The sequence below is a fragment of the Methylobacterium sp. 391_Methyba4 genome, assembly GCF_029691625.1.
In the GTDB taxonomy this organism is placed as follows: Bacteria; Pseudomonadota; Alphaproteobacteria; order Rhizobiales; family Beijerinckiaceae; genus Methylobacterium; species Methylobacterium fujisawaense.
The window spans coordinates 1,009,447-1,120,071 of the sequence record NZ_CP121475.1 but is presented as its reverse complement, the minus strand read 5'-3'; the positions used below and the strand labels follow the sequence as shown (position 1 = coordinate 1,120,071).

The following is a 110,625-nucleotide window of genomic DNA, read 5'->3' as shown; positions in this document are numbered from 1 at the left end:
TCATCCAGCACGAGGTGCCGGAGGTCCTGGCCGACGCGACCGTCTTCTCCCTCGACATGGGCACGCTGCTCGCCGGCACCCGCTACCGGGGCGACTTCGAGGAGCGCCTCAAGCAGGTGATGAAGGAGATCGAGGCGCACCCGAACGCCATCATGTTCATCGACGAGATCCACACGGTGATCGGCGCCGGTGCGACCTCGGGCGGGGCCATGGACGCGTCGAACCTGCTCAAGCCGGCGCTGGCCTCGGGCACGCTGCGCTGCATCGGCTCGACCACTTACAAGGAGTACCGCCAGTACTTCGAGAAGGACCGAGCCCTGGTGCGCCGGTTCCAGAAGATCGACGTCAACGAGCCGTCGATCCCTGACACGATCGAGATCGTGAAGGGCCTGCGCCCGTATTTCGAGGAGTTCCACAAGCTCAAGTACACGACCGAAGCCGTGAAGGCCGCGGTGGAGCTGTCGGCGCGCTACATCAACGACCGCAAGCTGCCCGACAAGGCGATCGACGTGATCGACGAGACGGGCGCCTCGCAGATGCTCGTGCCGGAGGCCCGCCGCAAGCGCACCATCGGCATCAAGGAGATCGAGGCGACCATCGCCACGATGGCCCGCATCCCGCCGAAGACCGTCTCGAAGGACGACGCGGTGGTGCTCCAGCACCTGACCGAGAACCTGAAGCGCGTGGTCTACGGCCAGCCGAACGCCATCGAGGCCCTGACCTCGGCGATCAAGCTGGCCCGGGCCGGGCTGCGCGACCCGGACAAGCCGATCGGCTCGTACCTGTTCGCGGGACCGACCGGCGTCGGCAAGACCGAGGCCGCCAAGCAGCTCGCCGCGTCGCTGGGCGTCGAGATGCTGCGCTTCGACATGTCGGAATACATGGAGCGCCACACGGTGAGCCGCCTAATCGGCGCGCCCCCCGGCTACGTGGGCTTCGACCAGGGCGGCCTGCTCACCGACGGGATCGACCAGCACCCGCATTGCGTGCTGCTGCTCGACGAGATCGAGAAGGCTCACCCGGACCTGTTCAACATCCTGTTGCAGGTCATGGACCACGGGAAGCTCACCGACCACAACGGCAAGCAGGTCGATTTCCGCAACGTCATCATCATCATGACGTCGAATGCGGGCGCCTCGGATCTGGCGAAGGCGGCCTACGGCTTCACCCAGTCGAAGCGTTCCGGCGACGACGTGGAGGCGATCAACCGGCTGTTCGCGCCGGAATTCCGCAACCGCCTCGACGCGATCATCTCGTTCGGCCACCTGCCGAAGGAGGTGGTGGCCAAGGTGGTCGACAAGTTCGTCCTCCAGCTCGAGGCGCAGCTCGCCGACCGCAACGTCACGATCGAGCTCTCGGACGAGGCCCGCGACTGGCTGGTGGAGCATGGCTACGACGACGCGATGGGCGCCCGCCCGATGGCCCGGCTGATCCAGTCGACCATCAAGACGCCCCTCGCCGACGAGGTTCTGTTCGGCAGGCTGAAGGATGGCGGTGCGGTCCGCGTGGTCGTGCGCAAGCCGGAGGATGCCGAGGCCAAGTCGGGCGCCAAGGACAGCCTGGGCTTCGATTTCCCGGCCGGCCCCGTCACGCCCAAGCCCGAGAAGGACGTGACCAACGCCGCCAAGCGCCACAAGCGGGCCAAGCCCCGCGCCGCGGCGCGCAAGAAGACGCCGAAGGACAACAAGGGCGGCGGCGGCAGCTCGGGCGGCGGCGTCCGGACCGTGCCGAAGGTGCCACTCGTGCGCGCCTAATGGTGTGCATGCCGGCTGGCGGCCTTCCGGACTAGGGGCCGCCGGTCTATGACCGCCGCGACGCGAAAGCGCCGCGGCGAGGAGGCGCCCGATGACAGACAACCTGCACGAGGGACCCCTGTCCCCCGTCGCGCAGCCGGCGCCCCCCAAGAAGCTGACCCGGCGCGAGGAGCGGCGGCGGCGTCGTCAGCGGCGTCGGCGCGGCGAGGAGGTGCTCGCCTGGGTGCTCGTGCCGCTGATCTGCGTCGGCATCTACCTGGGCATCAGCGCCGGTTTCGACTTCTTCGGCACATCGCCCGGCCAGGTCTGGGACCAGCTGATGCAGGTCAAGGCCATGATGGAGAAGCGCTCGGGCAGCCCGGGGGCGCGCGGCTAGCGCACCGCTTTCGGTCCGCGCGCCGTGGACTGGAGCCTGGATGACTCCGAGCGGGTGCGCCATGAGACCGACCCGACGCACAGTCCTCACCTCTGCTCTCGTAGCGGCCCCGGCACTGCGCGCCTGGGCCCGCACCGGCCCGGTGGTCATCGTCGGTGCCGGGGCGGCGGGGCTGGCGGCGGCATCGGCGCTGCGGAGCGCCGGACGTAGCTTCATCCTGGTGGAGGCACGGGACCGGATCGGCGGGCGCGCCTTCACCGACAGGGCGCTCGGTGCGGCGTATCCGTTCGATGCCGGCGCCGAGTATATCCATTGGGCCGAGCGCAATCCCTGGGCGCCCATCGCCCGGGCCGCCAAGGCCCGCTTCGCCGGCGAGGAAGGCTGGGCGCGCAAGCTCGTGATCGACGGTCGCCCCGCCACCGAAGCCGAGATGGCGAACCGGCGTGCCGGCTTCTCGGGCCTCGACGCGCTCCTCGTTCCGAAGGCGGCCGACATCTCGTTGGCGGAAGCGGCCGGAATCGGCGGCCCGATGGCCGTGCAGGCCGCGGCCGGCCTCAGCCGGCTCTCGCTCGGCGAGGATCCCGAGCGCGTCTCGGCCATGGATTACGACCGGCTCTGGTCCGGCACAGACCTCTGGGTCGACGGCTACGGCGCCCTGGTGGCGCACCATTTCGCCGACCTGCCGGTGCGGCTCGGCTGCCCGGTTCACGCGATCGACTGGTCCGGACAGGACGTCCGCATCGAGACGGGGTGTGGCACCCTCACGGCAGCCGCGGTGATCGTGACGGTGCCGGTGGGCGTGCTGAAGGCCGGTCGCGTGGCCTTCACCCCGGCCCTGCCGGCCAGCACACAGGCGGCTCTCGATGGATTGCGCATGGGCGCCTACACCAAGATCGGCCTGCGCCTCGACCCGGCGAAGCTCGATCCGGCGACCGTGGGTGATGCGGTGTCGCTGGCAAAGGGCGGACCGACGATCTACTTCGAGATGAAGCCGTTCGGTCGGTCCTTGACGGTGGCCAATCTCGGGGGCGATCTCGCCCGCGACCTGTGCCGCGCCGGCGAGGCGGCGGCCGTGGCGCTGGCCACAGAGCGCCTGGTCGCGATCCTCGGCGCGGACGCCCGGGACGCGGTCGTGGCGGGGCGGCTCGCCGGCTGGTGGACGGATCCGTACGCCCTCGGATCGTACGCGATCGTCGCCCCCGGCCACGCGGAGGCCCGGGACCGCCTGCGTGACCCGGTGGGGGGACGCGTGTTCTTCGCCGGAGAGGCGCTGGCCGGCGGCGGGGCCATGACGGTGGGCGGGGCCACGCTGGACGGCGCGCGCGCCGCCCGCGACGTTCTGAAGGCGCTGTCGACCTGAGAGGGCGCGCGCCCCGTCTCTGCCCCGGAGGCCGGACGGGACCGCCCGGCCTCAGCCCGTCGCAGCGCGGCTCGAAAGCGGCACGACCGGTACCGCGTGGGAGGACCGTCGCCGGATCGCCGCCACAGCGAGGGGTTCGGCGCGCCCCCGCAGGGCATGGGCACCGAGATCGTCCGCAATCAGGTCGTCGGGCAGTTCTCCGATCCGGTCGAGGAGATCGGCGGAAACCAGCACGTGCACACCGAGGGTCTTCGACAGGGCCTCGAGCCGCGCGGTCGTGTTCACGACGTCGCCGAAATACGCGATCTTGTGCCGCTCCAGTCCGATCTCGGCGGTGACCACCGGGCCGCAATGCAGGGCGGCGCGGAATTGCGGGACTTGGCCGAAGCGGCTGCGCCAGCTTGCGGCCTCCGCGGCCAGACGCGCTTCGAAGTCGAAGACGCAGCGCAGGCAGGCCGCATCGCGCAACCCCCGGTCCAGCGGCCAAGTCACCAGCGCCAGATCGCCGATGTAATCGTCGATGGAGCCGCGGGCGCGCGACACCGGCAGCGCCAGGGCGTTGAACACTTGGCCGAGATAGGCCTGGGCCTCCCGGTCGCCGTAGCGGTCGGCGAAGTGCGTCGAGCCCGTCACGTCGAGGAACAGGAAGATGCGCTCCTCGCTGATCGGCCGGTGATAGCGCCCGATCAGCAGGTTGGCGAACACGCCGGGACCGATCAGGTCGCGGACGCGGAACACGAACACCACGAGGGCCGAGATGCCGAGCGCGTAGAGGAGGCCTGTATCGGTCATCAGCATCGCGTTCCGCGCGCTGTACATGAAGCGGAACAGCTTGTTCAGAACGGTGCTGGCGACCGCATTCCCGATCACGATCAGCCCGATATAGAGGGCCACCGTGGCGATCAGGAACAGCGGCGTCGCGAGGGCGCGGATGCGGTCGCGCAGGCGCGGGGCCAGCAGCCTGCGCTCGTAGAGCAGGATCGGCGTGCCGATGATCGCGCCGCGGATCGCCGCGCCGGTCAGGGGACCGACGTCGAAAAGCGTCCCGTAGAGCAGCCCCGCGAGCGCCCCCAATCCAGGCGCCACCAGGAGGAACCAGGGCGGCCCGATACGCATGGGGCGGCCCCGGCCTTGTCCTCAGTCCAGCCGGAGGGCGTGGACCGAGAAGAGCTGGTCCGGATCCGTCCAGACCTTCAGCCATGTCCAGCCGGCCCGCTCGGTGAGGGCGCGGAACGTGGCCACTGTGTACTTGTAGCTGCTTTCCGTGTGGATCGTCTCGCCTGCCGCAAAGGCGAAGGTGTCGCTGCCGACCCGCACGGCCTGCGCGTCACGGGCCACGAGGTGCATCTCGATCCGCGAGGCGTTGGGGTTGAACACCGCCCGGTGGCTGAACGCGTCCGGCTCGAAGCGGCCCGCGAGTTCCCGGTTGATCCGCGTCAGGAGGTTGAGGTTGAAGGCCGCCGTGACGCCCTGGGCGTCGTCGTAGGCATTCTCCAGAACCGCGGCATCCTTCACGAGGTCGACGCCGACGATCATGTGGGCGCCCGGGCCGAGGATCCGTCCGAAGCGGTGCAGCAACCCCTCGGCCTCGTGCGGATCAAAATTGCCGATGGTCGAGCCGGGGAAGAAGCCAGCCCGCGGGAGGCCGTCGAGACTGTCCGGCAGGTTGAAGTCCTGGGTGAAGTCAGCGACCACCGGTTCGACCCGCAGATGCGGAAAGTCGCCCCGGAGCCCCTCGGCTTGCGCCCGCAGGAACTCGCCCGAGACGTCCACGGGCACATAGGCCGCGAGCGTGTCGAGATGGCCGAGCAGGCGACGGAGCTTGACGGTCGAGCCGCTGCCGAACTCGACTAGCGCCGCATGCGCGGGCAGCAGTGTCGCCATCTCCGGGCCGCTGGCCTCCAGGATGCCGATCTCCGTACGGGTCGGATAATATTCCGGAAGCTGGGTGATCTCTTCGAACAGAGCGGATCCGGCCGCGTCGTAGAAATACTTCGGCGAGAGCGCCTTCTGGGGTTTCGACAGGCCCGTCCGGACGTCGTCGAGGAACGACAGGGGCGCCGCGTCCAGCGTGACCGGCGTCGCGTCGGGGAAGGTGGGCTTGATGGTCAAGGGCAGCTCCGGAGGGCGTCAGGCGGCATCGGCCAGGCGCAGGCCCGTGAACTGCCAGCGCTGGTGCGGATAGAAGAAATTGCGGTACGGCAGCCGGGCATGACCCTCGGGTGTCGCCACCGACGAGCCGCGCAGCACGAACTGGTTGGCCATGAACTTGCCGTTGTACTCACCGAGGGCCCCCGGGAGCGGCCGGTAGCCCGGGTAGGGCATGTAGGCGCTGCGGGTCCATTGCCAGACGAGGCCGAAGGCATCCGGCAGACCGCCGTCCCGGGCCGCGACCTCCCACTCGAACTCGGTCGGCAGGAACCGGCCGGCCCAGCGGGCATAGGCGTCGGCCTCGTAGTAGCTGATGTGGGTGACGGGCGCGTCGAGATCCACAGGCCGCTGGCCGCCGAGGGTCATGGTCGTCCACCCCTCCCCGTCCCGGCGCCAGTAGCCGGGCGCCTCCCAGCCCTCCGCCGGACCGGCATACCAGCCGTCCGAGAGCCACAGCTCGGGCTTGGCATAGCCGCCGTCCTCCATGAAGCCGAGCCACTGGCGGTTGGTCACCAGCGCCCGGTCGATGCGGCCGGCCGGGATCAGCGTCTCGTGGCGGGGGGATTCGTTGTCGAATGAGAACCCCTCTCCCGTGTGGCCGATCCAGGCGATCTCCCGGCGGAGCTCGACCTGACCGCGCTGCGCGGCTGCGTCCGGGAAGCGCCAGTCCGGATCGTAGGCGGGATTGAGCGGATTCTGCGCGAAGGCGTGGAGGATGTCGGTGAGGAGCAACTCCTGGTGCTGCTGCTCGTGATAGAGGCCAATCTCCAGGATCGGCAGCACCATCTCCAGCGCGCGATCGGAGGCTTGGCTCAGCAGGGTCTCGACGGCGCGGTCGATATGGGCCCGGTAGGCAGCGACCTCGGCCATGGTCGGGCGGGTGATCATGCCCCGCTGGATGCGCGGCTGCCGCGGGCCGGCCGCCACGTAGTACGAGTTGAAGAGGTAGTGTAGCCGCGCGTCGTAGATGGCGTAGCCCGGCAGATGCTCCCGCAGCAGGAACTGCTCGAAGAACCACGTGACATGCGCCCGGTGCCACTTGGTCGGGCTCGCATCCGCCATGGACTGGACCTGCTGGTCCTCCGGCGAGAGCGGTGCGGCGCGGCGCTCGGTCTCGTTCCGGACCTGCCGGAAGGCCGCGATCCACGCGGCGCGATCGATCGGTCGTGCGGTGACGGGCGGCGGCGGAAAGGCCGGTGCCCGGGGGTCGTGCGTCTCGTCCGGACGCAGTGCGGCCGTCGCTGCCATGACGATGATCCCCTTAATCCTGCCGCACCGAGAACCATTTCCTCGATTCCGGGCCGGCCGGCAGAAGATATGTCCCGGTTGTGGTCCGACAACCTCTCCGACGAGCATCGGCTCGGCGCAGCCGGTCTGGGGGCACTTCGCCGCGGACGCGCGGCGGTTAACGGAACGGGTTGGGGATCGCGGATCTTTCTCTCGCCGCAGTGAGGTCGCCTTAACCCTCACGGCCGAGATTTTGGGACGCTCTTCGAGGAGTCCGGGTTCTCATGCGGATCGATCTGATGGCCGGGGCCAGCCTGTCCGCCGCGGCGCTGCGCAGTGCCGCCGAGCCGACCATCCTGGTCTTCGATTCCGGGCTTGGCGGCCTCACCGTCCTCGACGCCGTGCGGCGCGCCCGCCCGGATGCCCGTTACGTCTATGTCGGCGACGATGCCGCCTTCCCCTATGGCCGGCTCGGGGAGGCGCCCCTCGTCGCCCGCGTCCTCACCGTGATGGAGCGGCTCGTCGCGACCCACAGGCCTGATCTCGTCGTGATCGCCTGCAACACCGCCTCGACGCTGGTGCTTCCGGCGCTCCGGCAGCGCTTCACGACGCCCTTCGTGGGCGTGGTGCCGCCGATCAAGCCCGCGGCCGAGGTGACGCGCTCCCGGATGATAACCCTGCTGGCGACGCCCGGCACGGTGGCGCGCTCCTACACGAGCGACCTGATCGCGACCTATGCCGGCGCCTGCGCGGTCACGCGGATCGGCTCGCAGAATCTCGCCGGCTACGCGGAAGCCGAGCTCGCCGGCGCGCCGGTGGACGATGCCGCCCTCGCCGCGGAGATCGCCCCCTGCTTCGTCACCGAGGCGGACGGCCGGCGCACCGACGTGATCTGCCTCGCCTGCACCCACTATCCCCTGCTGCTTCCGCGCCTGCAGGCCGTGGCGCCCTGGCCGGTGACTTGGATCGACCCGGCCCCCGCCATCGCCCGGCGCGTCGTGCAGCTGATCGGCCCGCTCCCGCGCGAGGCGGACCGGCACGGCTCCGCGCTCGGCGCCTTCACGGCCGGAAGCTGCCTGACCGACGCCCTGCGCACAGCCCTCGCGGCCCGCGGAATCGGTGAGGTCGGCGTGGAGTCGATCCCGTTGCCGATGCAGTAGACGGGCGCGGCGATCCCGGGCGCCACAACGGGCGCCTGAGCCCTGGGATGCGCATCCGCCCGCCCGCTCGCGTGAGCGCCGCCGGGCCCGGCCCTCAGTGCCGTGTCCGGCCCACGCGCCCCTCAGGAGGCGCTGAGGCCGGCGGCACGCGGCATGGTCGTCGACGGGGCTGCGGACGCATCGGCTTCGGTCGGAACGATCAGGTGGACGAACAGCATGCCGGCGGCGACGATCAGCGCGAGGGCGATGATCCGCCAGAGTTCGAGGATCGGCTCCTGAGCGGGCGCATCCTGGTGCGGCCTGTTGGTTTCGCTCGGCATCGCTTCCGCTTCTCCGCCTCTGACCATCCGGATCGGACACCCGGAGGATGAACGCCCCGTAAACTCCGCCCTCGATCGCCGCGTCCGATCCGTTGCCGAAGGCCGGGGCCGGCTGCGTCAGCCGGGTCCGGTCCGGGGCGCGGGTCAGAATCGTCTTCGCCGTGAAGACGATGATGGTGCGTTCGACCGGAAAGCGGATGATCGCCGTGTCGCACCGGAATGGGGCGACAGGTGGACGGCCGCGGCGCATGCGCGGTGCGTCACCGCACAGACGGAGGAGCCGGTCCGTCGGCCGCAGCGCGCCGACGGCGCCGGCACGTTCAGAGACGATTTGGGCCAATGGCGGGCTTCGATCAGATGTCGAAAGCTGAATACAGCTCGATACTGGGCGTTGATCGCATTCGAGAGTATGGTTTAGCTTGATTCGTGATCGCCCGCGGATCCGAGCGGCCTGCGGCGGGGCTCCGCTCCGGGAGTGCCTGATGTTCGAGAGCATGTTTTGGGGCGCGGCGCTCGTCGCGCTGATCGGGTCGGCCGCGATCGTGGCGATCGGGTCGAGCTTCCAGCCGGGCCTTAGCCGGAGGAACGAGGTGGATCCGCGCGTGCCGGATCCGCGCCGGACCTTCGGACGCAAGCGCCGATGGCGGCGTCCGCCGCGGGTGGCACGGCGCATCGGGCCGCTCCCGATGCGGTGAGGGCCGCTGCACCAAAGACGTACATCTCCCGGCGACCATGCGCATGATAATCTCTGATGGACTGCGGGATCGCAGTGTTCACGCCGCGCGGGAGGGTTAGGGACTGATGAGCGTGCGTCAGATTTGTGATCAGGTTCGGATCGCCGAGCAGGCCTTCACTGCCGCGCTCGGCAACATGAAGGACGCGGGCCTGCGCGAAGCGCTGAGCCGCGAGCTTCAGGAAATGGAGAGCGCCGAGATCGAGGCCGGACAGGACGCAGCCTTGGCGCGGTCGGCCTCCTGGAAGCGGGTGAAGATGCTGCATGGCCTCGGTTACCCGGTGGATTTCGGCTGGCTTCACGCCTCCACGGGACAAGCCTGCTGAGCCGGGCGGCCGGAGGGCGATCAGCAACGATCGATTGTATCCCGGCCGCCGGATCGGCCGGCGCTTTCGCCCGTTGTGCCTGCCGGGCGTTTTCGCGCCCGGCGGATACCGCCGACCTCTCGACCCGGACACGACATGCTGGCTTGGTTTCGTGCCCTGATGCCGCGAGAGGACCGGTTCTTCGACCTGTTCGAGCGTCATGCCGCGACGCTCACGGAGGGCGCCGCCGCGCTTCGGTCGCTCCTCGACGGCACGCAAGCCGTATCGGCGGCCTACGTGGCGATCGCGGCCCATGAGGATGCCGCGGACGCGATCACCCGGGAGGCGCTTCTGGCGGTCCGCCGGACCTTCATCACGCCCTTCGACCGCAGCGATATTCAGGCCCTGGTCGGGTCCCTCGACGACGCCATCGACCAGATGCTCAAGACCGCCAAGGCGGTCCAGCTCTTCGAGGTGACCACCTTCGAGCCGGCGATGCGCGAGATGGGGGCGGTCATTCAGGAGGCCGCGCAGGTCACCGCCGAGGCCCTGCCGAAGCTGCGGGCGCTCGGCGAGAATGCCACCGCGCTGAACGGCCTGACCGAGCGCGTGATCGAGCTGGAGGGGCGGGCCGACGACCTGCACAACGACGGGTTGAAGGCCCTGTTCAAGGCGTCGGGACAGGACCCCATGGCCTTCATCGTCGGGTCGGAACTCTACGGCCACCTGGAGAAGGTCATGGATCGGTTCGAGGACGTGGCGAACCAGATCAGCAGCATCGTCGTCGAACACGTTTAAGCTGCAGGCCGCCGCGTGACATTCCTCATCGTCCTCATTGCCCTCGCGCTGGTCTTCGATTTCCTGAACGGGTTGCACGATGCCGCGAATTCCATCGCCACCATCGTGTCGACGCGGGTGCTGGCGCCCCGCTACGCCGTGTTCTGGGCGGCGTTCTTCAACTTCGTGGCCTTCCTGGTCTTCGGGCTCCATGTCGCCGGAACCGTGGGTTCGGGCATCATCGACGTCGCGGCGGTGGACGACCGGGTGATTCTCGGCGCGCTCGGCGGGGCGATCAGCTGGAACCTGATCACGTGGTATGCCGGCATCCCGTCCTCGAGCTCGCACGCCCTGATCGGCGGCCTGCTCGGCGCCGGCATCGCCAAGGCGGGGTTGGGCGTGATCGTCTGGCCCGGCGTGATCGCCACCAGCGCCGCCATCGTCCTGTCGCCGGCCCTCGGCTTCGCCCTCGGCTTGGTGCTGATGCTGGCGGTCTCATGGATCTTCATCCGCTCGACCCCGCACGCGGTGGACGGGCTGTTCCGGGGCCTGCAATTCGTCTCCGCCTCGCTCTACTCCCTCGGCCACGGCGGCAACGACGCCCAGAAGACCATGGGCATCATCGCCGCCCTGCTCTACGCCCACGGCGAGAGCGGGGCCTTTCATGTGCCGCTCTGGGTCGTGCTGTCCTGTCAGGGCGCCATGGCGCTCGGCACCCTTCTGGGCGGCTGGCGCATCGTCCACACGATGGGCTCGAAGATCACGCGCCTGACGCCCCTGCAGGGCTTCTGCGCCGAGACCGGAGGCGCCGCGACCCTGTTCGCCGCAACGGCCTTCGGCATCCCGGTCTCGACCACCCACACGATCACCGGCGCCATCGTCGGCGTCGGGGCTGCGCGCCGGGTCTCGGCGGTCCGCTGGAACGTGGCGCAGGGCATCGTGATCGCCTGGGTGATCACGATGCCGGCCGCGGCCCTGGTCGCGGCCCTGACCTACGCGGCATCGGGCCTCGTGCTGCCGTAGGACGGCCTGCGAACCGGTCGCGGCCCCGCGACGGGCGGGGCCGGATCCGGCGCGGGGTCACCAGCGGTGATGCCAGCCGCCGTGATGCCAGCCGCGGTGCCAACCGCCGTGCCAGCCACCATGCCAGCCGACACGGCGGAAGCCGCCCCAGCGGGAGCCGCCGTGCCATGCGAACCGGCGGTGCCAGCCGTAGCGGTAGCCGTAATGCCACCGGTAGCCGACGCGCCGATAGGCCGGGACGTAGACCACCGGACCGTAGCCGAGATTCGGCCGGCACCAGCCGTAGATGTTGCGGTGAAAACCGGGCCCGCAGCCGTCGCGCGCCTCGGCGCTCGAACCGGCCATCAGGACTCCCGCGGCGAGCGCCACGGGCATGACGAGGGTACGGATCATGACTCACTCCATGGGCGTCCGGCCCCGAGGCCGGACGAGGGACAGGGTGCGATCAGGCGATGCGGCGGCTCAGTTCGGCCAGCAGCGGCGGCCGTAGGGACCGATGTGGAAACCGGCCGGGCAGGAGCGGCCGCGGACATAGCCGCCCCATTGCCCGCCGGTCCGGCAGCCGCCGTAGGGGCCGCGATGCCCGTAGGGGCCGCAGCCGCCGTAGACCTGGATGATCCGGGCGCCGTCGAAGCCGGTGGCGACCGCGTCCTGGACCAGGGGCAGCGCCGAGGCGGGCACCGCGAGGCTGGCGAGGAAGGCGGCCGGGGCGAGGCTCTTCAACATCGATGATCTCCTTCTGCTCGATCGGGCTGGCGCGGCCTCTCGGCCGACGGCCCGCGCCGGGGCGGGGTATTGGCCGCGGCGTATGGGCGAAGGTTCGTCCCTGCACGCTTCCCGGATGTGACCGGGATGCGCAGTCCTGTAACGTTGTGTAACCGCCGGTTGCGCGGCCGTTGCCGCGTGCCGCTCAGGACAGGCCCGGCAGGGTCACGACGAGGCGTGCGCCGCCGTTGGCGCCGGCTTCCGCCACCACCGTGCCGCCATGGGCCTCCGCGATCTGGCGGCTGATGGCGAGACCGAGGCCTGTCCCGCCGGTCTGCCGGCTCCGCGACCGCTCGACCCGGTAATAGGGGCTGAACACCGCCGTCCGCTCCGCCTCGGGGATGCCGGGCCCGTCATCCTCGACAACGATCCGGCAGACCGTCCCGGCCCGGCTCACCGCCACCGACACCGACGAGCGCCCGAACTTGACGGCGTTCCCGATCAGGTTGGCCACGACGCGGCGCAGGGCGACCGCGTCGCCGGCCACCGTGGCGTCCCGCACCTCCTCGCCGGTCAGGCTGATGGGCGCGCCCTGGGCCGCGTGCTCGGCGACCTCGACGGCGACGAGATCGGCGAGATCCACCGGCGCGCGGGTCGCCTCGACGGCGGTGCCCCGGGCAAATCCCAGGGACGCCTCGATCAGCGCGGTCATGGCGTCGAGATCGGCCACCAGCTTCTCCCGGAGCGCCGGCTCGGCCACCGCCTCGGCGCGCAGGCGCAGCCGCGTCAGGTAGGTCTTGAGGTCGTGCGAGATGGCTCCGATCAGCAAGGAGCGCTCGGCCATGAGGCCGGCGATCCGCTCCTGCATGCCCTGCACCGCCTGGGCGAGACGCCGGATCTCGGGGGCGCCCGTGGGCGCGCTCATCCGTTCCGGGGCGCGGCCGTCGAAGCGGGAGACCGCGTCCGTCAGGCGCCGCAGCGGCGCGAGCTCGTGCCGCGTGCCGACCAGGACGAGACCGGCCGCCGCCGCGCCCAGCACCGCGACCCAGAGGCTCAGGGGCTGGCCGAACAGCCACGGCATGAGCGAGCGGCGGCGTTCGGTGGCATGGATCACCGCGAAGCGGCCATCGGGCAACCGATAGGTCGCCATCGCGAGGCGCCCGATCGGTCCGGCACGGTCCGCCTTGTCGATATCGGCCGGATCGACGCCGCGGCGCAGCAGGGCGGTGTCGGTATAGGCCTGGACGCGGTCGGCGGATTCGGCCGTCATCCGGCGCAGACGGGCTTCGAGGCGGGGCTCGCGGATCAGGTCGGCCCGGTCGGGTTGCGCATCGACGATCTCCGTTTGCAGCGCTTCGCCGCTCACGGCCTTCAGGATGGCCGGCCTCTGGGCCGGATCGGCGTCGCGCAGCAACGTCATGATGCCGGCGGCCTGATCGACGCGCGGAAACCGCGTGGCGTAGGGCCACCGCTCCTGCCGGCGCTGCCAGTGATCGAGGGCCACCGTGGCGAGGACGAGCAGGGAGAGCGCGCCCAGCAGGAGCAGCATGATGCGTCCGAGGAGGCCGACGCGGCCCATCACGGCGTTCCGGAGCGGACCGGGGCGGCCAGGATGTAGCCGGCGTTGCGCACGGTCTTGAGCAGGGCCGCGGCCTGGCTGCCGGCGGCGTCGAGCTTGTGCCGCAGGCGGCTGACCTGAACGTCGATGGTCCGGTCGAAGGCATCGGCGGTTCGGCCGCGGGTCCAGTCGAGAAGCTGGTCGCGCGAGAGCACCCGCTGCGGCCGGGTGACGAAGCAGTGCAGCAGGTCGTACTCGGCGCTGGTCAGCGGGACCTCGGAGGCCGGGTCTCCGATCATCACCGTGCGGGCCGCGAGATCGACGACGAGGTCGGCGACGCTCAGCCGCTCGGGCGCTGCCTCGGGGGCCGGGGCGCCGGCGCCGTTGGCCCGGCGCAGGACGGCGCGGATCCGGGCGAGCAGGACCCGTGGGTTGAACGGTTTCGAGACGTAGTCGTCGGCGCCCATCTCCAGGCCGAGGACCCGGTCGATATCCTCGTCCTTCGCGGTCAGCATGACGATGGGCGGGCCATCCGCCTCGCGCAGGCGGCGGCAGATGGACAGGCCGTCCTCGCCCGGCAGCATCCAGTCGAGGACGATGAGGTCCGGCGCGGGGCCAGATGCGAGCAGCCGGTCGAGTGCGGTGCCGCCGTCGAGGGCGACGGCGCGGAACCCCTCGCCCTCCAGGTAGCCGGCGAGGAGGGCGCGGATGTCGGGATCGTCCTCGACGATGGCGATGGTGGTGCCCTCGTGCATGGGCCGAGCATAGGCGCGGCCGGCGGGACGGCAACGCGAAACTGCACGGTGTCACAAAACGTTACATGGGCCGTCGGGAGCGGCCGGGCCGTTCCGGGCGTTGCCCGCCGGGCGCTGGACGCGACCGGTGCGGCCGCCGCGCGTGTGGGCGCGTCGCGAGGATGCGACGGACCCGGCGGATCGCCGAACTGCGGTCCCTCGTCTCGACGGGATCGGAAGCGGCGCCAGATCTCCCCGACACGCTCGGAGATCCGTCATGAAGACCTACACCATCGCCGCCATTCCTGCGGACGGCATCGGCGTGGAGGTCATCGCCGCCGGCATCGCGGTGCTCGACGCCCTCGCCGAGAAGGCCGGAACGTTCCGGTTCCGCTTCGACCACTTCGATTGGGGCTCGGACTATTACAAGGCGCACGGCGTGATGATGCCGGCCGACGGCCGCGCGCAGATCCGGAACCACGACGCGATCTTCTTCGGCGCGGTGGGCGCGCCGGACGTGCCCGATCACATCAGCCTGTGGGGGCTGCGCCTCGCGATCTGCCAGCCCTTCGACCAGTACGCCAATGTCCGCCCGACCCGGATCCTTCCGGGCATCACCAGCCCGCTGCGTCACGTCTCGGGGCCGGAGCTCGACTGGGTGATCGTCCGGGAGAACTCGGAGGGCGAGTATGCGGGCGTCGGCGGCCGGGTCCACCAGGGCAACCCCAACGAGGTCGCCACCGATGTCTCGATGATGACCCGCTCGGGCGTCGACCGGATCATCCGCTACGCCTTCGAACTCGCCCGCTCCCGCCCGCGCAAGCGGCTCACGGTGGTCACCAAGTCCAACGCCCAGCGCCACGCCATGGTGATGTGGGACGAGATCGCCGCCGAGGTCGCCCGGGACTTTCCCGACGTCACCTGGGACAAGATGCTGGTCGACGCCATGACGATGCGCATGGTGATGAAGCCTGAGACCCTCGACACGATCGTGGCGACGAACCTGCACGCCGACATCCTGTCGGACCTCGCGGCGGCGCTCGCCGGGTCCCTCGGCATCGCGCCGACCGCCAACATCAACCCGGAGCGCACTTTCCCGTCCATGTTCGAGCCGATCCACGGCTCGGCCTTCGACATTGCCGGCCAGGGAATTGCCAATCCGGTCGCGACCTTCTGGACGGCGTGTCAGATGCTGGAGCACCTCGGCGAGAAGCCGGCGGCCGAGCGGCTGATGCGTGCGGTGGAGCGCGTCACCGCGGATCCGAGCCTGCACACCCCCGATCTGGGTGGACGGGCGACGACGCGACAGGTCACCGACGCGGTCATCGCGGCGATCCGGGGCGACAACGCCTGAGGGGCGCCGGGCCGGATCGCCGCGTTCCGCGTCGCGCCTGCGGGGACGATCCGGCGGCATAGCGTCGATCCGCGATGCGATGCGGTGCGATGGTCCGGGCGGGCGGCGGCGCGCCCGCTACGGGACCGGGGTCGCGAGATCCGGGCTCGGGGTGCCGCAGGCCCGGCAGAAGCGCTCGAAGGTGCTCTTGCGATGCGTGCAGGACAGGCACTGTGCGAAGATGCCGAGCCCGCAATGGGGGCAATAATTCGTGCTCGCATCGTCGAGGGCGAGCGGCCGCTCGCAGCCGGGGCAGACCTTCTTGGCGAGACGGGCCAGGGCTTGGTCGGTGGCGATCTCGGTCCGCCGCTCGGCGTCCGGTCGCGCCTCCACGACGGCCTGTCGCGCGCGGTAGGCGTGCAGGGCATTGATCGCGGCGCGGCCCGCGACCAGGGTCACGATCACGCCGACGCCGTACTGAACGTAGCCGCCGTAGCTCGGCAGGTACGGCACGAGTTCGACGAAGAAGGCGAAGGCCGCCGCCAGGGCGAAGCCCCAGACGAACGGCCAGTTGCGGGTATGCCGCCGTTTGAGCAGGAGCCATCCGGCCAGGGCCAGCAGCGGCAGCGTCAGGGCGAGCCGGTAGGCGAAGACGCGCAACTCCTGGCCGCGCTCGGCCGCGTCGAGCTGCTTCTGCGCCGCCGCGCGCAGCTCGTCGTCCATCCGCAGCCGCGTCGCCTCCCGCTCGGACTGGTCGAGTCCCGCCTGCGCCCGTGCCGCGAGGCGCTCCTCGATGGTGCGCTCGGCGGCCTTGAGGGCGTCGAGTTGCTGCGTGCGCGCGATCAGGCCGGGATCCTGGTCGACCCGCTGCGTGGCGTCCCGGGTCTTCAGCCAGTTGGCGAAGGTCTCGCGCGCCCCCTCCGAAGCGGACTGGGCCGCCTCGAGGGCGAGCCGATCCTGCTCGACCTGCCGCCGGTTGTCGTCCTGCTCCCGACGGATCTGCTTCAGGGCCTCGGCCGAGGCTCTGGCCTGATCGGTGTCGAGGAACTGCTCGAGGGTATAGCGGTGCTCGACCTGCGGCAGATCGCCGACGACCAGCGATCCCAGCCCGATAAGAAACCACGCGAAGACCACCGCGACGAGCCAGAGCGCCAGCGTGAACCAGCGTTCGGAGAGTCTTGAACCGGACCGCACGCGAATCGCCCTCGCCGAAAACCCAAGCGGGGCTTTATAGCGTGCGGCGGCCGGCGGGATATGCGGGCGGGACGCTCGGGATCGGCAGACCTCAGAAACAACAAAGCCCGCCCATGCGTCGGCGGGCTGCTGTCAGGCATTTGGTGCCCAGGAAAGAAGTGAAATAACTGAGTAAAAACAAGGTTCATGTGGCTTGTTGCGGGAGAAGCCTAGCCTTTGAGGCGCAAACTTTTTCGTCGAACTGTCTCGTGCCGACTTTGGCGGATTGGCCGGGATGCTTCATCGGTAATCGGTTCGGTGAAGGGCGGCTTTCGACCCAACCGGCCGCGCAGGCTCCTGCGACGCCGACCTGAAAGCGGACCGCGGCTTGTCCTAGAATGAAGCATTCGCCGATTGCGGCCCAATCGCTCCCGGACATGAATTTGGAAAAACTGACTTTACCGTGTTGCCTGTCGCGAAATATGAGAAGGAATTCTTTCAGTCTGCGGATCGGATCCGACGCGGGAAATATCGCCTGTAAGGCAGTTCTTCGACCGCGATGCTGGATCGAGCGGCGAGAGCTTTAAAGTTCAGAATCGATCCAAATTTGAAGCACTATAAACGTGTGATTTTTGACACATTCTCGGATTGCTAAGCACTTCGATCCAAGATCAACATCGCGGAGCCTGCTCTCGATGCGTCTCTGCGTGATCTATGGTCAACCGCTCCTCACTCCTTAGCCTTCTCGTCGCGTCGACCGCGATCACCAACGCTGCAGTGGCGCAAGATGCCGCCGTACAGCTCAACGAGATTTCGGTGGAGGCTGCCCGCCCGGCTACCGTCAACGCGGCAGGTGCCGGGCTTGGCGGTGCTAACGTCAGCGGCGGTGACGGCAACAGTGCGGCCACCAGTGGCGGCGGTGGTGGACCCTCCGGTGTGAGTGGCTACGTCGCTCGCGTAAGCCCCACCGCCACCAAGACCAACACGCCGTTGATCGAGACGCCGCAATCTGTCTCGGTGGTGACCCGCGAGCAGCTCAACGACCGGAACGTGCAGGATCTCAATCAGGCGCTGTCCTACGTGCCGGGCGTTTCCGCCAACGTGTTCGGCTTCGACCCGCGCAACGACGCCTTCTACGTGCGCGGCTTTGCGGAGTATTACGATGGCGTCTATCGTGACGGGTTGCGCCAGCCGGGCGTCGGTCTGATCATACCGCGCACCGAGCCCTACGGATACGAGGCGCTGACCATCCTGCGCGGTCCGGCCTCCGGCCTCTACGGCCTCGGCTCCCCCGGCGGCATCGTCGACATCACCTCGAAGCGCCCTGTCTTCGTCCCCTTCGGCGAGGTCTGGTTCCAGGGCGGCAACTTCGACCGCTACCAGGGCAATTTCGACGTCGGCGGCCCGGTCGAGGGCTCGAATGGCACCATGGCCTACCGGTTGACCGGCATCGTGCGCCAGTCCGACACCTTCCTGCCCGGCGCCGTCGACGACCGCCAGATGATCGCGCCTTCGTTCACGTGGCGCCCCGACTCCGACACGAGCTTCACCCTGCTCAGCGAGTACCTGCACACCAATCTTCCCGGCACTGCGTTCTTCTACAACGAGCCGGGCTTCAAGGTGACGCGGCTCTACGGCGGCGATGCGGGGTTCAACAAGACGAGCCAGCAGCAGTACCGCATCGGCTACGCCTTCGAGCACAAATTCTCGCCCGATCTGATCTTTCGACAGAATTTCCGGTATCAGGATGCGGCGGTCAGCTTTCCGTTCACCGCCTTCACCGGCGTGACTGGATTGACGGCACAACGCTATGCCGGCCTCTACAAGGACAAGATCAAATCCGCCGTCGTCGACACCCAGCTTGAGGGGCACTTCTGGACTGGCCCGGTCGCCCACACGGTGATCGGTGGCGTCGACTACGCCCATTACGACTATGATCGCCGCTACGGCTTGAACTTCAACGTGCCCGACCTCAGCCTCGCGGGCGTGACCGATTTTTCGAACTTCCGCTACCGGACGTTCATTGCACGCCCGCCACTGACGAGCGGTTCTGGCCAGAGCCAGGACCAGATCGGTGTCTACCTGCAGGAGCAGGCGAAGTGGGACCGCTTCGTCCTGACGCTGACGGGGCGGCACGACTGGGTCTTCCAGAGCACGTCGAGCTTCACGAATCTCGTGCCCGGCACGCCGCGGGACCAGAATGACGGAGCCTTCACCGGCCGGGTCGGCCTCAACTACCTCCTGACACCCGCCTTCGTGCCCTACGCGAGCTACGCCACGACTTTCACGCCGCAGGTCGGTGTCGATTCCAATGGCCGCCCCTTCAAGCCCGCCACCGGTGACCAGATCGAGGCCGGCGTGAAGGTCGCGATCCCCAACACCAACATCACCGGATCGTTCGCCGGCTTCGACATCGTCCAGACCTCGATCCTGCGCCAGGACCCGACCAACATCGCCAATCAGGTCGCCACCGGCTCGGTCGAATCCAAGGGCTTCGAGGCCGAGCTGACAGCGAGCTTCGCGCCGGGCACCAACCTGACGCTGGCTTACACGCATCTCGACGTGCGCTTCCTGCGCCAGACCTCGCTGGTCACGGGACAGCCGATCGACGGCAACAGCCTGTCTGGCATCCCGGGCAACACCTTCACAGCCTTCGCGACTTACCTGTTCCCGCCGGGCTCGATGCTCTCCGGCCTTCAGGTCGGCGGCGGCGTCCGCTTCGCCGGCACCAGCTACGCCGATGACGAGAACACGGTGCGCAACCCGACCGTGACGCTGTTCGACGCGGTGCTCGCCTACGATTTCGCGGCGCTCGACCCAAAGTACAAAGGCTTCCGCGCGCAGATCAACGCACAGAACATCTTCGACCGCGACTACACGAACTGCCAGGCCGGCTTCTGCTATCGCGGTGCGCCCGCGACGGTGATCGGCAGCTTGATCTACCGATGGTAGAGCTGCATTGCACCGGCGTGCAACCTTCGTCACGGGCGCGCGATGATTAGCATCTCGCTCGGCGCGGCGCCTCGTCTCCGCGCATTTCGGCTATGGTCGCTGATCCATACATGGACAAGCCTCGTCAGCATGGCGTTCTTGTTGCTGCTGTGCCTGACCGGATTGCCGTTGATCTTCCACCATGAGCTCAACCATGCCCTCGGCTACGAGGCCGCGGTGCCGGACCTGGCTCCGGGAACTCCGTTCGTCCCGCTCGATCGGATCGCCGCCGCAGCGATCGCGCACAAGCCCGGCGAGATCCTGCAATTCCTCTACTTCGACCCTGACGAGACGAACACCGTTCTCGCCGGCCTGGGTAAGACCCTCATGACGGCCCCGAGCGACAGCTTCGTCGTTCTCGACAGGCGCACGGCGCAGGTTCTAGCCGACGACAAGCCCGGCGCCGGGCCGATCGGCTTCCTGCTTCAGCTCCATACCGACATGTTTCTCGGTCTGCCCGGCAAGCTGTTCCTCGGGGCGATGGGTCTCGTGTTTGCCGCCGCGATCATCTCCGGGATCGTGCTCTACGGGCCTTTCATGAAGAAGCTCGACTTCGGTACGGTCCGGCGAAAGCGGTCAAGTCGGATCAAATGGCTCGATTGGCATAATCTGATTGGTATCTCGACGCTGGCCTGGGCCCTCGTCGTTGGCACGACCGGTACGGTCAACACCTGGGCCGACCTGATGCTCAAGATGTGGCAGGGCGGCCAGCTCGCCGAGATGACGGCTCCCTATCGCGACGTGCCGCGCCCCCTGACGCTCGTCTCCCTCGATGCCGCGATGTCGACGGCGCGGACCGCGGCCGGGACGATGACGCCTCGGCTGGTCGCCTTCCCGGGTACGGGCTTCAGCAGCAACAATCACTACGCCGTGTTCATGGCCGGGAGCACGCCGCTGACCGCGCGTCTGCTCAAGCCGGCGCTGATCGATGCCGGGACCGGACAGCTCACGGACATGCGCGCGATGCCTTGGTATATCCAGGCGCTATTCCTGTCCCAGCCCCTGCACTTCGGCGATTATGGTGGCCTGCCGCTCAAAATCATATGGGCGGTGCTGGACGTGGCGACGATCGTCGTCCTCGCCTCAGGTCTCTATCTCTGGCTCGTTCGCAGGCGCTCGGCGCTGCCTCGCCTGACGGCGAGCCGGACGCTCACGACGGCGGAGCCGGGTGAATGACGGCCACGAGAGGTGCCCCACATCGCATTTGGCCGATCCCGGCGATGATCGCGGCCGGGACGCTGATCAGCCTCGTCGGTGCGCTCGTCGCGGACGGCATCTGGGACCGGCTTGCCGCGCTCCTTCTGCTCGTCATGTCTCTCTACGTGCTCGCTGCGGGGCTGCGCTTGCGTGAGAACGGACGTTAGCTGCCAGCAATCGTGAACGGCAAAGTCTGCCATGCGAGAGATCAATCCGACGCCGACCTACCAAGAGGCTATGCGCCTCATACGTCTCCGGAGGCGGGCGAAACGGCAAGGCCTCAAGCTGACGCGGTCGCGCTGGCACCAGCCGTATATCCGGAACCGCGGCGGCTTAGCCCTGCTCAACAGTCAAAATGAAATCATTGCTGGCGACGGCTACAGATTGGACTTGGACGAAGCGGAAAATCTTCTGTCAACCACGATCAATCGGGGCGCGATCCCGCTGCCACAACAGACTCGAAAATCTGTGCCACGCGGTGTCGAGGAGGCTGCAGCTGGAGGCGCCGTCTTTCAACGCATATCGTGGAGTTGGGCGGAGGGTACTGCTGGTCGTTTGTCGCGCTCGACGTCTGCTGCCGAGAATTGACCGAGGTGCCCCGGATTATCGAGAGGGGCGCAAGTCCGCCGACCACCCCAATCTCCGCACGTCCGTTTTTGCGGCAGCAGTTCTGGTCAGCGGACAGGCGGGAAACCAATCCAGGCGGCCTTCCCGCTTTCGACCCCTGCCGGTCATACGGCAGGTCGCCAACGCAACCCGAAAGCAGTCATCTGCGAGCCACCCTCAGGGTCGTTTGAGAGCGGAGACGAAGGACTATTCAGGCCAGGGGAGATGGCCCCTGTGGAAGCGCAATAGTCGAAGTTGCTTCGGCAATCTGCTCCGGGCCCCCCTCGGGCGGCCAGACAGCAGCACCATAAGCCCAAGAGCGTAACTCGGTCCGTTCCTTCAAGCTCGTGAAGCCCCAAATGTGTGTGATCCGCGGCGCTCCATCGAGGGCGTACATGTTCGCGACGAGATGCTCGGTATATTCACGTGCGGGTGCGATAGCCGCTTCCCAACCCGCGAGCGTTGGCGGCAGCCCGCCGGGCTTCAGGCGGTAGGTCCGGAACTCGTACACCCCGCCACGGTCCCCGGTCTGGATCGGCGGCAGAAAGGCGAACGGCGCATAGCTGTCCATTTCCAGCGCCGTCACCACGCTCCCCGCATTGAACGGGTTAGCACTCAGAAGCGCCCGGCGGCGCTCGGCGGTCATATCTTCCGGTGCCTCGAACCCGCGCAGCACGATCAGGCGACCGAGTGTCCCTATCTCGGTCCGCCAGCAGCCGAACAGTTCACCCTTGGCCTCCGCGTCGTTCACCCAGTCATAAACCCCGTCGGATGCTCGATCGACTGCGAGCAACGGGCACGAAAGGGTAGCGAGTTCGTAGAGCATGGGGACCTCGGCGTTGCACCTTCAAACCGAGAGAGCGCTGTTCGTTTCAATGGGTCTGATCTGCACCTGCCACGGGTCGGAAGCGCGAAAAGCGCCATGGCTGCCGGGCAAGATCTTTGATTTCTGCCTGTACGCTCACGCTGGCAGGGTTGCCGTCTGATGTGCCACCGGCTCCAGATCCTGATTGCATTGACCCTCTTCGCTTTTCCAGTTCAGGCCGCCGGCCCTGGACGGCAGGCGACCGGCATCTTCGAGCGCAAGGAAGATGGATACGAGCAGGGCGTCGTCGTGAAGGCGTCCGGTGCGTCCGGCTATGTCGCCGAGTTCTCGGTCGGGTCCAGAGGCTGCGGTGGTGGTGTGACCATGAAGGGCCGATCGACCGGGCCTCGTACGATCCTCTTCAGCAAGACCGAGAACGGACAGACTTGCCGGATCATGGCCCGTTACAGCCCCGACCTTCGATCGGTCGCTCTGGAGGAGGACGGCTGCCTGGCGTGGCACGGCGCCTCGTGTGAATTCCAGGGCACGCTGACGCGCAAGGGTCGATAACGGGCTCCGAAATCGTCACGCCGCCCCGTGTGGCGCGGGCGCCATCGCCGGGAATTGGCCGCTCGGCCCCGCCCCGAGCTGCTCACGGGGCGGGGGAGCGCCTGATCTCACCAACGTCTGGGCCGGGCCGATACTTAAGGTGGCTCGGGCTCAGGACGTCCGCGGCGGTCACCGGGCCATACCGGCCGGGCTCAGGATGGTACCGCACCGGGTATCGGGGCACGAAGCAGCCCAGCGCGGCGGCGGCGAGGCTGAAGATTGGTCCGGGAAGAGGCGGGCAGAGCGTCGCAAGCCGTGGGCTCATTGCCTCACGGACGGCGCAGGCGGGGCCGCAAAACGCGACGTCGTTCATCATCGAGTCTGGGCGACCGCACCTTATTGACATCAGCACCGACACAGACCGCGCGCAAATCAGATATCGAATACGGAGTCGGAGCCAATCCGCGCTCGGTTTATTGACCTGCGGAGTGATGGCCTATGTTTGCGGATCGCAACGGGATGGAGTCATTGAGCCCGAGTACGATTGAGGGGGTGGAACGTGCGTGTCAGCGATCTTGCCGGCCCGGTCCTCGCAGGACTTAAAGAGTTCCGTATGGTTTGCAGGTCTGCAAATGCTGACAAGATCGGCGATCCAGGCCAGGCCCTGTATGGCATGGTCTACCCTGGGCGCGGTGAATTGTATAATTGTGCACCCTACAAGGTCCGAAAATTCTTCGCGAGCCTGGCATACGCGGCATCTCTGAACTCGGAAAATCCAGAGTTTTCTTATCCGTCTGAACGTGAGCCCGGCTGATTGGTTGGGTCGATTTTTCAACCCGTGGTTGTGTTCGAGCGTTCAAGAGCGCGAGCCAACCGCGGATGAAAAAGCCCCGCGTGGCGGTGCCGGCGGGGCTGCGTGAATTTTTGGGTGGCGTGTTGGGCCAGCGCAAGCCGCGGGCCAGCCGACACCAAAAGGCCCGCGCCGGCGGACCGGGCGGGCCGAGATCTTCCGAGGGGTGAAATCAGCTGAGCGCGAGCAGGGCCCGCAGTCCGCTGATTTGGTCCGCGTAGCGATGCGCCCCGCCGATCATCGCCCCGTTCTCGTCGGTAATGTACCGGCCGCTGTGAACGGGGCTGCCCGGTTTCTCGTGGAAGTCGATGTAGGTGACCTTCAGCATGTCATGGCCCCCTCAAAGGCATGTATGGGGACAATGGGACCTGGCGGAGGGTCGTTCCGACGGCTGCGCTTGAGTCCGCCAAAAAAAACCGCCGCGGCCGGAGCCGGGCGGTTCAAGGTGGTCTTTTCGGTGCATGTCGAGGCCCGGTCTGCGCGCGGGCAGACGGCGCGGTTTCGAGTCTCCGATCGGGCTCAGCGCCCCGCCAGCCCGATCTTCGCCAGCATGATCCCCCCGAAGGCCAGCAGCACCGCCGAGGCCAGCCCCCCGCCGATCTTGCGCAGGTCGCGCAGGTGCCCGACCATCAGCAGGATCGCGTGCCGGATCGGCGCCGGGACCGTGCTGCGTCCGTCCACCACAGGGTAGCCGGCTCGGTAGCACACCGTGACGGGGCCGGATTCCTGGTCCGGCGTCTCGTTCACGAGGCACGTGGAGGGCGGGCACGGATAGACCCGGTCATCGGGATCGAGGTCGGCCGGGAAGGCGGTTTCGAGCACCTGCTCGCCGAGCGAACGCCTGTCCCAGCCGTCCGAGCCGTTATCGGCAGGTCCCGAAAACGGGCGTCTCGCCCTGGCAACGATGTCTTAGTCGGTTGTGTGCGATCGGCTTGTCCAGAGGTGCGCCAGGCGTCGGCGGAGAGGCTTCGCCGGTCACCTGCCCTGAACGATCACCATGCTCCATGTCCCGACCCGGCTAGGTCCGCCAAGCTCGACACGCGCGACGGCAGGACCCTGAACGACCGCTGAGGGCTGCGAGCCGCGCGTGCCATGGACTAACCGCCTCGATCGACGTTTTCGCCTTTTGCTTCCAGTCTGAATAAAGTTGAACATCAGTGCCAGGGTTCCATTGATGTTCGGATCGCCTGTTCGATCGTATGCCGCTCTCGTTACGTCACTGGTCGTTCTGGCCTTTGCGATTGTGTCAGGCGCGATCGTCTTCATCGCCGACATGTACGGCCAGGCGCTGCAGGATACCGAACGCAACCTCATCGGACTCTCCACGATCCTCGCTGATCAGGCCGATCGCTCGCTCCAGGCCCTCGAGATCGTTCAAGAAGCCATCATCGAGGATATGGCCGGCGCAAAGGTCTCGACTCCCGCGGAGTACGCGGCGGCGGCGAGCCGGCGCGACTTACATGAGGCACTCAAAGCGCGCGTCGCGGCATTGCCACAGGTCAACGCGGTCACGATCATCGATCACACCGGCCAGCTCCTAAACTTCAGCCGCTTCTGGCCGATCCCGAACGTCAACATCGCAGATCGGGATTACTTCAAGGCACTCGCTGCGGACCCGAAGCTGCAACGCTTCATCAGCGAACCGGTGCAGAACCGCGGCGACGGCGCTTGGACGATCTACATCGCCCGGAAGGTCACGGCGCCCGACGGAACGTTCCTCGGCCTCGTGCTCGGCGCGATCGAGCTCGGCTATTTCGAACGACTGTACCGGCAGATCGCACCGACCGACGACGCTGTTGTCTCGGTCTTCCGCCACGACGGGATGCTGCTCGTCCGTCATCCCTATCGGGACAACGTGATCGGTAAGATTCTGCCGACCACGGGGGCCGCGCGGATCGCCCAGACGAGTCCTCTGGGCGGCGTGATGCGCAACGTGAGCCCCGTGGATGATCAAGAACGCATCATCGCGACGAAGGCTCTCGCCGGCTACCCGCTCATTCTGAGCATCAGTCGCACGACGCAAGCGTGCCTGGCCCCCTTCCGCCGGCAGGCGCTCGCGGTCGGTGCAGCAACGGCACTCCTTCTGGTGTGCATCGCGGCCCTGTTTCGGCTCTTTCTTCGGGGGGCGAGCGCCGAGCGGCGGATCGCGAGCGCCGAAGAACGCGCCCGCAGCGAGCGTGACTTACGCGCCCATTACGAGCGGTTCGGCGTCGCTCTCGACAATATGGTCCAGGGGCTCTGCCTGTTCGACGCCGACGAGCGGCTCGTCATCCTGAACGCGCGCTTCGCCAGTCTCTACGCAATCCCCGATCACCTTCGGCAACCCGGCACGAAAGCCGAGGATCTCCGCAGGTTCGTGCTGGCGCAGCACCGCGGCTCAGGAGGTCCCTGGGAAGCCGTGCTGACGCCGCCATTGCCCCGGGTGCCTTCGGACACGGCGAGCGTCATGCATCTCACCGACGATCGGGACATCAGCGTCCTCCGCGTGCTCCTTCCGGACGGAGGCTGGATATCGACGCACGAGGACATTACGGAGCGCCGTCGGAGCGAAGCGCGTTTGCGCTTCCTGGCGCGGCACGACGTCCTGACCCAATTGCCGAATCGCCTGCATTTCGAGGAGGTCGTCGAGCTTGAGTTGGCGGCAAGCGCCGATCGGGCCGAGGATGTGGCCCTTCTCTGTCTCGACCTCGACGGCTTCAAGCAGGTCAACGATCTGTTCGGCCATCCGGCCGGAGACCGCCTGCTGATCGAGGTCGCCGCGCGCTTGAAGGGATTGATCGGCGCGCGCGGCGCGGTCGCGCGCCTCGGCGGCGACGAATTCGCGGTGCTGGCGACAGATCTCGCCGCCATTGGGCACGCTGCCGCGAGGGCCCAGGCGATCATCGAGGCGATCTCTGCGCCCTACGCCGACGGCGAGCTGCGGTATTCCGTCAGTTGCAGTGTCGGGATCGCTCTCTTCCCCCACGATGGCGACACCTACGACGCCCTGCTATCCGCTTCCGATATGGCGCTGGTGCGCGCCAAGAAGGAAGGCAAGGGAACCTACCGCTTTTTCGAGGCGGAGATGGATAAGGCAGCGTTCGAGCGGCACCGGTTGGCTCTGGACCTGCGCGCGGCGATCGGGACCGGACAGTTCGCGCTGCACTACCAGCCCCAGTTCAGAGTCGCCTCGGATCGCGCCTGCGGCTTCGAAGCGCTTCTGCGATGGACTCATCCGACCCGTGGGACGATTTCGCCTGCGCAGTTCATACCGCTGGCAGAGGAGACCGGGGCGATCCTCCCGCTCGGCGAGTGGGTGCTCCGTGAGGCTTGCCGCGAGGCTGCGCGTTGGGCCTTGCCCCTCGGCATCGCTGTCAATCTCTCGATCGCGCAGCTCCAGCAAGCCGACCTGTGCGATGTCGTCGGTGCGGTGCTCAAGGAGACCGGACTGAAGGCCGACCGTCTCGAACTCGAGGTGACCGAGAGCCTCTTTCTGAAGGGTTCGGCACGCGCGCAGGAGACACTGCGCGACCTGAAGGCGCTCGGTGTGCGCATCTCGATGGATGATTTCGGAACGGGATACTCATCCCTGGCGACGTTGGAGGCTTTTCCGTTCGACAAGATCAAGATCGATCGGTCGTTCGTGTGGCAGATCGGCGTGACGAGCAAAGGCGGCGCGATCGTCCGGGCAATCCTCAGTCTCGGTGAGAGCTTGGACATTCCGGTCATTGCGGAGGGCGTCGAGACAGAGGCGCAGCTGACGTTTCTACGGCAGCACGGGTGTGCAGAGATACAAGGCTATCTGCGCGGCAAGCCGCAGCCGATCGACTCCTATCGCGCGCTCGTCGATCTCGATCGTGACCTCGAGGTCGCTTAGCGACGCTTTGCCCGTGCTCCGGGCGGGATTCATCATTGCTCCTGCATTCCTCAGATCTCCGTTCGCTCGATGCGCGGCCGGCGAGCGGTCCGACCATCATTTGTCCCTTCCGGCCAGAGCGACCCCCGGGCGACACATCGGATCGCAGCCGTGCGGACGGCCCCGTAGCGCGCCGGCTGGTGCCGTCCGATCCGACCCGGGGCGTGTCGCTCCTCTCGGGCCGGAACGATGCGGGCGGCTTCCACGCCTGGACCGGAGAGGAATTGGCGCGGTTCGAGGGCTGCTGGCCGGTCGGCACCCGCAGCACCTCGCCTTCGATCTGCTGCTCTACACCGGCCTGCGCCGCGGCGACGCGGTTCGGCTCGTCCGCCAGCACGTCCGGAACGGTGAATTCCCCATCCGCACCGATAAGACCGGGATGGTGGTGATCGCGCCGATCCTGCCGGCCCTCGCCGCGTCGATCGCCGCGGGGCCGACGGGCGATCCGTCGTTCATCTGCACCGAGCGCGGAGAGCCGTCCACCAAGGAATCGTTCGGCACGTGGGGCGGGAAGGTCTGCCGCGAGGCCCAATGCCCGGGTCCGGCTCATGGGCTGCGGAAGGCCGGAGCGCGTCGCGCCGCCGAGGATGGGGCGACAGAGGCGCAGCTCGACGCCCTGTTAGGTTGGGCCGACGGAAGTCGGGAGAGCGCAACCTACACGCGGACGACCAACCGGGCTCGGATGGCCCGCGAGGCGCGCAGAACTCCCGCACCCTGGGCCCAGGATATTCCGCAACTCAGAAACAACAAAGCCCGCCAATGCGTTGGCGGGCTGCTGTCAGGCATTTGGTGCCCAGGAAAGGACTCGAACCTTCACCTCTCGCGAGACTGGTACCTGAAACCAGCGCGTCTACCAATTCCGCCACCTGGGCTTGCCGTCGGCCATCAGCCGGCGACGGCTCCGTTTAGGCAACCGAGCCGCCGCCGTCAATCGGGATTTCAGCCCTGCGGCCATTCCCGGATGTCGACGAAGCGACCGGCCACCGCCGCGGCCGCCGCCATGGCCGGGGACACGAGGTGCGTGCGCCCGCGCGGACCCTGGCGGCCCTCGAAGTTGCGGTTCGACGTCGACGCGCAGCGCTCGCCCGGACGCAGCTTGTCCGGGTTCATCCCGAGGCACATGGAGCAACCCGGCTCGCGCCAGTCGAAGCCCGCGGCCTTGAGGATCTTGTCGAGCCCTTCCGCCTCCGCCTGCGCCTTCACGAGGCCAGAGCCCGGCACGATCATCGCCGAGACGCCCTCGTGCACCTTGCGGTCGCCGACGACCCGCGCGACCTCACGCAGATCCTCGATGCGGCCGTTCGTGCAGGATCCGATGAAGATCCGGTCCAGGGTGATGTCGGTGATCTTGGTGCCCGGCGTCAGGCCCATATAGGCGAGCGCCTTCTCCTTCGACTGCCGCTTGTTCTCGTCGGCGATCTCGGACGGGTCCGGCACGCGACCCTGGATCGAGATCACGTCCTCGGGGCTCGTGCCCCAGCTCACCAGCGGCGGGAGGGCGGCCGCGTCGAGGCGCACCTCGCGGTCGAAATGGGCGCCGTCATCCGTGACGAGGCTCTCCCAGTACCGCCGCGCCGCGTCGAAGGCCGCTCCCTTGGGTGCCTTCGGCCTGTCCTTCACGTATGCGAAGGTCGTCGCGTCGGGAGCCACCATGCCGGCGCGGGCACCGCCCTCGATCGACATGTTGCAGATCGTCATCCGGCCTTCCATCGAGAGGGCGCGGATCGCCTCGCCGGCATACTCGATGACGTGGCCGGTGCCGCCAGCCGTCCCGATCTCGCCGATGATCGCCAGGATGATGTCCTTCGCGGTCACGCCCGGCGGCAGCGTCCCGTCGACGGAGACGCGCATGTTCCGGGCCTTGCGCTGCACCAGCGTCTGGGTGGCCAGCACGTGCTCGACCTCCGAGGTGCCGATGCCGTGGGCCAGCGCCCCGAAGGCCCCGTGCGTCGAGGTGTGCGAATCGCCGCAGACGATCGTCTGCCCGGGCAGCGTGAAGCCCTGCTCGGGGCCGATGATGTGGACGATGCCCTGGCGCCGGTCGAGGGCGTCGTAGAACTCGATCCCGAAATCGCGGACGTTCTCGGCGAGCGCCTCGAGCTGCGTGCGGCTCTCAGGGTCGTCGATGCCCTGCGTGCGGTCCGATGTCTGGACGTTGTGGTCCACCACGGCGAGCGTCTTTTCCGGGTGGCGCACCTTCCGGCCGGCCACGCGGAGACCCTCGAACGCCTGCGGGCTCGTCACTTCGTGAACGAGGTGACGGTCGATGTAGAGGAGGCTGGAGCCGTCCGGCTGAACATCGACGACGTGGTCGTCCCAGATCTTGTCGTAGAGGGTGCGCGGGCTGGTCATCGGTCTTCGTCTTCGGAGATGGGATCGGTTCAGAACTCTCGCGATGATGCGTGGTCCTTAGTAGGCATCGCGCGCGGTTTTCGAAAGAGGCGAGCCCTGTCCCGGTCGATTGGCCGCCCGGCTGATCCGTGCGGTTGTCACCGCGGGCGGCCCGGCGCGCTGGCGCGCGACCCCGCACAGGCTCTATGCCGGGACGATGGCGGGGGCCGGCGCGGACGAACGGCCGAACATGGGAGTGAACGATGGCTGAGGCCCCGGTCGAGATCCTGTTGCTCCGGAAGATGCATCCGCTCGTCGAGGCGGCCTTCGAGGGGCGGTACAGGGTCCACAGGCTGTCGGAGGCCGCGGATCCCGAGGCCCTGCTGGCCGAGATCGGCCCGCGGGTCCGCGCGCTCTGCGTCGGCGGTCACGTCAGCGTGGACGGGGCGCTGATGGACCGGCTGCCGAACCTGGAACTCATCGCGAATTTCGGGGTGGGCTACGATGCCGTCGACGCCGTGGCGGCGCATCGGCGCGGAATCATCGTCACCAACACGCCGGACGTTCTCACCGACGAGGTCGCCGACCTCGCCCTCGGCCTCGTCCTCGCGACCCTGCGGAAGATCCCCCAGGCCGACCGCTACCTGCGCGCCGGCCACTGGCCCAAGGCCCCCTTCCCGCTCACGGCCTCCTTGCGCGGGCGGCGGGTCGGCATCCTCGGTCTCGGCCGGATCGGGCGGGCGATCGCCCACCGCCTGGAGAGCTTCGGCGTCGCAATCGACTATCACGGCCGCAGCCGACGGGCGGACGTTCCCTACACCTATCACGATACCCTGATCGGCCTCGCCCACGCGGTCCATATCCTGATCGTGGTGGCGCCCGGCGGGCCCGAGACGCGCAATCTCGTGAACGCCGACGTCCTGGAGGCGCTCGGCCCTGAGGGCATCCTGATCAACGTCGCCCGGGGGACGCTCGTCGACGAGGCGGCGCTGACCGCAGCGCTGACGGCGGGCACGATCCTGGGCGCCGGCCTCGACGTGTTCGAGAACGAGCCGCACGTCCCGGCGGACCTCGCCGCCCTCGACAATACGGTCCTGCTGCCGCATGTCGGGTCGGCCTCCGAGCACACCCGCGCGGCGATGGCCCAGCTCGTCGTCGACAACGTCGTCTCGTGGTTCGAGGGACGGGGCCCGCTGACGCCCGTCGCCGAGACACCCTGGAGACCGAACGCGTGACACCGGCACAGGCCGCCCGACTGGCCGCATCCGCCCTCATCGCAATGGGCGCGGTCGCCCAGCCTGCCGCCGCGCAGGACGTGCCGGCCGCGACCGTCGAACCGGGGGCTCCGCCGGCCGCGGAGACGCTCGCCGCGCCGCCCGTCCCGTCAGCGCCGCCCAGCCTGCCCGAAAGGCTGGGTCAGGCGCCGGGGACGTGGGACCTGTCCCGTGACGGCACCAACCGCCGCTGCGTCATGACCCTGGTGCTGGACAGCGGCGATGCGGGCCAAAAGTTGCGCTTCCCGGCCGGATGCCGCCGGGCCCTGCCCGTCCTGAACGGCGTCGCCGGCTGGCTGTTCGTCGAAGGGAACGTCCGCTTCGTGGACCGCAATGTCCGCCCCGTCCTCGAATTCACCCGGCGGCCGGACCAGCGCAGCCTCGTCGCGCTGGCCGAGGACGGTAACCGCTACAGCCTCGTCCCCCTCGACATCGTGGCCATGCGTCCGGCCGGCGCCGCAGGCTCGCCCGAGTCCGAGCCGGCCGTGGCAGCCAGCCCGAACCCCGCCCCGCTCCAGGCCGCCGCCCCGGTTCCGGCCGAACTGCGGCCGGCGGCGACCGCTTCGGCGGCCCCCGCACCGGGTCTCTATGCCCTCGACCGGTTCCAGCAGCGCGACACCTGCCGGATCACCCTCGATGGCACCGGCGGCGGCGTGCACATCGTCCCGGGCTGCCACGACAGCGGCCTGGAGGTGTTCGATCCGGTCCGCTGGCGCTACGCGAACGGGCGGATGACGCTGACCGCCAAGCGCGGCCACAGCATCGACCTCGTGCCGAGCGGCGACGGACGCTGGCGGCGCGAACCGGAGGTCGGCACCGCCTTCGTCCTGCGCCGCGTCGACTGAGCGCGCCGCGGGGTTTCCGTCAGAGAGGCCACGCGAGCGACCGGCGATGCGTCAGCGGGACGACCCGCGACCGTCCTGTATCGGCAGCATCCGCTCCAGGAGTCCGTCCCGCCGGATGATCAGGTGCCACACCGTCCCGGCGACATGCAGCAGGACCAGGGCGTAGACGAGCCACTGGCCGAAGACGTGGATCGCCTCGAAGATCTTCTGGGCCGCGTCGTCCTTCGGCAGCCCCGGGACCGTGAACAGCCAGAAATACGGCGTGTCGCGACCGGACAGCGCGCTGAGCAGGTACCCGCTGATCGGCATGATCAGGAAGATCGCGTACAGGAGATAGTGATTGACGCGGCCGATCAGCGTCAGGAGCCGGGGCGCCTGCGGATCCGGCGGCGCCGGCCGGATCATCCGCCAGACGATCCGCAGGACCACGATCGCCAGGATCGTGAGGCCGACCGATTTGTGCAGCACGAACATGCTGCCCTTGGCCGGTGTCGGCGGCAGGCTGATCGCGACCCAGGCGAGCGGCAGGACCGCCAGGACCAGGGCCGCGCTCAGCCAGTGCAGCGCCTGCGACACCGGATGGTAGCGCGGCAGGCCGGAGGCCGTGACGTAGGTTGCGGGCAGCGCTGTCGCCGCCTTGCCGGCCGTGATCGGAGAACCTGACATGATCCCTCGCGGGTGAGCGTGGTCCGCCTTCGATCTAGGGCCCGCGGCAGGCCGGGGGAGTCTCGCGTCAGTCGGATGCGCCGGGTGCGGCCGTCCGCGCCACGTCGAGCAGGGCGGCAAGCTCCGCAGCCGCGGCGCGGATCCGGGCCGCCACGGTCTCGTCGACGATGCGGCCATCCACCAGGTCGTCGGATCCGGCATAGACGGAGGTCGGCGCGACATGCGCGGCAAAGAAGCCGAACAGCGGCCGGAGCCCGTGCTCGACCACCAGGGCGTGGCGAAGGCCGCCGCCCGTGGCGGTGAGGGCCACCGGCATGCCGATCATCCGGGCGGGATCGACGAAGTCGAACACGTGCTTGAACAGCCCGGCATAGCCGCCCTGATAGACCGGCGTCCCGACGATGAGGGCGTCCGCTCCTTCGATCGCCTCGACCAGGCGCAGGGCCGGTGCCGACAGCGCGTCCCGCTGCGTGGCGCCGAGGCCCGGGCCGGCATCCATCAGGTCGTAGACGGCGAGATCGATCCCGCGGAGGCGTCCGAGTTCGGCGCCGAGCGCCTCGACCAGGATGCGGGTGCGCGAGGGCCGCTTGGCGCTCCCCGAGAAGGCGACGATGCGGGCAACGCTGGGCTTCACACTCGACTCGACACTCACCACGAAACCTTCCGCCGCAGCATGCCCCGATCCGGGCCTTCGCAAACTCTGGCGCATGCGCGGCACGCGACACGAGTGGTTTTGACGGTAGCGCATTCCCGCGCCGTATAAACCCTCGGCGGGGCCGCATGGGCGGCGGTCCGACGCGACCGTCTCTGGCAGCCCCTCATCCGCGCAGCCGCCAGACATGGCTGCGCTTGATCTCGGCATCCTCCAGCGAACGCGAGACCGGCACCGCATAGGTGGCGAGGCAATCGAGGCGGTCGCGCGGCAGGTACGTACGGCCCGGATCGCCGATCAGCACCGTGACGCCCCGCGTCTGCAAACCGGAGAGCCAGGCGGTCACGGCCCCGGCGAGGTCGCGCTCGTAGAAGACGTCGGCGGCCAGGACGAGGTCGACCTGCGGATCGCGGCCGAGGAGGTCGTCGCAGACCGGGGTGATCCGTCCGCCGACCCCGTTGGCCTCGGCGTTGAGGCGGATCGCCGCCTTGGCGAAGGGATCGAGGTCGCTGGCCACGACGTGGTCCGCTCCGGCGAGCGCGGCGGCGATCGCCACCAAGCCGGATCCCGAGGCAAAATCCAGGACGCGGGCCCCGTCCGCGACGTCGGGGTGGTCGAGGACGTACCGGGCGAGCGCTTGCCCGCCGGCCCAGGCGAAGGCCCAGAACGGCGGCGGCAGCCCGATCTCCTGCAACTCCTCCTCGGTCCGCTGCCAGAGGTCCGTCGCCTCGTCGGCGACGTGCAGATGGATCTCGGGTGCATGGGGCACGGGCAGCAGACGGGTGTTGGCCCGGATGAATCCGGCGGGATCGTCCGGCGCGCGCACGATCAGGCCTCCAGCAGGTCGCGCCATATGGCGCGGACATGGTCGGTCACGGCAGCCTCGGTGAAGCCCCCGGTCTCGATCCGGGTTCGTGCAGCCGCGCCCAGGCCGGCGACGAGGCCGGCATCCCCGCTCAGGCGCGCGAGGGCGGCGGCCAGGGCCGGCGCGTCGTTCTGAGGAACCAGCAGGCCCTCGACGCCATCGCGCACGAGGCTGCGGCAGCCCGGGACGTCGGACGCGACCAGGGCCCGGCCGCAGGAGGCCGCTTCCAGCAGCGTCCGCGGCAAGCCCTCGCCGCCGCGAGACGGCAGGCAGGCGACATGGTGGCCGGCCCAGACCGCCGCCACGTCGGTCGTCGGCCCATGCCAGACGATGCCGTCGCGGCTCCACGCACGCAGGGTCCCCTCGTCGATCGCCCGCCGGTTCGATGGGTCCGGCGCACCATACAGTGCCAGCTCGACCGGCGCGCCCTGGGCCCGGGCGAGGCGGACCGCCTCGACGGCGACGTCGATCCCCTTCGACCAGAGCATGCGGGCGACCACGGCCACCCGGAGCGGCGGCATGGGCGGCAGCGGGCGCGGGACGAACGCGGCCGGATCGACGCCGGCGCCGCCCACCACGGTCACGGACTGCTCCAGCGGATCGAGACCCAGGGCCCGGGCATCGTCCGGGTTCTCGAACAGGAAGCGGGTTCGGGACGAGGCCAGTGGGCCGCGGATCAGTGTCCGCAGGGCGAGGCGGGCCGCCCGCCCCAGCCGGTCGCCCCGGGCCCCGACGAGGCCGAGGCCGGTCAGCGCGTAGACCCGGGACGGGATGCCCGCCATGGCGGCGGCGGTGCCGCCGACCAGGATCCCGCGGAGGGCGATGCAGTGGACGATGTCGGCCTTGAGGGCCTTGAGGATGGCCGCGAGCTGCCCGGCCGCGTAACCCGCGGCCATCGGGTTGAGGCTCGCCCGCTCGGCTTCCAGGGGCACGACCTGCGCGCCGGTCGCCTCGATGACGGCGCGATGGGCCCGGACCCGCGTCACCACCGCGACCGCGAGGCCCATGGCGATCGCCGCGCGGGCCATCGGCAGGAAATGCGAGGCGAAGAACCAGTCCTCGGTCACCACGAAGACCAGACGGCGCATCGGAACGGGCCTGTTCCCGGGGGTGGCTTCGGACTGCATCCGATCCCTCTAGCACGTCGGCGCGGATCGTCCTGCGACGGATGTGCTGCCCCGGAACGGCGATCCGGGGATGCCAGTTGATCGAGGCCTTCCCGCCGGGCGGTCAGCCGGGCGGCGTAGATGGGAGGGGTGGCGCATGGCGGGTGTCGAGACGGCGGAAAACGGCGGAGACCTCCGTGCGGCGGCGGCGGAGGCCGGCCTCGTCTACGTCGATGATGGCCGGCCGGGCCTGTCGCGCCGCCGCAGCGGCTCCGGCTTCCGCTACCTCGACGCGAAGGGCGCCCCGGTGCGCGACAAGGCGAAGCTCGCCCGCATCCGCGCGCTGGCGATCCCTCCGGCCTACACGGATGTCTGGATCTGCCCCCGCAGCAACGGCCACATCCAGGCGACCGGCCGCGATGCCAAGGGCCGCAAGCAGTACCGCTACCACCCGGATTTCCGGCAGGCGCGAGAGGCCAACAAGTTCTCGCGGATCATGGCCTTCGCGGACGCCCTGCCGGGCATCCGCCGGCGGGTCGATGCCGACATGAAGCGGCCGGGCCTGCCCCGCGAGAAGGTGCTGGCCACCGTGGTCCACCTGCTCGAGACCACGCTGATCCGCGTCGGCAACGACGATTACGCGCGGACCAACAAGAGTTACGGCCTGACGACCCTGCGCGATCCCCATGTGCGGATCGCGGGTTCGGCCCTGTCGTTCCGGTTCAAGGGCAAGAGCGGCAAGATCTGGGACGTGTCGCTGAAGGATCGGCGCGTCGCCCGGATCGTGAAGGCCTGCCAGGACCTGCCTGGACAGGAGCTGTTCCAGTACCTCGATCCGGACGGCACGCAGCGCGACGTCACCTCCTCGGACGTGAACGCGTATCTGCGGGAGATCACCGGCGAGGACTTCACCGCCAAGGATTTCCGGACCTGGGCCGGTACGGTGCTGGCGGCGCTGGCGCTGCGCGAGTTCGAAAGCTTCGACAGCGAGGCGGGGGCCAAGCGCAACATCCGCGCGGCCATCGAGAGCGTCGCCGGCCGCCTCGGAAACACCCCGACGATCTGCCGCAAGTGCTACATCCACCCGCAGATCCTCGACTGCTATCTGGAGGGTGACCTGCTCCTGCAGGTGAAGGGCGCGGTCGAGTCCGAGCTGAGTGAGGATCTCTCCCGGCTGCGGCCGGAGGAGGCGGCGGTGCTGGGGCTGCTCCAGGCACGGCTGTCCGCGGCCGGGGATAGCGTCCGGGCCGGGGCGCGGGTCAAGCCGGCGGGAACGCGCATGCGGAGCTCGAAGAAGCCGCGGGATAAGGTTGCGGCGCCGACGACCGCTTCCAAGACGTCCGGCATGGCCGAGACCGCGCCGAAGGCCAAACGGACTTCCCGGGTCCGCAGGAAGGCTGCGGCTGCTTAGGGGGGCGGTCCCGGCGGGACCGCCCGGAGTCCCGCTCAGTGCCGGGACTGGTTGTCGTTGCCGGATGACCGGCTGTCGGTCCCGCGCCGGACCTGCTCCCCGCTCTCGACGACGGGCGCAAGTCCGAGCTGTCGGGCGAGAGAGACCAGATCCTTCAGCCGTCCGGTCTGGGTCTTGCGCCGCAGGTTGAGCCGGTGAGTCTCCACGGTGCGGACGCTGAGCGCCAGCCGGCGCGCGACCTCCTTGTTGCTGAACCCGGAGCTGAGGAAGCGCAGCACCTCGGCCTCCCGGGGGGTGAGCCCGAGGCCGTCCCCCGCCTCGGCCGGCAGCGCCACCGGTTGCTCCGGGGGAACAAGGCAATCGGAGCCCTCGGCGAGAGCGAGCAACGCGGCGCCGAGTTCCCGCGGCGACTTGGACCGCGCCACGAAGGCGTCTGCGCCCGCGGCCAGCAGGGCGCGCAGGTCGTCCGCCGTGAGGGCGCCGAAGGCGACCAGCGTGCGGAGATTCGGCTGCCGCTCCTTCAGCGCGACGATGCGGGCAATGCCGTCGGCCAGCCGGATCTCGTCGAGAAAGACCAGGGCGACGATGCTGCCGGCGTCAGCGCGGTCCAGATCGGCTTCCCCAACGGTGTGGAACTCCGGCATGTGTTCCAGTGTGGCGCGCACCGTCGCGCTCAGGTCCTCCGGCTCATCCAGGATCAGGACGCCAACGGCCGTACTCATGACCTCGCACCTCGCTCTCCCAGCTTGATACAGGCGGCCGGGATCGAAGGCGAAGTTCCAAGATCCGTTCCAATAACGGTTGATGAATATTAAGCTTTATATTGGCGGAATCGCGCCGCTCTGGCGGATACTCGGCGGATCGATGCGCCGATCTGGGACGACGTCCGAACACTGCTCGACAGACTGTGCCGATTTGGGCCTGCCCCGCCGTCTCAACCTGCGACGGCCCGGGCCCCCTCGCCCCGGTCCGGCACCACCCGGTTCCGGCCGCTTCCCTTGGCGGCGTAGAGGGCGATGTCCGCCCGCTTGACCAGGGCCTCGATGCTGTCGCCGTCGCGCCACGTGCTGACGCCGAAGCTGCAGCTCAAGCCCACCGGCCCCTTGGTCCCGCGGATCTTCAGGGCCTGGACGCCGATACGAAGATATTCGGCATGCGCCACCGCCCTCAGAAGGCTGCAGCCCGGCAGGATCACGGCGAATTCTTCCCCGCCGAGGCGTCCGGCGATCCCCTCCCCGGAGATCGTCTCGGCCACGGCCTTGATCGCCACGTCGCCGACATCGTGACCGTGCTCGTCGTTGATGCGTTTGAAATGGTCGATGTCGAGCAGGATCGCCGAGATCGCGGGCGGGGTCCGGTGCTGCTCCACGGCGATGCGCGCCCGGTTGAAGAAGGCGCGCCGGTTGTAGGAGCCGGTCAACGGGTCCGTTTCGGCGAGGCGGATCAACTCCTCTTGCAGGGTCGTCAGGCGCTCCGCCGCGCGCAGCCGCGCGTTCAGTTCCTCGGCGCTCGGCGGCTTCTCGATGAAGTCGTCGGCGCCGCTGTCGAGGGCCTCGGCCAGGCTGCGGACGTTGCGCGCCGACGACATGGTGATGACGTGCAGCGGCCCCCGGGATTCCGCGAGCAGCCGGGCCGACCAGCAGAGCTCCAGCCCACAGAGCGGCCGGACCTCCAGGCTGGTGATCAGGACGCGAACCGCGGGCGTCGCCGCCAGGAATTGCAGCGCCTGCTCGGAATCCGTGAAGGCGTGCACCGCGTGGCCCCGAGGCTCGATCAGCGACGTGATGATCTGCAGCACGACGCGGCTCGAGTCGACGATGACAATCTGCATGGCGTGACCCGCAACTGAGATCCGCGGTTTAAGCTGGAAGGCTTAACTCCCCCCCAACGGAGCTGATTTCAGCATGAGCGTGGCGATTACCACTCCGGATCGGCGCTATATCGTTGTTCGGGAACGCCTGTGGCGCTGCGCCAACCCGGATTTGTCAGAGGCCTGCAGGGCGGCGCTGGTGAAGCGCCTGATGGCCGCGCGCCGGGACGTCAAGCACGCCAAGCAGGCTGAGCGGGCCGGCGAAGCGGGGGCCGCGGAAGCGCTGACGGCCGCCAGGGCCGCGGTCGACGCGGCCAAGATCGCCCTCGGCGAGCGCGGGCCGGTCTGGTGGACGGACGGCGCGCCAGACCTGAACCGGCACCTCGTCCGCAACACGCCCTACGCGCCGTGGTTCGCGGCGCTCACCGCCGGGGAACTCGAACCGCGATGACCCGTGCCCCGGCCACCGGGTCTGCGCCGACCGCGCGCTCGTGGCGCCGAACCTTGGGCGCGGCGTTGATCACCGTCAGGGTCGGCTGGGCCGCCGGAGCGGCCGGAATCCCCGTCACCGTCGGGATGCCGTAAGTGCCGTAGCTCCATGGAGCGGGCACGATCTGGCTCGGGCGCGGCACGCGGGTCAGCGGAGCGCCGATATAGGTTCCGCGCACGAATTCGCCGGCGAAGCTCGGATCGCCGGCATAGCCCGAACCGTACGAGACCGGCGCGTAGGGCTCGATGCTCCGGAAGGTCTGCGCCGACGCGGGCGCAGCCGCCGCCAGGGCGATCACCGTCAGGACCATCCGGTTTGTCATGAGGCCGGCTCCGATGAGGGGCGGCGCGCTCGGTCCGCGCCGGATGCGGGGCCAACAGACCGGATCATCCGCCGTTCCGCGTTTCCAGCCGCGGAGAGTGCTGAATAACCCCTCATACCGGCACGATCGACCCTCGGATGCGGCACACTCACCGGCAGGTGGTGATCCGCCGGACCACCCAGCCCTCCCCTTCGATCCACAGGCGGCGACGGGCCCGGCTGCAGGTGACGTCGTCGTCCCGCTCCACGGTCGCGCCGTGAACCTGCGGATCGGCTTCGGCGACCTTGGTTTCGACAGGGGTGGGTGCGGCCTGAGCCGCGAGCGGCATGAGGAGCAATGCGGCGCCGGCTGCGCCGGCGGCAATCAAACGGATCTTCATGGCGGGAAACGCGCTCTGCGGCCGTGCTTGGGGATTCGCTTCAGGAATGCACGGGCCGCCGGTTCGGTTGCATCCGTTGCGGTGAGCCGTGCGCCCTCTCACATCCGCGGCCGCGGCGCTTAGATTTCCCGGCATTCGCGAGTAAGGAAGAACAAAACCGGACGCGCCCGTGTCCTGGCGTCCTGCGAGGTCCCTGATCGCGGGCTGCGCGGCTCGGTCCACGAAGCAAGGGTTCATGAGCAAGCCGAAGCCTCCGACCAACGCGCTCCTGACGCCGGAGAAGCGTGCCGAAGATGTGGATCAGACGATCCGCCCCCTGAGCCTGTCCGAGTTCATCGGGCAGCGTGCGGCGCGGGCGAACATGCAGGTGTTCATCGAGGCGGCGCGGAAGACCGGCCAGGCGCTGGACCACGTGCTGTTCGTCGGCCCGCCGGGCCTGGGCAAGACGACGCTCGCCCAGATCGTGGCGCGCGAACTCGGCGTGAACTTCCGCTCGACCTCCGGCCCGGTGATCGCCAAGGCCGGGGACCTGGCCGCGCAGCTCACCAACCTGGAGGAGCGCGACGTCCTGTTCATCGACGAGATCCACCGGCTCAACCCGGCGGTGGAGGAGATCCTCTACCCGGCCATGGAGGATTACCAGCTCGACCTGATCATCGGCGAGGGCCCGGCGGCGCGCTCGGTCAAGATCGAGCTGCCGAAGTTCACGCTGGTGGGCGCCACGACCCGGGCGGGGCTGCTGACCACGCCGCTGCGCGACCGGTTCGGGATCCCGATCCGGCTGGAATTCTACGAGATCGACGAGCTGGAGCAGATCGTGGCGCGCGGGGCGCGGGTCCTGGGCCTGGGGATGTCGGCGGAGGGCGCCAACGAGATCGCCCGGCGGGCGCGGGGCACGCCGCGGATCGCCGGGCGTCTCCTGCGGCGGGTGCGGGACTTCGCCGTTGTGGCGGAGGCCGAGACGGTGACGCGGGCGATCGCCGACCGGGCGCTGCAGCTGCTCGACGTGGACGCGGCCGGGCTCGACGTGATGGACCGCAAGTATCTGAGCCTGATCGCGCGCTCCTTCGGGGGCGGGCCCGTGGGGATCGAGACGATCGGGGCGGCCCTGTCGGAGCCGCGCGACGCGATCGAGGACATCATCGAGCCGTATCTCATCCAGCGCGGCTTCGTGCAGCGCACCCCCCGCGGCCGCGTCCTCACCCGGCACGCCTACCGCCACATGCAGCTGCCGGAGCCGAAGCGCGAGACGCCGGGACAGTTCGGCTTCTTCGGAGACGACGCGCCGTAAGGCCCGCCGCCGACCTGCCCATGCATGGAGTTCGGATCAGCATTTCCCGCGGCTCATGCGCCAGTTGCCCCGAAAACCGAGGCTCCCGCAAAGAGGTTTTGCGGCGTACCATCAGTAAGTCGCTGCGGTGCAAGCCCTTTTGACGACGGCGCTCAAGCAATATTGCTAAGCTTAGATGCCGACTTTGCTGATGATCTGCACGAAAAAAGTGACGGATCCCATGGAACAGCGCCCAAACGCGACAGTTGTGGAGGCGACCGCGCTCAGTCTGCTGGGCGCCGGCAAGCCTGTTGGGATCGAGGCCCTGTCTCTCTGATCGCGACAGATCTTCGAGATCTCAAAAACAACGTCAGGGATAAACTTCCGCCATGAAGAAGCTTACGCTCGCCGTGCTCGGCCTGTCCGTCGCCGCCATCTCTGCGCCGGCCTTCGCGCAGGACGCCCTTCCGATCCGCGTGCTGCCCTTCGCCAATCAGGACGGCGTCGGCGCCGCTGCGACCGAGACGCCCGCCTTCCGGGCCGAGGCGCTCCGCTCGGATGCTGCCAGCATCGAGGCGAGCCGCATGGCCCTTCAGCGGTCGCGGAACCCGCAGGTCCGCAACTACGCCAACCGCGTCCTCGTCGAGCGCAAGGCGACCACCGACGCGCTGCTGCCGCCGAACACCTCGCTGTCGCGCAGCGGCTCGGTCGTGTCCGATAACCAGGGCATCCGCACCGACCTGAGCAACCCGATCGGCCTCGTGCTCGCTCCGGTCACCGTGGCTGCCAATATAGGCACCGGCATCGTCGGCGGCGCTCTCGGCGCGGTCGGGCTCGTCGACAACAACCCGGCCGAGCCGGGCCGCCGCGTGGCCCTCGGTGACCGCGGCCAGGCGCGTCTGGCGCAGCTCCAGGCGGCGCGCAGCGGCCGGGCCTTCGACCGGACCTATATCGACCAGCAGGCCCGCTCTGACGCCCGCACCCTGGCGCTCTACGACGCCTACGCCAAGTCCGGCGACAACGCCCAGGGCCGCAAGTTCGCCACCGAGGCGCTGCCCTACATCGCCGACGAGCACGCCCATTCGGCGAGCCTCGCGGCCCGCATCGGCGGCTGAGCCGCGCGTCATCGATGCTCTGAGCGAGGGCCGCCCCCGGGCGGCCCTCGTCGTGTTGCGCCGTCGCTCAGGCCGTCGCTAAAGGAGCGCATGAGCGCGATCGAGCCCCACATGCACGAAACGGCCGAGGTCGATGGCCAGGGCCACCGGCTTGGCGTGCGGGTCTACTACGAGGACACCGATTTCTCGGGCTTCGTGTATCATGCGAGCTATCTGCGCTTCCTGGAGCGCGGCCGCACGGAACTCCTGCGGGAACTCGCCGGCGATCAGTCCGATCTGCACCGCGACGCCCGGGGTCTCGTCTTCGTCGTGCGGCGCATGAGCCTCGATTTCATTCGGCCGGCCCGGATGGATGATCTCCTGACCGTCGTCACCCGGACCCGCGCCCTGCGCGGCGCATCGATGCACCTGACCCAGGACGTCCGGCGGGGCGATGCCGTTCTGGTTTCCGCAGATGTGACAGTCGCTTGCGTGCGGGACGGGCGCGCCGTGCGCCTCCCGGACGCGCTCCGGCGGCGTCTCGCGCCGGGAGAGGCCGCCTGATCAGATTTTGCAAAAGCGACCGCCGGCTCTGCGGCGGATACCCGGCATCAGCCAGCGCCATGAGCGGATCATCCGTCGGCTTGCCAATGCAAGCCTGTCTGGAGCTCAGCCCGCCCGGGATGGATCGGCCTCGCACAGCACGCGGGCGAAGGCGTTGACGATGGTCATCGCGTCATACTCGATCGAGACCAGCTGGTAGCCCATCCCGACCATTTCCCGCGCCCGCGCAGGAGATGGCGCGAAGGCGCAGGGGATCTTGCCGGCCGCCCGAGTCTTGCGCGCGATCTCGCTGAGGGCTGCCGTCACCGCCGATCCCAGGGGGTCGATGACGGTCCCCTGCGACAGGGCGATCGACAGGTCGGCGGGACCGACCAGGATCCCGTCGATGCCCGGTACGGCGAGAATCGCCTCCAGGTCGGCGATCGCCGCCTGGGTCTCGCACATGGCGATCGTGAGGGCCCGGTCGTTGGCGCCTGCGAGGTAATCCGCCCCGTTCCGGAGCCCCGACAGCCACATGGCCCGGTCCGGCCCCCAACTCCGCTGGCCCACCGGCGGGAATTTCGCGGCGGCGGCGAACGCCTCGGCGTCCGCCACGGTGTTGATCATGGGCGCCACGACGCCGGCGGCGCCGGCATCGAGCATCCGCGAGACCATGGCGAAGTCGCCCACCGGCACCCGCACCAGCGTCGATTTGCCGGCCAGCGCCACTTCCGTGATCGCCGCACAACAAGATTTGTAATCGTGGGTGCCGTGCTGTTGATCCAAGAGCACGGCATCGAAACCCGCGCGCGCCAGGAAGCCGGCCACCATCGGGTCCGCGATCATGGACCAGCCCAGGAACCGGGCCGGGCCGGTGGGCAGAAGGTCGGGCAAGCTGGGAACGGGGAGGGTCATGCGCGTCCTGCGTGGATCTCAGGGCTCTCGACTCGGCGCCGCTGGCGGCGACCATACGGGAGGCTCTTTCGGCAGGTCCAGCCCGAATGGCCCGGAAGCCCGCGTCCGGTGCCTCAGGATCGCCTGGATCGAAACCGATCCTTAACCCTGCCGCGCCCTTAACGGAGGCGATGCCACGGCGGGGCGCGGGGCCGCCGACGGCCCTTACTTTCGACAGATTCGCGGGCGACAGCGTTGATATCGCTCACGGATCCGACGGACGCGGGCCTCGCCCGGCGCATCGCGATCCGGAGCAGGAGATCTCGACGGATGAACCCAGCCGACGCGATGCAGGCCGCGCCTGTCGCCGACATCACGCTGCTCGGCCTGTTCCTGCAGGCCCACTTCGTCGTGAAGATCGTGATGATCGGGCTGCTCAGCGCCTCGATCTGGTGCTGGTCGATCATCGTCGACAAGACACTTTTGTTCCGCCGGACGAAGGCCGAGATGGACGCGTTCGAGGACGCGTTCTGGTCCGGCCGCTCCCTGGAGGAGCTGTTCCGCTCGTTCAACGACCGTCCGGCCACCGGCCTCGCCGCCGTCTTCGTCGCCGCCATGCGGGAGTGGAAGCGCTCCTTCGAGGGATCCGGCCGGCAGATCCAGTCGCTCTCGCAACGCATCGAGAAGCAGCTCGACGTCACCATCCACCGCGAGGTCGAGCGGCTTGAGTCGCGGCTCCTGTTCCTCGCTTCGATCGGTTCGGCCGGCCCGTATATCGGCCTGTTCGGCACGGTCTGGGGCATCATGACCGCCTTCACGTCGATCGCGGCCTCGAAGAACACGTCGCTCGCGGTCGTCGCTCCCGGCATCGCCGAGGCGCTGTTCGCCACCGCCATCGGCCTGTTCGCCGCGATCCCGGCGGTGCTCGCCTACAACAAGCTCCAGGCCGAGGTGACCAAGGCGCAGTCGCGCCTCGAGGGCTTCGCCGACGAGTTCTCCGCCATCCTCTCCCGCCAGATCGACGAGCGGCTGCCGCTCGCCGCCTGACCCGGCTGATCCAGAGGAGAATGATCCATGGGCATGGCAGCGGGCGCATCGCAGGGCGGCAAGCGCCGCCGGCGCCGGGGCCGCCGCGGCGGTCCCATCAACGAGATCAACATGACGCCGTTCATCGACGTCGTGCTCGTTCTCCTGATCATCTTCATGGTCGCGGCGCCGATGATGACCGTGGGCGTTCCCCTGGATCTGCCACAATCCAAGGCCTCCCCGCTGAATTCCGACGTGAAGCCGATCACCCTGTCGATCCGCCAGACCGGCCAGGTCTTCCTGGGCGAGGACGAACTGACGGACGACACGATCGTGCCGAAGCTCATGGAGACCGCCAAGACCGGGACCGAGGAGCGCGTCTTCGTGCGCGGCGACAAGCGGGTCGATTACGGCCGCGTGGCGCAGGTGATGGCGATCGTGACCGGCGGCGGCTTCAAGAAGGTCGCCCTCGTCACCGAGCCTGAGCATCAGTAGGGCCGTCCCGTGGAGTTCCGCTTCGACCGCAAGGAACCGGGTGTCTGGATCTCAGCCGGCACCCATGTCGCGCTGCTCGCGCTGGCGCTCGTCAGCGTTGCGGCCCCGGCCCTGCCGGAGGCCCAGGAGGGCGTGCCCGTCGAGGTGATCACCGAGAACCAGTTCTCCGAGATCACCAAGGGTGAGCGGCAGGCCGACAAGCCGATGCCGAACGCGACATCGCGGGCGGACCGCAAGGCCGAGAAGTTCGAGGATCGCGAGCCCGAGAACGCCAAGACCGACGCCCCCACCGCCCCCACCCGCACCGCCGAGATGAAGCTCGCCAACGCGGAGGAGATGCCGCTCCGCGGCGAGCCGGATCCGCAGGAGGCGGCTCAGGCCGCGAAGGCGGCGCAGGAGAAGCGCGACGCCGAGAAGGCGGCCGCCAAGGCTGCGGAGAAGGCTGCGGCCGACAAGGCCGCCAAGGCCGAGGCGAAGGCCAAGTCCGAGGCCGCCGCTGCCAAGGCCGAAGCCGAGAAGCGCGAACAGCTCGAGAAGCTGATCGAGAAGCAGGAGGCCGAAGCCGAGGCCGCCGCGCAGAAGGCCGCCGCGAAGGCCAAGGCCGAGGCCGCCGCCAAGGCCGAAGCGGCCAAGGAAGCCGCGAAGGAAGCTGCGAAGGAAGCCGCCAAGAAGGCCGCGGACGCCAAGGCGAAGGCCGAGGCGGAAGCCGAGCGCCAGAAGGAGATCGCCGAGGCCAAGGCCGAAGCGGAGCGCGAGAAGGCGGAAGCCGCCGCGAAGGCCAAGGCGGAGGCTGCTGCCAAAGCGAAGGCGAAGGCCATGGCGGATGCGAAGGCGAAGGCCGACGCCGAGGCCAAGGCGCGCAAGCAGGCCGAACTCGCCGACAAGTTCAATGCTGGCGATATCCGTTCGATGCTGGCTTCGAAGGCGCCGTCGCAATCCACCGGCGCCACCGGCCACACGGTCCAGAAGGTGGCGGCGCTGGGCGCCGCGACCGGCACGGCGCAGCGTCTGTCCCCGTCGCTGCGCGACGCCCTGGTCGGCCTGCTCCAGCAGCAGATCGAGCGCTGCTACTCGGCGCCTCCCGGCGCGGCCCAGGGCGTGGTCCTGCCGGTGCTCGACATCCGCCTGAACCCGAACGGCTCGCTCAGCACCGAGCCGCGGATCATGCGCGGCGGGTCGAGCGCGGTGGATCAGTCGATCGCGCAGGCCGCGCTCCGGGCGGTGCGCCGTTGCGCGCCGTACAACATTCCGGCCACCTATGCGCCGTATTACAACGACTGGAAGGCCATCAACGCGGAGTTCGAGTTCACGGCGACCTGAGGTCTTCCAGCCCGCGTACCGCCGTCCCCGCGTCCTCGTCTGATCGTCACTCGGATCCGACCCACCATGCTGCACCTCCCCTTCGTCGGGCGTCTCCCGACGTCCTATGCCGCGCGCCTGATCGCGCTTCTCGTGATGCTGACGGGCTTCCTGGCGGGGCCCGCCCAGGCGCAGCTGCAGCTGCGCATCGGCGGCGGCAACTTCCAGCCGATGCCCATCGCCATCGCGGATTTCGGCGGCGACCCGAGCCTCGGCGGCCTCGTCTCCGGCGTGGTCACCAACAACCTGCGCCGCTCCGGCTATTTCACGCCCCTCGAACACGCCCGCTTCCCGGAGCAGCCGAACTTCGATGCCGCTCCGAATTTCGAGAAGTGGCGCGCCACCGGCGTCCAGGGGCTCGTCACCGGCCGCGTCGTCCGAGAGGCCGGCCGGGTCAAGGTCGAGTTCCGGCTCTGGGACGTGACCTCCGGCCAGCAGATGACCGGCCAGCAATACGGCACGGACGCCGCCAACGTCCGGCGCACCGGCCACCTGATCTCCGATGCGGTCTACACCAAGATCACCGGCCTCGGCCCCTGGTTCGACAGCCGCATCGCCTTCGTGGACGAGACCGGTCCGAAGGAGAACCGCCGGAAGCGCCTGATGGTCATGGACCAGGACGGCGCCAACGTCCGGGCCATCACCACCGGCGAGATGTCGATCGTGGCGCCGCGCTACTCGCCGGCCACGCAGGACATCGCCTTCATGGCGCAGGCCACCGGCCACCAGCCGCGGGTCCAGGTCATCAACCTGGAGACCGGCTCGCGCCAGGCGCTCGGCAATGTCGACTCGATGAGCGCGAGCCCGCGCTTCTCCCCGGACGGGCGCAAGATCGTGATGAGCGTCCAGCAGGGCGGCAACGCCGACATCGTGACCATGGACATCGCCTCGAAGGCCCAGCGGTCGATCACCAACGGCATGGCGATCGATACCTCGCCGACCTACTCGCCGGATGGCGCGCAGATCGCCTTCGAGTCCGACCGCGGCGGCTCGCAGCAGGTCTACGTGATGGGGGCGGACGGCTCGAACCCGCACCGCATCACCTTCGGCGCCGGCTCGGCCTCCCAGCCGGCTTGGTCGCCCCGGGGCGACCTGATCGCCTATACCCGGCAGCGCAACGGCGGGTTCGCCATCTGCGTGGCGAAGCCCGACGGGTCCGGCGAGCGCGTCCTCACCGAGGGCTTCCACAACGAGGGCCCGACCTTCGCGCCGAACGGCCAGTACGTGCTGTTCTTCCGCGATCCGGGCGGTCAGGGCGGCGGCAAGCTGTTCATGGTCGACATCACCGGCAAGGTCGAGCAGCCGGTCCCGACGCCCGCCTACGCGTCGGATCCCACATGGTCGCCGCTGCTGGCGGGCCGCTGAGCGGCAGCCACCTCTCCCGATCGGCGGCGTCCGGTGTTGTCGGACGCCGCGGCTCCGCCCGTCATCGCGCGTGCCGTGCGGTGACCCAGGGCCGCGTCAGGTCCGCATGCGTGGCGCCGGCCTGGAGCGCAGCGCTCGGCGCGCGAACACGGCGGCGACGCGGGCCATCGCGGACGACGCCGAGGCATCTCCGGCCGCGTCCCGATCTCGTCACCCCTGCACCATCAGCCGGTCGCGCGCCTTGAGGGCCGGGAACAGCCGGCCCCAGAGCAGCGCCACGCCGATCGTCGCGGCGCCCCCGACCACCACCGCCGGGACCGCCCCGATGGCGGCGGCCAGCAGCCCGGATTCGAACTCGCCGAGTTCGTTCGAAGCCCCGATGAAGACCGTGTTCACCGCCGAGACGCGGCCGCGCATGGCGTCCGGCGTCTCCCCCTGCACGAAGGTCTGGCGCACGTAGACCGAGATCATGTCGGCGGCGCCCGTGACGAACAGGCAGGCCATCGAAAGCGGCAGCGACGTCGAGAGCCCGAAGGCGACCGTGGCGGCGCCGAACACGGCGGCGGCCCGGAGCATGCGCAGCCCGGCATGGCGCCGCAGGGGGTAATTCGCCAGCAGCACCGCCATGGCGACCGCGCCGAAGGCCGGCATGCTCCGGAGCGCCCCGAGCCCGAGTGGGCCGACATGCAGCACCTCGTCGGCATAGATCGGCAGCAGCGCCGTGGCGCCGCCGAGCAGCACGGTGAACAGGTCGAGGCTGATCGCCCCGAGCACAACGGGCTGCGAGCGGATGTAGGCGATGCCGGCCGAGAGGGCCGCCCAGGTGATCGGCGGCCGCTCGCTCACCGCCGCCGGCCGGAAGCGGATCAGCAGGGTCAGGACGCTGGCCACGGCAAAGCTGGCCCCGGCCCCGCCGAACACCACGGCGGGCCCGAGGGCGTAGAGGAAGCCGCCCAAAGCCGGTCCCATCACGGAGGCGCTCTGCCACAGGGACGCGTTCCACGCGATGGCCGAGCTGAAAAGCGGTCCCGGCACCAGGGTCGGCAGCAGCGCCTGGAGGGCCGGGTTGGCGAAGGCCCTGGCGGTGCCCACGAGGATGACGAGAGCGTAGATGGGCCAGACGGCGTGTACGCCTGAGAGCGCGCAGGCGAGGAGGCCGAAGCTCGCCAGACTTTGAAGGGCGAAGGCGGCGGCGCCGACGAGGCGGCGATCGTAGGCATCCGCGACATGGCCGGTGATCAGCGCGCAGAGCACCGCTGGCAGGAAGCCCGCGAGGCCCACAAGGCCCAGCGCCAGGGCGGAATGGGTCACATCGTAGACGAACCAGCCGATCGCCACGGCCTGCATCTGATAGGCGAGGCCCGTCAGGAAACGGGCCGCGCCGAACAGGCGGAAATCGCCGATGCCGAAGACGGCCCAGCCGGAACGATCGTGTGCGGACATGCTTCCTGCTGCGCGGGACCGCCGGAAGAAGCAAGCGCTACGGCGACGTGCGCCGGTCGGATGACGCAGCCTCGAGCCGGCTCGAGGCCACGCTCAGGCCGGGCTTGCGCGGCGGCGCCTGTGGCGGGACCGGGGGGCGCGATTCGGGGATCGGCTCGCGCCGGGGGTCCCCCGCGAGATCGGTGGGGAAGGTGCAGGTCACGCGGGTGCCGTTCCCCGGAGCGGTCTCCAGCAGGACCCGGCCGCCATGCAGCTCGACGAAGGACCGGACGATCGACAGGCCGAGACCGACACCGCGATGGCGGGTGCCGAGGGTGTGGCTCTCGAAGCGGTTGAACACCGAATCGGCGATCTCGGGCGGCATGCCGCGGCCGTGGTCCCGGACGCTGAGGAGAAGTTCCTGTGCGGTGCGGCGGGCATGGACCTCGACGCGCTGGCCCGCATCCGAGAAGCCGACGGCGTTGGACAGCAGGTTGAACAGGATCTGGCGGACCCGCTTCCCGTCCGCATGGACGCTGCCGATATCCTCCGGCACGTCGAGTGCCAGGGTGATGTGCGATTCCGCCAGCCGGTCCTCGATGCCGCGCACGGCGGCCTCGATCGTCGCCTGGACGTCGACCTCTTCCCGCTGCAGCTCCAGCGAGCCGGCATCGATCGAGGCGAGGTCGAGGATGTCGTTGATGATGACGAGCAGCGCCGCCGAGGAGCGCATGATGTGGTCGGCATATTCGCGCTGCCGCTCGTTGAGCGCGCCCACGGTCTCGTCGCCCAGGAGCTGGGTGAAGCCGATGATGTTGGTGAGCGGCGAGCGCAACTCGTAGGAGACGTGGTGCACGAAGGTGTCGCGCAGCTGCGCGGCCTTCTCCAGGGCGTCGTTCTTCTCGGTGAGGGCCCGCTCGACGTTCACGCTCGCCGTGACGTCGATCAGGGTGAGGAGCGTCGCGCCCTCCGGGAGCGGCTGCGCCGCGCAGTCGAGGACGGTGCCGTCCACCACCTCAAGCCGGCACGCGCGGGCGGTGCGCGACTCGAGGCCGACCACCGCATCCCGGATATCGAGCCACGGCTCCTCGGCGGGCGCCAGGGTGCGGCAGGCGGCGATGACGGCGTCCACGTGCGGGCGGTCCTCGACCATGGCCGGGTCGAGCCGCCACACGGTGCAGAAGGCCCGGTTGGCGAGGGTCAGGCGCCCGTCCGCGCCGAACACGGCCACCGGCTCGGCCAGCGTGTCCAGGGTCTCGGCCTGCAGCCGCCGGAGGGCGTTGTAGCGCGACTCGGCGTTCAGGCGATCCGAGACGTCGTCGAACAGGTAGGTCAGGCCGCCCTGCGGGTTGGGATCTGCGACGACGCGCAGCGTCCGGCCGTCGGGCAGGTACCACCACGTCTGGTTCGCCTCCGCGGCCCGGTAGGCGGACAGCACGCCCTGCTTCCAGCCGCGGAAATCCGCATGCTCCTCGAGCTTCCGCTCTGCCCTGAGGTGATCGAGGATCTCGCCGTCCGACGGGCGGCCGTCCAGGAAGGCCTGATCGAGGTCCCAGAGCTGACGGTAGGCGGCGTTGTGGAAGATCAGGCGCTGCGAGACGTCGAACATCGCCACGGCGGTCGGCAGCTGGTCGAGGGTGCGGACGTTGGCGTTCATCTGCCGCTGCAGGTCGGCGCGCACGCTCTCGAGTTCCGACACGTCGATGGCGATGCCGACCCGGCCGGTCTCGAGGCCCGTCTCGAACACGTCGAGCATGCGCCGGTTGCCGGCCACGATGGCCGAGAGGCGCGGAACGCTTCGGGTCAGGCCGGCGAACCGGGCCGCCTCCTCGCGGGCGATGGTCTCCCGTGCCGGCCGGTCGAACAGCTCCAGGCCGGCATCGAGGGCCGCCTCGCGGCTGTCCGCCTCGACCGCCGCCACGTAGGCGGCGTTGACCCAGCTCAGGCCGCCGTCCCGGTTGCGCCGCCAGACCGGCTGCGGGATCGCGTCGAGGAGACCCGACAGGGCCGACAGCCCCCGGCGGGTCTCGTCCAGGGTCGCCCGCAGGTCGGCGATCTCGCAGCGCTCCTGGCTGGTCTCGCGCAGGCGCAGGAGCGCCCGTCCCGCCACGGCCTGCCCGTGAGCCTCGATGTTCCGGCCGGTCTGACTGCGCAGGCTCAGCGCGAAGCTCGTGCCCCGCGTCCGCAGGGTTTCCACGGCGGCCTCGACTGCGGTCGCGTCGGCGGCGACGAGCCAGGTCCCGAAGGCCAGCACCCGGCGGGCATAGCCCGAGGCCGGCCGTTCGCCGTGGATCGCGAGGCTGATGTCGCCCTCCACCACCGGTTCGCTGCGCTGATCCCAGGTTACGATGATCTGGCGCTCGGCGTTGAGGAGCATCTCGGCCCGGTCGTGGGCGCCGCGCAGGACATCGAGGGTCGCGGCGAGTTCGCGCTCGCGACGGGTCCACCGCCCGCGCTCGTACAGGTGGAGGAGCGAAAGGATCACCGCGAAGGCTACGAGGCCGCCCAGGATCGCCAGGGCGGCCACGCTGTGGATCTCCCGCGCGGGATGCGCCGCGGCGGCCTCCGGCAGCTCGGCGAGCGCCGCGCTCGCCGTCATCAGGGCAAGTGCGCCCACGCCGATCCGAACGTGCGTCGCACGACCGACACCCATGCTTCGCCCCGCCCTCGCGCCCGATGGCGGTCCGGCCGGCGCGCGTCACCGCGCGGCGCGGAACGCACCGTTCCTGCAGTGATTCTCCCGAACCGCCGCAGCCCCGCCGATCTAAGATTCGCCCACACTCTACAGTGGGGCGGATTCGACCCGGAAGGGGAACGAAGCGTGGCCTTTGACGATGTCGGCATAATCACTCGTTAACGACACACAGAAGACACAGTTCGAATCGGCATCGAGTGCTTGACAAACGAGAAGGCCCGGCGCAGCGCGCCGGGCCTCCAGGATTCCTGCCGAACTGACCGCGTGCCGGGACCGGACGGCGCGCCGCTCGGCCCGCGATCGGGGCCGTGCGCGCCGCCCGGAACGCCGGGCTCAGTAGCGGTAGTGCTCGGACTTGAAGGGGCCGTTCTCGGCGACGCCGATATAGGCCGCCTGATCGGGGCGGAGCTTCGAGAGCTTCACGCCGATCTTCTCCAGGTGCAGGGCCGCCACCTTCTCGTCGAGCGTCTTCGGCAGGGTGTAGACCTGCTTCTGGTACTTGCCCGGGTTGGACCACAGCTCGATCTGGGCCAGCGTCTGGTTGGTGAACGAGGCCGACATCACGAAGGACGGGTGACCGGTGGCGTTGCCGAGGTTCACCAGGCGCCCCTCCGACAGGAGGATGATGCGGTGGCCGTCCGCGAAGGTGATCTCGTCCACCTGCGGCTTGATGTTCGACCACTTGAGGTTCTTCAGGCCGGCGACCTGGATCTCGTTGTCGAAGTGGCCGATGTTGCAGACGATGGCCCGGTCCTTCATCGCCCGCATGTGCTCGATGGTGATGATGTCCTTGTTGCCCGTGGCGGTGACGAAGATGTCGGCGCGCGGGGCCGCATCCTCCATGGTCACGACCTCGTAGCCCTCCATGGCGGCCTGAAGCGCGCAGATCGGGTCGATCTCCGACACGAGCACGCGGCAGCCGGCGTTGCGCAGGGAGGCGGCCGAGCCCTTGCCCACGTCGCCGAAGCCCGCGACCATGGCCACCTTGCCGGCCATCATCACGTCGGTGCCGCGACGGATGCCGTCGACCAGCGACTCCTTGCAGCCGTAGAGGTTGTCGAACTTCGACTTGGTGACCGAGTCGTTCACGTTGATCGCCGGGAAGAGCAGCTTGCCTTCCTTGGCGAGCACGTAGAGGCGATGCACGCCCGTGGTGGTCTCCTCGGAGACGCCCTTGATGCTGTCGGCGAGGCCCGCGAACCAGCCCTTCGGCTTCTCGGCGAGCTTCCGCTTGAGGAGCGCGAAGAAGACCTCCTCCTCCTCGCTCTCCGGCTTGTCGAGGAAGGCGGTATCGCCGTTCTCGGCGCGCAGGCCGAGATGGACGAACATGGTCGCGTCGCCGCCGTCGTCGAGGATCATGTTCGGCATGCCGCCGTCATGCCAGTCGAACAGTCGCGAGGTGTAGTCCCAGTACTCCTCCAGGGTCTCGCCCTTGACGGCGAAGACCGGGATGCCGGCGGCGGCGATCGCGGCGGCGGCGTGATCCTGGGTCGAGTAGATGTTGCAGGAGACCCAGCGGATGTCGGCGCCGAGCGCCTTCAGGGTCTCGATCAGCACGGCGGTCTGGATCGTCATGTGGAGCGAGCCGGCGATCTTCGCGCCCTTCAGGGGCTGCGCCGCGCCGTACTCCTCGCGGACCGCCATCAGGCCCGGCATCTCCGTCTCGGCGATCGAGATTTCCTTCCGGCCGTAATCGGCCAGCCCGATATCCTTGACGATGTAATCCTTGGCCATGAGTCGATGGCTCCGTGTTCGCGTTGCGGGTCGGGGCAATCCCCTACCATCCCGCGACCTACGAAGCAATCAAGACATAAAGATGTCTTTATGCGTTCTGATCGGCGGGGCGGCCACGCGCGTGCCCGCCCCGCTCCGGATCAGGGTCGATGCGGCCGCTCAGCGGCTCGGCCGCGCCAGCCATCCGAGGCCGAAAGCCACGGCGGCCACGAGGGCGAGGGTCGCGCCGCGGTTCTCGTCCGCACGCGCCGCGAGGCTGCGGCCGTGGTGCACCGCGCGATCGCGGTAGTGATGACCGCGTTCGATCGCCTCGTCGGCCAGGGCGTGCCCGCGATCGCTGACCTCACGGAACCGGGCGCGCCCCTCCTCGACGAGGTGCTCGCCCCCGTGGCGCAGGTCGCGCACCGTGTCCCGGGCCTCGCCGTAGGCGTACTGAGCGGCGCCGGCCGCCTGATCGTAAGCGCCCTCGAATTGGTCGCCGGCCCGGCCGCGAACCGCGCCTGCGGCCGTCTTGACCCGACCGCGCAGATGGCGGACGCCGCCTTCGAGATGATCCCTGTTCATGCTGTCTCTCCGATCGGGCGCGCCCAAAGGGGGCGCGTCGCCTGTGTCGGGGCGGAACGACGGCGGACGGCTCCGGTTCCCCGCGGTGGGGCGGAGCGGCTTCAAGTTTCCGTGCTTCGGCGCACGCACGCCGGAAGCAGGTCCGGATCGGCGCGGAGCACAGGACGGCGGTCGCGCCAATCCCCGGGGCCCGATCGGTGGATATAGACGGGCCGCCGGTCCGTCGATCTCTCGGTACGACTCGGCCTCTGCTGCCGCGCGTCGCGACGGTGACTGTCCGGGCGGCGGGAATGTCTCGGGCGCCGGGCTAGATCTCGATCTCGGTGCCGACCTCCACGACCTGCCGGGTCGGCACGCCGAAGAACGCGCCCGTGCGCTCGGCATTGCGCTGCATGAAGGCGAACAGGTTCTCCCGCCAGGGCGCCATGCCCCGCTTGTCGTTCCGCGGGATGATCGTCTCGTGTCCGACGAAGATGGTCATGTCGTCGAGGATGTGCGGCGGCAGATGGCGGGATTCGACCGCGCATGCGAGGCCTTCCGGGATCGAGGCCTCCTCCATGAAGCCGTAGCGCAGGATCACCCGGTAGAAGTCCGGCGCCAGGATCGTCACATGGGCGCGCTGATCCCGTGGGACGGTGGGCGTCTCCTCATAAAGCGCCGTGATGATCAGGATCCGCTCCATCAGGGCGCGGTTGCGCTCCACGAAGCGCGAGAGGTGCAGCGGGATCCCGTGCTCCGCGGCCGAGAGGAACGCGGCTGTGCCCGGCAGGCGCAGAAGATCGCGGTGCTGGAGGCCGGTCAGGAATACGTCTTCCGGCAGGCGCAGGGCGGCCCGCGCCTCCTCGACCAGCTCGTTGCCCTTCTTCCATGTCAGCATCATCAGGGCGACGAGACCGGCGAGCACGAGGGGAAACCAGCCGCCCTCGAACAGCTTCACGCTGTTGGCGGCGAAGAACACGGCGTCGAGGGCGAGGAAGGCGCCGTTGACCGCGAAGACCAGGATCGGATTGTAGCCCCAGCGCAGCGCGATGAGCGCGGCGAGCAGCGTGGTGATGCCCATCAGCATCGACACCGCGATCCCGTAGGCCCCGGCGAGGGCGTCGGAGGAGCCGAACACCACCACCGCGGTGAGGGTCGCTGCGGCCAGCAGCCAGTTCACCGCCGGCACGTAGATCTGGCCGCGCTCCTCGTGCGCCGTCTGCACGATGCGCATCGCCGGCAGGAAGCCGAGCTGGATCGATTGCTGGGTCAGCGAGAACACGCCCGAGATGATCGCCTGCGAGGCGATGATGGTCGCCATCGTGGCCAGGGCGACCAGCGGCAGGTGTCCCCAATCCGGGCAGAGGCGGAAGAACGGGTTCTCGAGGGCGTCGGGCGCGGCGATCAGCAGGGCGCCCTGGCCGAAGTAATTGAGCATGAGCGCCGGGAGCACCCCCGCGAACCATGCGATGCGGATCGGCAGGGCGCCGAAATGGCCGAGATCGGCATACATCGCCTCGCCGCCGGTCACCGCCAGGAAGGCCGCGCCCAGCATCAGGAAGCTGACATGCCAGCCGGCATGGACCAGGAAGTCCACCGCCCGCAACGGGTTGGCTGCCGCCAGGATCTCGGGCTTGGCGATGATGCCGGCGATCCCGAGCAGCCCCAGCACCAGGAACCAGACGAGCATCACGGGCCCGAACACGCGGCCGATGGCGGCCACGCCCTTGTGCTGGACCAGGAACAGCCCGACGAGGATGACGAGCGTGATCGGCACCACGTACGGGCCGAGCGCCGGCGCATCGACCTTCACGCCCTCGATCGCCGACAGGACCGAGATCGCCGGGGTGATCGCGCCGTCGCCGTAGAGCAGCGCCGCCCCCACCAGACCGACCACCAGAAGCAGCGCCCTCCCCGTGCCCGGCCGGGCCTGCCGGGCGCCGAGCAGCGCCAGCATGGCGACGATGCCGCCCTCGCCGCGGTTGTCGGCGCGCAGGATCAGCACCGCGTATTTCAGCGACACGATCAGGATCAGCGACCACAGGATCAGCGACACCGCCCCCGTGGCCGCCGCCGGCACCGACGCCCCGCCGGCGGTCGCCGCCTTCACGGCCTCCTTGAACGCGTAGAGCGGGCTCGTGCCGATGTCGCCGTACACGACGCCCAGCGCGCCCAGGACGAGGGCGGGTCGGAGCCGGCCGCGCGCCGCATCCGCGTCGGTCGTGCCGGTCTCGGGCCGGGTCTTCGCCGCCGGGGCAAGGGTCTGGCTCAATGCAGGATTCCCCGAGGGCCACCCGGTCTCGACGTCCGGACATCGCGTTCCGGCGCCGGGTGTGATGCCGCAACGATAAAGGTAGCGGCTGCGGCCGCGCCGTCCAGCAACGGACACCGGCCGCGATCAGATCAGGCCGGCCAGATCCTCCGGGCAGGTCTCGCCGCGGCGCAGGCAGAACACGGGGGCGCCGGCATGCCGGGCGATCGCGGCGGCGACGGTCGCGGCGGGGGCTGGTGCACCCGGGCTCTCGCTGACCGCCACGGCGCGCAACGGCACATCGTGGAGGCGCAGGGTCTCGCAGGCGGTGAGCGCGTGGCTGATCGCCCCGAGATAGCTCCCGGAGACGAGCAGCGCCGGCACGCCGAGCGCCCGGAGCCAGTCGAGGCCGGTGGCAACCGCGGTGACCGGACTCATGAGGCCGCCGACGCCCTCGATGAGCAGCGTGCCCTCCGTGCGGGCGATCTCTGCGCGGCACCAACCGACGAGGTCGGTGAGGTCCAGGGACCGCCCCTCCAGCACGGCCGCCTGATCGGGCGATAGCGGCGCCGAGAACCGCCAGGGCGAGCAGGACTCCACGGCCTCCGCGTCGAGGGCGATGCCTTGCGCGTCTAGGAGCCGGGCCGTGTCGCTCTCGATGAAGCCGGGATCGCCGAGGGACGGGACGCCGCTCGCGAGCGGCTTCACGGTCCGGACCGCCCGGCCCTGCGCCCGCAGGCGGCGGGTCAGGGCGGCGGTGACGTAGGTCTTGCCGATCTCGGTTCCGGCCCCGGCGATGAAGAGCGCCCGCGCGGGCATCCCGGCCTCAGGCCTGGAGGCTGCCGTGGCAGTGCTTGTATTTCTTGCCCGAACCGCAGGGGCAGGGCTCGTTGCGGCCGACGCGGCCCCAGGTGCTCGCGTCGTTCGGGTCGCGCTCCAGCACGGCCCCGTCCGCCGCCAGGCCTTGCGCCGCGTAGCCGTAGGCCGGCCCCCCGCCGCCGTCGCTGCCCGAGCCGAAGCCGGCATGGTCCATCTCGTTCTCGCCGGTGACCGGGTCGAGATGCTGGGCGAACATCGGCGGCAGTTCCGGAGGCGCCGTCGGGAATTCACCCTCCTGCTGTTCCTGGAACATGATCTCCACCCGCGACAGCTGGGCGGTCACCTGCTCGCGGAGGGCGGTCACGAGACCGCCGAATAGATCGAAGGCCTCGGACTTGTATTCGTTGAGCGGGTCGCGCTGGGCGAAGCCGCGCCAGCCGATCACCTGCCGGAGGTGGTCCAGGGTCACGAGGTGCTCGCGCCACAGGTGGTCCAGGGTCTGGAGCAGGACCTGCTTCTCGATATAGGCGGTGACCTCGGCGCCGTTCTTCTCGGTCCGCTCGGCATAGGCGGTCTCGGCGGCCTTCATCAGCCGCTCGCGCATCTCCTCGTCGGCGATGCCCTCTTCCTTGGCCCAGTCCTCGACCGGCACGTCGAGATTCAGGATCTCCTTCACCTGCTCGCGCAGGCCGGCGACGTCCCACTGCTCGGCATAGGCGTTTTCCGGGATGTGGCGGGCGACGAGGTCGTCGATCACGCCCTCACGCATCTCGTCCACGGTCTCGCGGACGCTCTCCTGCCCCATGAAGTCGCGGCGCTGCTCGAAGACGACCTTGCGCTGGTCGTTCATGACGTTGTCGTACTTGAGCACGTTCTTGCGCATGTCGAAGTTGCGCGCCTCGACCTTCTGCTGCGCCTTCTCGATGGCCTTGTTGATCCAGGGGTGGATGATCGCCTCGCCCTGCTCCAGGCCGAGCTTCTGCAGCATCCCGTCCATGCGGTCGGAGCCGAAGATGCGCATCAGGTCGTCCTGAAGCGACAGGTAGAACTTCGAGCGGCCGGGATCGCCCTGGCGGCCGGAGCGGCCGCGGAGCTGGTTGTCGATGCGCCGCGACTCGTGGCGCTCGGTGCCGATGATGTAGAGGCCGCCCGGCAGGTCCTTCTTGCGCCCTGCCGCGGGATCGGCCGGCTCGCCCGAGGCCAGCACCTTGGCGCGGTTCTCGGCGATCTCCGCCTTGATCGCCTCGATGGCGGACGCGCGTTCCGGACCGTCCGCGAGGTGGCCCAGCTCCTTCTCGATGCGCATCTCGAGATTGCCGCCGAGTTTGATGTCGGTGCCGCGGCCCGCCATGTTGGTGGCGATGGTGATCGCGCCGGGGACACCCGCCTCGGCCACGATGTAGGCTTCCTGCTCGTGGAAGCGGGCATTCAACACGGCAAACCGCTTGGTCACCCGGCCCTCACGGGCTGCGGCGTAGACGTCGGTGAGCGCGTTCGGGTCGGAATAGTCGAGCAGGGTGTAGCCGGCCTTCTTGAGCATCTCGGCGAGGTGCTCCGACTTCTCGATCGAGCCGGTGCCGACCAGGATCGGCTGGTGGCGGGTATGCGCCTTGTCGATCTCGGCGATGATGCCTTCGTACTTCTCGGCGACGGTGCGGTAGACCTCGTCGTCCTCGTCGACGCGCTCGACCTCCTTGTTGGTCGGGATGTCGACCACGTCGAGCTTGTAGATCTCGGCGAACTCGTCGGCCTCGGTGGAGGCGGTGCCGGTCATGCCGGCGAGCTTCTTGTACAGGCGGAAGTAGTTCTGGAAGGTGATCGAGGCCAGCGTCTGGTTCTCGGGCTGGATCGTGACCCGCTCCTTCGCCTCCAGCGCCTGGTGGAGCCCCTCCGAGTAGCGCCGGCCCTGCATCATGCGGCCGGTGAACTCGTCGATGATCACCACCTCGTCGTTCTTGACAATGTAGTCCTTGTCGCGGGTGAACAGCGTGTGGGCGCGCAGGGCCTGGTTCACGTGGTGGACCAGCGTGACGTTGTGGGCGTCGTAGAGGTCGCCCTCCTTGAGGAGGCCCGCCTCCCGCATCGCCTCCTCGATGAACTCGTTCCCCTCCTCGGTGAGCGAGACGGTGCGCTGCTTCTCGTCGAGGTCGTAGAACTCCTTGCGCAGGCGCGGCATCAGCGCGTCCACCGCCACGTAGAGTTCCGAACGGTCGTCCACCGGGCCCGAGATGATCAGCGGCGTCCGCGCCTCGTCGATCAGGATCGAATCCACCTCGTCGACGATCGCGAAATTATGGCCCCGCTGCGCCAGCTGGGACATCTCGTACTTCATGTTGTCGCGCAGGTAGTCGAACCCGTACTCGTTGTTGGTGCCGTAGGTGATGTCGCAGGCATACGCCTCCTTGCGCTGCGCATCGTCGAGCCCGTGCACGATGGTGCCGACGCTGAGGCCCAGGAATCGGTAGACCTGCCCCATCCACTCGGCGTCGCGCGAGGCGAGGTAGTCGTTCACCGTGACGACGTGGACGCCCTTGCCCTCCAGGGCGTTCAGGTAGACCGGAAGCGTCGCCACCAGGGTCTTGCCCTCGCCGGTCTTCATCTCGGCGATGCCGCCCTCGTGGAGCACCATGCCGCCGATGAGCTGCACGTCGAAGTGGCGCTGGCCGAAGACGCGCTTGGCCGCCTCGCGCACCGTGGCGAAGGCCGGCACGAGGATGTCGTCGAGGCTCTTGCCGTTGGCGAGTTCCGCCTTCAGCATATCGGTGCGGGCGCGCAGGGCCTCGTCGGAGAGGGCCTGGATCTCCGGTTCCAGCGCATTGATCTGCGCCACGCGCGGGCGATAGCCCTTGACGCGGCGGTCGTTCGAGGAGCCGAAAATCTTCTTGGCGAAGGAGCCGAGCATCGTTGACCTGCGGACGCGCGAGCCCGCACACGGGTGAGCGTGGCGGGCCGGCCTGGACGGAGTTGGCCGGGCTTATAGAGGTAAACATCGCCCGGCGCACCTGGAAGGGGCAGCCCTCAACGCATGCCGGTACGGTCACGGTTCCGGCACCGGTGAAATGGCCGCGCTTGCCTTCTCGCCCGACGCGGCCCACCTGTGCCGCGGCCTGCCGCCCGGCCGATCCGGTGCGGCGCCAAGACGTGAGCCGAGGACTTCGCCCGTATGCCGAACACCGCCCTTCTCCGGCGCGCCAGCGCGCTCGCCGTCATGATCGCGATGCCGGGACTGGCGCTGGCCCAGGCCCCCCAGAAGGCTCCGACACCGGCGGCTAACACACCTGCCGCTGCGCCGGCCGCCGCGCCGAGCGCGGATTCGGTCGTGGCGAGCGTGAACGGCAAGCCGATCACGCAGGGCGACCTCGCCATCGCGGCGGACGATCCCGCCCTGTCGCTGCCGGGCGTCGACGAGGCGCAGAAGAAGAACCTGCTTGTCGACTACATGGTCGATCTCCGCGTCGGTGCGCAGGCCGCCGAGTCCGCCAAGATCGGCGACACGCCGGAATTCAAGCGCAAGCTCGCCTATTTCCGCGACAAGCTGCTGCTCGACGACTATCTGGAGCAGGAGGCCAAGCGCGCGGTCACGCCTGAGGCGGAGCACGCGATCTACGACCAGACCGTCAAGCTGATGAAGCCCGAGGAGGAGGTGCACGCGCGCCACATCCTCGTGGACAACGAGGCCGAGGCCAAGAAGATCGCCGCGCGCATCAAGGGCGGCGAGGATTTCGCCAAGGTCGCCGCCGAGGCCTCCAAGGATCCGGGCTCGAAGACCGAGGGCGGCGATCTCGGCTGGTTCACGAAGGAACGGATGGTCCCGGATTTCGCCAACGCCGCGTTCGCGATGAAGCCCGGACAGGTCTCGGACCCGATCAAGACCCAGTTCGGCTGGCACGTGATCAAGGTGGAGGAGAAGCGGACGAAGCCGCAGCCGACCTTCGACGAGCTGAAGGAGCAGATCGACCAGCACCTGATCCGCAAGGCGCAGCAGGACATGATCCTGAAGCTCCGCTCGGAGGCCAAGATCGAGCGCACCGACGCGCCGCCGGCCGCTCAGCCGGAGTCGGAGCCGAAGAAGCCGTAAGCCGGATGCGACAGAGGGCCGGGCCGGGTTCTGATTCGGTCCAGCCCTCTGAAGAGATGATGGGTCGGTCCGCGCGGCGCCGGGCCCGCAGCGAAACGGTCGTCCGGTTCTATGAACCGGAAACGCCGCCATATTTTCGACCGCCCGGAAGCGATCCGTGTGACGGCACGCTACCGGGCGTCGCGCTGTCCTAGAGCAGCGCTGTCCTGGGTCACGTCGCTCGGCCTGTGACGGCAATGCGGGGCCCGCCCGACGTGGGGCGAGGTTCCGGCTGGGTCACGCCCCAGTCGGGCCTCAATACGGCCGGTCGGGGACGAGGTAGCTGGATTGAGCCGGGGCCGGCTGTGGCGTGAGCCCGAGGGCCGCGAGTTCGGCGCTCCGGCGCCCCTCGGCGATCCTGTCGAGCACCGCGATCAGGAGCCACGGACACGCGATGCCGATGAAGAACGCCATGAGATCCTCCCGTGCCGAACCGATGCGCCCGTTCAGCTTAGGAAAATAATAGGGGGGCCGGGCCGCGCCGCAAGCGGCAACCCGGCGCCGATCTCAGACCCAGCCCTGAAGCTCGCGGCGTACCACGTGCTCGATCACCCGCATGCCGAGGTCGCTGTCGTTCAGGCAGGGAATGTAGGCGAAGCGCTCGCCGCCATTCTCTTCGAAGTAATGGCGGTTCTCGCCGTCGAGCTCTTCGAGGGTTTCGAGGCAGTCCGCCGTGAAGCCCGGGGCGACGATCGCCATCCGCTTCACGCCCGACTTCGCGAGGTCCATCACCGTCTCGTCGGTGTAGGGCTTCAGCCACTCCTCGTTGCCGAAGCGCGACTGGAAGGTCACGCGCATCTTGTCCGGCGACAGGCCCAGGGCCTCGCGGATCAGCCGCCCGGTCTTGTGGCACTGGCAATGGTAGGGGTCGCCCTTGAGCAGGTAGCTCCGCGGCACCCCGTGGAACGAGGTGAGGATCACCTCCGGTTCGAAATCGAGCTTCGCGAGGCCCTCGCGGATCGAATCGGCCATGGCGGCGATGTAGACCGGGTCGTCGTGATAGGGCGGCGAGACACGCACCGTGGGCTGCCAGCGCATATCCATCAGCGCCCGGAAGGCCTGATCGCAGGCGGTGGCCGAGGTCGCCGCCGCGTATTGCGGATAGAGCGGGACCAGAAGGATGCGGTCGCAGCCCTGGTCGAGGAGCGCCTGGATCCGCCCGGCGACCTCGGGCTTGCCGTAGCGCATCGCCCAGTCGACCACCACGGACTCGCCCATGGCGGCCTGGAGGCGCTCGCTCTGGCCGCGGGTGATGGTCTTCAGCGGCCCCTCGTTCAGGGCGTTGTTCCACACGCTGGCATAGTCGCGGCCCTTCGGCCCGGGGCGCTTCGTCAGGATGATGAGGTTGAGGAGCGGCCACCAGATCAGCCGCGGCACCTCGATCACGCGCCGGTCCGACAGGAATTCCTTGAGGTACCGGCGCATCGGCCAGTAGGACGTGCCCTCAGGCGTCCCGAGATTCATCAGGAGCACGCCCACGCGACCCCAGGCCACCTTCGGGTGATCCGCCGGCAGGGTGTCGGCCGCGGGCTTGAGCGGTGCGAGGGGCCGGCCATTCGCCAGCGCGGCGGGTTCGACGCGTTCGTTCATGGCAGCGTTCCGGCGCCGCGCGCCGAGATCCTTCTTCTGGTTTCCGATACCCGGCCGCCGGCGCGGACGCCTGAACCTGGCCGGGGGCTCAATTCCCCGTGGGGTGTGCTTCCATGTAGGGTGCGAAGCCGCCCGGCGAAGACCGGACGCCACATGCCGCACCGCGATATGCGGCACGCTCGACCCATGTCCCTAAACACGCGGGGCCTCGGGCCGCAACCGCTGCCCGGATGACGGCGCCCGGCTGCCCGCTATCTCGGCCCCGATCCGACCCGCGAGAGACCATGACCGATACGCCTGTGGCCGATGCCCTCGAAGCCTTCCGCGCCTCCGGCTCGTCCTGGCTGACGCTGCCGTTCTTCGCCGATGGTCAGGCCGACGTCGTGGCGGCCCGTGTCGACGGACGAATCGCCGCGGGGGCCCAGGTGCTGCCGGCGCCGGACCGGATCTTCCGCGCCTTGAGGGAGACGCCGCTGCAGGACGTCAAGGCGGTGATTCTCGGACAGGATCCTTACCCGACCCCGGGCGACGCCAACGGCCTCGCCTTCTCGTTCGTTGGGGCGGGGCGCCTACCCGCGTCGTTGCGGGTGATCCTGGCGGAGGCCGGATCCGACCGCGCCGCCGGCGGCGACCTGACGCCCTGGGCACGGCAGGGCGTCTTCCTGCTCAACAGCGCCCTCACCGTCGAGGCCGGCAAGGCCGGAGCGCATCTGCGCTATGGCTGGGCCGCACTCACCGACGAGGCGGTGCGCGCGGTCTCGGACCGCCCGGAGCCGGCGGTGTTCCTGCTCTGGGGCGCGCAGGCGCGGGCCAGGGCCGCGCTGATCGACGCGGACCGCCACGGCGTGTTCGAGAGCGGTCACCCCTCCCCGCTCAACCGCGCCCGGGACTTCCCCGGTTCCGACCCGTTCGGCCGGGCCAACCGCTGGCTCGCCGCGCAGGGGCGCCGCCCGATCGACTGGCGCCTCGGCTGACGCCGTCGCCGATCTCTATTGCGGCTTGGCGGGTTCGGCCGGCTCCGCAGGCGTCTTGGTCGGGGCGCCCGGCTCCTGGCCCGCCGGCAGGAGCACGTTCTTGGCCACCGTGCCCTCTGGCCCGTACTCGCCAGCGACGGCGAGACAGGCCTGGTCGCGGTTCTGCGCCATCTGGTTCGACATCAGCGTGAACATGGTTTGCACACGGTTGCCGAACGGCCCCCGCGGCTGAACGTCGGCGATCTGAACATTCTGCTTCGCCAGGAGGGCCTCGAATTGCGCGCTGCCTATCCGGTAGCCGCAGACATTGGAGGCGGCGAAGATGTAGGAGGCGAATTCCAGGGCGCGCGGCGACGGCGCGTTGCGGATCTGCGCCTGTGCCGGCAATGCCGTCAGCGCGGCGGCGGCGAGGAGGGCGATCCGGGTCGTGGTCGGGCGCATGCGCGGTGGTTTCCTCGATCGAGCGGGGCCTCTTGCGGGCCACGTCTGGCACCGGGACATAGGCCGGTCCGGTGCGCACGCCAATGCGACGGAATTTGTCGGCAATCCGCGCATCTACTTTCACGGCCTGTTGGCCATAGGGGCAGTCCCTGCCCGGCAGGCCGACGAAAACGGCGTCGTTTTTCGGTGGAACGCCGGCGCGTGAGAGAGTGTTAACCTGCTCGCGTCACGCCAGAGCCTGCAATTTGTCCAGATTCAGGCGGTCCGCATCGCATGTACGGCGTCCATCCTCCTGCGGCATTCCTTCCAGTCCCGGCGCGGGACGCCGACCGGCGCGTCCGGACAGGCGATGCGGGAGGGGCCAACGCGGATCGTCGCGTGGCACCGTCCGGACCCGCCGCCGCGATCTGCCCGCACCGATTTTCCCGCTGGGCCTGGAGCGAGGGCCTGCGCGCCGGTCAGACCGTGGCGCTTCTGGTGCAGGATCTCGGTCAGGCCGAGGCCATGCGGCTCGGCCTCGTCCGTCTCGGCCTGCGCGTGGTTTGCCTGGACTGCGCCGGCCGCGGCCAGGCCCTCGCCGATAGCCTGTCCCAGTCGGATGCCGCGCTGGTCGTCGTCGATACAAACCTCGCCGATGTCTATGCCGGGCTGATGGGTCGGCTCGCCAGCTATCCCGCCGTCTGGTGGAACGGCCCGGGCGCCGACTACGCCAGCCTCGACCTCGCCCTCGCCGAGCAGGCCTGACGGGCAGCCCACCCGGTCCGGGACCGGTGCCCGCGCACCGCGCGCCGCCGGGTTGGTTCGAGGACGGCCGACGGCGCGGCTCGCCGCGCCGGCATCGCGGAGCCGGAGCCGGCGTGCTAACCTCGCTTGACGAGATCGGCCCCGTGCCAGGGAGGCCGGCACCGGGAGACGCCGCGATGACCTCAGCCACGGCCCACGCCGCGACAGCTCCGGAAGCGCCGGTACTGCTGCGCAGCGACGCCGACGGGGTCGCGACCCTGACGCTCAATCGGCCCCAGGCGCGCAACGCCCTGTCGATGGCCCTCATGGGCGCCCTCCAGGATCAGCTCGACGCCATCCGCGCGGATCCGGCGGTCCGGGTCGTGATTCTCCAGGGGGCGGGGCCCGCCTTCTGCGCCGGGCACGATCTCAAGGAGATGCGGACCGATCCCTCCCGCGCGGCGACAGAGGCGGTGTTCCGCACCTGCGCCCGGCTGATGCTGAGCCTGACGCGCCTGCCGCAGCCGGTGATCGCCCGGGTTCACGGGATCGCCACCGCCGCCGGCTGCCAGCTCGTCGCCACCTGCGACCTCGCCGTCTGCACCGAGACGGCCCGTTTCGCCACGCCGGGGGTGCAGATCGGCCTGTTCTGCTCGACCCCGATGGTCGCCCTGTCGCGCGCCGTCTCGCGCAAGGCCGCGCTGGAGATGCTTCTGGTGGGCGAGCCGATCGACGCCGCGGAGGCCCTGCGGATCGGCCTCGTCAATCGGGTGGTCCCGGAGGCGGAACTCGACGCGGCGGTCGGCGCCCTGGCGACGCGGATCGCCGGGAAGGCCCGGCGTGTCCTGGCGATCGGCAAGGAGGCGTTCGGTCGCCAGCTCGAGATGGGTCTCGAGGACGCCTACGGCTACGCCGCCGAGGTGATGACGCGGAACATGATGATGGCCGACGCCCAGGAGGGCATCGACGCCTTCCTGGGCAAGAGGCCGCCGCGCTGGGAGCCGTGAGGCCGCGAGATCGCGCGCGGTGGCGCGATACGACGCAGGCCGGTCGGCGCCGCGCTTATAGGTAACGACGCGCCCTGCCCTAGGTGGTTCGGCACACCCGATCCTGTCGGATGCGGCGCCGCAACGCGGAACGGCTGATGAGCACCATCGACCTGTTCGGACTGACGCTGGCCTTCTACGGGGCGATGCCGCCGCCGCGACCGCCGCGGCCGGATCGCAACGGCGCGACATGGGCCGCCGCTGTGATCTTCGGGGGCATCTGCCTCGCCACGATCGGTCCCATGATCACCATCTGGAGCTTCCACCGGCCCTACGCCGAAGCCAAGGCGCGCTGCATCGCCTCGGGCGGGCGGGTCCTGTATGGGGCGCTGGACGGCAGCGGCCCCTATCGCTGCGAGCGGCCCGCCGGGACCGCCGCCATTGCGCATCCGGCCAAGCCGGCGGATTAATCCCGCCCGCCGCACGGGCCTTGGGCCAATCCGGTGCCTCCCGACGCGAACCCGGATACCGAGACCTTGGAAAACGCGCTCTTCCGCTGGGTTCAGTCGACCGCATTGATGCGGGCGGATGTCGAGGCCTTGATCGGCGTCGCGCTGGCGATCGGCGTCACCCTGCATGCCCTGCTGCGCAAGCGCCGGGTGAGCGTGGCGGTCGGCTGGATTGGTCTCGCGTGGCTGTCGCCGATCTTCGGGACCGCCCTGTACCTGACTTTCGGCATCAACCGGGTCTCGCGCCGCGCCCGGCGGCTGCGGACCAAGCCCTCCGATGCGACGCAGCTGCCCGACACCGACGACGCCGTGGTGCCGGAGACGCTCTGGCCCCTCGACCGGGCGATCCGGCGGATTACCAGCCTGCCGGCCTTCGCGGGCAATGCGGTGGAGATGTTCCGAAACGGCGACGCGGCCTATCCGGTGATGCTGGCGGCGATCCGCGAGGCGCAGGCCAGCATCGGCCTGTCGAGCTACATCTTCCGGGACGATGCCACCGGCCGCGAATTCTGCGACGCCCTCGTCGAGGCGCAGAACCGCGGCGTGAAGGTGCGCGTCATCATCGACGGGATCGGCGGCGGCTACTTCCGGACGCCCGTCTACCGCCGGCTGACGGCGGCCGGGGTGCCGGTGGCCCTGTTCATGCACTCGGCCCTTCCCTGGCGGATGCCGTTCCTCAACCTGCGCTCCCACAAGAAGCTGCTGATCCTCGACGGGCGCATCGCCTTCACGGGCGGTCTCAACATCTCGCACGCGAATCGCGTCGCGCTGAAGCCCGAGCATCCGATCCGGGACACGCATTTCCGTATGACCGGGCCCGTGGTCGAGCAACTCGCCGCCGCCTTCGCGGCGGATTGGGCCTTCGTGGACGGCGAGATCCTCGACGGCGAACCGTGGTTCGTCGATCTCGAGCCGTGCGGGCCCAGCGTCGCCCGGGCCGTCACCTCCGGCCCGGATGCGGACGTCGAGAAGATCGAGCAGGTAATCCTTCAGACGCTCGCCTGCGCGCGCCGGAAGGTCCGGTTCGTAACGCCTTACTTCCTGCCCGACGAACTGGTGACCGGCGCTCTGGCCCAGGCCGCGATGCGGGGCATCACCGTCGACGTGATCATCCCGCGGGTCAGCGACCATCCGTTCATCGACTGGGCGACCCGGGCGCATCTCGAGCCGCTGCTGCGGGCCGGGGTGCAGGTGTGGCTCGACGAGCCGCCCTTCGACCATTCCAAGGCGATGGTGGTTGACGACATCTGGTGCTTCGTCGGCAGCGCCAACTGGGACATGCGCAGCTTCCGGCTCAACTTCGAGCTGAACGTCGAGATCATCGACGCGGATTGCGCGGCCGCGCTCGACCGGTTCATGCGCGGCAAAATGGAGACGCAGCTCAGGCGGGAGGATCTCGCCGCGCGCGGCCTGCCGGTCCGTTTGCGCGACGCAGGCGTGCGACTGCTGCTGCCATACCTTTGAAGCGTCCCGGGGCATGCGCCTCGGGAGCCGGGCCGAGATGGACGATGATCGGCCGGTGATCGGAGGGCCCCCGCGGCAGCACCGCATGGGCGTGGCAGACGAGGCCGCGGGCGAGGCAGCGGTCGAGCCGCAGGGGCAGCACCTCGACCATCGCGTGCGTCGACTGACGCGGTCCGACATCGCGAAAACCCGGGATCATCGCGGGGCCGACAATGTTGTAATCGCCGAGAACCGCGGCCCGGGGCGGCAGCTCGCTGACGATGCGGCGCAGCTGGCGGCGGTTGAGCATCTGCCCATGCGACAGGTGGACGTTGGCCACGCCGAACTCGCCGAGGTCCAGGATCTGGCAGACCCGGTGCACCAGCGCCCCCGAGGGCAGCGCGATGACCCGGGGCGGCGCCGGCCAGGGCCTGGGGCTCCACATGGCCAGCCCGTGGATCCGGCCCGGCAGAGGTGCCCAGGCGTAGTGGCCGCCGATCCGGTCCAGCAGGAAGCCGATGGCCCGGGTCGCCTCCTGCATCAGCAGCAGGTCGGGCTTCTCCTGGGCGACGAGGGCGGCCACGTCGTCAACCGCCGCGCCGGTGCGCCGCAGCAGGTTCCAGCTCACGATCTTGAAGGGCTGATGCGGCCGATCGGCAGGGTAAATCGGCAGGGCGTGCGACGATGCGGCGGTGAGGCGGGCCGGGCGTGCAGCAGGATTCATCGGGCCGGTCTCGTACCTCATCGCGCGGCTCTCCCGTCACCGCCACGCTCTAACGCGCCCGGGGCCGGGACGTTCGACCGGAATCGCACCGACGCCGCGGAAGGGCCCGATCGACGAGCAACAGAGGCCGTCCCCGGCGACGTGCCCCACAGCTCGTCGCATGCCGCCGCTTGAGGCGACCCCTGTCGGCGGCCTAAGAGCCCGCATTGTGATGCCGACGGCTGCGCGCGATCGCGCCCCGGCTCGCCACCGATCCCTCCCGGAGACCGATGACCGCGTTCAGCTTCATCCACGCGGCGGATCTGCATCTCGGCAGCCCGCTCTCGGGCCTCGCCACGCGTGACGCGGATCTCGCCCGGCGCCTCGCCTCGGCCGGGCGGCAGGCCTTCGAGGACATGGTGAGCCAAGCGATCGAGCGGTCGGTCGCCTTCGTGGTGGTGGCCGGCGACGTCTACGACGGCGACTGGGCCGACACCACGATCGGCCTGTTCTTCGCCCGGCAGGTGGCGCGCCTCGACCGTGCCGGCATCCCGACGATCCTGGTGCGCGGCAACCACGACGCCGAGAGCGTCATCACGCGCTCGATCACGCTGCCGGACTCCGTGCATGTGTTCCCGGCGGCCCGCGCCGGCACCCTGCGCCTCGACGCGCTGCGGGTCGCGATCCACGGCCGCAGCTTCCAGGGTCGGGCCGTCGAAGAGAACCTGTCGCTCACCTATCCGGCGGCCGTGCCGGGCTGGTTCAATCTCGGGGTCTTGCACACCTCCTGCACCGGCCACGCCGCCCACGAAACCTATGCCCCCTGCTCGGTCGCCGACCTTGCGGCCCGGGGCTACGAGTACTGGGCGCTCGGCCACATCCACGAATACGCGGAGCTGTCCCGGGATCCCTGGATCGTGTTCCCCGGCAATCTCCAGGGCCGGAGCGTGCGCGAGTGCGGCGAGAAGGGGGCGGTCGTGGTGGACGTCGCCGACGGGCGGGTGACGGGCGTCAGCCGCCTGCCTCTCGACCGGGCCCGGTTCGAGCGGATCGCGGTCGACCTCGCGGCGGCGGCCGACCCGCGCGGCGCCGTGGAGGCCGTCGAGGCGGCCCTGAGGCCGCTCGCCGCCGTCGCGGCCCGCCGGCTGCTCCTGGTCCGCGTCCAACTCGTCGGCACCACCCGCGCCCACGACGCCCTGGCGGCCGACCGGGAGACCCTGACGGCCGAGATCCAGGCGGCCGCGCACCGGCTGCACGAAGATATCTGGCTGGAGCGCCTGAAGATCGAGACGTGCCGCCCGCGCGCCGCGGTGGAGCCCTCCGGCGCCGCCATCGACCCCGCCGCGCTGCTGGCCGAACTCGACCGCGACCCCGATTTCCGCACAAAGGCCAAGGCGGCCCTGGCCGAGATCGGTGGCCGGATCCCGGTCACCGCCGCAGCGGAAGCCGACTTCGACGCGGAATTCGACGCCCTCTGTGCCGAGGCGGAGGCGCTGGTCCTCGGGCGCCTCGGCGGCCGGCACTGCTGAGGCGATCGCCCATGGAGGTCCGATGCGGCTGATCCGCCTCGCCCTGGAGCGCTACGGCGCCTTCACGGACCGCACGGTCGAATTCCGGCCGGATGCGCGCCTTCACGTGGTGCTGGGCGCCAATGAGGCCGGCAAGAGCACCGCGCTGGCGGCGGTCACCGACCTGCTGTTCGGCTTCGGGAAATCCACCCCCTACGCCTTCCTGCACGACATGCCGCAGCTGCGCCTCGGCGCGGAGATCGCCGCCGCCGACGGCCGCCGTCTGTCCTTCCGGCGCCGGAAGGGCAACAGCCGGACCCTCATCGACGCCGCCGAGGCGCCGCTCCCCGACGACGCGCTGGCGCCGTTCCTCGGCGGACTGTCCCGGCCGGTCTTCTGCCGGGCCTTCGGCCTCGACGCGGCGAGCCTCCGGGCCGGCGGGCGCGAGATGGTCGACGTGGAGGGCGAGGTTGGCGCGAGCCTGTTCGCGGCAGGTTCGGGCCTGCGCGGACTCACGGAGCTGCAGACGACACTCGACGCGGAGGCCGACGCCATCTTCGCCCCGCGCCAAGCCAAGCACCGGACCTTCTACCAAGCCCTGGAGCGTCACGAGACGGCACGGCGGGCGATCCGCGAGCGGGGCCTGCGCGCCGGCGACTGGCGGGCGCTGAACGACGAGATCGCCGCGGCGGCCGCGCAGCTCGAGGCGTTGCGGGCTGAGCAGAAGGCCATCGCGGTGGCGCGCGCCCGGCTGGAGCGGCTCAAGCGCGTCCGGCCGATCATCGCCGAGATCGACGCGCTGGAGGAGCGCATCGCCGCCGAGACCGACCTCGCCGATGCCGATCCCGCCTGGATCGCCCGTTTCGGGGCCGCCCTTGACGCGTGCCGCGCCGCGGAAGCCGAGGCGGTGCGGGCCGAAGCCGCGCGCGACCGGGCCCGGAGCGAGGCCGAGGCGGTACCGGTCGAGCCGGCGCTGACCCACCGGGCCGACGAGATCCTGGCGGCGTTCAGCGGCACCAAGGAGTTCGAGAAGGGCGGCACCGACCTGCCCCGGATCGAGGGCGACGCCTACAAGGTCGGGCTGGAGCTTGAGCGGCTGCGCGGCCGGATCGGCGCCCCCGATCTCGCCGCGCTCGAGGCTGGGCAGCCTCCGGACGCCGCGCGCGCACGAATCGAGCGCCTGATCCGGGAGGGCCGGACCTTCGCGGCCGCGGAGGATCAGCTCGGCCGTGACCTCGCCGCCGCCCGCGCCGAGCGGGAGCGCCTCGCCCGGGAGATGGAGGCGGCGGATGCGGCCCGGGATCCGACCCCCCTGCGGGAAGCGTTGAAGCCTCTCGCCCGCCTGCACGAATGGATCGCCGCCCGCGAGACCCTCGACGCCGCCATTTGCCGAGAGGCGGCGCTGCTGCACAACCAGGCGGGGCGGCTGTCGCCTCCGGTGGCCGACCTCGCCGTCCTCGTCCGGACGCCTCTGCCCGCTCCCGATACGGTGGCGCGTTACCGTCAGCGTCTGGAGACCAAGACCCGCGAGCACGAGCGGGCCGCCGACCGTCGCGACACCGCCCGCCGGCAGGTCGCCGCCACCCAGGCGCGGCTGCGTGAGCGCGAGGCCGGCCGGCCCGTCGCCACCCGGGAGCGGCTCGACGCGCTGCGGGCGACCCGCGATGCCGCCTTCGCGTTTCTCCGCGATGCCCTGGCGGAAGGGCGCCCGGCCGGGATCGCCGAGATCGCAGCCTTCGAGCGCGCGCTCCTGTCGGCCGACCGCGTCGCCGACGAGCGGGCCTCCGATGCGGCCCGGGTCGCGGCCCACGCCGCCGACCTGGAGCGCCTCGCCACCGAGGAGGCGGAGGCCACGCAGGCCGATGAGGTCCTCGCCGCCCTCGCCGCCGAGCTCGCCGCGGGCGAGGCGGCCTGGCAGGAGGCCTGGCGGCCCGCCGCCCTCGTGCCCGGCCCGCCGGCCGAGATGGCGGCGTGGCTCGCCGAGGTGGAGAGCCTGATCGAAGCGGAGCAGCGGCTCGCCGCGCAGCGGATCGAGGCGGATCGCCTCCGGGTGCGGATCGAGGCCGCCCGGGCGCCGCTGACCGATCTGCGCCACCGCGCCGGGCTCGACGCCGCACCGGACCTCGAGATCGCTGCCGCGCTGGACGGTCTGGAAGCGCGGGTCGCCACCCTGGCAAGCCGCTGGGAAGCCAATCTTCAGACTGCCGGTCTGGTGCGCGCCACCGGACTTTCGGTTGAGCGGCTGGAGCGGGCCCTCGCCGAGACCGCCTCCCGTCGCGCCGCGTGGCAGGCCGATTGGGCGGCGGCATTGCTGCCCCTCGGGCTCGACGGTGCGGCTGGGCCCGAAGAGGCCGAGGGCGCGCTGGAGGCATGGCGAAGCGTGCCGGACCGGTTGGCGGAGCGGGCCGCCCTGCAGCGCCGGTCCACCGGCATCCGGCGGGACATGGAGGCGTTCCGGGTCACGGTGGCCACCCTGGTCGAGGCCCTGGCGCCCGATCTCGCGCAGGCGCCGCCCGCCGGTGCGATCCGGACCCTCCACAGCCGCCTCGTCGCCGCGCAAGCCCGGGAAGCGCGGCGTGCCGAGCTCGACCGCCGCCGCGAGGAGGCCGAGTTGGCGCATCGCGATGCCGCGGAATCGCACGAGGCGGCCCGGGCGACCCTCGTCCGGCTGGTGGCCGAGGCGATGCCGGACCTCGCTGCGGCCCCGACTGCGGAGATCGATCGTCTGTTCGGCCGCTTGAGTGCCCGGGAGCTGCTGCGCGCCGAGCGTCTGCGGCTCCGCGGCAGCCTCGCGGGCGCAGCCGACGGGCTTCCCGAGGCCGAGCTGCGCGCCGGTCTCGAGACCCTGCCCCCAGAGGCCATCGAGGCCGAACTGGCACGTCTGGCGCTCGAGGCCGAGGAGCAGGCCGAACGCGGGCAGGTGATCTTCGCCGACCGCGACCGCGCCGAGCGGCGCCGGGCGGAACTGGAGGGCGGCACCGGCGCCGAACTGGCCCTCGCCGAGCGCAAGGCGGCGGAGGCGGATCTCCAGGCGGCGGCGCGCTCCTGGGCCGTGCTGCGGCTCGCCGGTCTGATGCTGGGGCAGGCGGTGGCCCGCCATCGCGCGGGGCAGCAGGATCCCCTCGTCGCCCGGGCGGGCGCGCTGTTCCGCGCCCTCACCGGCGGCGCGTTCTCCGGCCTTGCCCAGATCTACGACGAGGCCGACACCCCGAAGCTCGCGGGGCAGCGCGCCGGGGGCGGCACGGTGGCGATCGAGGGCATGAGCGAGGGCACCCGCGACCAGCTCTACCTCGCCCTGCGGCTGGCCTACCTGGAAGACTACGCCGAACGCGCCGAGCCGGCGCCCTTCATCGGCGACGACCTGTTCTCGACCTTCGACGAGACCCGGACCGGCTACGGTCTGGACGCCCTGGCGGCGATCGGGGAACGGGTCCAGCCGATCCTGTTCACGCACCACCGCCACGTGGCGGACATCGCCCGTGACAGGCTCGGCGAAGCGGTGGACGTGGTGGCGCTGTAGAAGGGGCTGGAAGCGCCCCGTCCCGGCGCGCGGCCCTCCTCAGGCGCCCGAGCCCCCGAGATAGCGTGCCTCAAGATGCGCCCGGAACGCTTCCGTGCCGAGTGGCGTCCCGGTGGCGCGGGTGAGCAGCGCGTCGGTGTCCAGCAGGCTTCCGACCGCATGGACGTTCGTCCGGAGCCAGTCCCGCAAGGGGCCGAAATCGCCCTGCGCGAGGCGGTCCGGTAAGGCCGGCTCGGCCGACCGGGCGGCGCGGAACAGCTGCGCGGCGGCCAAGGCGCCGAGGGTGTAGGTCGGGAAATAGCCGAAGGCGCCACTCGGCCAGTGGATATCCTGGAGGCAACCGACCCGGTCGTCCGGTACGGTGAGGCCGAGGAGATCGCGCAGGCCGTCGTTGAACGCCCCCGGCAGATCGCGCACCGCGAGGTCGCCCGCGATCATCGCCGTCTCCAGACGGTAGCGCAGGAGGATATGGGCCGGGTAGGTCGCCTCGTCGGCATCCACCCGGATGAAGCCCGGCGCCACCCGGATGTTGAGCGCGTGCAGGTTCTCCGGCGACCATTCCGGTCCGGAACGTCCGAAGGCCGACTGCAGGAGCGGCGCCAGGAAGGTGAAGAAGTCCCGGCTCCGGCAGGCCTGCATCTCGACGATGAGCGATTGGCTCTCGTGCAGGCTCATCCCCCGCGCCGCGCCGACCGGCTGGTTCCGCCACGCGGCCGGCCGGCCCTGCTCGTAGAGGGCGTGTCCGGTCTCGTGGAGAACGCCCATCAGGGCCCGCCCGAAATCGGCCGCGTCGTAGCGGGTGGTGATCCGGACGTCGTCGGTGGCGCCGCCGCAGAACGGATGCAGACTGATGTCGAGCCGGCCGCGGGTGAAGTCGAATCCCACCGCCTCCATCAGCCTGAGGCCGAGATCGCGCTGCACCGCCACGTCGAACGGGCCGGCGAGCGGGAGCGGCGCCGGACGGGACGCCTGGATCTCGCGCGCGCGGGCGATCAGGTCCGGCAGCCAGCCGGTTAGATCCGCGAAGAGCGGATCGATCGTCGCCCGGCGCATGCCGGGATCGTAGCCGTCGAGGAGCGCATCGTAGGGGTCGAGCCCGAGGGCCGCGCCCTTCGCCTGGCCGATCTCCCGCTGGAGCCGCAGCACCTCGGCGAGGTGGGGCTCGAGGCGGGCGAAGTCGGCGTCGCGCCGCGCCTCGCGCCACACCATCTCCGAGCGGGACACGGCGCGGGAGCTGGCCTCGACGAGATCGCGGGGGACGGCCGTGGCATGGGCCTGGGCGCGGCGCATCTCCCGCAGGTTGGCGGCGGCCCAGGGTTCGAGGTCCCCGCCCTGCTCGGCGGCCGCCAGTTCCTCGGCGGCCTCGGGAGCGGTGAGCATCCCGTGGGCGAGCCCGCGCAGAATCGCGAGCTGGTCCCCGCGGGCCTCGGCGGCGCCGTCCGGCATCAGGGTCTGCGCGTCCCAGCCGAGGATCCCGGCCGCGCCCTCGAGAGCCGCGAGCCGGGCGAAGCGCTGTTCGAGAATCTGGTAGGCGGTCATGCGGTCTCCGGTCCGGTACGTCTCGCGGCCTGATGCTGCGGCGGTCACCCCGCCTGAAGCATCTCCAGCTCCAGCCAGCGATCCTCCGCCTGCGACAGCTCGGTCTCGGCCTGCGCCAGCATGGTCGAAGCCTTGTCGAACCGGGCCGGATCGCGGGCGTAGAGTTCGGGGTCGGCCAGGATCGTCTTGAGCTGGGCGATCGCCGCCTCCAGCTTCTCGATGCGGGCCGGCAGCGTCTTCAACTCGTGCTGGTCCTTGAAGCCGAGCTTGGGCTTGCCCGCGGGCTGGGCCGCCGGTGCGGCGTTGCGCTCGCGCGGCTCCTTCGCCTTCGGCGCGACGGTCCGCGCCTCGACGCCCTGGCCCCGCTGGACCAGCATGTCGCTGTAGCCGCCGGCATACTCGACCCAGCGGCCGGCGCCCTCGGACACCAGCACGCTGCCCGCCACGCGGTCGAGGAAGTCGCGGTCGTGGCTCACCAGGATCAGCGTCCCCTGGTAGTCGCCCAGCATCTCCTGGAGCAGGTCGAGGGTCTCGAGGTCGAGGTCGTTCGTGGGCTCATCGAGGACGAGAAGATTCGCCGGCTGGGCCAGGGCCCGGGCGATCAGCAAGCGGTTGCGCTCGCCGCCGGACAGGACTGAGACGGGCGTGCGGGCCTGCTCGGGGGTGAACAGGAAGTCCTTCAGGTAGCCGATCACGTGGCGGCTCTGGCCGTTCACCACGACGCTGTCGCCGCGGCCGCCGGTGAGCACGTCGGTGACGGTCATCCCGGGCTCCAGCACGGCGCGGGCCTGATCGAGCACCACCGGCAGCAGGTTGGTGCCGAGGACGACCTGCCCGGAATCGGGCGCGAGCCGGCCCATGAGCAGGTTGATCAGAGTACTCTTGCCGGCGCCGTTCGCCCCGACGATGCCGAGCCGGTCCCCCCGCATCACCCGAAGGGACAGCCCGTCGACGATCTTGCGCTCCCCGTAGCTCTTGGCGATGTCGCGGGCCTCGACCACGAGGCTCCCCGAGGATTCCGCGTCGGAAGCCTGCATGCTGACGCTGCCCACCGGGCGGCGCACCTCGCGCCGGTTCTGGCGCAGCTCGTGCAGGTTGCCGAGGCGGCGGACGTTGCGCTTGCGCCGGGCGGTGACCCCGTAGCGCAGCCAGTGCTCCTCGGCGGCGATCTTGCGGTCGAGCTTGTGCTGGTCCCGCTCCTCCTCCTCGAAGAAGGCGTCGCGCCACGCCTCGAAGCTGGAGAAGCCCTGGTCGATCCGGCGCGTCTCGCCCCGGTCGAGCCAGATCGTGGCCCGCGACAGGGCCGAGAGGAAGCGCCGGTCGTGGCTGATCAGCACGAGGGCCGCGCGGGTGCCCTTCAACTCGGCCTCGAGCCACTCGATCGCCGGCAGGTCGAGGTGGTTGGTGGGCTCGTCGAGAAGCAGCACGTCGGGCTCGGGGGCGAGCGCCTGCGCCAGTGCGGTGCGCCGCCCCTCGCCGCCGGAGAGCTTGGTGGGATCCTCGGCACCCGTGAGGCCGAGGCTCTCCAGCAGGTAACGGGCGCGGTGGGTCGATTCGCCAGGCGGCAGCCCGGCCTCGACGAAATCGAGGGTGGTGTCGAAGCCCGTGAAGTCGGGTTCCTGGGCGAGGTAGCGGATCGTCGTGCCGGGTTGGACGAAACGGCGCCCCTTGTCGGGATCGACGAGTCCCGCGGCGATCTTCATGAGCGTCGACTTGCCCGACCCGTTCCGACCGACGAGGCAGGTGCGCTCACCCGGCGCGATGGCGATGTCGGCACGGGTGATCAGGGGCGTGCCGCCGAAAGTCAGGGCGACGTCCTGGAGGGTGAGGAGCGGGGGAGCGGCCATGGGCCGGCTTATGGCAGTGTGGGGCGGCCTGTTCAAACGGCGCCGCCCCGCGACCTCGTCGGCCGGTCAGGCGATCGGATTGGCCGGACCCGTCGGCGGGCTGATCTCGGGCGCGCCCGGATCGTTGACCGGGATCTCCGGCGGATGGACGCCCGGCGCCTCGGCCGGTGTGTTCCCCGGGATCTCCGGTCCGGGCGGCTGCGTCGGGGCCTGCGGCGGATCGTAGGGCCGGTCCGGCACCGGAGCCGGCTGCGGCGGGACCTCGGGGACCTGCCCCGGATCGGCGAGGGTGTAATCGGGCACCGTAATCCTCCACGAGACCGACGGCGCACTTCGGCACCGGTCCCGCGGAAACAGAGACCGGCCGATCCGGTTCCGGAGCGCTACTTCTTCGTCAGCAGGAGGTTGCCCTCCTTGCTCGCGACCTTCTGGATCTTCTCGGCGAACAGGGCGAGCAGGAACGGCAGCTTCACCTCCAGGCGGACGCTCTCGGCGCCCACGTCGATCGTCCCGGCGACTTTCTGGGTCATCGCCGACACGCCGAAATCGAGTCGGTCCCCCGTCCAGGCGAGCTGGTCCACGGTGATGCCGCTCTTGGCCAGGAAGGCCCGCGCCTGATCCGTGCCGTGCTCCAGGCGACGCTTGGCCTCATCGCGGCCGAGGTCGTGCGGGATGTCGACGATGAGGGGCTTGGGCATGGGCACTGATCCGAGCTGAACCCGGCTGCAGATGGGGCGTCCGGGCGCGGCAGACAACGCCCGGGGAGCCGCCCCGCCCTCTCGGACGGGCGGTGGCCCGGCGCGTGCGGCGCCCGTGAGGGATCAGTGCACGACTTGCAGCGACACGTAGGTCGTGCCGCCCATGCCCAGAGCGCGGGCGGAGCCACGCGACAGATCGATGATGCGGCCGCGCACGAAGGGACCGCGATCGTTGATGCGAACGACCACCGAGCGGCCGGTCCGCCTGTTCTCGACGCGGACCCGGGTGCCGAACGGCAGGCTGCGATGGGCGGCGGTCAGTCCGTTGGGGTTGAAACGCTCGCCGTTCGCGGTGCGATGACCGCTTCCATACCAGGAGGCCGCTCCGCTCTGCGCGGCGGCCGGGAGGCTTGTTCCGACGACGGTGGACAGCATTCCAAGTGAGACAACGAGCTTACCGAAACCAAACGACATTCTCGACGCATTCCCTTTGTTGTTGTCGGGGCGGCGCCAGTCGTGTCCGAAATCGGCCGGATTATGGCAGGCATTTGCGGGCCGATTCTGTCACATTTTGGCCGATTTCGTCCTGATCATGATTATTACATGGAGGTTTATTACGGTTTGTTTCCATTTGTTTCGCGGAGAATGCATTGTTTGGATCTTTCGCGTATTCGGAAAGTACTGTCCAGGCCACCCTGCGGCGCGCCGAAATAGGCTGATTTTCCTAAGCCCTGCATCGGCTGTGACCCTGCATCCCGCTGAGCTGGAAGCGGACGCGGAAACCAGACCTTATGGCCGCCGCCCGGCATGCCCGGCGGTTCGGACAGTCCAGGCCCTGCGCTAGGGCCGGACGCCCGCAGATGTGACGGGTCATCGCCGCGTAAACGGCGCCCGGGACCGCCGGGTAACCGTTGCTTAATCTGTCGCAGGATTGTCCGAGAGCGGGGTCGGCAAAATCTGCAGCCCCAGAACGGGACGCGGCGCCGCCGAATTCGACAACGTGACCTTTACCGTACCGGAGGCATGGTCTGCCGGTCAGTCGCGTAACCGGTGTTTGCCATGGCTTCCCCGCGTACCGTGGCTGCCGACGCCGTCGCCCGGAAACAGGTCTCGCGTGCCGGGCGGCCCGCGTCGGCGCCACGGATGGGTCTCGTACCCGCCCAGCGTTCCCTACCCCTCGACCAAGTTCTCGTCGGGGATTGTATCGCGGCCATGAACGCTCTGCCGGCGTCCAGCGTCGACTGCGTGTTCGCCGATCCGCCCTACAACCTACAGCTCGGCGAGGCCGGGCTGCTGCGTCCGGACCAGAGCCGCGTCGACGCCGTCGACGACGATTGGGACAAGTTCGCCACCTTCGAGGCCTACGACGCCTTCACCCGGGACTGGCTCGCCGCCTGCCGCCGCGTGATGAAGCCGAACGCGACCCTCTGGGTGATCGGTTCGTACCACAACATCTTCCGGGTCGGGAGCGCGTTGCAGGATCTCGGTTACTGGATCCTCAACGACATCGTCTGGCGCAAGGCCAACCCGATGCCGAACTTCCGCGGCAAGCGCTTCACCAATGCGCACGAGACCCTGATCTGGGCCTCGCGCTCGGCGGACTCGAAGGGCTACACCTTCCACTACGAGGCGCTGAAAGGAGGCAACGAGGACCTCCAGATGCGCTCCGACTGGTTCATCCCCCTCTGCACCGGCGAGGAGCGGCTGAAGGATGCGGACGGGCGCAAGGTCCATCCGACCCAGAAGCCCGAGGCCCTGCTCGCCCGGACGCTGTTGGCGGCGACCAATCCCGGCGACGTGGTCCTCGACCCGTTCTTCGGCACCGGCACCACCGGCGCCGTCGCCAAGCGCCTCGGCCGCCGCTTCATCGGCATCGAGCGCGAGGAGACCTACGCGGCGGCCGCCCGTGAGCGGATCGCCGCCGTCGAGACCCTGTCGAAGGCCGCCCTTATGGTGGCGCCGACCAAGCGCGCCGAGCCGCGGGTGCCGTTCCTGTCGGTGATCGAGGCGGGCCATATCCGCCCCGGCGAGACCGTCACGGACGAGCGCCGCCGCTTCCGCGCCACGGTCCGCCCCGACGGCCAGCTCGACAACGGCCTCGTCATCGGCTCGATCCACAAGATCGGCGCCCTGGTCCAGGGCCTGCCGGCCTGCAATGGCTGGACCTTCTGGCACGTGGAGCGCGGCGGCAAGCCGGTGGTGATCGACACCTACCGGGCGGGCCTGCGGCAGGCGATGGCGAACGGCTGACGAATGTCGCGGCCGTCCGCGCGGGCGGAGCGACGCCATCCAGGCTGGCATGACGCTGTCGGATGTCGCCCTGCCCTGGGCCCCGTCGCTGCGCCCGCAATCCGGAACCGCGCCGGCACTGCGCTTGAACGCACCGTCCCGGACCGGCAGGGTCGCTGGATTCCGGGGCTCGCGCCTGCTGGCAGCCCCGGACGTGCGGTGCGACCGGGTCAGGGCCGTCTTCGGGCCGGGCCCCGGCGCCGCGGCGAGGTCGGTGTCGCGGGCGGCTCCACCTCGCCCTCATGCAGATCGTCCGCTTCGGGCGGTGGCGCGGGCGCCGGCCTCGGCTGGGGCTTCGGAACGGCCCGCACGCGCGGGCGCGGGTCCGGATCCGGCATCGACACCGGCGCCTCCATCGCCGCGAGGAGCGGCATCGGCGGCGGCTCTTTCCGGGGGCGTCCGCGCGGCTTCGCCTCGGGCTCCGGCTTCGGATCGAAGGCGTGGGCCAGGACCTTGCGCATCAGGCCGGGGAGCGGCTCGTCGTCGAGGGCGCTGCGCGGGGTGAAGCGCATGCCGGCCGGAACCGGTGTCGCGAGCGCGACACGGGCCACGAAGACCGTCAGCTCCAGCGGAAAATGCGTGAAGCCGTGGCGCACGAGCCCCGGAAGCCGCTTCCACCGGGCATCCAGCGGCGCGTCCAGGAGGGCGGCGGCGACGTCGTAGTCCGGCTCCCAGGCGCTGCCAGGCGGCTCGGCCATGTTGCCGAGCAGCCCCTCCGGCGCGCGCGTCCGCAGCAGCACCGCCTCGTCGCCGCTGCGGATCACCACGAAGGCCGCACCGCGGCGGAGCGCGCCCTTGGCGACCTTGATCTTGCGCGGGAACGTCTGCTGGGTGCCGAGCGACCGGGCGCGGCAGGGCAGCATCCACGGGCAGAGGGCGCAGGCGGGGCGCTTGGGCGTGCAGATCGTCGCGCCGAGATCCATGAGCGCCTGGGCAAAGTCGCCGGGCCGGTCCTCCGGGACCAGCGCCTGCGTCAGGCGGCGGATCTCCGGCCGGCTGCCCGGGAGGGGCGTCTCCACCGCGTAGGCCCGGCTCAGGACCCGCTCGACATTGCCGTCGACGGCGGCCTCCGGCCGGTCGAAGGCGATTGCCGCGATGGCCCCGGCCGTGTAGGCGCCGATTCCCGGCAGCTGGCGCAGGGCGTCCGCCGTGTCGGGAAAGCGCCCGCCAGCCGCCGCGACCGCCTTGGCGCAGGCATGGAGGTTACGGGCGCGCGAATAATAGCCGAGGCCGGCCCAGGCCGACATCACCGCCTCCTCGGGGGCGTCGGCCAGGGCGACGACATCGGGGAAGCGCGTCAGGAAGCGCTCGAAATACGGCCGGACCGCCGCGATCGTGGTCTGCTGCAGCATGACCTCGGACAGCCAGACCCGGTAGGGATCGGGCACCTCGCCGGCGAGCGCCCGCCAGGGCAGCACCCGCCGATGCCGGTCGTACCAGGCGAGCAGCTCGTCGGCGCGCGGTTCGGGGCCGGGCTTGGGATCCGTGGCGGTGCGGGTCGGCATGCGTTCAGGCTGCATAGCCGCAGGTCGGCGGCGATCATAGGGCGATGACAGCGCGGCCCCGTGCTCCCTTCGTCAACCATCCTGCGCTAACCTTCGCGGATCCACAGGGCCGGAACCACCATGGCGCGCGTCAAACCGCTGGCCGAGCTGATCGAGAGCTGCATCGGACCTGCCTTCGCGGCGCAGGGCTTCGCGTCGACCGACATCCTGGCCGCCTGGCCGGAGATCGTCGGCGAACGGCTCGCGCGATATTGCCGGCCTTCCAAGCTCGAATGGCCCAAGCGTCGCCGGAAGGATGCCGGCACGCCCGAATCCGGGACGCTGGTGGTGCGCGTCGAGGGCGTCTTCGCCCTCGAGCTGCAGCATCTCGCGCCGGTGGTGATCCAGCGGATCAACGCCCATTACGGCTGGGCCTGCGTCTCGCGGATCGTTCTGCAGCAGGACCGGGTCGGGCGCGGCGCCCGAGCGCCCTCCCCCGCCCGCATCGATCCGGCCGCCGCCGTCGAGGTGCAGCGCGCCGTAGCGGGGATCGCCGATGACGGCCTGCGCGCCGCCCTCGATCGCCTCGGCATCGCCGCGGTGGCGACGCGCCCGGACCGGTGAGCGGTCGATTCGGTCACCTTGCCAGGACGGTCGCGCCCGAGTACCGGCTTCGGAACGCCACGACTGTTCAATCCGGCGGAGCCTGCCCGATGACGACGCGACGCGACGCTCTCAAATTCTCCGGCCTCGCCCTCGGCGCCGGTCTCGCCCTGCCCTATCTCGCGCGGCCCGCCCGGGCGCAGAATTCCGAGATGGCCGCGCTGCTGCAGCCGGGTCCCCTCGGCGATGTCTGGCTCGGCCCGGCGGACGCCAAGTGCACGATCATCGAATACGCGTCGATGACCTGCTCGCACTGCGCGGCTTTCCACCGGAACACCTGGCCGACCCTCAAGGAGCGCTACATCGACACCGGCAAGGTGCGGTTCACGCTCCGCGAGTTCCCCCTCGACCCGCTGGCGACGGCGGCTTTCATGCTGGCGCGCTGCCAGGGCGATTCCAAGTATTACCCGATCACCGACCTGCTGTTCGACCAGCAGCCGGCCTGGGCCTTCACGCCCAAGCCTGTGGACGCCCTGGAGCAGATGCTCCGGCAGGCCGGCTACAACAAGCAGACCTTCGAGGCCTGCCTGAAGGACCAGAAGATCTACAGCGCCGTCAACGCCGTGAAGCAGCGCGGCCTCGACGTGTTCAAGGTCGATTCGACCCCGACCTTCTTCATCAACGGCGAGCGCTATACCGGCGAGATGACCGTCGAGGGGATGGAGAAGGTGATCAAGCCGCTGATCGGGGCCTGAGAGCCCTGCCGGAGCCTTGTGCGCAATGCGGCTCCGGCGCGTCGCTTGAAGCTGGAATTCCAACTCAAAATCAAAGACTTACTGTGTATGGGGTTCGCCTTGACACTCAAGATAGGCGAAACTATGGTGCGCCCCGCTTGCTGGGGGTGTCCAGCGGGTTCCAGATCCTCCTGCCCGATGAGTTTTGAGCCGTGAACGGCGACGACCAGAGGGACGGGAAAGGGACCCAGCAGACGCCGACGGACAGCGAACTCTCCGCGAGGCTCAGACGTCTCGAGACGCAGATCGAACGGAAGCGGCCGCAGGCTGCTCCCGATCCATCGACGCGCCCTCGGAACGGCGGGCCATCCTCGCTGGGCCAGGCCATGACGATCTCCACGGAGTTCGTCGCGGGCGTGATCGCAGGGGGCATACTCGGCTGGATCGTCGATCATGTCTTCGGGACGAAGCCCTGGGGCCTGATCGTCCTCCTGATGCTGGGGTTCGTCGCGGGGATCTACAACGTGATGCGGGTGTCGGGTTTCGCCGGCGCGCGTCCGGGACGGCGCGATCGGCAGGAGCCATAAGGCGCGCCGATCGGTAGGGAATGTGGGGCGGCCGACACCCGTCGGCGCGCCGGACAAGAAGGGCGGAAGCGGGAATGGCGGTCACGATCGACCCGATTCATCAGTTCGAGCTGAAGCCGCTCGTTTCGCTGGGCCATATCGGCCATCAGCAGCTCGCGTTCACACAGTCCGCCCTCTACATGTTCGCGGCTGTCGGGGTGATCGCGCTGATCACCATCGTGGCGACGGCGTCGCGCTCAGTCGTGCCGGGCCGCATGCAGGCGCTGGCCGAGATCTTCTACGAATTCATCGCCGATACCGTGCATCAGGCGACCGGCGACGGCGGCAAGCGGTTCCTGCCGCTGGTGTTCTCGCTGTTCATGTTCGTGCTCGTCCTGAACCTCTTCGGGATGATCCCCTACGCCTTCGCGGTGACCAGCCACCTGATCATCACCTTCGGCCTCGCGGCGCTGGTGATCTCCACCGTGGTGATCTTCGGTGTGATGAAGCACGGCACCCATTTCTTCGGCCTGTTCGTGCCGTCGGGCGTGCCGAAGCCGCTTCTCGCGATCCTGGTGCCGATCGAGGTGATCTCGTTCATCTCGCGCCCGATCAGCCTGTCGGTCCGTCTGTTCGCCAACATGCTGGCCGGCCACATCGCGATGAAGATCTTCGCCTTCTTCGTGGTCCAGCTTCTTCTCGCAGGCGCCTGGAGCGTGCTATCGCCGCTCCCGCTGTTCCTGACGATCGCGCTGACCGCTCTCGAGTTCCTCGTTGCGGCGCTTCAGGCTTACGTCTTCGCGACGCTGACGGCGATCTACCTCAACGACGCCCTTCACCCCGGCCACTAGTCGTCAGACCTGGCCGGCTCCACCCGCCGCAAACGTCACTGCACGTTTCGATCTGAAGAGACCTCAGGAGTTACCATGGATCCCGTCGCTGCGAAGTACATCGGCGCCGGCCTCGCTTGCCTCGGCATGGCGGGTGCGGGCATCGGCCTCGGCAACCTGTTCGGTCAGTTCCTCGCCGGCGCCCTTCGCAACCCGTCTGCGGCCGACGGCCAGCGCGCCACCCTGCTCCTGGGCTTCGCCCTCACCGAGGCGCTCGGCATCTTCTCGCTGCTGATCGCCCTGCTGCTGCTCTTCGCCGTCTGATCGGCGCCCCGGAGGCCGCGGTCCCCGCGGTCTCCTCCCGGGCTCCGGCCCGATGAACGGGTGGACGCTCCCGCGACGGGGCGTCCGCCTTCGTCCGTCACCGCGCCGGCGGTGGCCTCACCGAACGGTGTCAGTGTAGCGGTCTCATGGCGCAGCCCAATCCCCTCACCACGCCGCCCCCGGGCGCCGACACGAAGCTCGTGCCGGGCCATGTCGAACATACGGAAGCGCATTCGGGCGCCTTCCCGCCCTTCGAGACGTCGGGCTTCCTGGCGCAGCTGATCTGGCTCGCCCTGGCCTTCGGGCTCCTCTACTACCTGATGGACAAGATCGCGCTGCCGCGGATCCAGTCGATCCTGCACGCCCGCGCCGAGCGCCTGCGTGCCGACCTGGACCAGGCGCAGGCGATGAAGGCCGAGGCGGATGCCGCCGGCGTGGCCTTCGAGACCGGCCTCCGGGATGCCCAGGGCAAGGCGCGCGACATCGCGCAGACCACCCGGAACACGCTGGCCGCCGAGGCCGAGACCAAGCGCAAGGCGCTGGAGGCGGAGCTGAACGCCAAGCTCGTCGCTGCCGAGGCGACGATCCGCACGCGGACTGAAGCCGCCATGGGCAATGTCCGCTCCATCGCGGGCGAGGCCGCTTCGGCGATCGTCGAGCGTCTGACGGGTCAGGCCCCCGACCGGGCCACCCTCGACCGCGCCCTCGACGCCACCGCACACTGAACGGGATCCCACGATGCTGCTCGAAGCCGAATTCTGGGTCGCCGTCGCGTTCGTCATCTTCATGGGCATCGCCTGGAAGGCCGGTGCCTTCTCGACGATGACCAAGGGTCTGGACGGCCGCGCCAACCGCGTCCGCCACGAACTCGACGAGGCCAAGCGCCTGCGCGAGGAGGCGGCCGCCGTACTCGCCGACTACAAGCGTCGCCGCGCCGAGGCCGAGAAGGAGGCCGAGTCGATCGTCGCCGGTGCCCGCGAGGAGGCCGCGCGCGCCGCCGAGGAGGGTCACCGCAAGCTCGATGACTTCCTCGCCCGCCGCACCAAGGCTGCCGAGACGAAGATCGCCCAGGCCGAGGCGCAGGCCGAGGCCCAGGTCCGCGCCGCTGCCGCGGAGGCTGCGGTGAAGGTATCGGAGACCATCCTGCGCGAGCGGATGCAGGGCGAGGCGGCGCAGGGCCTGATCCGTGCGAGCCTCGGCGAGGTCCGGACCCGCATGCGGTCCTGACCGCACCGGCATCGCCGCAGGGAGAAGCCGCCTTCGGGCGGCTTTTTTCGTTTCGGGAACTGCGAGGCCTTTGCACGGCGACGCCGGTCGTCGTCTCGGTCGGCGCCAGCCGTCCGGCCGAGGCCGCATCGGCTGAGGGCCGCTTCGGGTCGGACCGCGCGGTGGCAGGACCGGTTCTGGACCGGGCGTCCGGGTCTAATCCGCCCGCTCGCCCTCGACGGCCTTGGTCTCCTCCACCTCCGGGGCGACCTGCCCGTAATTCAGCACCGCCACCAGCGCCACGCCGCCGAAGGTGTTGCCGAGGAGCGTGGGGAGGAAGAACTTCAGCCCGTAATCGCCCATTGAGGCCGCCCCCGTAACGACCAGGTAGAAGGCCTCCACGGAGCCGGCGACGATGTGGGCGAGGCTGCAGAGCGCCACCAGCCACGTCATCAGCAGGATCACGAACGGCGCCGCGCTGGCCGTGGCGGGGAGGAACCAGACCATCAGGGCGATCATCCAGCCCGCGAAGACCGCCTTGATGAACGTCGCCCAGAAGCCGTGCGCGATGGCATCGTGGCTGATCTCCGCGAAAGCCTTGAGGACCGGCGGCTCGAAGGCGCCCGAATGGGCGAGCAGCGTCGCGATCGCCAGCGTTCCCAGGATGTTGCCCGACAGCACGATGGTCCAGAGCCGGATGACCCGGAGGCCCGTCTTCACCGAGCGGTCGTGCAGCAGCGGCAGGATCGGCGTGATCGTGTTCTCGGTGAAGAGCTGCTGGCGCCCGAGGACGACGACCAGAAATCCCACCGCATAGCCCATCGAACTCACGATCTTGGCCCAATCGGTCTCGGGCAGGTGGCTCCGCAGGACCCCCGGCACGATCAGGGACAGGGCGATGCTCAGGCCGGCGGCGAAGGCCGAGAGGAACAGGGCGAGGCCGTGGCGCCGCAGCTCCTCGTCGCCGCCGAGCCGGATGACCTCGTGCAGGACGTAGGCATCGGGCCGGACGATCTCGGAGACCTCCTTCAGCAACGCGTCGCGGCGAGCCTCCGGATCGCCGCGCTTATTCTTGTCCCGAACCATCCGCCCAGCTCCGCAACGCAACTCGATCCGATCGGATGCAGGATAGTCCGTCAGGCCGAGAGACGCGCCACCAGCGCCTCGACCGCGCTCCGTGCCTCCGCGAGCGCCTGCGCGTCCCGGCTGCGCACGACGATCCGGTTGCGAAAACCGTCCGGAGTCATCGCGGGATACGAGCCGATGGAGACGGCCGGCCGCGCCTTGGCGATCTCGCCGAGGTCGCCCGCGTAGTTGCCCTCCGGCAGGCCGGCCGCCTCGATCGTCTCGGACAGCATCGCGGCGCCGCCTGTCAGCGTCGGGGCGATCGAATCCAGCATGGCCTGCATGATGCCGGGCACGCCGGCCATCACGTGGACATTGCCGAGGCGGAAGCCCGGCGCCTTCGAGACCGGGTTGGCGATCAGGTCGGCTCCGAACGGAATCCGCGCCATGCGCAGGCGCGCCGCGTTCAGGTCCTCGGGCTTGTGCCGCTCCAGCAGCATCGCACGCGCCCGCTCATCGACATCGATGCCGACCCCGAAGGCCTCGGCCACGCAATCGGCGGTGATGTCGTCGTGGGTCGGGCCGATCCCGCCTGTGGTGAACAGATAGGTGTAGCGGGCACGCAGGGCGTTGACCGCCTCGACGATCATGGCGGCCTCGTCGGGCACGATCCGCACCTCGCGCAGGTCGATGCCGGCGGCGGTGAGGAAGTCGGCGATCGTGCCGATGTTCTTGTCCTTGGTGCGACCCGAGAGGATCTCATCGCCGATGACGAGGATCGCGGCGGTGACGGATTCGGAAGGCTGGGGCATGGAACTCTGGCGTCGGGCGGGGCCTGCAGGCAGATAGCGCAACCGTTGCCCGCGACTACGTGAACCCCGAGGATCCGATGCAGTTCGCCGCGCCGCTCGTGCCGGGACGGCTCGTGCAACGCTACAAGCGCTTCCTGGCCGACATCGATACCGATGAGGGACGGGTCACGGTGCACTGTCCCAATCCCGGAGCGATGCTCGGGCTGAACACGCCCGGCGCCCGGGTGCTGCTGTCGCGCTCGACCAATCCGGCGCGCAAGCTGCCGCTGACCTGGGAGCTGGTGGAGGCCGACCTGCCCGGGGGGCTGCAATGGGTCGGCATCAACACCCTGCGCCCGAACGCCCTCGTGGCCGAGGCCTTTCGCGCCGGCGCGATCACGGCGCTCGCCGGCCACGACACGCTGAAGCCGGAGGTCCGCTATGCCGAGGCCAGCCGGGTCGATTTCCTGGCGAGCGGCGCGGTGGCCGGCCCCTGCCACGTCGAGGTGAAGAACTGTCACATGATGCGTCGGGCGGGCCTCGCGGAATTCCCGGATTGCAAAGCCGCCCGCAGCGCCCGGCACATGCGCGACCTGGCTCAGGTCGTGGCCGAGGGGGGCCGGGCGCTGGTGGTCATCGTCGTGCAGATGAAGGCCGAGGCGTTCGACGTTGCCCGGGACATCGACCCCACCTTCGACCGGGCGTTCCGGGAGGCGCGAGCGGCGGGTGTGGCGGTCCGGGCCTACCGATGCGCCGTCGGGCCGGAGGGCGTCGTCCTCGCCGGGGAGATTCCGGTGGTCACGCCGCCCTGACGGTGCTGCGCTCGAACATCAGGTTCAGCCGGGAGCGGGCGATCTCGCGATAGCCGTAGCGCGCCAGATGCTGCAGCAGGTCGAGCTGCCACTGCCCGGTGCCGTTCTCGATCAGCAGGATCCGCGGCAGGAGCGCGTCCGGCGCCTCGCGCAGGAACGGCTCCAGGATGAGGTCCTCGGCGCCCTCGACGTCGAGCTTGACCGCATCGACCCGGGTGAGGCCCTCGCTCCGCAGGAGATCGAGGAGGGTCACCGCCGGGACGGTGATCCGCGCACCCTCGTTGGTGCCGACGATGCGCAGGCTCGACTCGCCGCGGTTGCGCGGATCGATGAACAGGGTCAGCTCGCCTGCCTTGTCGGCCACCGCGCAGGCGACCGCCTTCACGGTGTGGAACGGGTTCTGGGCGATGTTGTAGGTCAGGCGGTCGAACACGTCGGGCTGGGGCTCGACCGCGACGATCCGCGCCCCCGGGCCCGAGAAGGCCGCCACGCACAGGGCGTAGGCGCCGACATTGGCTCCGATGTCGAGGAACACGCAGTCCCTCGGCAGGTGCTTCTGGAGCAGCGCGCGCTCCTCCGGATCGAAGAACTGCGGGGTGAAGAGCACCTTCTTCTCGCAGTTGTTGTTGTAGGGGTGCAGCCGCATCCGCGCGCCGTAGCGGGTCACGTCGAGGGGCTTGCCCCCGAGCCGCGCGATGGCGATCCGGCGCAGGAACAGCGCGAGGCGCCGCCCGTACCAGGATTCGGCCGGGATCCGGTTCGTGCGGCGGGTGATCGCCGCGACGAGACCGGACGGTTCATAGGTGCCGTAGGGCTGGATGTCGGTCATGACCGGGGCGGTTTGCCAGCCGGCGCCCCGAGCCGCAAGCGGATCGATCCACGTTGCTCCGGCGCGCTCCGGTGGTCTAAGCCGTGGCCGAGCTTGATGAACACGGGTTGCGCGGCATGGAGTCCTTCAATTCCGACGGCGTGCGGATCGCCTATATCGACGTCCCGCCCGCGGACGGGGCCGGGAAGCCGATCCTTCTGATCCATGGTTTCGCGTCGAACCATGCGGTCAATTGGGTCAACACCCAGTGGGTGCGCGCCCTGACCCAGGCCGGCTACCGCGCGATCGCGCTCGACAACCGCGGTCACGGCGAGAGCGAGAAGCTCTACGATCCGGCCGCCTACAGCTCCGACGCGATGGCCAACGACGCGATCCGGCTTCTCGACCATCTCGGCATCGAGCGCGCTCACGTCATGGGCTACTCGATGGGCGGGCGGATCACCGCCCATATTGCCCTGGACCATGCGGACCGGGTTCGCTCGGCCCTGATCGGCGGCCTCGGAATGCACCTCATCGAAGGCAAGGGTTTGCCCTCGGGGATCGCTGAGGCCCTGGAGGCGCCCGCCGGGACGCCGGCGCCCAACCCGACGGCCGCAGCCTTCCGCACCTTTGCCGAGCAGACCCGCAGCGACCTGCGGGCGCTGGCCGCGTGCATGCGCGGCTCACGTCAGACGCTGAGCCGGGGGGAACTCGCGCAGATCGAGGTCCCGGTTCTGGTCTCGGTCGGGACCCTCGATACGGTCGCGGGCTCCGGCCCGGGGCTCGCCGCCCTGATCCCGGACGCCCGGGCCCTCGAGATCGAGGGCAAGGACCACTCCACCGCGGTCGGTGCCAAGCCGCACCGGGACGGGGTGCTGGCCTTCCTGGCCGCGCAGCCCTGAAGCCTCAGCTCTTCAGCCGGTAGCCCGTCCGGAAGATGTAGGTGACGAGGCCAAGGCAGATCACCAGGAACAGCGCGGTCATGCCGAGGCTGATCGCGATGTTCACGTCCGCCTTGCCGAAGAACGCCCAGCGGAAACCGCTGATCAGGTACACGACCGGGTTGAGCAGGCTCACCGCGTGCCAGAAGGGCGGCAGCATGGAGATCGCGTAGAAGCTGCCGCCCAGGAAGGTGAGCGGGGTCACGACGAGGAGCGGGACCAGCTGCAGCTTCTCGAAGCCGTCCGCCCACAGGCCGATGACGAAGCCGAACAGGCTGAAGGTCACCGCGGTGAGGAGCAGGAAGCCGAGCATCCAGAGCGGGTGATCGATCCGCAGCGGCACGAACAGGGCCGACGTCGCCAGGATGATCAGCCCGATCAGGATCGATTTGGAGGCCGCCGCGCCGACGAAGCCCAGCACCACCTCAAGCGGCGAGATCGGCGCCGACAGGATCTCGTAGATCGTACCGGCGAAGCGCGGGAAGTAGATGCCGAAGGAGGCGTTCGAGATGCTCTGCGTGAGCAGCGAGAGCATGATCAGGCCGGGCACGATGAACAGCCCATAGGGCACGCCGTCGACCGCCGAGACCCGGGAGCCGATCGCGGCGCCGAAGACCACGAAGTACAGGGTGGTCGAGATGACCGGAGCCAGGATGCTCTGCCCGGCGGTGCGCCAGAAGCGGCCCATCTCGAACCGGTAGATGGCCCGGACCGCCGGCCAGTTCAGGGTGAACGCCGCGCTCATACCTGTGCCCTCTCCTCGCGCACGAGGCCCACGAAGATGTCCTCCAGCGAACTCTGTTCGGTGTGAAGGTCCTTGAAGCGGATTCCCGCCGCCGCCAGGCCAGTGAGAAGCCCGGTGATGCCGGTCCGCTCGGCGCGGGTGTCATAGGTATAGACCAGCTCGCTGCCCTCCCCGGAGAGCGCCAGGCCGTAATCGGCGAGTTCCGGCGGCACCGCGGTGATCGGCTGCTGGAGATGCAGGGTCAGCCGCTTGCGCCCGAGCTTGTGCATCAGCGCGGCCTTCTCCTCGACCAGGATGATCTCGCCCCGGCGGATCACGCCGATGCGGTCGGCCATTTCCTCGGCCTCTTCGATGTAGTGGGTGGTGAGAATGACGGTGACGCCCTGCTGGCGCAGGTCGCGCACGAGGCGCCACATATCCTGGCGCAGCTCCACGTCGACGCCTGCGGTGGGCTCGTCGAGGAACAGCACCCGGGGCTCGTGCGACAGCGCCTTGGCGATGAGCACCCGCCGCTTCATCCCGCCCGACAGGGTCATCAGCCGGCTGTCGCGCTTGTCCCAGAGGGACAGCGCCCGCAGGATCCGCTCGATATGCCCGGCATCGGGCTTCATCCCGAACAGGCCGCGGGAGAAGCTCACGGTGTTCAGCACCGTCTCGAAGGCGTCGGTAGTCAGTTCCTGCGGCACGAGGCCGATCGCCCGGCGCGCGGCGCGGTAATCCGCCACGATGTCGTGGCCGTCGACCAGAACGCTTCCCGAACTGGCGGTGACGATGCCGCAGACGATGTTGATGAGCGTCGACTTGCCGGCACCGTTCGGACCCAGCAACGCGAAGATCTCCCCCCGCTCGATGGCGAGTTCGATGTCGCGCAGGGCGGTGAAGCCGGACGTGTAGGTCTTCGACAGCTTCGAGATGGAGATGATCGGCATCGGGGCCTGGAACGAGCTGGGGCATGCGCGGTGCCGGCAGCCATGAGGCCGGCACCGGAAACGCGGTGGGCCGACCGATCGGACCGTCTTCGGTAGCGGGCGCCCCTATAGCACGCGGCAATCACGGTGCTGACAGACCCCGTGTGTGCCACCGCACCGCGAGGACGCCGCGTCCCTCACGTGCGGCCGTAGCGCTCCGCCAGCGCCACGCACTCCTTCCGGAGATCCGGGTCTTCGATGCGCGAGAAGGCCGTCAGCAGCGCGGCACATTCCGCGGCGCTCGGGCCGCGGGTTCCCCCGGAGGCTGGCGGCCTCCGGAATGTGGATTCCGGAACGTTCAACATGCGGGCGATGTCTCGAAGCAGCTTGTCCCGCTCACGAGCCGACTGGGCCGCGCCATCGAGATCGAATCCGCCCGCGTCCGTCATGATCTCTTCGAAACCAATCCTTCAGCCGAGCGCGAATGCACGGGGTCCCACAAACGCGCCGTTCGCGCGGCGCGGCTCTACCATTCACACTCTCGCGGCGGGTGCAACCTACCGTTATGGTTCTACCTCGGAAGAGGGCTGCGACTTAAGGCCGAATGGCTGGCGCGTAGAGGCAGATCGGTGGGCGTGCCTCCGGATTCGGCCAGCGTGAAGCAACCTCCACGCTGGAACATCATCAAAAAATACAACTATAGGTGGCGAAAATGCCGCCCTAGGCCGCGTGGCGCAGGGCGAACAGCGCGGCCAATCCCAGGATCGTCGCACCGCCGAGAAATCGACGCCAGGGATTCACGCCGCGCAGCAGCTCATCGGCAGCCCACCAAGCCAGCGCAAGATCCGCCCCAAGGGACAGCCAGGATGCGAGCGGCCCCTGCTCCTGCGCCGACCAAGCGGCCAGACTGAAGCCAGCAAACAGCCAGAGCGGCAGATTGGGCCACTGGGCCACCGTCATGGCGCCGGTGTTCCTGTCGCGGAACAGCCAATCGAGCGCCCGCCGGACGGTCGTAGGCGGTGATGGGGCCATGGCTCGAACCTTCCTGCTGCCAGCAGGTGCGTAGCGCCGCATCGGATCGGACCAAGATGAACCGCCGCCTGCGGATCCCGAATTAACGCAGCGGTAACGTTAGTAAACAGAAACCGTCGGTAAATCCCTAACGGAACCTGAAAGGACTCGCGAGAATCCCACGCTTTAGATGATGATCGGACATCGCAGCGGCGGCCCGTCAGCCGAACAACGAGGATCGATCATGAGCGCGCGCCTGGAAGATCTGAAGTTCATGCTGACGCTCAGCGCCGTCGTTCTGTTCGGCAGCGGCCTCGACATCATCCTGCGCTGATGGCACCGGTCAGGCGGGGCGGCAGGGCCGGGCCGCCGCGCACGATGGCGCGTCCGAGCGCCGAGCGGGCTGCCGAAGGGCGGCCCTGCAATCCGCTGCCGCGTCCCGGTGTGAACGGGACGGCGACCGCGTGCGACGCGAAGTCCACGCGGCGGGGCGTTCCGGCGGTGGCGGACGGGATCTGCCCGGAGCGGAGAAAGCTCCGCAATTCGGCGGCCTTCGCCTGGCGTTCCGTCCGTATCCGGAGCACCGCGATCACGAGGCCGACCAGCCCGGCCGCCTCCAGGAACGCCGCGACCACGTAGCCCGAAGCCATCCGTTTCCACCAACCGTATCGAGGGAGTTGCCGCTGTTGCTGCGGCCGTCTCCGCTCTGCGCCGCGATGGTTAGCGAGACCTTAACGGCTACGTAGATCGCCGCAGGTCCGCCGGTGCCGTCCATTCCTTCGCAATGCCAACGTTTCGGCTTATGCCCTTGTCGCAGCAGCGAAACTCGAGCGCGGTCACGCGCCTCGCGGCACGCGCCCATGCGTGTTCAGGAGCCTGTGAACGCGGATCCGCCCTACCACATGTCGAGGGCGACGCGCGCCTCGTCCGACATGCGGCTCTGATCCCACGGCGGATCGAACACCATGGTCACCGAACAGGACTGGACGCCCGGCACGGCGCTCACCGCGTTCTCCACCCAGCCCGGCATCTCACCGGCCACCGGGCAGCCCGGGGCGGTCAGCGTCATGTCGATGGCGACCTTCCGATCGTCGCCGATATCGACCTTGTAGATCAGGCCGAGTTCGTAGATGTCAGCCGGAATCTCGGGATCGTAGACGGTCTTCAGGGCCGCGACGATGTCGTCGGTCAGGCGATCGAGCTCCGCCTGCGGGATCGCGGAATCGCCTTCGACGGCGGGGGCGTTCATGCCCCCCGTGATGGTGGCGTCGGTGGTCATCGCTTCACTCTCCCCGGACCCGCGCGGACGGGACCAGCCTCGGATCCAGATATCAGGTAAACAGCATCTCCGCCCTGCCGAGCGCTTCGGCAAGGGCATCGATCTCGGCGGTCGTGTTGTAGAGCCCGAAGGACGCGCGGCAGGTCGAGGTCACGCCGAACCGCTGGAGCAGCGGCATGGCGCAGTGGGTCCCGGCCCGGACCGCCACGCCCTGGCGGTCGATGACCGTGGCGATGTCGTGGGCATGAGCGCCCTTCATCTCGAAGGCGATCACACCGCCCTTGCCGGCAGCCGTGCCGATCAGGCGCAGGGCGTTCATCGCGCCGAGCCGCTCCTGCGCGTAAGCCGTCAGCTTCGCCTCGTGGGCGGCGATCGCGTCGCGTCCCAGCGTCATCATGTATTCCAGCGCCGCGCCGAGGCCGACAGCCTCGATGATGGCCGGGGTGCCCGCCTCGAATTTGTGCGGCGGTTCGTTGTAGGTGACCGCGTCCTCGCTCACCGTCCGGATCATCTCGCCGCCGCCCTGGTAGGGCGGCAGGCGCTCCAGCCATTCCTTCTTGCCGTAGAGCACGCCGATTCCGGTCGGCCCGTAGACCTTGTGGCCGGTGAAGACGAAGAAGTCGCAATCGAGCGCCTGCACGTCGACGGGCTGATGGACCGCGCTCTGTGCGCCGTCGAGCAGGACCGGGACGCCGTGGGCGTGGGCGATACGCACGATCTCCGCGGCGGGCGTCACCGTGCCCAGCACGTTCGACATGTGGGTGATCGCCACCATCTTGGTGCGGGGCGAGAACAGCTTCTCGTATTCCTCCACCAGGAAGTTGCCCTGGTCGTCCACCGGTGCCCACTTAATCACGGCGCCCCGGCGCTCGCGCAGGAAGTGCCAGGGCACGATGTTGGAGTGGTGCTCCATGATCGAGAGGATGATCTCGTCCCCCTCCCCGATCAGGCCGGCCCAGCCCATCGACGAGGCCACGAGGTTGTAGGCCTCGGTGGCGTTGCGGGTGAAGATGATCTCGTCCGTGGAGGCGGCGTTGAGGAACTGCCGCGTGGTCTCACGGGCGCCCTCGAAGCCCTCCGTGGCGGCGTTCGCCATGTAGTGCAGGCCGCGGTGGACGTTGGCGTAGCCGGTCTCCATGCAGGAGACCATCGCGTCGATCACCTGACGGGGCTTCTGCGCCGAAGCGGCGTTGTCGAGGTAGACCAGCTTCTTGCCGTAGACCTGCTGGCCTAGGATCGGGAAATCCTTGCGGATCGCCTCGACGTCGTAGGCGGGGGTGAGGACGGGTGCGTTCATCGCTTCTCACTCACTGAGCGCCCACCCTTCGAAGAGGACGGGCCCCCTCCCCCATGCGGGGAGGGGTAAGGGTGCGGGCGGGTCATGAGGCGCCGCCGAGATTCGACCGGCGCCGCTCCCACCTCGGGCTCCTCCCCGCACGGGGGAGGAGAGCGCATCGCGTGCGGGACGGAGCGGGTTGCGGACGCTACACCCGTGCCTTCAGCCAGGCCTCGATCTCGCCGACCAGCGCCGCGCGGGCGCCCTCGTGCGTGACCGCTTCCACCGCCTCGCCCACGAAGGCCTGCACGAGCAGGCTCTCGGCGATCGCGCGCGGCAGGCCGCGGGCCATCAGGTAGAACAGCAGATCGTCGTCCGGCGCACCGCAGGTGGCCCCGTGGCCGCAGGCGACGTCGTCGGCGAAGATCTCCAGCTCCGGCTTGTTCATCATCTGCCCCTCGTCCGTGAGGAGGAGGCAGTCGGACTTCATCTTGCCGTCGGTCTTCTGGGCGGCCTGACGGACGATGATCTTGCCCTGGAACACGCCGGTGGCGTCACCGTCGATGATCCACTTGAACTGCTCGCGGCCGACACCGCCCACGGCGGCATGGTCGGCGAGCAGCGTCGAGTCGGCGAGCTGTCCCCTGCGCAGCATGGCCGCGCCGTTGACGACCACGTTCGTGTCCTCGCCCGCGATGTGGACGAAGATCTGGTGGCGCGACAGCACCGCTCCGGTCACGAGGTTCACGGTTTCCACCTGCCCCTCGGCCTCGACCTTCAACGACAGGGTCGAGAGCGCGATGGTGGCATCGCCCTCGATGTTCAGGCGGGTGTGCCGGAAGGCAGCCTTCGGCCCGACCACCACGTCGAGGGCGTCGTTCGGCTGGCAGGTGAGGCCGTCCGTTCCCTCATGGCTCTCCAGCAGGCTGAACTCCGCGCCCTCGCCCAGCTGGACGAGCACGCGGGTCGCCGTGGAGAACGGCGCGTCGCCGGTGCCCACGAAGCGGAGATGCAGCGGCCGCACCGGCTTCGCACCGGCAGCGACCGTGATCACCGCGCCATCGGCCAGGAAGGCGGTGTTGAGCTGGTAGACCGGGTTCTCCCGGGCCTGTGCGACCGGGGCGAGCTGCTTCAGGCCGGCATGGCCCTGGGCGAGGGCCTCCGACATCGGCACGACCGTGACACCCTCGGGGATCGCATCGAGATCCGACAGTTCGCCGATGAGGTGTCCGTTCACGAAGGTCAGGCGCGCGGCCTCGATGCCGGAGAAGCCCTTCGCCTGCGCGACGGCCGCCTTGGCGACCTCGAGGCTCGGCGCATCGGCCGGCGGCGCGGCCTCGGTGATGGCGGCGCGCAGATCCGTGTACTTGAAGGCCTCGACCCGGCGGCTGGGCAGGCCGGTCGCCTCGAAGAAGCGGAACGCCTCCTCGCGGGCGATCGCCGTCTCGCTGGCGAAGCTCTGGCGGGCCGATTCGAACAGCTTCGACAGGCCGGCCTCGGCGGGGGAGCGGAGGTTGGTGACGCCGGCCATGGTTCAGGCCGCCTCGTTGGTGCGATACTCGGCGTAGCCGGAGGCCTCGAGTTCGAGGGCGAGCTCCTTGCCGCCGGTCTTCACGATCTGACCCTTCGACATGACGTGCACGGTGTCGGGCACGATGTGGTTGAGCAGCCGCTGGTAGTGAGTGATGACCAGGAACGAGCGGTTCTTGTCGCGCAGCGCGTTCACGCCCTCGGACACGATGCGCAGGGCGTCGATGTCGAGGCCGGAATCGGTCTCGTCGAGCACGCAGAACTTCGGCTGCAGCAGCGCCATCTGGAGGATCTCCATGCGCTTCTTCTCGCCGCCGGAGAAACCGACGTTGAGGGCGCGCTTGAGCATCTCCTTGTTGATCTCGAGCTTGTCGGCGGCGCCGTTCACCGCCCGGATGAAGTCGGGGGTCGACAGCTCCGCCTCGCCGCGCGCCTTGCGCTGCGCGTTGAGGCAGGCCTTGAGGAAGGTCATGGTGCCGACGCCGGGGATCTCCAGCGGGTACTGGAAGGCCAGGAAGATACCGGCCGCGGCGCGCTCGTCGGCGGCCATCTCCAGCACGTTCTGCCCGTCGAGCAGGATCTCACCGTCGAGGACCTCGTAGTCCTCCTTGCCGGCGATGACGTACGACAGGGTCGACTTGCCCGAGCCGTTCGGCCCCATGATCGCCGCGACCTCGCCGTCGTTCACGGTCAGGTTCAGGCCGTTCAGGATGCGGTTGTCCTCGATCTGCACGACGAGGTTCTTGATTTCCAGCATGTCAGTCCAAGTCCTTCATAACCATTCGTCCCGCATCGCCCGCAGGAACGCGAGGATCCCGGCCGGGTAGCCGGAGAGATCGCCGATCACCGCGTCGATGCCGCACCGGGGACAGAGGGCGGTGCCATCATCGGCGATCCACCCCGCGATCTCGTCCGGCGCGAAAACCTCGAGGCAGAAGAAGCATCCGCACAGGACGCTGCTCCTGACCTCGTCGGCGTGCCGGGCGCTGTGCCGATGCGCGGCCCGCAGCACGTCGTCGTCGAAACCGCCCAGGCGGTCAGCCCACCGAGCCTTCCAGGCTGATCGAGATCAGCTTCTGCGCCTCGACGGCGAACTCCATGGGCAGCTGCTGCAGCACGTCCCGGACGAAGCCGTTGACGATGAGTGCGGTCGCCTCCTCCTCGGAGAGGCCGCGCTGCTGGCAGTAGAACTTCTGGTCCTCGGAGATCTTCGAGGTTGTCGCCTCGTGTTCGAACACCGCCGAGGCGTTCTTCGACTCGATATAGGGCACGGTGTGCGCGCCGCACTGGTCGCCGATCAGCAGGGAGTCGCAGTTCGTGAAGTTCCGGGCGTTGGAAGCCTTCCTGTGGGCCGAGACGAGCCCCCGGTAGGTGTTCTGCGACCGGCCCGCCGAGATGCCCTTCGAGATGATCCGGCTCGTCGTGTTCTTGCCGAGATGGATCATCTTGGTGCCGGAATCGACCTGCTGCATGCCGTTCGACACCGCGATCGAGTAAAACTCGCCGCGGGAATCGTCGCCGCGCAGGATGCAGGACGGATACTTCCAGGTGATCGCCGAGCCGGTCTCGACCTGCGTCCACGAGATCTTCGAGCGGGCGCCACGGCAATCGCCGCGCTTGGTCACGAAGTTGTAGATGCCGCCCTTGCCCTCGTTGTCGCCCGGGTACCAGTTCTGGACCGTCGAGTACTTGATCTCGGCATCGTCCAGGGCGACGAGCTCGACCACCGCGGCGTGGAGCTGGTTGTCGTCGCGCTTCGGGGCGGTGCAGCCCTCGAGATACGAGACGTAGGAGCCCTTGTCGGCGATGATCAGCGTGCGCTCGAACTGGCCGGTGTCGCGCTCGTTGATGCGGAAATAGGTCGACAGCTCCATCGGGCAGCGCACGCCCGGCGGAATGTAGACGAACGACCCGTCCGAGAACACGGCCGAGTTGAGCGTGGCGAAGAAGTTGTCGGTCACCGGCACGACCGAGCCGAGGTACTTCTTCACCAGCTCGGGATGCTCGCGCACGGCCTCGGAGATCGGCATGAAGATCACGCCGGCCTTCTCCAGCTCCTTCTTGAAGGTGGTGGCCACCGAGACCGAATCGAACACGGCGTCGACCGCCACGCGGCGCTCCGGCGCGATGCCCTCCAGCACCTCGACCTCGCGGAGCGGGATGCCGAGCTTCTCGTAGGTCTTCAGGATCTCAGGATCGATCTCGTCGAGCGACATCGCCGCCGGACGCTTGGGCGCCGCATAGTAGTAGATGTCGTTGTAATCGACCTTGTCGTAGGAGACCCGCGCCCACTCCGGCTCCTTCATGGTCAGCCAGCGCTTGTAGGCGTCGAGGCGCCACTCCAGCAGCCACGCGGGCTCGTTCTTCTTGGCCGAGATGAAGCGCACGACGTCCTCGGAGATGCCCTTCGCGGACTTCTCCATCTCGATGGTGGTCTCAAACCCGTACTTGTACTGGTCGAGGTCGATCGAGCGGACCCGGTCGATGGTTTCCTGCACGGCAGGCATCAGCGTCTCCTGGGCATCTCCGGCGTCAAGGGCCGGGAAGCGTCTGTCGGATAGCGGGGGCGCGGCCCTCAGGCCGCCTGTCCTCGCCGTCTATATAGGGGCTGCAAGGCCCGTTCGAAGGCGTCGAGGAAGCATGCCACCTCCTCGTCCACCGTGTTCCAGCCGAGGCTGACGCGCAGCGCCCCCCCGGCGAGGTCAGGACCGACGCCCATCGCGGCGAGCGTCGCCGAGCGCGCGACCTTGCCCGACGAGCAGGCCGAGCCCGACGACACCGCCACGCCGGCGAGGTCGAGGGCGATCAGGGCCGAGGGCGCATCGAGGCCCGGGACCGAGAAGCTGAGGGTGTTGGGCAGGCGCTGGGCCCCGGCGGCGAACACCACCGCGTCGGGCGCCAGGGCCCGGATGCCAGCCTCGATCCGGTCGCGCAGCGCCCCGAGGCGCGCGCTCTCCCGGTCGAGCGACTCGCGGGCGATCCGCGCGGCCTCGCCCATGCCGACGATGGCCGGCAGGCACTCGGTGCCGCAGCGCTGCCGGCGCTCCTGCCCGCCACCCCGCATAAAGGCGGTCTCCAGGGTGACGCCGTCGGCCAGCACCAGCGCGCCGACACCCTTCGGCGCCGCGAACTTGTGGCCCGACAGGGTCAGCGCGTCGAGGCTGAGGCCGGCCATGTCGAGGGGGACCTTCCCGGCCGCCTGCACCGCGTCGCTGTGGACCAAGGTCCGGCCGTGCTCACGAGCCAACCCGACGATGTCGGCCAGCGGCTGCACGGCGCCGGTCTCGTTGTTGGCGGCATGGACAGAGACGAGCACGGTCTCGTCGGACAGCGCGGCGAGCCGTGTCCCCAGGGCGGCAAGGTCGACCACGCCGTCGGCCGTGACCGGCAACGCCTCCGCGGCCGTTTCCGGGAACCGGTGACCCGCCGCGACGCAGGGGTGCTCCGTCGCCGAGTAGAGGAGCCGGGTCGGAGCCGGCGTCCTGCGGCGACGCAGGGCGCCCGACAGGGCGGCGTTGGCGGCTTCGGTGCCGCCGCTGGTGAAGACGACCTGTTCGGGCCGCGCCGTCACCAGGGCCGCGACTTCGGCGCGGGCCGCTTCAAGAGCGGCCCGGGCGGCCCGACCCTCCGCGTGGATCGAGGACGGGTTACCGGGGAGCATCAGCGCGCGCGCCACCGCCTCGGCGACGGCCGGACGGACCGGAGCTGTCGCATTGTAGTCGAGATAGGCGCGTCCCCGGCTCATCCGCGTTCCGTTAAGTCCTCTGCTGCGGCGCGTCACAATTCCTTGCCCGCGCACCGGCTCGCCGTGCTAAGGCGCGCCGAGAGAATGAGATCCCGCCGCCCCAATCCGGTCGGCGTGGCAGCCGGCGCGAAGCTTCAGGCGGCTTCTTTAGAATAGTTCTAATCATCTAGAACCATTCTAAGACTGCTTTTATGGGGCGCGCGCGACGAGTCAAGGCTGCCGCGTCGCCGTGCCGATCGCCCGGCGGGCGATCTCGAGAGTGAGAGACGAGCGATGCCCGAAGTCATCTTCACCGGCCCGGCCGGCCGCCTGGAAGGCCGTTATCAAGCCCCCAAGAAGCGCGGTGCGCCGATCGCCATCATCCTGCACCCGCACCCCCAGTTCGGGGGTACGATGAACAATCAAATTGTGTACAACCTTTTTTACACCTTCGCCAATCGCGGTTTCGCAGCCCTGCGTTTCAATTTCCGCGGGGTCGGCCGCAGCCAGGGCTCCTTCGATCACGGCTCGGGCGAGCTGTCGGATGCCGCCGCCGCCCTCGACTGGGTGCAGTCGGTCAACCCCGAGGCGAAGTCCTGCTGGATCGCCGGCGTGTCGTTCGGCTCGTGGATCGGCATGCAGCTCCTGATGCGCCGCCCCGAGATCGAGGGCTTCATCTCCATCGCCGCGATGGCGAACCGCTACGACTTCACCTTCCTGGCCCCCTGCCCCTCCTCCGGCCTGTTCGTGCACGGTTCCGAGGACCGGGTGGCGCCCGCCCGCGAGGTCATGCCGGTGATCGAGAAGGTGAAGACCCAGAAGGGCGTCATCATCGAGCACCAGATGGTCGATGGCGCGAACCACTTCTTCGACGGCAAGGTCGAGGAACTGACACAGACGGTGGACACCTATCTCGACAAGCGCCTGGGCAAGCGTGAGGAGGCGGCCTGACCGAACCGGTCCCGCGCCTTGACGGGGGGAGCCCCGGAGGAATAGGGCGCGGACTTCGGAATTGAGACTCACCTTCGCAGGTCTGATGTCAGATAGCCCGTCCGATCAACCCGTGGTGCTCCTGGTGGAGGATGACGGCCTCCTGCTGATGGAGGCCTCTGACACCCTTGCGGATGCGGGCTTCACCGTCGTCGAGGCGACGCACGCCGACAAGGCGCTGAAGGTCCTGGAGAACCGTGACGATGTCGGCGTCCTGATGACCGACGTCGACATGCCGCAGGGCTCGATGGACGGTTTCGCCCTCGCCCGCCTCGTGGCGTATCGCTGGCCGTCGATCCCCGTTCTGGTGGTGTCGGGCATGGGTACGCCCGGTCCCAACGACATGCCGGAGGGCGCTCGGTTCATTCCGAAGCCCTACGAGCCGACCACCCTGGTCCGAACCCTGCAGGCCTTCCTCCGCCGCGCGGCGTGACGCACGGATCCGCTCGGGCTGACGCCCCGGTCCGGGCATCGAACACCCGACCGAGAGCCATGACGGATCAGAACCGACCGCACCGTTTCGCGACCCGGGCCATCCATGCCGGCGCGGCGCCGGACCCTGCCACGGGCGCGCGGGTCCAGCCGATCTACTTCACCAACGGCTTCGTGTTCGACTCGACCGAGCAGGCGGCGGACATCTTCGCCGGCCGGCGGACAGGCTTCTCGTATTCCCGCGGCTCGAACCCCACCGTCGCCGCGCTGGAACGTCGCATCGCCGATCTCGAGGGCGCGAAGGCCGGCGTGGCGGTGTCTTCAGGACAGTCCGCCATGCAGCTGGTCCTGATGACGCTGATGAAGAGCGGCGACGCCTATGTCGCCTCGCCACGCCTGTTCGGCGGGTCACTCGGTCTGATGCGCCGCCTCGATGGGCGCTACGACCTGAAGCCCCGCTTCGCACGCGGCATGGCCCCGGAGGATTTCGAGGCGGCCATCACCCCGGACTGCCGGGCCATCTTCTGCGAATCGATCGTGAATCCCTGCGCGTCGGTGGTGGACCTCGATGGGATCGCCGCGGTGGCGCGGCGCCACAATCTCCCGCTCGTCGTGGACAATACCCTGGCCTCGCCGGCCCTGATCCGACCGATCGAGCACGGCGCCGACATCGTCTGGCACTCGACCTCGAAGTTCCTGAGCGGCTCCGGCCAGACCATCGGCGGCGTGATCTGCGACGCCGGCCGCTTCGACTGGGAAAAGGCCGGCGGCTACAACCTGATCACCGAGCCCTGGCCGGACTATGACGGCCTCGTCCTGACCAAGGCCTTCCCCGAAACTCCGTTCGCGGCCGCCTGCCGGTTCTTCGGCCTGCGCGACCTCGGGCCCGGCCTGTCGCCGATGAACGCGTTCCTGACGCTCATGGGCATCGAGACCCTGCCGTTGCGCATGGAGCGGCACTGCGCCAATGCGCGGGCGGTCGCGGCCTTCCTCAAGGACCATCCGGCGGTGGATTGGGTGAGCTATCCGATGCTGCCGGGACAGCCCGGGGAGGACCTCGCCCGGCGCTACACGCCGAACGGGCCGGGCTCGATCTTTACCTTCGCCCTGAAGGGCGGCGAGCCGGCGGCCCTGACGTTCATCGCCGCCCTGGAGCTGATCTCGCACCTCGTGAACATCGGCGAGATCAAGTCGCTGGCGATCCACCCGTCCTCGACCACCCACCGGCAGTTGCCGGAACACGAGAAGGCCGCCGCGCAGGTCGGGCCCGAAACCGTTCGCCTCTCCATCGGATTGGAGGACGAGGCCGACCTGATCGCCGATCTCACGCAGGCCTTGGACCGGCTGGGCTGAGCGGGACGCTCGCGTCCGAAGGGCGTGCGGCCCCTCTCCTCATCCGCCGCGACCGCAGCGAACCACGGCAATGCGCGCTGGCCGTCATCGCCCTGCTGGATTGCCGCGCTCCGGTCGCGAAGACGGCGACGGCGAGACCTCCCGAAGGACCTGACCTCTCGCGTTCGATCCTCGTCCGGTCCAGAGAGGAAGCCTGCCCCTCTGGATCGTCGCCGGGCCGCCGAGCCTCCGCTCAGCGCCGCCGTTCCAGGATCGACACGTAGTTGGCGACCGCCGCGCCGCCCATGTTGAAGATCCCGGCGAGTTCCGCACCGGGTACCTGCATCTCGCCGGCCTCGCCCATGAGCTGGAGGCAGGCCATCACGTGCATCGACACGCCGGTGGCGCCGACCGGATGGCCCTTGGCCTTCAGGCCGCCGGACGGGTTGATCGGCAGCCGCCCGCCCTTCTCGGCCAGGCCCTCGCGCACCACGCGGTAGCCCTCGCCGGGGGCTGCGAGGCCCATCGCCTCGTACTCGATCAGCTCGGCGATGGTGAAGCAATCGTGGGTCTCCACGAAGGAGAGGTCCTCGTTGGCGATCCCGGCCTGCGCGCGGGCCTTCTCCCAGGCCATCCGCGCGCCCTTGAACTCCGCCGGGTCGCGGCGGGACAGCGGCAGGATGTCGTTGACGTGGGCCCGGGCGCGGAAGCCGATCGCCCGCTCCAGACCCTCCGCCGTCTCGGCATCCGCCACCACCAGGGCCGCCGCGCCGTCCGAGATCAGCGAGCAGTCGGTGCGCCGCAGGGGAGCGGCCACGTAGGGGTTCTTCTCCGAGACTCGGTTGCAGAAGTCGAAGCCGAGATCCTTGCGCAGCTGCGCGTAGGGATTGCCGACGCCGTTGCGGTGGTTCTTGGCGGCGATCCGGGCCAGCTCCTCGCTGCGGTCGCCGTAGCGCTGGAAATAGCCCGCCGCGATCCGCCCGAACACGCCGGCGAAGCCGCCCTCGATGTCGGCCTCCTCCTTCCGGTAGGAGGCGCCCAGGAGGATGTCGCCGGTCTCGGCGACGGTCTTGGCCGTCATCTTCTCGGCGCCGATCACAAGGGCCACGCGGCCGCGGCCGCTGTCGACGAAGTCGAGGGCCGCGTAGAGGGCCGCCGACCCGGTGGCGCAGGCGTTCTCCAGATGGGTCGCCGGGGCGTGGGCGAGGCCGGGCCGATTCACCGCCACCAGCGCGCCCTCGAAGCCCTGCTTCGAGAAGCCGGTGTTCATCGAGCCCACATAGATGCCGTCGACCTGGGATTCCTCGACGCCGGCATGGGCCAGCGCCTCGCCCGAGACCCGGGCGATCAGCCCTTCGACATCCGGCTCCTCCAGCTTGCCGAAGGATGTGTGGGCCCAGCCCACGATGCAGGCGCGCGTCATCCGGTGACCTCCCGAGTCTTGCGCGGACGATGGGCCCGCCGTGGCCGGCGATCAAGACGTGCCGACGGCTCTTCGGAGCTTACTGTCCGCATGAGTGTCCTTCACGCAGGTCGCTTTCAGCGCAGGTGGAACGCGATCCACGCGACCCCGGCCAGCACCAGCGCGGTCAGCAGACCCTGGGCGAATGCGCGCTGGCGGTTCCTCACCGGTGGAACAGCTCCGGATGGCGTGCCCGGAGCGCGAGGATCAGGGTGAGCGTTTTCAGGTCGGTGATCTCGGCGCGGTCGGCCCGGGCGGCGAGCTCGGCCAGCGGGATCTCGACGACCCGGATGTTCTCGTGCTCGCCCTCGGCCCCGCCGCCCGGCTCGGCCCGATCCGCCAAGCCGTAGATCGCGAGGTACAGGTGGATCTTCTCGGTGGTGAGGCTCGCGCAGGAATAGGTGGCGCCGACGAATTCCAGGGCGTGCAGGCGCAGGCCCACCTCCTCCATCGCCTCCCGGCGGGCATTCTCCTCCGGGCTGCCGTCATCGATCAGGCCGGCCGGGGCTTCCAGCTGGACCTGCTCGCCGGCCGCGAATAGCGGCGGGACCCGCAACTCGCGCACGAGCGTCGCGACCCGCCGCTCCGGGTCGTAGGGCAGGATCCCCACCGAGTTGCCGTGATCTTCGATTTCCCGCTCGACCACGGCGCCGTCAGCGAGGCGCACCTGCGCGATGCCGAACCGGCTCCAGCCCTCGTGGAGGAAGCGGATGTTCAGGATCTCGGCCTTCATGCGCACTCCCATCTCTGATCGCCCTACACGGAAGCGTGTCTTCGGGTTCCGGGAACGCGGGCGCCCGCCGTGACGTTCGGTCGGTCATGCGCATGGCCACGCTTCCGCGGGGCGCGCTCCGGTCAGGATCGATGCGGGCAGGACCGATCAGCGGACTCAGAAGGCGCTCGGGGCGTGATGGCCTCGCGATCTGGGTCGCCCTAGCACTGACCTACATGGTCTTTGCCGGCTCGGTGAGCGTGAACGAGGGACTCGCCGCCCTCGTCTGCGCCAGCCTCGGGACGCTGTGGTGGTGGGGCGTCGGCCGGCGCGGCGGCGTGCGGTTCCGCTTCGACCGGGGGACGCTGCGGCCGATCTGGCGGGCCCTGCGCGGCTTGCCCCGCGAGACCGTTCAGGTGGGCGGCCAGCTGGTGAGGGCCCTGCGCGGCGGCGCCGGCGGCGGGACGACCCGCGAGCGGAGCGCCTCCGACTTCGCCTGGGCGACGCCCGACGGTGCGACGGCGCCGGCCGCGCGGGCCGTCGGACTGCTCGCCGCCTCGCTCGCCCCCGACAGCTACGTCCTCACCCTCGACCGCGATCACGGAACGGTGGTGACGCACGGCCTGGAGGAGGCGCGATGACGGTCTGGACGGCCGCCATCCTGGCGCTGCTGCCGCCGCTCGCCGTTGCGGCGGCTTTGGCGTGGCGGGGCCGGCCCGGCCAGCGCTTCGCCGCCTACCAGCTCGCCGGCAGCGTCACGGTCCTGATCCTGACGCTTATGGCCTTCGCCACGGACCAGGCTTCGATCACCGACCTCGCCCTCACCCTGGTTCTGCTCAACCTGCCCGGCACGATGCTGCTCGCCGTCTTCCTGGAGCGCTGGATATGAGCGTCGTCATCGGTGTCCTGCTGGTCCTCGCGGTGGCGGTGACGTGGCTCGCCGCGCTCGCCCTGTGGCGCCTGCCGCGGGCCCTCGACCGGCTGCACGCGCTGGCCTTCCTCAACGTCGCGGCCTCAGTCCTCGTCACCATGGCGGCGTTCCTCGCCGACGGCGTCTCCGGGCGCTCGCTCAAGATCCTGGTGATGATGGTGGTGTTCCTCGCCTGGGCGGCGGTGCTGTCGCACGTCTCCGGCCGGGCCGTGCTGATGCGCGAGGGCCGCTCGGCATGACGGCGATCCTGCCGCTGCTGTTCCTGTTCGCCGCGATCTCGGGCACTGCCGTGGTCCTCGTGCGCGATCCCGCCCGGCAGGTCTTCGCCATCGCGGTCAACGGGCTCGTCCTGGCGATCCTGTTCGACGCCCTTCAGGCGCCCGACGTCGCCCTGTCCGAGCTGGCGGTCGGCACTGCGGCCGTCCCGCTCCTCTTCCTCGTGGCGCTCATGGCGGTGAAGACCCAGCCGCCCGAGGAGGATTCGTGAGCCCGAACGCCCGGATCGTCCTTCTGGCCCTCGCGGGCCTCGCCCTGCTCCCCGGCGCGGCGGCGGTGATCGCCGGCTTGCCGCCCTTCGGATCGACGATCGCGCAGTATGGCGAACGCATCAACGCGGTCGCCCCCGAGGCGCGGCACGTCGCCAACATGGTCAGCGCCATCAACTTCGACCTGCGCGGCCTCGACACCCTCGGCGAGGAGTTCATGCTGCTCGCGGCGATCACCGGCACGGTGGTGCTGCTGCGCGGGCGGCGCGGCGAGGGCAACACCGAGCGCGCCATGCGCCGGCCCGGCCGCGCCGTGATCCCGCGCTCGGAGGCCGTCGTGCTCGCCTGCCGGATCGCCGGCCCGCTCACCGCGCTGTTCGGCCTCTACGTCGTGCTGCACGCGACCGTGACGCCGGGCGGCGGCTTCCAGGGCGGCGTCATCCTCGCCTCCGGGACCCTGCTGATCTATCTCGGCGAGGGCTATGCCGGCTGGCGCGACGCCATCCGCAGCCACTGGCTCGACGCCCTGGAGGGCGGGGGCGCGCTGCTCTTCGCCCTGTGCGGGCTGGCGCCGATGCTCACCGGCGCCGCCTTCATGCAGAACATCCTGCCGCTCGGCACCTTCCGCGACCTGTTCTCGGGCGGCCTGATGCTCGTCGAGAACCTCGGCGTCGCCCTGGCGGTGACGGGCGGCTTCACGCAGCTCTTCCTGGAATTCATGGAGGAGACCCGCGAGGCGCGCGAGCCCGAGGAACCGGGGGAGGAATCCGCGTGAGTGTTCTCCCCTACGCGGTTGCCGCCTGGCTGTTCGGGATCGGTCTCTACGGCATCGCCACGAGCCGCAACTTCATCCACCTCGTGGGTTGCCTCGGCGTCTGCCAATCGGCGACCTACGTGCTCCTGCTCGGCCTCGGCTATCGCTGGGGCAGCATCGCGCCGATCTTCTACGACCACCCGCCGGGAACGCCCGCCGTCGACCCGGTGATGCAGGCGCTGGTGCTCACCGACATCGTGGTCGGCGCAACGCTCACCGCGCTTCTCCTCGTCCTGACGATCCAGGCCTACAAGCGCGGCGGCAGCCTGGACCCGGAGAAGCTCCGGCCGATGCGCGCGGGCGGCCAGTCCGGGCGCGATCGGGGATCGAACCGGGTGGGCGATGGGGAGCGGAAAGCCTCGTGACCGCTTTTCCCGCCGCCCTTCTCCCGCTACCGGTCGCCATCCCGCTCGTGATCTGCGCGGCGATGCTGGCGACCGCCCATTTCCTGCCAGGCCGCCTCCCCGACATCCTGGCGACGCTGGCGGCCTTGAGCGTCGCGGTGCTCTGCGGCGTCATCGCCGTGCATGCCGCCGACGGGCCCCTGGTCTACTGGTTCGGCGGCTGGGAGCCGCGCGACGGCGTCCATCTCGGAATCGGCTTCTCGGTGGACGAGGCCAGCGGCTGGGTCGCGGCCTTCATCGGCCTCCTCTACGCCCTGACCTTCGTGTTCGCCTGGGGCTTCTTCGATCGCACCCACGGCCACTTCCACATCCTGATGCTGCTGTTCCTGGCCGCCATGGTCGGGTTCTGCTTCACCCGCGATATGTTCAACCTGTTCGTGTGGTTCGAGGTGATGAGCGTCGCGGCCTTCGCGCTGACGGCCTACCATCTGGCGGAATCGTCGCTGGCAGGTGCCATCAACTTCACCGTGGTCAACAGCCTCGCGGGCTTCCTGATGCTCGGGGGCATCGGGCTGATCTACGCCCAGACCGGCACGCTCGATTTCGAGGGCATCGCGGCCGCCGTGGCGCGAGGCGGCCGCGATCCGGTGGTGGCCGGAGCCTTCTGCCTCGTGGCGTCCGCCCTGATGATCAAGGGCGCGATCGTGCCGTTCCAGTTCTGGCTCGCCGACGCCCACGCGGTGGCGCCGAGCCCGGTCTCGGTGATCTTCTCGGGGGCGATGGTCTCGCTCGGGCTGTTCGGCCTCGCGAAGGTGAGCGCCGTCGTGTTCGGCGGCTCCGATCAGGTTCGGCACGCCCTGCCCGCGCTCCTCATCGGGCTGGGCAGCTTCACCGCCTTGTTGGGCGGCTGGATGGCCCTGCTGCAGCGCCACCTGAAGCGGATGCTCGCCTTCTCGACGATCTCGCATGCCGGGATCATGCTCACCGGCCTCGGGGCCCTCTCGGTGGACGGGACCGGCGGTATGCTGGTCTACGTGGTGGGCCACGGGCTGGTGAAGGGGGCCCTGTTCATGATCGCCGGCATCCTGCTCGCGACCCAGGCCAGCATCGACGAGATCGCCCTGCGGGGGCTCGGACGGGGGATCTGGCCCGCCGGGATCGCCATGGGTCTGGCCGGGCTGCTGCTCTGCGGCCTCCCGCTCGGCGTGCTCGATCAGGGCACGCGCCTGGTCCAGGGCGCGCTGGCACAGCAGGGGCACGGGATCGCGCTGGCGGCCGGCGCCATCGGCGCGGCCCTGACGGGGGCGGCGGTGCTCCGGGCGGCAGGACGCATCTTCCTGGGCCTGGGGCCCGATCCCGGCGACGAGGCCGGGGCACCGAGCGAGGACGAGCGCGAGAAGGCCAATCGGCCGCTCTGGCTGATGCTGGCGCCCTGCTGCGTTCTGCTCGCCCTCGACGTCGGTGTGCCGGCGGGCCTGATCGAGCACGCCCTTCCGCGGGCGGCGTCGGCCTTCCTGCACCGGCCGGCGGTGGAGACCCTCGCGGAGGGACCGGGCTGGTTGCCATGGATTTCCGTGGTCGCCGCGCTGGCGGGTGCCGGCTACGGGCTGTTCCGGAGACGCCTGCCGGCGCTGGTGGTCCGGCCGGTGAGCGCGACGCAATCGGCGCCGACCCGTGCGCTGGAGGTGCTGCACAGCGGCCTGATCGGCGACTATGTGGCGTGGCTCGGGGTCGGCGTGGCGGTGGTCGCGGGCGTGCTGGCCTTGGCGTGACCATGAGCAACCGGACGCGGACGAACCTGATCGGCCGCGCCCATCAGGGGTAGGTTGTCCGTGTCGAACCAAGCCAGCGGTTCCCGTTTCCGACACGCGCTGCTGCTCGGCCTCAGCCTCGTTCTCGTCGCTGGCGGCATCGGAATGATCGTCACGGGGGCGGACGGTGGCGTCGCGACGACAGCGTTCTTCGGGGTCTGTGCGGCGGTCTCCGTCTGGCACATGCGGCCCGGGTTGCTGGAATCGGAGACCCGCTCGGCGGAGACCGTGCTCGCGCATTATCCCGGTCCGGTGGTTCTACGGGCCTCGGTGAAGAAGATCCTGTTCCTCGCCGCCCTCTCGGCCGTCTTCGGTGGGGTCATGGTCTGGATGCTGATGCACGAGGCGCCGTCGGTGACGATGCGGGTGCTGCTCTGGCCGGGTGTCGTGCTGTTCCTGGGCGGCCTGCCGGTCCTGATCCTCGTGGCGATCCGGGGTTCGTCGCTGTATCTCGACGGGACGGGCTTGGCGATCGTGCATGCCGGCCGGTCGCGGCGCATGTCCTGGCACGACGTCAGCGGCTTCACAGCGGTGACCGTGAAGGG

At 69.5% G+C, this 110,625-nt stretch carries 110 protein-coding genes and 1 tRNA gene (2 of these 111 cut by a window edge); 54 read left to right on the top strand and 57 right to left on the bottom strand.

What is annotated here, in order from left to right:
- The 3 genes from clpA to P9K36_RS05400 form a co-directional block, all read left to right on the top strand.
- Positions 1-1,754 carry the 3' portion of an ATP-dependent Clp protease ATP-binding subunit ClpA gene (gene clpA, locus P9K36_RS05410; protein ID WP_043755910.1) on the top strand. It extends 736 nt beyond the left edge of the window, so the window shows 1,754 of its 2,490 coding nt (coding positions 737-2,490); its start codon lies beyond the left edge, outside the window; its stop codon occupies positions 1,752-1,754.
- A 91-nt stretch (positions 1,755-1,845) separates the two neighbouring features.
- Entirely contained in the window at positions 1,846-2,130 is a 285-nt protein-coding gene (locus P9K36_RS05405; RefSeq protein ID WP_043350748.1) for a hypothetical protein, read from the top strand.
- A 61-nt stretch (positions 2,131-2,191) separates the two neighbouring features.
- On the top strand, positions 2,192-3,490 hold the full coding sequence (locus tag P9K36_RS05400) for an FAD-dependent oxidoreductase (protein ID WP_182591910.1): 1,299 nt from the start codon (positions 2,192-2,194) through the stop codon (positions 3,488-3,490).
- Between the two features lie 51 nt (positions 3,491-3,541).
- Here the strand turns inward: P9K36_RS05400 and P9K36_RS05395 are convergent, their stop codons facing one another.
- Genes P9K36_RS05395 through egtB form a run of 3 tightly spaced genes read right to left on the bottom strand, consistent with a single transcriptional unit; the run spans position 3,542 to position 6,889 of the window.
- Positions 3,542-4,606: an adenylate/guanylate cyclase domain-containing protein gene (locus tag P9K36_RS05395; protein ID WP_278306624.1), complete on the bottom strand. Its 1,065-nt coding sequence runs from the start codon at positions 4,604-4,606 to the stop codon at positions 3,542-3,544.
- 21 nt (positions 4,607-4,627) lie between these two features.
- Entirely contained in the window at positions 4,628-5,602 is a 975-nt protein-coding gene (egtD, locus tag P9K36_RS05390) for an L-histidine N(alpha)-methyltransferase (RefSeq protein ID WP_075379707.1), read from the bottom strand.
- Between the two features lie 18 nt (positions 5,603-5,620).
- Entirely contained in the window at positions 5,621-6,889 is a 1,269-nt protein-coding gene (gene egtB / locus P9K36_RS05385; RefSeq protein WP_278306623.1) for an ergothioneine biosynthesis protein EgtB, read from the bottom strand.
- Positions 6,890-7,152: 263 nt separating this feature from the next.
- Between egtB and murI the strand changes: the two genes are divergently transcribed.
- Positions 7,153-8,028 (top strand): glutamate racemase, encoded by an 876-nt coding sequence (gene murI / locus P9K36_RS05380; protein ID WP_043388640.1) that lies wholly within the window; start codon positions 7,153-7,155, stop codon positions 8,026-8,028.
- 122 nt (positions 8,029-8,150) lie between these two features.
- Here murI and P9K36_RS05375 read toward each other — a convergent pair whose 3' ends face one another.
- Positions 8,151-8,348, bottom strand: coding sequence for a hypothetical protein (locus P9K36_RS05375; RefSeq protein ID WP_043350768.1), 198 nt, complete (start codon positions 8,346-8,348; stop codon positions 8,151-8,153).
- Positions 8,349-8,830: 482 nt separating this feature from the next.
- On the opposite strand from P9K36_RS05375, the gene P9K36_RS05370 reads away from it, so the two are divergent.
- From P9K36_RS05370 to P9K36_RS05355, 4 genes are all read left to right on the top strand, one after another.
- A complete protein-coding gene (locus P9K36_RS05370; RefSeq protein ID WP_278306622.1) occupies positions 8,831-9,043 on the top strand; it encodes a hypothetical protein in 213 nt (70 codons plus the stop codon).
- 106 nt (positions 9,044-9,149) lie between these two features.
- Positions 9,150-9,407, top strand: a complete 258-nt coding sequence (locus tag P9K36_RS05365; protein ID WP_043350773.1) for a hypothetical protein — start codon at positions 9,150-9,152, stop codon at positions 9,405-9,407.
- Between the two features lie 135 nt (positions 9,408-9,542).
- The gene (locus P9K36_RS05360) at positions 9,543-10,184 is read left to right on the top strand and encodes a DUF47 domain-containing protein (protein ID WP_111474129.1); all 642 of its coding nucleotides are present in this window, start codon (positions 9,543-9,545) and stop codon (positions 10,182-10,184) included.
- Between the two features lie 15 nt (positions 10,185-10,199).
- Positions 10,200-11,186: an inorganic phosphate transporter gene (locus P9K36_RS05355; protein ID WP_043388636.1), complete on the top strand. Its 987-nt coding sequence runs from the start codon at positions 10,200-10,202 to the stop codon at positions 11,184-11,186.
- Positions 11,187-11,243: 57 nt separating this feature from the next.
- On the opposite strand, the gene P9K36_RS05350 is transcribed toward P9K36_RS05355, so the two are convergent.
- From P9K36_RS05350 to P9K36_RS05335, 4 genes are all read right to left on the bottom strand, one after another.
- Entirely contained in the window at positions 11,244-11,579 is a 336-nt protein-coding gene (locus P9K36_RS05350) for a hypothetical protein (protein WP_053610958.1), read from the bottom strand.
- Between the two features lie 69 nt (positions 11,580-11,648).
- Complete coding sequence (locus P9K36_RS05345; RefSeq protein WP_053610959.1) at positions 11,649-11,912, bottom strand: hypothetical protein; 264 nt, start codon at positions 11,910-11,912, stop codon at positions 11,649-11,651.
- 184 nt (positions 11,913-12,096) lie between these two features.
- Entirely contained in the window at positions 12,097-13,470 is a 1,374-nt protein-coding gene (locus P9K36_RS05340; RefSeq protein ID WP_053610960.1) for a HAMP domain-containing sensor histidine kinase, read from the bottom strand.
- Positions 13,470-14,204 carry a response regulator transcription factor gene (locus tag P9K36_RS05335; RefSeq protein ID WP_278306621.1) on the bottom strand — a complete coding sequence of 245 codons (735 nt, stop codon included), beginning with the start codon at positions 14,202-14,204 and terminating at the stop codon, positions 13,470-13,472. The genes P9K36_RS05340 and P9K36_RS05335 overlap by 1 nt, the downstream gene beginning before the upstream one ends.
- Before the next feature lie 256 nt (positions 14,205-14,460).
- Here P9K36_RS05335 and P9K36_RS05330 point away from each other — a divergent pair, with 256 nt between their 5' ends.
- On the top strand, positions 14,461-15,537 hold the full coding sequence (locus tag P9K36_RS05330) for a tartrate dehydrogenase (protein ID WP_278306620.1): 1,077 nt from the start codon (positions 14,461-14,463) through the stop codon (positions 15,535-15,537).
- Between the two features lie 117 nt (positions 15,538-15,654).
- Here the strand turns inward: P9K36_RS05330 and P9K36_RS05325 are convergent, their stop codons facing one another.
- Positions 15,655-16,710, bottom strand: coding sequence for a zinc ribbon domain-containing protein (locus tag P9K36_RS05325; RefSeq protein ID WP_278306619.1), 1,056 nt, complete (start codon positions 16,708-16,710; stop codon positions 15,655-15,657).
- A gap of 693 nt (positions 16,711-17,403) precedes the next feature.
- Between P9K36_RS05325 and P9K36_RS05320 the strand changes: the two genes are divergently transcribed.
- The 3 genes from P9K36_RS05320 (at position 17,404) to P9K36_RS05310 (ending at position 21,044) form a co-directional block, all read left to right on the top strand.
- Positions 17,404-19,641 carry a TonB-dependent siderophore receptor gene (locus P9K36_RS05320; protein WP_182591917.1) on the top strand — a complete coding sequence of 746 codons (2,238 nt, stop codon included), beginning with the start codon at positions 17,404-17,406 and terminating at the stop codon, positions 19,639-19,641.
- 129 nt (positions 19,642-19,770) lie between these two features.
- Entirely contained in the window at positions 19,771-20,856 is a 1,086-nt protein-coding gene (locus P9K36_RS05315; RefSeq protein WP_278306618.1) for a PepSY domain-containing protein, read from the top strand.
- Positions 20,853-21,044, top strand: a complete 192-nt coding sequence (locus P9K36_RS05310; protein WP_139231584.1) for a hypothetical protein — start codon at positions 20,853-20,855, stop codon at positions 21,042-21,044. The genes P9K36_RS05315 and P9K36_RS05310 overlap by 4 nt, the downstream gene beginning before the upstream one ends.
- 650 nt (positions 21,045-21,694) lie before the next feature.
- Here the strand turns inward: P9K36_RS05310 and P9K36_RS05305 are convergent.
- On the bottom strand, positions 21,695-22,309 hold the full coding sequence (locus P9K36_RS05305) for an NIPSNAP family protein (RefSeq protein ID WP_278306617.1): 615 nt from the start codon (positions 22,307-22,309) through the stop codon (positions 21,695-21,697).
- A 159-nt stretch (positions 22,310-22,468) separates the two neighbouring features.
- Here P9K36_RS05305 and P9K36_RS05300 point away from each other — a divergent pair, with 159 nt between their 5' ends.
- Entirely contained in the window at positions 22,469-22,858 is a 390-nt protein-coding gene (locus tag P9K36_RS05300; RefSeq protein ID WP_043755886.1) for a hypothetical protein, read from the top strand.
- A 1,001-nt stretch (positions 22,859-23,859) separates the two neighbouring features.
- Here P9K36_RS05300 and P9K36_RS05295 read toward each other — a convergent pair.
- Entirely contained in the window at positions 23,860-24,015 is a 156-nt protein-coding gene (locus tag P9K36_RS05295; protein ID WP_278306616.1) for a hypothetical protein, read from the bottom strand.
- A gap of 191 nt (positions 24,016-24,206) precedes the next feature.
- Positions 24,207-24,509 (bottom strand): hypothetical protein, encoded by a 303-nt coding sequence (locus P9K36_RS05290; RefSeq protein WP_278306615.1) that lies wholly within the window; start codon positions 24,507-24,509, stop codon positions 24,207-24,209.
- A 352-nt stretch (positions 24,510-24,861) separates the two neighbouring features.
- Between P9K36_RS05290 and P9K36_RS05285 the strand changes: the two genes are divergently transcribed.
- The gene (locus P9K36_RS05285; protein ID WP_278306614.1) at positions 24,862-27,543 is read left to right on the top strand and encodes an EAL domain-containing protein; all 2,682 of its coding nucleotides are present in this window, start codon (positions 24,862-24,864) and stop codon (positions 27,541-27,543) included.
- Positions 27,544-28,369: 826 nt separating this feature from the next.
- On the opposite strand, the gene P9K36_RS05280 is transcribed toward P9K36_RS05285, so the two are convergent.
- Positions 28,370-28,454 (bottom strand) — tRNA-Leu (locus P9K36_RS05280).
- A 67-nt stretch (positions 28,455-28,521) separates the two neighbouring features.
- Positions 28,522-29,934, bottom strand: coding sequence for a 3-isopropylmalate dehydratase large subunit (gene leuC, locus P9K36_RS05275; protein WP_043388616.1), 1,413 nt, complete (start codon positions 29,932-29,934; stop codon positions 28,522-28,524).
- A gap of 242 nt (positions 29,935-30,176) precedes the next feature.
- Between leuC and P9K36_RS05270 the strand changes: the two genes are divergently transcribed.
- Positions 30,177-31,148 (top strand): 2-hydroxyacid dehydrogenase, encoded by a 972-nt coding sequence (locus tag P9K36_RS05270; protein WP_278306613.1) that lies wholly within the window; start codon positions 30,177-30,179, stop codon positions 31,146-31,148.
- Positions 31,145-32,032: an AprI/Inh family metalloprotease inhibitor gene (locus tag P9K36_RS05265; protein ID WP_278306612.1), complete on the top strand. Its 888-nt coding sequence runs from the start codon at positions 31,145-31,147 to the stop codon at positions 32,030-32,032. The genes P9K36_RS05270 and P9K36_RS05265 overlap by 4 nt, the downstream gene beginning before the upstream one ends.
- A gap of 51 nt (positions 32,033-32,083) precedes the next feature.
- On the opposite strand, the gene P9K36_RS05260 is transcribed toward P9K36_RS05265, so the two are convergent.
- From P9K36_RS05260 to P9K36_RS05245, 4 genes are all read right to left on the bottom strand, one after another.
- Positions 32,084-32,698, bottom strand: a complete 615-nt coding sequence (locus P9K36_RS05260) for a cytochrome b (RefSeq protein ID WP_278306611.1) — start codon at positions 32,696-32,698, stop codon at positions 32,084-32,086.
- Positions 32,699-32,765: 67 nt separating this feature from the next.
- Entirely contained in the window at positions 32,766-33,332 is a 567-nt protein-coding gene (locus tag P9K36_RS05255; protein WP_043755854.1) for an NAD(P)H-dependent oxidoreductase, read from the bottom strand.
- A gap of 184 nt (positions 33,333-33,516) precedes the next feature.
- Positions 33,517-34,203 (bottom strand): methyltransferase, encoded by a 687-nt coding sequence (locus tag P9K36_RS05250; RefSeq protein ID WP_278306610.1) that lies wholly within the window; start codon positions 34,201-34,203, stop codon positions 33,517-33,519.
- The gene (locus P9K36_RS05245) at positions 34,179-35,342 is read right to left on the bottom strand and encodes a glycosyltransferase (protein WP_179698292.1); all 1,164 of its coding nucleotides are present in this window, start codon (positions 35,340-35,342) and stop codon (positions 34,179-34,181) included. The genes P9K36_RS05250 and P9K36_RS05245 overlap by 25 nt, the downstream gene beginning before the upstream one ends.
- 136 nt (positions 35,343-35,478) lie before the next feature.
- Between P9K36_RS05245 and P9K36_RS05240 the strand changes: the two genes are divergently transcribed.
- The gene (locus tag P9K36_RS05240; RefSeq protein ID WP_274929113.1) at positions 35,479-36,732 is read left to right on the top strand and encodes a DNA topoisomerase IB; all 1,254 of its coding nucleotides are present in this window, start codon (positions 35,479-35,481) and stop codon (positions 36,730-36,732) included.
- A gap of 35 nt (positions 36,733-36,767) precedes the next feature.
- Here P9K36_RS05240 and P9K36_RS05235 read toward each other — a convergent pair whose 3' ends face one another.
- Both P9K36_RS05235 and P9K36_RS05230 read right to left on the bottom strand, forming a co-directional pair.
- Positions 36,768-37,454 carry a response regulator transcription factor gene (locus P9K36_RS05235; RefSeq protein WP_043349091.1) on the bottom strand — a complete coding sequence of 229 codons (687 nt, stop codon included), beginning with the start codon at positions 37,452-37,454 and terminating at the stop codon, positions 36,768-36,770.
- Between the two features lie 212 nt (positions 37,455-37,666).
- Positions 37,667-38,563, bottom strand: a complete 897-nt coding sequence (locus P9K36_RS05230) for a diguanylate cyclase (protein WP_043349093.1) — start codon at positions 38,561-38,563, stop codon at positions 37,667-37,669.
- Positions 38,564-38,636: 73 nt separating this feature from the next.
- On the opposite strand from P9K36_RS05230, the gene P9K36_RS05225 reads away from it, so the two are divergent.
- Complete coding sequence (locus tag P9K36_RS05225; RefSeq protein ID WP_081948894.1) at positions 38,637-38,993, top strand: hypothetical protein; 357 nt, start codon at positions 38,637-38,639, stop codon at positions 38,991-38,993.
- On the opposite strand, the gene P9K36_RS05220 is transcribed toward P9K36_RS05225, so the two are convergent.
- Complete coding sequence (locus P9K36_RS05220; protein ID WP_043349095.1) at positions 38,965-39,354, bottom strand: hypothetical protein; 390 nt, start codon at positions 39,352-39,354, stop codon at positions 38,965-38,967. The genes P9K36_RS05225 and P9K36_RS05220 overlap by 29 nt on opposite strands.
- Before the next feature lie 148 nt (positions 39,355-39,502).
- Positions 39,503-39,733 (bottom strand): hypothetical protein, encoded by a 231-nt coding sequence (locus P9K36_RS05215; RefSeq protein WP_043755845.1) that lies wholly within the window; start codon positions 39,731-39,733, stop codon positions 39,503-39,505.
- A 235-nt stretch (positions 39,734-39,968) separates the two neighbouring features.
- Between P9K36_RS05215 and ruvB the strand changes: the two genes are divergently transcribed.
- The 3 genes from ruvB to ybgC all read left to right on the top strand — a co-directional run bounded on the left by ruvB (position 39,969) and on the right by ybgC (position 42,661).
- On the top strand, positions 39,969-41,024 hold the full coding sequence (gene ruvB / locus P9K36_RS05210) for a Holliday junction branch migration DNA helicase RuvB (protein ID WP_043349101.1): 1,056 nt from the start codon (positions 39,969-39,971) through the stop codon (positions 41,022-41,024).
- Positions 41,025-41,392: 368 nt separating this feature from the next.
- Positions 41,393-42,118, top strand: a complete 726-nt coding sequence (locus P9K36_RS05205) for a DUF4142 domain-containing protein (protein WP_043349102.1) — start codon at positions 41,393-41,395, stop codon at positions 42,116-42,118.
- A gap of 90 nt (positions 42,119-42,208) precedes the next feature.
- Positions 42,209-42,661, top strand: coding sequence for a tol-pal system-associated acyl-CoA thioesterase (ybgC, locus tag P9K36_RS05200; RefSeq protein ID WP_278306609.1), 453 nt, complete (start codon positions 42,209-42,211; stop codon positions 42,659-42,661).
- Between the two features lie 105 nt (positions 42,662-42,766).
- On the opposite strand, the gene P9K36_RS05195 is transcribed toward ybgC, so the two are convergent.
- Complete coding sequence (locus P9K36_RS05195; RefSeq protein WP_043349105.1) at positions 42,767-43,555, bottom strand: aldolase/citrate lyase family protein; 789 nt, start codon at positions 43,553-43,555, stop codon at positions 42,767-42,769.
- A gap of 309 nt (positions 43,556-43,864) precedes the next feature.
- Here P9K36_RS05195 and tolQ point away from each other — a divergent pair, with 309 nt between their 5' ends.
- The 4 genes from tolQ to tolB all read left to right on the top strand — a co-directional run bounded on the left by tolQ (position 43,865) and on the right by tolB (position 47,779).
- Entirely contained in the window at positions 43,865-44,581 is a 717-nt protein-coding gene (gene tolQ / locus P9K36_RS05190) for a protein TolQ (protein WP_278306608.1), read from the top strand.
- Positions 44,582-44,608: 27 nt separating this feature from the next.
- Complete coding sequence (locus P9K36_RS05185; protein WP_043349109.1) at positions 44,609-45,055, top strand: ExbD/TolR family protein; 447 nt, start codon at positions 44,609-44,611, stop codon at positions 45,053-45,055.
- A 9-nt stretch (positions 45,056-45,064) separates the two neighbouring features.
- Positions 45,065-46,375 (top strand): cell envelope integrity protein TolA, encoded by a 1,311-nt coding sequence (tolA, locus tag P9K36_RS05180; RefSeq protein WP_278306607.1) that lies wholly within the window; start codon positions 45,065-45,067, stop codon positions 46,373-46,375.
- A gap of 66 nt (positions 46,376-46,441) precedes the next feature.
- A complete protein-coding gene (gene tolB / locus P9K36_RS05175) occupies positions 46,442-47,779 on the top strand; it encodes a Tol-Pal system beta propeller repeat protein TolB (protein WP_043387949.1) in 1,338 nt (445 codons plus the stop codon).
- A gap of 210 nt (positions 47,780-47,989) precedes the next feature.
- Here the strand turns inward: tolB and P9K36_RS05170 are convergent, their stop codons facing one another.
- The 7 genes from P9K36_RS05170 to secA form a co-directional block, all read right to left on the bottom strand.
- Entirely contained in the window at positions 47,990-49,222 is a 1,233-nt protein-coding gene (locus tag P9K36_RS05170; protein WP_043387950.1) for an MFS transporter, read from the bottom strand.
- A gap of 37 nt (positions 49,223-49,259) precedes the next feature.
- Complete coding sequence (locus P9K36_RS05165) at positions 49,260-51,854, bottom strand: PAS domain-containing sensor histidine kinase (protein ID WP_278306606.1); 2,595 nt, start codon at positions 51,852-51,854, stop codon at positions 49,260-49,262.
- 375 nt (positions 51,855-52,229) lie between these two features.
- Entirely contained in the window at positions 52,230-53,630 is a 1,401-nt protein-coding gene (gene ahcY / locus P9K36_RS05160; RefSeq protein WP_043353165.1) for an adenosylhomocysteinase, read from the bottom strand.
- A gap of 159 nt (positions 53,631-53,789) precedes the next feature.
- Positions 53,790-54,194: a hypothetical protein gene (locus P9K36_RS05155; RefSeq protein ID WP_043353166.1), complete on the bottom strand. Its 405-nt coding sequence runs from the start codon at positions 54,192-54,194 to the stop codon at positions 53,790-53,792.
- Positions 54,195-54,501: 307 nt separating this feature from the next.
- Positions 54,502-56,445 carry a KUP/HAK/KT family potassium transporter gene (locus P9K36_RS05150; protein ID WP_278306605.1) on the bottom strand — a complete coding sequence of 648 codons (1,944 nt, stop codon included), beginning with the start codon at positions 56,443-56,445 and terminating at the stop codon, positions 54,502-54,504.
- Between the two features lie 126 nt (positions 56,446-56,571).
- Entirely contained in the window at positions 56,572-57,243 is a 672-nt protein-coding gene (gene bioD, locus P9K36_RS05145; RefSeq protein ID WP_043755838.1) for a dethiobiotin synthase, read from the bottom strand.
- A 7-nt stretch (positions 57,244-57,250) separates the two neighbouring features.
- Positions 57,251-60,145 carry a preprotein translocase subunit SecA gene (gene secA / locus P9K36_RS05140; RefSeq protein WP_053609938.1) on the bottom strand — a complete coding sequence of 965 codons (2,895 nt, stop codon included), beginning with the start codon at positions 60,143-60,145 and terminating at the stop codon, positions 57,251-57,253.
- A 261-nt stretch (positions 60,146-60,406) separates the two neighbouring features.
- Between secA and P9K36_RS05135 the strand changes: the two genes are divergently transcribed.
- Complete coding sequence (locus P9K36_RS05135; RefSeq protein ID WP_111474136.1) at positions 60,407-61,321, top strand: peptidylprolyl isomerase; 915 nt, start codon at positions 60,407-60,409, stop codon at positions 61,319-61,321.
- 294 nt (positions 61,322-61,615) lie between these two features.
- Here P9K36_RS05135 and P9K36_RS05130 read toward each other — a convergent pair whose 3' ends face one another.
- Both P9K36_RS05130 and hemH read right to left on the bottom strand, forming a co-directional pair.
- Positions 61,616-61,774 (bottom strand): hypothetical protein, encoded by a 159-nt coding sequence (locus P9K36_RS05130; protein ID WP_164706403.1) that lies wholly within the window; start codon positions 61,772-61,774, stop codon positions 61,616-61,618.
- Positions 61,775-61,867: 93 nt separating this feature from the next.
- On the bottom strand, positions 61,868-62,950 hold the full coding sequence (gene hemH / locus P9K36_RS05125; protein WP_043353172.1) for a ferrochelatase: 1,083 nt from the start codon (positions 62,948-62,950) through the stop codon (positions 61,868-61,870).
- A gap of 284 nt (positions 62,951-63,234) precedes the next feature.
- On the opposite strand from hemH, the gene P9K36_RS05120 reads away from it, so the two are divergent.
- A complete protein-coding gene (locus P9K36_RS05120; RefSeq protein ID WP_278306604.1) occupies positions 63,235-63,924 on the top strand; it encodes a uracil-DNA glycosylase in 690 nt (229 codons plus the stop codon).
- Positions 63,925-63,939: 15 nt separating this feature from the next.
- Here P9K36_RS05120 and P9K36_RS05115 read toward each other — a convergent pair whose 3' ends face one another.
- The gene (locus P9K36_RS05115) at positions 63,940-64,365 is read right to left on the bottom strand and encodes a hypothetical protein (protein WP_043353176.1); all 426 of its coding nucleotides are present in this window, start codon (positions 64,363-64,365) and stop codon (positions 63,940-63,942) included.
- 378 nt (positions 64,366-64,743) lie between these two features.
- Between P9K36_RS05115 and P9K36_RS05110 the strand changes: the two genes are divergently transcribed.
- From P9K36_RS05110 to P9K36_RS05095, 4 genes are all read left to right on the top strand, one after another.
- A complete protein-coding gene (locus tag P9K36_RS05110) occupies positions 64,744-65,109 on the top strand; it encodes an AMP-dependent synthetase (RefSeq protein WP_236952860.1) in 366 nt (121 codons plus the stop codon).
- A gap of 176 nt (positions 65,110-65,285) precedes the next feature.
- Positions 65,286-66,095: an enoyl-CoA hydratase gene (locus P9K36_RS05105; protein WP_043383785.1), complete on the top strand. Its 810-nt coding sequence runs from the start codon at positions 65,286-65,288 to the stop codon at positions 66,093-66,095.
- A gap of 137 nt (positions 66,096-66,232) precedes the next feature.
- Positions 66,233-66,544 (top strand): hypothetical protein, encoded by a 312-nt coding sequence (locus tag P9K36_RS05100; protein WP_043356346.1) that lies wholly within the window; start codon positions 66,233-66,235, stop codon positions 66,542-66,544.
- Between the two features lie 66 nt (positions 66,545-66,610).
- On the top strand, positions 66,611-68,047 hold the full coding sequence (locus P9K36_RS05095) for a phospholipase D-like domain-containing protein (RefSeq protein ID WP_043755835.1): 1,437 nt from the start codon (positions 66,611-66,613) through the stop codon (positions 68,045-68,047).
- Here the strand turns inward: P9K36_RS05095 and P9K36_RS05090 are convergent.
- Positions 67,965-68,750 carry an endonuclease/exonuclease/phosphatase family protein gene (locus tag P9K36_RS05090; protein ID WP_236952974.1) on the bottom strand — a complete coding sequence of 262 codons (786 nt, stop codon included), beginning with the start codon at positions 68,748-68,750 and terminating at the stop codon, positions 67,965-67,967. The two genes, P9K36_RS05095 and P9K36_RS05090, sit on opposite strands and share 83 nt — an antisense overlap.
- A 269-nt stretch (positions 68,751-69,019) precedes the next feature.
- On the opposite strand from P9K36_RS05090, the gene P9K36_RS05085 reads away from it, so the two are divergent.
- Positions 69,020-70,258: a DNA repair exonuclease gene (locus tag P9K36_RS05085; RefSeq protein ID WP_278306603.1), complete on the top strand. Its 1,239-nt coding sequence runs from the start codon at positions 69,020-69,022 to the stop codon at positions 70,256-70,258.
- A 22-nt stretch (positions 70,259-70,280) separates the two neighbouring features.
- Entirely contained in the window at positions 70,281-73,757 is a 3,477-nt protein-coding gene (locus P9K36_RS05080) for a YhaN family protein (protein WP_278306602.1), read from the top strand.
- A 39-nt stretch (positions 73,758-73,796) separates the two neighbouring features.
- On the opposite strand, the gene P9K36_RS05075 is transcribed toward P9K36_RS05080, so the two are convergent.
- The 5 genes from P9K36_RS05075 to P9K36_RS05055 all read right to left on the bottom strand — a co-directional run bounded on the left by P9K36_RS05075 (position 73,797) and on the right by P9K36_RS05055 (position 78,315).
- Positions 73,797-75,296 (bottom strand): carboxypeptidase M32, encoded by a 1,500-nt coding sequence (locus P9K36_RS05075; protein WP_111474139.1) that lies wholly within the window; start codon positions 75,294-75,296, stop codon positions 73,797-73,799.
- Between the two features lie 44 nt (positions 75,297-75,340).
- Positions 75,341-77,143 carry an ATP-binding cassette domain-containing protein gene (locus P9K36_RS05070; protein ID WP_043351897.1) on the bottom strand — a complete coding sequence of 601 codons (1,803 nt, stop codon included), beginning with the start codon at positions 77,141-77,143 and terminating at the stop codon, positions 75,341-75,343.
- Between the two features lie 66 nt (positions 77,144-77,209).
- Positions 77,210-77,446 (bottom strand): hypothetical protein, encoded by a 237-nt coding sequence (locus tag P9K36_RS05065; RefSeq protein ID WP_043351899.1) that lies wholly within the window; start codon positions 77,444-77,446, stop codon positions 77,210-77,212.
- Positions 77,447-77,526: 80 nt separating this feature from the next.
- Entirely contained in the window at positions 77,527-77,841 is a 315-nt protein-coding gene (locus P9K36_RS05060) for a polyhydroxyalkanoic acid system family protein (RefSeq protein ID WP_043351901.1), read from the bottom strand.
- A gap of 123 nt (positions 77,842-77,964) precedes the next feature.
- A complete protein-coding gene (locus P9K36_RS05055) occupies positions 77,965-78,315 on the bottom strand; it encodes a septal ring lytic transglycosylase RlpA family protein (protein ID WP_051044822.1) in 351 nt (116 codons plus the stop codon).
- Between the two features lie 585 nt (positions 78,316-78,900).
- Between P9K36_RS05055 and P9K36_RS05050 the strand changes: the two genes are divergently transcribed.
- Positions 78,901-80,091: a site-specific DNA-methyltransferase gene (locus tag P9K36_RS05050; protein ID WP_269466602.1), complete on the top strand. Its 1,191-nt coding sequence runs from the start codon at positions 78,901-78,903 to the stop codon at positions 80,089-80,091.
- Between the two features lie 209 nt (positions 80,092-80,300).
- On the opposite strand, the gene mutY is transcribed toward P9K36_RS05050, so the two are convergent.
- On the bottom strand, positions 80,301-81,635 hold the full coding sequence (gene mutY / locus P9K36_RS05045; protein WP_278306601.1) for an A/G-specific adenine glycosylase: 1,335 nt from the start codon (positions 81,633-81,635) through the stop codon (positions 80,301-80,303).
- A gap of 120 nt (positions 81,636-81,755) precedes the next feature.
- Here mutY and P9K36_RS05040 point away from each other — a divergent pair, with 120 nt between their 5' ends.
- The 7 genes from P9K36_RS05040 to P9K36_RS05010 all read left to right on the top strand — a co-directional run bounded on the left by P9K36_RS05040 (position 81,756) and on the right by P9K36_RS05010 (position 85,898).
- Complete coding sequence (locus P9K36_RS05040) at positions 81,756-82,238, top strand: DciA family protein (RefSeq protein ID WP_043383805.1); 483 nt, start codon at positions 81,756-81,758, stop codon at positions 82,236-82,238.
- An 89-nt stretch (positions 82,239-82,327) separates the two neighbouring features.
- Positions 82,328-82,972, top strand: a complete 645-nt coding sequence (locus tag P9K36_RS05035; protein ID WP_043351909.1) for a DsbA family protein — start codon at positions 82,328-82,330, stop codon at positions 82,970-82,972.
- A 191-nt stretch (positions 82,973-83,163) separates the two neighbouring features.
- Positions 83,164-83,538, top strand: a complete 375-nt coding sequence (locus tag P9K36_RS05030; RefSeq protein ID WP_043351911.1) for an AtpZ/AtpI family protein — start codon at positions 83,164-83,166, stop codon at positions 83,536-83,538.
- 74 nt (positions 83,539-83,612) lie between these two features.
- On the top strand, positions 83,613-84,368 hold the full coding sequence (locus tag P9K36_RS05025; protein WP_043351912.1) for a F0F1 ATP synthase subunit A: 756 nt from the start codon (positions 83,613-83,615) through the stop codon (positions 84,366-84,368).
- A gap of 75 nt (positions 84,369-84,443) precedes the next feature.
- Complete coding sequence (locus tag P9K36_RS05020) at positions 84,444-84,671, top strand: F0F1 ATP synthase subunit C (protein ID WP_007566773.1); 228 nt, start codon at positions 84,444-84,446, stop codon at positions 84,669-84,671.
- A gap of 146 nt (positions 84,672-84,817) precedes the next feature.
- Positions 84,818-85,396, top strand: coding sequence for an ATP synthase subunit B (locus P9K36_RS05015; RefSeq protein ID WP_043383811.1), 579 nt, complete (start codon positions 84,818-84,820; stop codon positions 85,394-85,396).
- A gap of 16 nt (positions 85,397-85,412) precedes the next feature.
- Positions 85,413-85,898, top strand: coding sequence for an ATP F0F1 synthase subunit B (locus P9K36_RS05010; protein ID WP_170861837.1), 486 nt, complete (start codon positions 85,413-85,415; stop codon positions 85,896-85,898).
- 195 nt (positions 85,899-86,093) lie between these two features.
- Here P9K36_RS05010 and P9K36_RS05005 read toward each other — a convergent pair whose 3' ends face one another.
- Both P9K36_RS05005 and P9K36_RS05000 read right to left on the bottom strand, forming a co-directional pair.
- A complete protein-coding gene (locus P9K36_RS05005) occupies positions 86,094-86,963 on the bottom strand; it encodes a formate/nitrite transporter family protein (RefSeq protein WP_043755825.1) in 870 nt (289 codons plus the stop codon).
- Positions 86,964-87,013: 50 nt separating this feature from the next.
- Positions 87,014-87,754 carry a molybdopterin-binding protein gene (locus P9K36_RS05000; protein WP_043755823.1) on the bottom strand — a complete coding sequence of 247 codons (741 nt, stop codon included), beginning with the start codon at positions 87,752-87,754 and terminating at the stop codon, positions 87,014-87,016.
- Between the two features lie 77 nt (positions 87,755-87,831).
- Here P9K36_RS05000 and sfsA point away from each other — a divergent pair, with 77 nt between their 5' ends.
- Entirely contained in the window at positions 87,832-88,545 is a 714-nt protein-coding gene (sfsA, locus tag P9K36_RS04995) for a DNA/RNA nuclease SfsA (RefSeq protein WP_043351919.1), read from the top strand.
- On the opposite strand, the gene P9K36_RS04990 is transcribed toward sfsA, so the two are convergent.
- The gene (locus P9K36_RS04990; RefSeq protein WP_043351921.1) at positions 88,532-89,374 is read right to left on the bottom strand and encodes an FkbM family methyltransferase; all 843 of its coding nucleotides are present in this window, start codon (positions 89,372-89,374) and stop codon (positions 88,532-88,534) included. The genes sfsA and P9K36_RS04990 overlap by 14 nt on opposite strands.
- A gap of 116 nt (positions 89,375-89,490) precedes the next feature.
- Between P9K36_RS04990 and P9K36_RS04985 the strand changes: the two genes are divergently transcribed.
- The gene (locus P9K36_RS04985) at positions 89,491-90,255 is read left to right on the top strand and encodes an alpha/beta hydrolase (protein WP_043351922.1); all 765 of its coding nucleotides are present in this window, start codon (positions 89,491-89,493) and stop codon (positions 90,253-90,255) included.
- Positions 90,256-90,259: 4 nt separating this feature from the next.
- On the opposite strand, the gene P9K36_RS04980 is transcribed toward P9K36_RS04985, so the two are convergent.
- From P9K36_RS04980 to P9K36_RS04925, 12 genes are all read right to left on the bottom strand, one after another.
- Positions 90,260-91,039 (bottom strand): ABC transporter permease, encoded by a 780-nt coding sequence (locus P9K36_RS04980; protein WP_043351924.1) that lies wholly within the window; start codon positions 91,037-91,039, stop codon positions 90,260-90,262.
- A complete protein-coding gene (locus P9K36_RS04975; protein WP_043755821.1) occupies positions 91,036-91,968 on the bottom strand; it encodes an ABC transporter ATP-binding protein in 933 nt (310 codons plus the stop codon). The genes P9K36_RS04980 and P9K36_RS04975 overlap by 4 nt, the downstream gene beginning before the upstream one ends.
- A gap of 176 nt (positions 91,969-92,144) precedes the next feature.
- Complete coding sequence (locus P9K36_RS04970) at positions 92,145-92,396, bottom strand: hypothetical protein (RefSeq protein ID WP_043351927.1); 252 nt, start codon at positions 92,394-92,396, stop codon at positions 92,145-92,147.
- Positions 92,397-92,667: 271 nt separating this feature from the next.
- Positions 92,668-92,979 carry a hypothetical protein gene (locus P9K36_RS04965; protein WP_043351929.1) on the bottom strand — a complete coding sequence of 104 codons (312 nt, stop codon included), beginning with the start codon at positions 92,977-92,979 and terminating at the stop codon, positions 92,668-92,670.
- 299 nt (positions 92,980-93,278) lie between these two features.
- Positions 93,279-93,608 carry a hypothetical protein gene (locus tag P9K36_RS04960; protein WP_043755820.1) on the bottom strand — a complete coding sequence of 110 codons (330 nt, stop codon included), beginning with the start codon at positions 93,606-93,608 and terminating at the stop codon, positions 93,279-93,281.
- Positions 93,609-93,853: 245 nt separating this feature from the next.
- Positions 93,854-94,237, bottom strand: coding sequence for an SUF system Fe-S cluster assembly protein (locus tag P9K36_RS04955; protein WP_043351932.1), 384 nt, complete (start codon positions 94,235-94,237; stop codon positions 93,854-93,856).
- A gap of 52 nt (positions 94,238-94,289) precedes the next feature.
- Entirely contained in the window at positions 94,290-95,534 is a 1,245-nt protein-coding gene (locus P9K36_RS04950) for a cysteine desulfurase (RefSeq protein WP_053609949.1), read from the bottom strand.
- Between the two features lie 187 nt (positions 95,535-95,721).
- Entirely contained in the window at positions 95,722-97,044 is a 1,323-nt protein-coding gene (locus tag P9K36_RS04945; protein ID WP_043351935.1) for a SufD family Fe-S cluster assembly protein, read from the bottom strand.
- Between the two features lie 3 nt (positions 97,045-97,047).
- Entirely contained in the window at positions 97,048-97,800 is a 753-nt protein-coding gene (gene sufC, locus P9K36_RS04940) for a Fe-S cluster assembly ATPase SufC (protein ID WP_043351937.1), read from the bottom strand.
- Positions 97,801-97,815: 15 nt separating this feature from the next.
- Positions 97,816-98,055 carry a cytoplasmic protein gene (locus P9K36_RS04935; protein ID WP_274929124.1) on the bottom strand — a complete coding sequence of 80 codons (240 nt, stop codon included), beginning with the start codon at positions 98,053-98,055 and terminating at the stop codon, positions 97,816-97,818.
- Positions 98,056-98,080: 25 nt separating this feature from the next.
- Complete coding sequence (sufB, locus tag P9K36_RS04930; protein WP_043351940.1) at positions 98,081-99,550, bottom strand: Fe-S cluster assembly protein SufB; 1,470 nt, start codon at positions 99,548-99,550, stop codon at positions 98,081-98,083.
- A gap of 68 nt (positions 99,551-99,618) precedes the next feature.
- Positions 99,619-100,788: a cysteine desulfurase family protein gene (locus tag P9K36_RS04925; RefSeq protein ID WP_278306600.1), complete on the bottom strand. Its 1,170-nt coding sequence runs from the start codon at positions 100,786-100,788 to the stop codon at positions 99,619-99,621.
- A gap of 273 nt (positions 100,789-101,061) precedes the next feature.
- Between P9K36_RS04925 and P9K36_RS04920 the strand changes: the two genes are divergently transcribed.
- The 3 genes from P9K36_RS04920 (at position 101,062) to P9K36_RS04910 (ending at position 103,542) form a co-directional block, all read left to right on the top strand.
- Positions 101,062-101,718 (top strand): alpha/beta hydrolase, encoded by a 657-nt coding sequence (locus P9K36_RS04920; RefSeq protein ID WP_043351944.1) that lies wholly within the window; start codon positions 101,062-101,064, stop codon positions 101,716-101,718.
- A gap of 85 nt (positions 101,719-101,803) precedes the next feature.
- The gene (locus P9K36_RS04915; RefSeq protein ID WP_043351947.1) at positions 101,804-102,190 is read left to right on the top strand and encodes a response regulator; all 387 of its coding nucleotides are present in this window, start codon (positions 101,804-101,806) and stop codon (positions 102,188-102,190) included.
- A gap of 59 nt (positions 102,191-102,249) precedes the next feature.
- The gene (locus P9K36_RS04910) at positions 102,250-103,542 is read left to right on the top strand and encodes an aminotransferase class I/II-fold pyridoxal phosphate-dependent enzyme (protein WP_043383831.1); all 1,293 of its coding nucleotides are present in this window, start codon (positions 102,250-102,252) and stop codon (positions 103,540-103,542) included.
- A 232-nt stretch (positions 103,543-103,774) separates the two neighbouring features.
- On the opposite strand, the gene P9K36_RS04905 is transcribed toward P9K36_RS04910, so the two are convergent.
- Both P9K36_RS04905 and P9K36_RS04900 read right to left on the bottom strand, forming a co-directional pair.
- A complete protein-coding gene (locus P9K36_RS04905; RefSeq protein ID WP_043755807.1) occupies positions 103,775-104,944 on the bottom strand; it encodes an acetyl-CoA acetyltransferase in 1,170 nt (389 codons plus the stop codon).
- Positions 104,945-105,146: 202 nt separating this feature from the next.
- Complete coding sequence (locus tag P9K36_RS04900) at positions 105,147-105,716, bottom strand: NUDIX hydrolase (protein ID WP_043755804.1); 570 nt, start codon at positions 105,714-105,716, stop codon at positions 105,147-105,149.
- A gap of 131 nt (positions 105,717-105,847) precedes the next feature.
- Between P9K36_RS04900 and P9K36_RS04895 the strand changes: the two genes are divergently transcribed.
- The 8 genes in view from P9K36_RS04895 to P9K36_RS04860 are tightly spaced (at most 60 nt apart) and all read left to right on the top strand, a layout consistent with a single transcriptional unit that may run on beyond the window.
- The gene (locus P9K36_RS04895) at positions 105,848-106,336 is read left to right on the top strand and encodes a hypothetical protein (protein ID WP_043383834.1); all 489 of its coding nucleotides are present in this window, start codon (positions 105,848-105,850) and stop codon (positions 106,334-106,336) included.
- Entirely contained in the window at positions 106,333-106,584 is a 252-nt protein-coding gene (locus P9K36_RS04890) for a monovalent cation/H+ antiporter complex subunit F (RefSeq protein ID WP_043351953.1), read from the top strand. Before P9K36_RS04895 ends, P9K36_RS04890 begins: the two co-directional genes overlap by 4 nt.
- Positions 106,581-106,865 (top strand): monovalent cation/H(+) antiporter subunit G, encoded by a 285-nt coding sequence (locus P9K36_RS04885; RefSeq protein WP_043755801.1) that lies wholly within the window; start codon positions 106,581-106,583, stop codon positions 106,863-106,865. The genes P9K36_RS04890 and P9K36_RS04885 overlap by 4 nt, the downstream gene beginning before the upstream one ends.
- Positions 106,862-107,113: a DUF4040 domain-containing protein gene (locus tag P9K36_RS04880; RefSeq protein WP_043383840.1), complete on the top strand. Its 252-nt coding sequence runs from the start codon at positions 106,862-106,864 to the stop codon at positions 107,111-107,113. The genes P9K36_RS04885 and P9K36_RS04880 overlap by 4 nt, the downstream gene beginning before the upstream one ends.
- Positions 107,110-107,886, top strand: a complete 777-nt coding sequence (locus tag P9K36_RS04875; RefSeq protein ID WP_043755800.1) for an MnhB domain-containing protein — start codon at positions 107,110-107,112, stop codon at positions 107,884-107,886. Before P9K36_RS04880 ends, P9K36_RS04875 begins: the two co-directional genes overlap by 4 nt.
- Positions 107,883-108,290, top strand: a complete 408-nt coding sequence (locus P9K36_RS04870) for a sodium:proton antiporter (protein WP_043351959.1) — start codon at positions 107,883-107,885, stop codon at positions 108,288-108,290. Before P9K36_RS04875 ends, P9K36_RS04870 begins: the two co-directional genes overlap by 4 nt.
- Complete coding sequence (locus P9K36_RS04865; RefSeq protein ID WP_043755798.1) at positions 108,287-110,041, top strand: proton-conducting transporter membrane subunit; 1,755 nt, start codon at positions 108,287-108,289, stop codon at positions 110,039-110,041. Before P9K36_RS04870 ends, P9K36_RS04865 begins: the two co-directional genes overlap by 4 nt.
- 60 nt (positions 110,042-110,101) lie before the next feature.
- Positions 110,102-110,625, top strand: the 5' portion of a protein-coding gene (locus tag P9K36_RS04860; protein ID WP_236961565.1) for a hypothetical protein. It continues 190 nt past the right edge of the window; 524 of the gene's 714 nt are visible here — the first part of the coding sequence; the start codon lies at positions 110,102-110,104; the stop codon falls past the right edge of the window.

What these genes read in the sequence shown, in the direction of transcription:
- P9K36_RS05405 (WP_043350748.1), top strand. Translation starts at nt 1,846, where the DNA reads ATGACAGACAACCTGCACGAGGGACCCCTGTCCCCCGTCGCGCAGCCG.
- P9K36_RS05400 (WP_182591910.1), top strand. Translation starts at nt 2,192, where the DNA reads ATGAGACCGACCCGACGCACAGTCCTCACCTCTGCTCTCGTAGCGGCC.
- P9K36_RS05395 (WP_278306624.1), bottom strand. Translation starts at nt 4,606, where the DNA reads ATGCGTATCGGGCCGCCCTGGTTCCTCCTGGTGGCGCCTGGATTGGGG.
- egtB (WP_278306623.1), bottom strand. Translation starts at nt 6,889, where the DNA reads ATGGCAGCGACGGCCGCACTGCGTCCGGACGAGACGCACGACCCCCGG.
- murI (WP_043388640.1), top strand. Translation starts at nt 7,153, where the DNA reads ATGCGGATCGATCTGATGGCCGGGGCCAGCCTGTCCGCCGCGGCGCTG.
- P9K36_RS05375 (WP_043350768.1), bottom strand. Translation starts at nt 8,348, where the DNA reads ATGCCGAGCGAAACCAACAGGCCGCACCAGGATGCGCCCGCTCAGGAG.
- P9K36_RS05370 (WP_278306622.1), top strand. Translation starts at nt 8,831, where the DNA reads ATGTTCGAGAGCATGTTTTGGGGCGCGGCGCTCGTCGCGCTGATCGGG.
- P9K36_RS05365 (WP_043350773.1), top strand. Translation starts at nt 9,150, where the DNA reads ATGAGCGTGCGTCAGATTTGTGATCAGGTTCGGATCGCCGAGCAGGCC.
- P9K36_RS05360 (WP_111474129.1), top strand. Translation starts at nt 9,543, where the DNA reads ATGCTGGCTTGGTTTCGTGCCCTGATGCCGCGAGAGGACCGGTTCTTC.
- P9K36_RS05350 (WP_053610958.1), bottom strand. Translation starts at nt 11,579, where the DNA reads ATGATCCGTACCCTCGTCATGCCCGTGGCGCTCGCCGCGGGAGTCCTG.
- P9K36_RS05345 (WP_053610959.1), bottom strand. Translation starts at nt 11,912, where the DNA reads ATGTTGAAGAGCCTCGCCCCGGCCGCCTTCCTCGCCAGCCTCGCGGTG.
- P9K36_RS05340 (WP_053610960.1), bottom strand. Translation starts at nt 13,470, where the DNA reads ATGGGCCGCGTCGGCCTCCTCGGACGCATCATGCTGCTCCTGCTGGGC.
- P9K36_RS05335 (WP_278306621.1), bottom strand. Translation starts at nt 14,204, where the DNA reads ATGCACGAGGGCACCACCATCGCCATCGTCGAGGACGATCCCGACATC.
- P9K36_RS05330 (WP_278306620.1), top strand. Translation starts at nt 14,461, where the DNA reads ATGAAGACCTACACCATCGCCGCCATTCCTGCGGACGGCATCGGCGTG.
- P9K36_RS05320 (WP_182591917.1), top strand. Translation starts at nt 17,404, where the DNA reads ATGGTCAACCGCTCCTCACTCCTTAGCCTTCTCGTCGCGTCGACCGCG.
- P9K36_RS05315 (WP_278306618.1), top strand. Translation starts at nt 19,771, where the DNA reads ATGGCGTTCTTGTTGCTGCTGTGCCTGACCGGATTGCCGTTGATCTTC.
- P9K36_RS05310 (WP_139231584.1), top strand. Translation starts at nt 20,853, where the DNA reads ATGACGGCCACGAGAGGTGCCCCACATCGCATTTGGCCGATCCCGGCG.
- P9K36_RS05305 (WP_278306617.1), bottom strand. Translation starts at nt 22,309, where the DNA reads ATGCTCTACGAACTCGCTACCCTTTCGTGCCCGTTGCTCGCAGTCGAT.
- P9K36_RS05300 (WP_043755886.1), top strand. Translation starts at nt 22,469, where the DNA reads ATGTGCCACCGGCTCCAGATCCTGATTGCATTGACCCTCTTCGCTTTT.
- P9K36_RS05295 (WP_278306616.1), bottom strand. Translation starts at nt 24,015, where the DNA reads ATGCTGAAGGTCACCTACATCGACTTCCACGAGAAACCGGGCAGCCCC.
- P9K36_RS05285 (WP_278306614.1), top strand. Translation starts at nt 24,862, where the DNA reads ATGTTCGGATCGCCTGTTCGATCGTATGCCGCTCTCGTTACGTCACTG.
- leuC (WP_043388616.1), bottom strand. Translation starts at nt 29,934, where the DNA reads ATGACCAGCCCGCGCACCCTCTACGACAAGATCTGGGACGACCACGTC.
- P9K36_RS05270 (WP_278306613.1), top strand. Translation starts at nt 30,177, where the DNA reads ATGGCTGAGGCCCCGGTCGAGATCCTGTTGCTCCGGAAGATGCATCCG.
- P9K36_RS05260 (WP_278306611.1), bottom strand. Translation starts at nt 32,698, where the DNA reads ATGTCAGGTTCTCCGATCACGGCCGGCAAGGCGGCGACAGCGCTGCCC.
- P9K36_RS05250 (WP_278306610.1), bottom strand. Translation starts at nt 34,203, where the DNA reads ATGGCGCGACCTGCTGGAGGCCTGATCGTGCGCGCGCCGGACGATCCC.
- P9K36_RS05245 (WP_179698292.1), bottom strand. Translation starts at nt 35,342, where the DNA reads ATGCAGTCCGAAGCCACCCCCGGGAACAGGCCCGTTCCGATGCGCCGT.
- P9K36_RS05240 (WP_274929113.1), top strand. Translation starts at nt 35,479, where the DNA reads ATGGCGGGTGTCGAGACGGCGGAAAACGGCGGAGACCTCCGTGCGGCG.
- P9K36_RS05235 (WP_043349091.1), bottom strand. Translation starts at nt 37,454, where the DNA reads ATGAGTACGGCCGTTGGCGTCCTGATCCTGGATGAGCCGGAGGACCTG.
- P9K36_RS05230 (WP_043349093.1), bottom strand. Translation starts at nt 38,563, where the DNA reads ATGCAGATTGTCATCGTCGACTCGAGCCGCGTCGTGCTGCAGATCATC.
- P9K36_RS05225 (WP_081948894.1), top strand. Translation starts at nt 38,637, where the DNA reads ATGAGCGTGGCGATTACCACTCCGGATCGGCGCTATATCGTTGTTCGG.
- P9K36_RS05220 (WP_043349095.1), bottom strand. Translation starts at nt 39,354, where the DNA reads ATGACAAACCGGATGGTCCTGACGGTGATCGCCCTGGCGGCGGCTGCG.
- P9K36_RS05215 (WP_043755845.1), bottom strand. Translation starts at nt 39,733, where the DNA reads ATGAAGATCCGTTTGATTGCCGCCGGCGCAGCCGGCGCCGCATTGCTC.
- ruvB (WP_043349101.1), top strand. Translation starts at nt 39,969, where the DNA reads ATGAGCAAGCCGAAGCCTCCGACCAACGCGCTCCTGACGCCGGAGAAG.
- P9K36_RS05205 (WP_043349102.1), top strand. Translation starts at nt 41,393, where the DNA reads ATGAAGAAGCTTACGCTCGCCGTGCTCGGCCTGTCCGTCGCCGCCATC.
- ybgC (WP_278306609.1), top strand. Translation starts at nt 42,209, where the DNA reads ATGAGCGCGATCGAGCCCCACATGCACGAAACGGCCGAGGTCGATGGC.
- P9K36_RS05195 (WP_043349105.1), bottom strand. Translation starts at nt 43,555, where the DNA reads ATGACCCTCCCCGTTCCCAGCTTGCCCGACCTTCTGCCCACCGGCCCG.
- tolQ (WP_278306608.1), top strand. Translation starts at nt 43,865, where the DNA reads ATGAACCCAGCCGACGCGATGCAGGCCGCGCCTGTCGCCGACATCACG.
- P9K36_RS05185 (WP_043349109.1), top strand. Translation starts at nt 44,609, where the DNA reads ATGGGCATGGCAGCGGGCGCATCGCAGGGCGGCAAGCGCCGCCGGCGC.
- tolB (WP_043387949.1), top strand. Translation starts at nt 46,442, where the DNA reads ATGCTGCACCTCCCCTTCGTCGGGCGTCTCCCGACGTCCTATGCCGCG.
- P9K36_RS05170 (WP_043387950.1), bottom strand. Translation starts at nt 49,222, where the DNA reads ATGTCCGCACACGATCGTTCCGGCTGGGCCGTCTTCGGCATCGGCGAT.
- P9K36_RS05165 (WP_278306606.1), bottom strand. Translation starts at nt 51,854, where the DNA reads ATGGGTGTCGGTCGTGCGACGCACGTTCGGATCGGCGTGGGCGCACTT.
- ahcY (WP_043353165.1), bottom strand. Translation starts at nt 53,630, where the DNA reads ATGGCCAAGGATTACATCGTCAAGGATATCGGGCTGGCCGATTACGGC.
- P9K36_RS05155 (WP_043353166.1), bottom strand. Translation starts at nt 54,194, where the DNA reads ATGAACAGGGATCATCTCGAAGGCGGCGTCCGCCATCTGCGCGGTCGG.
- bioD (WP_043755838.1), bottom strand. Translation starts at nt 57,243, where the DNA reads ATGCCCGCGCGGGCGCTCTTCATCGCCGGGGCCGGAACCGAGATCGGC.
- secA (WP_053609938.1), bottom strand. Translation starts at nt 60,145, where the DNA reads ATGCTCGGCTCCTTCGCCAAGAAGATTTTCGGCTCCTCGAACGACCGC.
- P9K36_RS05135 (WP_111474136.1), top strand. Translation starts at nt 60,407, where the DNA reads ATGCCGAACACCGCCCTTCTCCGGCGCGCCAGCGCGCTCGCCGTCATG.
- P9K36_RS05130 (WP_164706403.1), bottom strand. Translation starts at nt 61,774, where the DNA reads ATGGCGTTCTTCATCGGCATCGCGTGTCCGTGGCTCCTGATCGCGGTG.
- hemH (WP_043353172.1), bottom strand. Translation starts at nt 62,950, where the DNA reads ATGAACGAACGCGTCGAACCCGCCGCGCTGGCGAATGGCCGGCCCCTC.
- P9K36_RS05120 (WP_278306604.1), top strand. Translation starts at nt 63,235, where the DNA reads ATGACCGATACGCCTGTGGCCGATGCCCTCGAAGCCTTCCGCGCCTCC.
- P9K36_RS05115 (WP_043353176.1), bottom strand. Translation starts at nt 64,365, where the DNA reads ATGCGCCCGACCACGACCCGGATCGCCCTCCTCGCCGCCGCCGCGCTG.
- P9K36_RS05105 (WP_043383785.1), top strand. Translation starts at nt 65,286, where the DNA reads ATGACCTCAGCCACGGCCCACGCCGCGACAGCTCCGGAAGCGCCGGTA.
- P9K36_RS05100 (WP_043356346.1), top strand. Translation starts at nt 66,233, where the DNA reads ATGAGCACCATCGACCTGTTCGGACTGACGCTGGCCTTCTACGGGGCG.
- P9K36_RS05090 (WP_236952974.1), bottom strand. Translation starts at nt 68,750, where the DNA reads ATGAATCCTGCTGCACGCCCGGCCCGCCTCACCGCCGCATCGTCGCAC.
- P9K36_RS05085 (WP_278306603.1), top strand. Translation starts at nt 69,020, where the DNA reads ATGACCGCGTTCAGCTTCATCCACGCGGCGGATCTGCATCTCGGCAGC.
- P9K36_RS05080 (WP_278306602.1), top strand. Translation starts at nt 70,281, where the DNA reads ATGCGGCTGATCCGCCTCGCCCTGGAGCGCTACGGCGCCTTCACGGAC.
- P9K36_RS05075 (WP_111474139.1), bottom strand. Translation starts at nt 75,296, where the DNA reads ATGACCGCCTACCAGATTCTCGAACAGCGCTTCGCCCGGCTCGCGGCT.
- P9K36_RS05070 (WP_043351897.1), bottom strand. Translation starts at nt 77,143, where the DNA reads ATGGCCGCTCCCCCGCTCCTCACCCTCCAGGACGTCGCCCTGACTTTC.
- P9K36_RS05060 (WP_043351901.1), bottom strand. Translation starts at nt 77,841, where the DNA reads ATGCCCAAGCCCCTCATCGTCGACATCCCGCACGACCTCGGCCGCGAT.
- P9K36_RS05055 (WP_051044822.1), bottom strand. Translation starts at nt 78,315, where the DNA reads ATGTCGTTTGGTTTCGGTAAGCTCGTTGTCTCACTTGGAATGCTGTCC.
- P9K36_RS05050 (WP_269466602.1), top strand. Translation starts at nt 78,901, where the DNA reads ATGGCTTCCCCGCGTACCGTGGCTGCCGACGCCGTCGCCCGGAAACAG.
- mutY (WP_278306601.1), bottom strand. Translation starts at nt 81,635, where the DNA reads ATGCCGACCCGCACCGCCACGGATCCCAAGCCCGGCCCCGAACCGCGC.
- P9K36_RS05040 (WP_043383805.1), top strand. Translation starts at nt 81,756, where the DNA reads ATGGCGCGCGTCAAACCGCTGGCCGAGCTGATCGAGAGCTGCATCGGA.
- P9K36_RS05035 (WP_043351909.1), top strand. Translation starts at nt 82,328, where the DNA reads ATGACGACGCGACGCGACGCTCTCAAATTCTCCGGCCTCGCCCTCGGC.
- P9K36_RS05025 (WP_043351912.1), top strand. Translation starts at nt 83,613, where the DNA reads ATGGCGGTCACGATCGACCCGATTCATCAGTTCGAGCTGAAGCCGCTC.
- P9K36_RS05020 (WP_007566773.1), top strand. Translation starts at nt 84,444, where the DNA reads ATGGATCCCGTCGCTGCGAAGTACATCGGCGCCGGCCTCGCTTGCCTC.
- P9K36_RS05015 (WP_043383811.1), top strand. Translation starts at nt 84,818, where the DNA reads ATGGCGCAGCCCAATCCCCTCACCACGCCGCCCCCGGGCGCCGACACG.
- P9K36_RS05005 (WP_043755825.1), bottom strand. Translation starts at nt 86,963, where the DNA reads ATGGTTCGGGACAAGAATAAGCGCGGCGATCCGGAGGCTCGCCGCGAC.
- P9K36_RS05000 (WP_043755823.1), bottom strand. Translation starts at nt 87,754, where the DNA reads ATGCCCCAGCCTTCCGAATCCGTCACCGCCGCGATCCTCGTCATCGGC.
- sfsA (WP_043351919.1), top strand. Translation starts at nt 87,832, where the DNA reads ATGCAGTTCGCCGCGCCGCTCGTGCCGGGACGGCTCGTGCAACGCTAC.
- P9K36_RS04990 (WP_043351921.1), bottom strand. Translation starts at nt 89,374, where the DNA reads ATGACCGACATCCAGCCCTACGGCACCTATGAACCGTCCGGTCTCGTC.
- P9K36_RS04985 (WP_043351922.1), top strand. Translation starts at nt 89,491, where the DNA reads ATGGAGTCCTTCAATTCCGACGGCGTGCGGATCGCCTATATCGACGTC.
- P9K36_RS04980 (WP_043351924.1), bottom strand. Translation starts at nt 91,039, where the DNA reads ATGAGCGCGGCGTTCACCCTGAACTGGCCGGCGGTCCGGGCCATCTAC.
- P9K36_RS04975 (WP_043755821.1), bottom strand. Translation starts at nt 91,968, where the DNA reads ATGCCGATCATCTCCATCTCGAAGCTGTCGAAGACCTACACGTCCGGC.
- P9K36_RS04970 (WP_043351927.1), bottom strand. Translation starts at nt 92,396, where the DNA reads ATGACGGACGCGGGCGGATTCGATCTCGATGGCGCGGCCCAGTCGGCT.
- P9K36_RS04965 (WP_043351929.1), bottom strand. Translation starts at nt 92,979, where the DNA reads ATGGCCCCATCACCGCCTACGACCGTCCGGCGGGCGCTCGATTGGCTG.
- P9K36_RS04960 (WP_043755820.1), bottom strand. Translation starts at nt 93,608, where the DNA reads ATGGCTTCGGGCTACGTGGTCGCGGCGTTCCTGGAGGCGGCCGGGCTG.
- P9K36_RS04955 (WP_043351932.1), bottom strand. Translation starts at nt 94,237, where the DNA reads ATGACCACCGACGCCACCATCACGGGGGGCATGAACGCCCCCGCCGTC.
- P9K36_RS04950 (WP_053609949.1), bottom strand. Translation starts at nt 95,534, where the DNA reads ATGAACGCACCCGTCCTCACCCCCGCCTACGACGTCGAGGCGATCCGC.
- P9K36_RS04945 (WP_043351935.1), bottom strand. Translation starts at nt 97,044, where the DNA reads ATGGCCGGCGTCACCAACCTCCGCTCCCCCGCCGAGGCCGGCCTGTCG.
- sufC (WP_043351937.1), bottom strand. Translation starts at nt 97,800, where the DNA reads ATGCTGGAAATCAAGAACCTCGTCGTGCAGATCGAGGACAACCGCATC.
- sufB (WP_043351940.1), bottom strand. Translation starts at nt 99,550, where the DNA reads ATGCCTGCCGTGCAGGAAACCATCGACCGGGTCCGCTCGATCGACCTC.
- P9K36_RS04925 (WP_278306600.1), bottom strand. Translation starts at nt 100,788, where the DNA reads ATGAGCCGGGGACGCGCCTATCTCGACTACAATGCGACAGCTCCGGTC.
- P9K36_RS04920 (WP_043351944.1), top strand. Translation starts at nt 101,062, where the DNA reads ATGCCCGAAGTCATCTTCACCGGCCCGGCCGGCCGCCTGGAAGGCCGT.
- P9K36_RS04915 (WP_043351947.1), top strand. Translation starts at nt 101,804, where the DNA reads ATGTCAGATAGCCCGTCCGATCAACCCGTGGTGCTCCTGGTGGAGGAT.
- P9K36_RS04910 (WP_043383831.1), top strand. Translation starts at nt 102,250, where the DNA reads ATGACGGATCAGAACCGACCGCACCGTTTCGCGACCCGGGCCATCCAT.
- P9K36_RS04905 (WP_043755807.1), bottom strand. Translation starts at nt 104,944, where the DNA reads ATGACGCGCGCCTGCATCGTGGGCTGGGCCCACACATCCTTCGGCAAG.
- P9K36_RS04900 (WP_043755804.1), bottom strand. Translation starts at nt 105,716, where the DNA reads ATGAAGGCCGAGATCCTGAACATCCGCTTCCTCCACGAGGGCTGGAGC.
- P9K36_RS04895 (WP_043383834.1), top strand. Translation starts at nt 105,848, where the DNA reads ATGCGGGCAGGACCGATCAGCGGACTCAGAAGGCGCTCGGGGCGTGAT.
- P9K36_RS04890 (WP_043351953.1), top strand. Translation starts at nt 106,333, where the DNA reads ATGACGGTCTGGACGGCCGCCATCCTGGCGCTGCTGCCGCCGCTCGCC.
- P9K36_RS04885 (WP_043755801.1), top strand. Translation starts at nt 106,581, where the DNA reads ATGAGCGTCGTCATCGGTGTCCTGCTGGTCCTCGCGGTGGCGGTGACG.
- P9K36_RS04880 (WP_043383840.1), top strand. Translation starts at nt 106,862, where the DNA reads ATGACGGCGATCCTGCCGCTGCTGTTCCTGTTCGCCGCGATCTCGGGC.